Raw genomic sequence first — 114,125 nt, 5'->3', positions numbered from 1 at the left:
CAGGCCCGACCTGAGACCGGCCGGAAGCGGCCTGAGGCGAAGTAGTCCAGCACCATCTGCTCCGCCTCCTCCGTGAGCGCCGGGGGGCGGGGCGTGCCGGGGGAGACGGGGAGGGCGGGGGAGGTGAAGCCGCCCTCCGGCTTCTCGTCCGCGAAGTGCCATTGCCGCCACAGGGGCGGGTCCAGGTCCAGGCACTCCTCCGCCGGAACCAGCGGGGACAGGCGGAGGTCGTACTGTTCATAGCGGGTGAAGGTCCCAGCGGACCAGATATAGAGGTGCTCCGCCCCGCTGACGGCGTCCGCCGCGCTGTCCTCCCGGTCGTCGGAGCGGGCGGTGAGGTAGAAGAGGGGCTGGCCGTCCCCGCCCATGCGGAAGCCCTCCAGGTCCGGGTCCTGGATGCAGAGGTCGGCCCCGGGGACCTCCTGGGCCAGCTCCGGGTCGTACTGCTCCGCCAGGGCCAGATACAGCCCCTCCTCCGTCACCCCGGCCAGTGCCAGGGCGTCCTCCAGGGACACCTGCCGCCGCTCCTCCTTGTCGTACACCAGGGAGAGGACATGGCCCGTGTTCAGATCGCTGACAAAGTAGGTCTGAAAGAAGAGCAGGTTCAGATACCGGTCGGTCTCCGCGGGGTAGAGCAGGCAACAGTTGTCATACCCATCCGTACCGGATGGAAGGGGGCCCTCCAGGAGCGGGAGGTAGCTGTCCCGCAGGCCGGACAGGGCCCGGTTGATGGAGGTCAGCCCCTCGTCGGCTTTCTGGCCGTCCGGCAGGACCAGAGTGGGGATCTCCAGGTAGTTGCTGTTGGTGTCGTAGTGCTGGACCTCCATCACCACCAGGGGGTCGGCGGGCTGGCTCCGGCAGGAGACCAGCCAGCCGCAGGAGAGGATGAACAGGGCGGCAAGAAAGAGGAGGGGAAGAGGCGGACGCTTTTTCTCACACTGAAACAGGTTACGGATGCGAGCCTCCGCCTGCCGGGCGGAGCCGGAGAGGGGAGTGGAGAAGGGGGTGGAAGGTTGGGGCTGTTTCATGGTCTCATCTCCTTTCGGTATGCGGAGGGGGCTCAGAGCAGCCGGGTCAAGACGATGCGGCTGACATGCTCCCCTTCAAAAAAGAACAGAAGAGCCAGCCCCTGATCGTTGTCCATGTCCTCACAGTACCACATGCAGTCTATCTCATTCAGGGAGGGGTTCCTGGTGCTCTCGGACTTCAGAGCTGGATAGGAGGCCAGGACCTGCTGGCGGCTGTCTCCCACCCGGATGCCTCGGAGGGTGTACACATCGGTCCGGGTGGTCTCCACTCCCCGGAGGGTCTCGGAACCGTCGGAGGCCAGGTGGTAATAGTCGGCGGAAAAGCCGTCCCAGCTGTATCGGACCCACATGTCCCCCTCGTTCTGGACCAGCCCCTCACCAGGCAGCTCCTCCCGGACGCCGGCCTGGGAGAAAAACAGAGCTGTATCCTGGAGCCCGGGCCCAGCGGGGGTGGGCCATCCGTCCCGGAACAGGGCTATCTCCGGATCGTACAGATCCCGGAAGGGCTTGCGGGCGACCTCGTCCAGAGACATGGCGGCAGGATCGGAGATGGCCTCCCCCGCCACGGACAGAAAGACTCCGTCCCCGGCGCTTCGGCTGAGGACGAGGGTGAAGGGCGCCTCCTGAGGGACCCAGCTGCCGGCACGGAACTGCATGGCCTCCATGGTATAGACCGAGCCCACAGTGTTGTCCGCCAGGGCGGCGGAGCCGAGATAGTCCACCCGAGTCAGGAGCAGATCCCCCTCCTGGGGAGGAGGAAGCTGGTCCCAGCCGGAAAAGAAGATCTGGTCCGCCCCCAGACGGGCAGACAGATACTGACGGACCAGGGCATAAAATTCTCCGCTGTTCAGGCCGGAGGGTACGGTGTCCTCCTCCGGCAGAGCCTGCATGGCGGCCTCTACCTCCGAATAAGAGCCCATGGACCAGCCCTGGACGACAGAGATGCATCCCTTTTCGGGGCTGTACCGGATGCGGGCGGCCAAGTAGAGGTCACTGTCTGCGTCCGCCCGGGCCAGCAGGTCGTAGGAGGCCTCCGCCATGTCGTTCCGCCCTGGATAGGACCCGTCCGTCGGGGCGAGGGAGAGGATCTGCCAGGAGGCGGAGGCATTGTGGGCGTTCCAGGGGTTACGCCCGCTGCGGGTGAAATCCTCCAGCCACACCCGGGTCTGGTAATAGATGCCGATGTTCAGCTGGTCCTCAGGGGCCGTATAGAACTGCTCATTGTGATCGGGGAGCCACTGGGGGCCGTCTCCGTCAATGACGGCGTAGTCCGTCCGGGCAAACACGTCCACGCCGCCTGGAGCAAGGAGCGCCAGAGCGTTCTCCCAGTAGGAGTCATAGGCCGCCCGGGCGGCGGAGCCCTCCTCCCGGACGTCTCCCTCCACCGGCCAGACCCAGGTGAACTGAGTGCCGTCGAAAGCGAGAAGACCGGATTCTCCCTGAGAGAGCCACTGGGAAAGGCTGTTGGCGGTGTACAGGAGATAGGAGGTCCCGTCCTGCTGGAAGGGAACGGCATGGGGCTGGCATCCCTGGCCCTGCACCAGAAAGACAGGGCCGACAGCCCCGTTGGACTCCTGCACCACGCCGATGGCCAGTATATAGTGGGAGGACCCGTCGGAGAGAGAGACAGCGGCCAAGGTGCACCCGTTTCCCGGGAGCGTGGCCAGGACCTGGCTGACTGGAGGAGAGGTGAGATCCAGGGCGGAGAGCCCCTGGTCCAGAACGGCCTGTATCAGCCGGGCACTAGGGGCATCATGCTCCCCTGTCTGGACGCAGTCCCCTTCCAGCGGCGGAGCCTCCTGGCTCTGGCAGGCCACCAGCCCGCCGCAGGACAGGATGAGGAGCAGGACCAGGACCATCAGCCAGACTGGCGGTCGCCGCTTGGGGCCCTGGAACAGGTTGCGGATGCGCGCCTCCGCCTGCCGGGCGGAGCCGGAGAGCGGGGTGGAGAAGGGGGTGGAGGGACACTGGGATCTGGCCATAAAAGCACGTCCTTTCAGAAGAAATGGAGCGGGGAGAACGGCGCGGGGTGGTCAGGAGAAGGAGAAAAAGCCGTATCCCCACCGCAGATCACACAGGCCGTACCCAGAGAGAACAGCGCCCGCCTCAAACAGCCCGTAATAGCCGCCGCGCCAAGAGCGGCAGCGCGGGGAAATATTCTCCGCAGGAGTGCCGGGGAGGTAGAGACAAAACTCGTTTCCACCATCCAGCCCATAGGGGGCGGCGGCCACATAGCGGATGCCGCCCTCCGTCCACTCCGTCCCCTCCGGGCGGCCGGTGGTCACCTCCAGGTCCGTGAGGGTGAGGGACCAGGTGCGGCTGTCTAGGGGGGTCAGCATGGAGAAGGCCCCCTGGAACTGGCACAGATAGGTGATATCCATATCGCGGTCGTGGAACTTCCCGGAGAAGGTGCCGTCAGGGAACAGGGTCAGGTCGGTGCTCCAAGCCCCAGCCCCGCTGGAAAAGGTGAAATGGACGCCCTCCTCTGGGATGGGGAGCGTGCTCTCCTCCGGAGGAAGAGCCCCCCGGGATACCACGCCGGTGAGCAGGGGGACGCCGTACCTGGAGAAAGTGTACCGACGGCGGATGTCCGGATAGTTGGAGACATGCTCCGTCTCCACCACGCCGCCTGTGTCCTCCAGCTCCAGGGGGGCAAAAAACAGGCCGGAGAACACCAGCTGCCCCATCGCCTCGTTCCAGAGGAAGTGGGCATAGTTCACGTTGTGGGGAAGACCGCAGTTGACCAGCAGGCCCAGGTCCACGGAGCCGTCCCCGTTCAGGTCCCGCAGGTCGGGAGCGCCAGGGACCTTGTCCGCATCCGGGAGGCGGTACAGGCCTTCATAGAGGTGGAGCCCGTCCTCCAAGACGGAGCCGGCGGTGATGGACTGGAGCAGAACAGGGCCGTCCCACACCTTCACCTGACGGATGAGCACCGTGCTCTCCATGCCGTCGATGGGAGACTCGTCAAACTCCAGGGTGAGAGTGCGGCCATCCGAGAGGGGGAGGGGGCAGCGGGGAGGTTCCCCGTCCAGCCCCAGCTCTTGTGGCGTGCCTATTGTCCACTCTACGGCCTGAGGTACTTCCCCGGTCCCGTGTCGGAGGCGCAGGCGGGCAGTGAGGCACAACTCCGGGTCCGAGTCTGCCTGGGCTGTCAACAGATAGTCAGCTTCCTCGGAGGCGGCAGGGGAGGACAGCAGGTAGCGGCCATCGGCGGGGGTGAGGGCACGGATCTGCCAGGCGGCGGGGAGGCCCTCCGTCTGCCAGGGATTGCAGCCCTCCTGAGCGAGCCCCTCCAGCCAGACCCGGGCCTGCTCATACACCCCGTCGGGCAGGTCCAGCTCCGGGGAAGACCAGAAGGAGTCAGAGTGGTGATAGGTCCAATGGGCGGGAGAGCCCCCGTAGGGGCTGGAGGCCGTTTCCCGGGAGAACAGCTCCACACCGGAGGGGGACAGCAGGGGCAGATAGGTCTGCCAGAATTCCTCATATTCCTGAGCGGCCCGGGAGCCCTCCTCCAGGATGTCCCCCTCCGCCGGCCACGCCCAGGTGAGCCGGCTGTCCTCCAGGCACACTACCCCGGCGGAGCCGGAGCGGCTGCCCTGATCCAGGGTGTTGAAGGTGTAGAGCAGGCGGAGCTGACCGCTGCCGTACTCCCGGAACGGGAAGATATAGGCGGCCCCCTCCGGTCCGGAGACCACATAGGCCGGGCCCCGTAGGGTGCTGGTCGCCTGTTCCACTGCCCCGATGACCAGCCAGGAGGCGGAGTCTTTCTGGAAGAGAGCGGCGGCCAGGGTGGTCCCGTCCTGGCTGTGGGCACAGAGAAGCTGGGGGATGGATTCTCCGTCCTCTGCCGTACCCATCTGGGGAGCGGCGGCCCCGTACAGGGCGTCTACCAGGAGGAGGTCCTCACTGGAGAGAGGCTGGGAGGTGGCGGAGGCAGAGAGGGCGCTGATCTCCGCCTTTTCCGGCGGAACCTTTTGGTCCTGGCAGGTCACCAGCCCGCCGCAGGACAGGATGAGGAGCAGGGCCAGGACCATCAGCCAGACTGGCGGTCGCCGCTTGGGGCCCTGGAACAGGTTGCGGATGCGCGCCTCCGCCTGCCGGGCGGAGCCGGAGAGCGGGGTGGAGAAAGGGGTGCGAGGGGAGGTTCGGTCCATGGCGGTATCTCCTTTTTCTAAGCGAGGGGCTGAAAGTGGGAATAGATCCACTGGCTGGGGAGGGGTACCCCGCTGTAATCCGGGTTATGAAACTGGAACTCATACTGAGGATTGAAGGAGTAGAGATCCAGTCCTCCCTCCCTCGGGACGGCCTTGTAATCCTCGTCATAGTAGTCCCAGCTGGCCAGCTCCTCCAGGGTGCTGCCGTCAAAGCGGTAGTGGGCGGCATTGCTGGGGCCCTCCCACCCGCTATGTGCGGAGGTATTGGCACACAGGATGTGGAGGGAGCCGTCCTCAGCCGTCCAGGAGGACCAGAGCCCGTTGTCGCCCCCCAAAAGGTGGACCTGGCCCCGCCACTGCTGTGGCTCCAGATCCCAGAGCCCAACCATCAGATTGCCCATTCCGGCGGAGTGAGTGCCCCCTTCCACCAGGGCCAGTCCCAGGACGCAGCCATCCCCCTCCCGGGACAGGAGTAGCTGGGAGGACATGTACGGGGCGTCATAGGGGAAGTTATGATGTTCCCTCATGAGCAGATAGGCCAGATCTGGGACAGGCTGGGGGGTGAGGGTGAAAGCGCCGTCCTCCCAGGCGAGCAGATGCCAGCGGTCTGCCTGCCCGTCGGGGTCCTTCAGAAGCACCCGCAGGACCTGCATAGAGCCGTCAGGGAGACGGGTCACCTGAGACTGGGTGGTGAACTGCCCCGGGGCCAGGGAGGCAGGGTCGTCCTCCGCCAGCCGTCCCTGTTCCGTCAGACGGCCGTTTTCCACCTCCAGAATGATGTACTGGGCCGCATCATGGTCAGAGTGGGAGAGGGCCGCCTGGAGCAGGAGGGCCTGGTGATCTTTGGTGCTCAGATAGGCAGACGTGAGGACCTGCCGGGAGAAGGCAAGATCCGGGTGGTCATAGGTCCAGGAGAGCTCTTCCCCGGTGCCCAGCCGCACCTCCACGGTGGTGGAGGCGTCCCCCCGGATGAAAACGGCGGCCCTGTCGTCGATGCTCCCCACGCCATCCAGATTCAGCCGATGGAGGGAGAAGACCAGGCGTGGGGCCTCTCCCTTGACTGGAGCAGAGGGCGTCTCCCCTCGACAGGACGCAAGCGCTCCGCAGGCGAGAAGGAGGGACAGGACCAGGGAAGCCGTCCGCCGGGCAGAGCCGGAACGGGAAGAGGGGAGCGGTTCAGGCAGAGCGCGCATGGCAGATACCTCTTTTCTAATTTTTTAATGTCGAAGGCGGGGCCTCAGAAAAGACCATCCGACTGGGAGGGGACCAGGACCAGTTCGCCCCGGCTGTTGTAGGCGAGGGCGTGGTAGACGGGTTCAGGCCCATCGGTCCACCAGCCCTCCACCAGCTGCCCGGTCTCGGGCAGGACCTCCAGCCGGCCCCCCAGGGTGGTCAGATAGCGGAAGGAGCCAGAGGCTTCGTCCCAGACGAACCAGCAGTGGGCCTCGTTGTGGGTGGTGTCACAGAGAACTCCAAAGTCCTCACTGCCGTCAAAATCGATGTCCCGTACATCCACATAGTCCAGCAGGGGGGAGAAGGCCACGAACCCCTGAAAGGCGGCCCGGCTGTCGGGGGTGAAGGAGTCTGGGGTGATGGTCTGGAGAAGAGTGCCGCCGTCCAGGACCTGGATCTGGTCATAGCGGAGCTGAGATGAGTCGTCCGGCGCGGGGATGGGGCAGCGGAGCGCCAGGGTCAGCGTGCGGCCCGGTCCAACGGTGACGGTCTCAGTGTCCGTCAGATAGCCGTCTCGGGTCAAGTCCCACCCCGCCTGTGTCCAGGACAGGGTGGCCCACTCCGGCTGGTGCCATTTGTCGTACAGGATGGGTACCCGCAGGACCTGAAGGCCGTCCGGCCTGGTATGGAGGTAGGCGGACCAGATCACCGGGCAGTCCGGGGCGAGGTCGTCTGCGTTGTCCTCCCAGGTGCCCAGCCGGACCTGCTCTGTCAGCGCCCCCTCCTCCACGGCCAGCACGAAACAGCTGGCTGCGCCGTAATTGGAGTAGCGGTCCTCAAGGACCAGGACGACGGACTGCAGCCCCGAGGGGGTAAAGGAGGCGGGCAGCAGCCTGGGATGGCCGGTGGAGGGGAGTTCCCAAGTCAGCACCTCTCCGGTGCCCAGGGCGGCCTCCACCACAGTGAGGGGACCGGAGGCGCTGTCGTCATCATAGGAGAAGACCGTGACAGAATCGTCTGTTCCCCCTGTCCCGTCCAGGTCCAGTCCCTCCCGGAACACCGCATAGGTCCCAAATGGAAGAGTATCACTGAGAGGGATAAGATCTTCTCCCTGCTGGCCGGAGGAGGCCAGCAGGATATTCCCGCCGCAGGCGGCCTCCAGCAGCTGAGACAGGGGGAGGGTGAGGAGGATCTGGGACGGGTCGGCGGCGGAGCGGATGGAGACCATCTCGTCCTGAGGGTGGAAGGTCAAGGCGACCAGCTCCCAGGGGGTGCCCTCCAGGCCCAGCAGCTCAGCCGCCGCCTGGCGCAGATCCTGGGAGCGGACGGAGCCGTCCGGCCACCTCCGCCAGACCAACAGCCAGCCGCCGTCGGGGTCATGGGCCAGCAGATCCGGGTGGCCGTCCCCGTCCAGATCCAGGTGGTACATCAGGCCGGAGGTGTCCGCCAAGGAGAAAGAGGTCCCGTCGGGCAGACGGATCTGGTATTCGTACCAGTCTGAAAGGTCCTCCCGCACCGTGTGGATGGCGGTGCCGGAGAAGCCCAGAAGATCGGAGAAGGGGACCGACTCCTTGCCCGGGGTGGTAAGGGAGAATACGGGGGCGCCCTCCTCCGGGGGCGGGGAGGCTGCGGTCCGGCAGGTGACCAGTCCGCCGCAGGAGAAAATGAGGAGCAGGGTCAGGGCCATCAGCCAGACCGGCGGCCGCCGTTTGGGGCCCTGGAACAGGTTGCGGATACGCGCCTCCGCCTGCCGGGCGGAGCCGGAGAGGGGGGTAGAGAGGGGCGTGTAAGGACATGGGCGGGTCAAGACTGGTCCTCCTCCTTTCTGTTTTGGACAGCGCTGACGGCCTGAAGGATGGAACGGCCGTAGGCAGAACGCTGGTCCCCGGGCAGCGCGTGCAGGGTGCTGTCGTCACAGGCCAGCTCTGTGTCCTGCTCCACCGCCCGGGCCATGAGCCACATCAGCGGATTGAACCAGTGCAGGGCCTTTACCCAGAGCACCAGGGCCTTCAGGGGGATGTCCCGGCGGCGGAAGTGGGTCAGCTCGTGGCGCAGGGCGCACTCCAGAGGGGCGCTCTGGGGGAGGGGCTCCGGTAGAAGGATCACAGGGCGGAGCAGACCGGCCAGCATGGGGGCGGGCAGAGAGGGGCAGAGGACCAGCCTGGGCAGACGGCGCAGGCCCATCTGGTCCCCCAGCGCCCGGTACCGCGCCAGCAGGGGAGTCTCCTCAGCCTCCCGGCCCCAGCGGCGGAGCCAGCGGCAGAACCTGAGGTGACAGCCCACATTCCACAGGAGGACCCCCGCCGCGCCCAGCAGCCACAGGATCAGGAGGAGCTGGGCGAGGGAGAGGGAAAATCCTCCTGATTCCGCCGGGGCCTCCGGCTGGACGGCATTCTGGACCGGCTCAGACCGGGAGGGCGCGGCCTGGGACTGGGCTGGGCGGCTGGAGGCCGCCGGGGGCTGGGAGACAGGCGGCGAATAGGTGAAGACCACCGGGTTGGAGGGGACGGTCAGCTGGACTGGTGCCTCGGCCGGCCCCATATGGGGGAGCAGGGGGAAGGGGACAGCCAGCCGCAGGGAGAGGAGCAGCCAGGCAGTACAGCGCCACCGGGCGGCGTAGCGGCCCCGGGTGAGACGGGCAGCCAGCAGCAGGAGCAGGACCACTGCCCCGCCGCCCAGGGAGAGGGCGGCCAGATCAAGGAGAAATCGGTTCATTTGGCGCCCCTTTCCAGCTCATCCAGCAGGGCCCTGAGCTCGTCCACCTCGCCGGGGGCCAGCCCGTCCCGGGCCAGGGCAGCCACGAAGTTTCGGGGGGAACTGCCGTACAGGCGGGAGAGGACGGAGCGGCTGTCAAAGGAGAGGTAGTCCTCTCGGCTGACCAGGGGGGTGTACCGGTTGCTCCTGCCCAGGCGGCGGGCGGATAGAAACCCTTTGTCCGCCAGCCGGGTGAGATAGGTGTTGATGGTGTTGGCGGCCCAGCCGTGGGGGGCCAGAGCGCGCTCCAGGGCGGCGCGGGGGGTGTCGGGGCCGGAGTCCCAAAGGGCCTTCATGACCTCCAGCTCAGTGTCGGGGAGTCGTTTCACAGCTATCGCTCCAATCTACTACTTTTGTAGTTTGTAATAATATACTACATTTGAAGTAAATAAAGGTCAAGTTACAGTGTGGTTACAGAGCGGCCGGGGCAGGGCTCTGGCAGAACAAAGCAGGCCGCCTGCCAAAAGGCAGACGGCCTGAAAATAGGGAAAAGCGGTGCCGCGGAGGGGAGCGGGGCACTAAAGCAGGATCTGTCCGTTGATCTCCAGCCGGAATTTGAGGTCCAGGGTCTCGGCAGCTTTCCGGCTGAGGAGCATCCGCTGGAGAAAGATCTCAAAATAGTCCATGACGGCGCACACCTCCGTGTTGATGGAGAGGGAGAGAGTCACGGTCCGTCCCGGCAGGTCCAGCAGCACCTCGGAGCGCTCCACGGAGTAGTTCACCCGGTCGTGGATGTCAAAGGTGGACATGTCCTTGTTCCGCACCCGGCTGCGGCGCACATCGGTCTTGTCGGCCAGGATCAGGGCGGCGGCGATGGCGTTCACCGGGTAGGCGGTGGAGTCGTCGTGGTGGCCGATGGCAGTGATGACGGCGGCCACGTCGGGGGGCTCCATCCCCATCTTGTCCAGGATGCGGAAGGCCATGGTGGCCCCGCTGAGGGCGTGGTCGTGGCGGTTGACCACGTTGCCGATGTCGTGCATGTAGGCGGCGATCCTGGCCAGCTCCACCTCTTTCGGGGTGTAGCCCAGCTGGGTCAGGATGCGGGCGGCCACCTCGGCGCACTTGGTCACGTGGGCGAAGGAGTGCTCCGTAAAGCCCAGCGCCGTGAGCGAGGCGTCCGCCTGGGTGATGTAGGTGCGGATCTCCGGAGAACTCCTCACCATCTCAAAGGTAACATTCATAGGGTGCTCCTTTCTTCTCCGCCGTCCCACAGGCAACGGGACAGGTCCACCCTGCCATCGGGCAGGAAGGGGACGCCCTCTCCTTCCAGCAGCAGGCGCTGGATGCCCGTTCCGCCGAACACGTCCGCGGGGCTGAGGCCCCCATCCCGGTACAGGACTCGATGACAGGGCAGGCCCTCCGGTGCCCGGGCCAGGGCGCAGCCCACGATGCGGCTGGCCCTGGGCCGGCCGGCCAGAAAGGCTACCAGACCATAGGTGGCCACCTGTCCTGCCGGGATGCGGGCCACCACGGCGTAGACCGCCATAAAAAAATCAGGACGCCCGGGAGTCACAGGGCACAGCGGCGGGGGCGCCCCGCTTGGGCGGGACGGGCCCCTCTATGGGCCGGGCAGAAAAACAGATAAAACACAGACACCAACACTCCATCGATCATAAGCGGCCTGGAAGCAGGTGCTCCCCGCCCTTGCAGGTTGGAAAAACAGCTGGGGACATCCCTATTGTATGGGATGATCCTGGTAATTTCAAGCCCCAAGAGCATCAGGACAGAAAATTTCTCCTAAGCTGGGCATCGTTCCCGCAGGCGGATGAGGGAATAGGAGATCGTTGCGGGAGAAGCGGGGAAATGGAAACGGGCTCCCGTGGAAATGCCTGATGCCCGCTGCATGTGCGGAAGAAAAAGGGGAATTTCCACCATAACAGGTGGAAGTGTATGCTGGACTATGATATAGTAGTTTCAAACAGGCTGCGGGCAGGCCGTCCGGCGGGCGCTTTGGAGAGGGGGAGACAGGATGAAGCTTTCTTCATTTCTGCATTTTGCCGCCTTTGGGGTCAGGACCATTCTTCTGCGGGAAAAAAAGCCCATCCTGGGCACAGTGATCGTCACAGACCGGTGCAATCTGAAGTGCAGGCACTGCTCTGTCCACGATCTGACATCGGTGGACCATCCCTATGAACAGATCCGCCGGGAGATGGAGCTCCTCTACCATATGGGGGTGCGCATCCTGTTCTTCTGCGGGGGAGAGACCTTCCTGTGGCATGACGGGGCGCGCACGGTGCGGGACCTGGTGGTGGAGGCCAAGAAAATGGGCTTTCTCCTGGTCAACGTCGTGACCAACGGCACCTTCCCCATTGATCTGCCGGAGGCGGATCTGATCCTGCTCAGCCTCGACGGTGACCGGGCACGCCACAATGCCATCCGGGGCGACACATACGACACCATCATGGAACATGTGGAGCACGCCACTTCCGACAATATCTGCTTCTATATGGCGATCAACCAGATCAACAAAGGCGCAGTCCGGGATGTCTGTCTGGCGGCGCAGGAGACCAAAAATGTGCGGGCGGTCTCCTTTAATTTCCACACGCCCTATCCCGATACCAGGGAGCTTGCCCTCACCCGGGAAGAAAAGGCGGAGTGCTGCGGCGTTATCAGGGAGATGATGAAAGCGGGCGCGCCTGTATTCAATCTGCCCGGCGCTTTCCCAGCCCTGATCGAGAACCGCTTCCCCACGCCGTGCCACCAGTGCGTGGTGGTGGAAAACGGAAAGCTGTCCACATGCGGGCGCTGCATTGAAGTGCCCGGCCTGTGCAGGGAGTGCGGCTACTTCTTTGTGGCGGAATACACCCTCTTGTTCCGGGGACATCCCAGGATCGTTCTGGAGATGCTGCGGACCTACCTGAAGTATATTTGAGGAGCATCATGAGTATCATCACAGACCTGACGAGGATGTGGCTGACCCGCTCGGCCAAGCCCTTTCTCTTTCAAAATGAATACGACCAGCAGCTGCCCTTTTCCCAGTGTGAGGGGCTGGGACTGTATGTGCATATCCCGTTTTGCAGGGAGCTGTGCGGCTTCTGCCCGTATTGCAAGGTCCAGTATGACAGGGCGGTCTGCGACCGCTATCTGGACCGGCTGATCCAGGAGATCCACCTGGTGGGCGGTCAGCTCCCCGGCAGGAAAAGGGTCACCAGCCTCTACTTCGGCGGCGGTACGCCGGCGCTGGCGGCCGGCCGGCTGAAAGAGGTGATGGAAGCCATCGAGGCGCATTTTATCATCACCGAGGGCGTCGGGGTGGAGCTGCACCCGGAGGATGTGGTGCCCTCCGTCCTGCGCATTCTGCGGGATGCGGGGGTGACCAGGATCAGCATCGGGGTCCAGTCCTTCCAGAGAAAGTTCCAGGGACTGCTGGGACGGAGGCCTGTGGACCTCCCAGCCCTGCGGGAGGCGCTGTCCCAGGTCCACTTTGAAACGGTGTCCATGGATTTTATTTTTGCCCTGCCCGGACAGGACCTGGAGGATCTGGAGATGGACCTGGAGACTGCATTCCAGGCCGGTGCCAATCATGTGGCGATCTATCCCTTCATTGATTTCACCTTCACGTCCAGCACGGTGCAGGCTATGGGAAAGGGGGAGAAGCGGGCGCTTTTGGACGGCATCACCCGCTGGTGCCTGGACCGGGGATACATCCGTAGCTCTGTGTGGACCTTTGCAAAGGATCAGGACGCAGTGTATTCCTCCATGACAAGGGACCATTTTCTGGGGTTTGGGTGCTCAGCCGCCACCCTGCTGAGAGATCAGTTCAAAATCAACACCTTTTCTGTGGAAGAATACTGCAGAAGGATCGACGAAGGGAAGCTCCCCACCTCCCTGACACTCCGGTTTTCTCTGCGTCAGCGGATGGTCTATTATCTGTTCTGGACCGCCTACAGCACAGAGGTGGATGCCGGTGCCTTTGAACAGTTTTTCGGCGTCCCATTGAAAAAGATGTACGGTATGGAGCTGAGGCTGGCACAATGGATGGGGCTGGTCACCCGGCGGGATGAGAGATACAGCATGACGCTGAAGGGCGCGTTTTACTACCACTACTATGAAAATTTCTATACCCTGGCCTATATCGACAAGATGTGGGGGGTGCTGAGAAACGAGGCATTCCCGGAAAAGATCGAGCTGTGATCTGAGCACGGCGGGAGCTCACAGATCTGTCCTGTACTTGATTTTTGAAAAAAATGTGTTAAAATAAGAACAAATTATAGAAAGTGTTTTTATTTGAGGGGGTGCGGGTGTGCCAAAGGTGGCCTATTCTGAGGAGGACCGGGAGCGGATCAGGGCGGCACTGGTCACTGAGGCGCTGGAGCGGATGGCCAGGCAGGGCATCCAGCATACCACGGTGGAGCAGATCTACAAAGCGGTGGGCATTTCCCGTACCTTTTTCTATTCATTTTTTCCGACGAAAGAGGACCTGATCGTAGAGACCCTCTATCTCCAGCAACCCAGGATACTGGCCTACGCGGAGCGGCTGATGGCAGATCCAGCACTGACCTGGCGGGAGGGGGTCCGGCAGTTCCTCCATGCATGCTGCTATGGTGAGAAAAACGGCATCGCTGTTTTGACCATTGAGGAGCAGCAGCTGATCTTCCGGCGCCTGTCAGCGGACAACTGCCGCGTGTTCCGGGAGAAGCAGGCCCGCCTGTTCGGGAAGATCCTGGAGTGCTTTGGGGTCCGGGCAGACCGGGACCGGGTGGAGCTGTTCACAAACCTGAGCCTGACGGCCATGATCGTGCGCCGGGCTATCCCGGAAAGTCTGCCGCTGTTCGTGCCGGAGGCCGCTGATGCGACGGTGGCCTTCCAGATCGACGCCATCGTGGACCGCCTGGAGCGCCTGAAGGAGCAGGAATCCTGACCGGAGCGGGGATGCGGCCCGCCGGGATATCTGGCACAGCAGTCCGGACCCGGCGGGCTTTCGACTCCCCTAAATAAATACAAAATATGAAGAATATCTTTATTTTGGCGGAGCCGGCAGAGCTCCGAAGCATGTCCCCAAGCACCCGACCGGGCGGAGGACAGGAAAGCACTGTGTCCGGCGGAGATCACATACTATCATTCAGGAGGAATCTATTATGGGATTTTTCAGCAAATTGTGGAAAGGTCCGGAAGTGGATCTGGAGAAGAGCGGAGAAAACGCGAAAAAGATGCGGCAGATGTTCGACCGGGTTGTGGAAAACGGAGGCGAGTACAGGCTGATCTCCGGCTATACCGAGGATGTGAGCCGATTCAACTATGGGTTCGTCCACGGGAGCAGGCGGAAGGTGGGAAGCCTGATCGTGGGGTGGAACGAGGAAAGCCAGACCATCGTGGTCGTCCCCACTGTCCCGGATCTCTCCGGCTGCGGCGAGCCAGTGTATTACCGACGCGCGGATATTCTGAAGGCCTACCGCAACCGCTACCCCACCGACGCCTTTGTCATCTACCCCGACAGCCGGGGCTATATCGCCATCAATGCCTACGACTGGCTGGAAGACGAGTCACTGTACATCTATGTATCCCAGGAGGAGGAACTGGCGGCCTTCACCAAGTTCTTCCTGGAGCGCTTCGCAAAAAAATAAGGCCCGCAGGGGCTGGGGAGCACCCGGGGAAACGGAAAAGCGCAGGCGAAGGGGACTTCGTCTGCGCTTTCATGGCCGGTATGGTCAAGGTCATTTTTCCGGGCTGAATTTCAACAGAAGATAGGGTTCGATCTCCAGGACCGTGGCGATGTTGAAAAGCAGCTCCAGAGAGAGGCCGCGGTTCATGTTCGGGGCCTCGATGGCGGCGAGATGCTGGCGGCTGATGCCCAGCTCCTCCGCCAGCTGCTCCTGAGACATGCCCCTGCGCCTGCGGTAATAGCTGATGGCGAAGAACAGATCCGCCATTTTTTCGCGGTTGTCAAATTGCCGTGCCAAGCCCCATCCCCCCCTTGTTTATAGTGTACCCAAGATGAGGGGGATACAAAATAATTTAAAACACGGCTATTGACGTGTTTTAAATATCGATTTATAATTTTGACATGGCAAATATCAAATCAGACACGATAAATGACGTGAAAAGCGGGGGCAGGGAAATTCAGAGGGGGATGTTCTTTTGCTGCGGCCTCTGTTAGAATAGAGGGATATCCCAGGCCCACGCTTCGGACACGCCTGGGCGGATCAGAGAGAACAGAGAGGAGCGAGGCGTATGGAGCAGTACGGCCCCTTTGCGGGGAGGAGCGGCACAGCGCACCTGAGTGCGCCGGCTTTTTGCGGACTTTTTTGATCCCCTGCGCGGTGCCGGCTGGATCCCGGCACCGCGCAGGGGACCTTTGTTTCACGGCCTGGGGTACGGCCCGGAATGTCACAGGGCGGAGACGATCAATGGAACGCCTGCGTAAGCTCTGTGGGGCGCTGGGGGAGGAGATATCTGCTTCCCGCACCCTGCGGAGCAGGAAGACAGATAGACAAACGAAATAGCAAAATAGGAAGAAATAAAGGAGAGCACCCATATGACTTTGCTGGACCAGTGTAAGATCTGGAACGAAAACGACGAGTATCAGAAGATCATTGAGGCCTTGGAGGCCGTCCCCGCCCAGGAGCGCACCCCGGAGATAGACAGCGAACTGGCCCGGGCCTACAACAACCAGGCCGCGCCGGGGGACCGGGAGCTGTTCCGCAAGGCCATTGCCCTGCTGAAGCCCCATGAGGCGTATTTCGCGGGGGACCATTGCTGGAACTTCCGCATGGGTTATTCCTACTACTACCTGGACCAGGAGGGCCGGGCGCTGCCCTATTTCCAGGCGGCGCTGGAAGCCCGCCCTGGTGACGGGGATACCCAGGAGTTCATTGAATGGTGTCAAAAGGGAGTCGCTCTGCCCCGGTTCTCGGAGTGCTTCCGGGAGCGGACGGAGGCGGCATGGGAGAAATTTGCTCAGCAGGAGGCACAGCTGCGTCAAAGGATGGATGAGGACAAGGACCATCAGCGGGGGGATGAACTGGTGGCCCAGATGGAGGATGTTCTGCACCTGGCCTTTGATGACATATCCTTCGAAATGGGCTTCAACGGCCAGAAGCACGAGCTGATCCTCACCCCGGAGGGGGACAAGGTCAAGCTGTTTGAACTGGTCTACTTCCAGAAGCACGCACCGAAAAAGGTGCTGGAGCACTGGAATATCCTGGCGGGCCGCCAGCCCAACCCCGGCATCGGACTGCGTACCGACGACGGCTGGGAGGTCTCCGGGGAGGATGTGCAGGTCTGGCTGGAGGAGCGGGGAAAAAACAGCTTCGCCCTGTCCGCCTATTGCGAAAAGCTGCTCCCCCTGCTCCGGGAGGAGGAGGGCCGGGCCTGGTGGATGCTTACCACCCTCACCGACCAGGTCTTGGGCGAGATTTCCCATATGCGGTACATCGACGCCTTCGACGTGCTGGAGGAGCCCAAAGGGGAGCCGTCTATTCTCCTGTCGGGCCTGCCGGACAAGCTGAAGGGCATGGGCCTGGATCTGGCTGCCGACCCGGAGGACTATCTGGAGAACTACATCGGCTATGAGATGGAGCCCAACGAGGACCCGGAGGCGGACTGGCGGCTGGATGTGATCGCCGGCTCCACCAACTGCGCGCCCCTCATCAACGGCTATCTGAGCGCTGAAAACGACTCCATGGATGACCTCCACGCCGACGGCGTAGTGGCGGGCTTCTTCTGCTATCCACTGGACACCCTGCGGGAAGAGGAGGGCAGCGACAAGATCTTTGCTTTCCGGGACGAGCTGGAGGACTATCTGAGCAGTGCCTGCGGCCCGGACGTGCTCACCCTCACTGGCGGGGCCACCGGCATCTTCTGCGGCTATGTGGACTTCATCGCCTGGGACCTGCCCGCCGTCCTGAACAAGGTCCAGGACTTTTTCGCGGACACGGATCTCCCCTGGGCCGACTTCCACACCTTCCGCCGGGAGGCCGGGACGGTGTCCCTCAAAAGACTGGAGGAGGACGAGCTGGAGGAGACGCTGACCGGGATGGACTACATTCCCTACACCCTGGAGAACGCCGACGCCTTTTACCGGCAGCTGGAACAGTGGAACGACGAGGACGAGTACACCCGCTGCATCCAGGCCCTGAACGCCATCCCGGAGGACTGGCGGGACTACCGCTTTGCCTACGCCCTGTCCAGGGCGCTGGAAAACTACGCCATCATCGGGGACCGCGAAGAGGGCACCCCCGGCCGCAAGGGGGACAAGGCCCTCCTGCGGGCCATCCAGGTGCTGGAGGCCGTCCGGGAGGAGGGCCGGGACAAGGCGGAGTGGAATATGCGCATGGCCTATGCCTATCAATACCTGGAGGGGCAGGAGGAGAAGGCCATCCCTTACGCCCAGCGGTGGATGGAGCTGGACCCCGAGGACAAAAACGCCCCGGCGGTGATCCGGGAGTGTGAGGAGGAGCTGGCCAAACGGAGCGGCGGAGAGCTGGAGAACGGAGCGGAAGAGAGAGCACCGGCTGGCCCGGTGCTAACAGCTGAGGATGTGCGGGAGCTGGAGTCCATGTGCGAAGGGGTATCCGGCTACTTCTACAAAATGCTGAACTTCCTGGAGGAGCGGCTTCAGGACGGTGTCCGCCGGGGGCGCTTCACCTGGGAGCGGGTGCGGGCGGATCTGGACACGGCCCTGTGGTACTCCTACATCTGCAACAATGTGGATGAGTACGAGTATTATTACCGGGCGGCCCAGTGGATGCCGGATTCGGAGCAGGCGGCAGAGCAGGCCCGGAGCGGGGTCTGGTACTATCGGTACGCCTGCGCCCTGACCTACTGCGGACGGCTGGAGGAGGCCCTGAAGTACGCGGAGAAGGGAGTCGGACTGGACCCGGAGTATGTGTGGGGCTGGCTCATGTACGGCAGGCTGCTCAGCCACTTTGGGGACCGGGAGGGGGCCCTGGCGGCGGCGGACCGGGGGCTTGCCCTGGAGCCGGGAGACTATGAATTCACCACCCTGCGCCGGGAGATCCAGAAGGGGCGCACGCTGGAGGAGATGGAGTTCCACTGGATCGACCCGGAATCTGACAGAAAGCTCCAGGCGGGGCTGGACGAGAGCGCCGGAGACAAGAAGCGGGCGATCTCCTGCATCCTCTGCCGCCGGGAGGCGCTGGAGGAGATCAAGGCGGCCCTTGCGCCTGTAGAGTGGGAGGCGGACGCCCCTTACTGCACGTTCACCATGCCCTATCAGGGGAGCACGGTGGAGGGGCAGTTCTTCGGGAACGAGGCCGCCCTGTCCAAGGTGCCGGCCGAGTGGGTGCGGGAGCTGGTCCGGCGCCTGCCGGAGCTGGACCGCCGGGGTCTGACCTTCCTCTCAGCCCGGGCAGGGCTGGGGACTGGGGGACTGGCCCTGGAGCGGTTCACCATCCAGATGGACCGCCGGCTCTGCCTGTTCTACCAACGGGGGGAGGAGCAGCAGATGGTCCGGTTCGCCCCCGACTTTGCCCTGTGCGAGGAGGACCAGCCCGCTCTGGCGCAGCCTGAGGGGGGGACCTTCCTGGCCTTCGTGCTGCTGGAGCAGCCGGAGTGGGACGCGGAGGAATTTAAGCGGACCCTGCGGGACGACTGGGGCATCCCCTGCATGACGGAGGAGAAGGACAGCGGGGAGGGGGGAAGCACCCTGGTCTTTGAGGCGGAGGGCTTTCTGACGGTGGTGAGCCTCTACCCCTTCCCCGTGCCCAAAGGGGAGGCGGAGCAGAATGCGGGCCGCAACTACCTGTGGAGCGAGGCGGAGGAGACCACACGCCGGCACCGGGGGCAGATCCTGGTGTCCACCATGGCACGGGACGGAGATGTGGGGCAGGCCGCCCGCCTCCAGGTGAAGCTGGTGTGCGCTGCCTGTGGACAGGACGGCGTGCTGGGCATCTATGCCAACGGCACCGTGTACCAGCCGGAGTTCTATCTGGAGGCGGCCCAGATGATGGAGGACGGGAGCCTTCCCCTGCTGAATTTGGTGTGGCCGGGGCTGTACCGCCGGGAGGGAGGCCTGTGCGCCTACACCGAGGGGCTGCGCGCCTTCGGTAAGGACGAGCTGGAGGTGCTGGACACCCGGGCGGAGCCCGGGGACCTGCGGGGGTTTGTGCTGGACATCGCCTCCTATGTGCTGGAGCAGGATGTCACCCTCCGGGACGGGGAGACCATCGGCTTCAGCGAGGGGCAGAAGCTGCCCATCACCCGCAGCGCGGGGATCTGGCACGACGGCATGACGCTGAAGATCGGATATCCGTCAAAGGAGGAGGGGGAGGACGAGAACAGCGGAGAGACCTGAAACATGACCTGCGGACCGCTGGAAGCCGCCGGGGGAGTCTGATTTCATCCACTCAATAAAAACACCGTGGCGTATCGGAAACGATACGCCACGGCGTTTTTCATGAACAGCTTATCGGGCCGCCCGGTAGATATCCTTGATCTCCTCCAGGCCCAGCACCTTAAAGGAGCCAATGGTGCGCCTGCCCTCAAAGGTACACATCCAGGCCAGCTTTTCGATGGCCTGCTCGTCCAGCGTGATGCCCAGCTGCCCCACGGTGGTGGGCATGCCGATGGAGCGGAGGAAGTGCTCAAAGGCCCGGATGCCGGCCAGCGCGGTCTCCTCGTCGGAGCCGGGAGTATCCACCCCCATCACCGCCCGGGCGAAGCGGGCGAACCGCTCCGGGGCCGCGTCCATGACATACCGGGACCAGGCCCCCCAGACGGCGGCCAGACCGGCCCCGTGGGTGACGTCGAACATGCCGCTCAGCTCGTGCTCCAGCTGGTGGCTGGCCCAGTCCCCGATGCGGCCGCAGCCGCCCCGGCCGCAGCCGGTGAGGCTGTTATGGGACAGGCTCCCCGCCCACATGATGCCGGCACGGGCATCATAGTCCCGGGGGTCCCGGACCACCCGGCGGGAGAGCTCCAGCATGGAGCGCATCAGCCCCTCCGCCATAGAGTCGGTGGGCTCCACCGTCTCAGGGCCGGAGAAGTAGCGCTCCATGGTGTGGTAGATGATGTCCACGCAGCCGGAGGCAGTCTGATAGGCGGGGAGGGTGAAGGTGAGCTCCGGGTCCATCACGGCAAAGCGGGGGCGGCACAGGTCGGTGTTCAACCCCCGCTTTTTCCAGCCGTCCTCGTTGGTGATGACGCAGGAGTTGCTCATCTCACTGCCGGCGGCGGCGATGGTGAGCACGGTCCCCACCGGGAGGCAGTTCCGGGCAGGCTGGCCGGAGAACAGGTCCCACACGTCCCCCTCGTAGGCCAGCCCCAGGGCGATGGCCTTGGCGGAGTCAATGACGCTTCCGCCCCCCACGGCCAGCAGGAAGTCCACACCCTCCCGGCGGCACAGCTCCATCCCCTCCCGTACCTTGGACAGCCGGGGGTTAGGGACCACGCCGCCCAGCTCCACGTGGGCCACGCCGGCCCGGTCCAGACTGGCCAGCACCCGGTCCAGAAGGCCGCTCTCCCTGGCGCTGCGGCCGCCGAAATGGACCAGCGCCCTGGTCCCGCCCTGCTCCTTCACCAGCTGGCCCGCCTGCTCCGCGGTGCCCCTGCCGAATACCACCTTAGTGGGGGTATAGTACTGAAAGTCGTTCATACAGCTCTCCTTTTTACAGTCGATAAGATGTGTCTGCTGGCAGCTCTCCCACAGGAGAGCCTGCCCGCTGATGCAGCCGGCCCCGGTTCAGGCCTCCCAGCCTGCCAGATAATCCTTCTGCTCCTGGGTCAGCGTATCGATGGAAAGCCCCATGGCGGCCAGCTTCACCCGGCCGATCTGGTCGTCGATCTCTTCGGGGACGTTGTAGACCTTCTTCTCCAGCTTTCCGGCGTGCCTGGCCATCCACTCCAGGGAAAGGGCCTGGACGGCGAAGGACATATCCATGATCTCCGCCGGGTGGCCGTTTCCGGCGGCCAGGTTGACCAGCCGCCCCTCCGCCAGCACGTTGAGAACGCGGCCGTCGGGCAGGCGGAAGCCCTCGATGCCTGCCCGGCGGGGGAAGCGCTCCTCCGCCAGCTGGCCCAGGCGGGCCACGTCTACCTCACAGTCAAAGTGCCCGGAGTTGCACAGCAGGACATTGTGCTTCATCACCTGGAAGTGGCGCTCCACGATCACGTCCTTGCAGCCGGTGGCGGTGACGAAGATATCGCCGTATCTGGCGGCCTCGTCCATGGGCATCACCCGGAAGTTCTCCATGGTGGCCTCCAGGGCCTTGAAGGGGTCCACCTCGGTGACGATCACGTTGGCCCCCATGCCCTTGGCCCGCATGGCGATGCCCTTGCCGCACCAGCCGTAGCCGGCCACCACCACCGTCTTGCCCGCTACCATCAGGTTGGTGGTGTGCATGATGGCGTCCCAGGTGGACTGGCCGGTGCCGTATTTGTTGTCGTAGTAGTGCTTGGCCTTGGCGTCGTTTACCGCCATCATGGGGCAGGGGAGGATGCCCGCCCGCTCCCGGGCGTACAGGCGGTGGATGCCGGTGGTGGTCTCCTCACAGCCTCCCAGCAGCCGGTCCCCGTAGGGAGCGCACCGCCCCCCCAGCAGGGAGATCAGGTCGCCGCCGTCATCCACGATCAGGTGGGGGCGGCACTTCAGGGTCTCGGTCAGCAGGTCCTCATAGCCCCGCATGTCCACCCCGTGGACACCGAAGGTCTCCACCCCCAGGCTGGCCATGGCAGCGGCCACATCGTCCTGGGTGGACAGGGGGTTGCAGCCGGTGAGATACACCTGGGCGCCCCCCTCCCGGAGCACCAGCCCCAGGTTGGCGGTCTTGGCCTCCAGGTGAACAGAGACGGCGATGGTCAGGCCCTCAAAGGGCTTCTCCCGGCGGAAGCGCTCTTCGATGCCGCCCAGGGCGGGCATGAAGTCCCGGACCCACTGGATCTTCTGCAGGCCGGAAGGGGACAGAGACAGGTCTTTCACGATGCTCATATCATTTGCTCCTTTGATTTGATGGGGATGGGGATCAGCGTTCTCCCCTGCGTTCCCGCTCCTTGGTGATGAAGCCCAGGAAGTCGGCCAGGATCCGGGCGGCCAGATAGCAGGTGGTGCCCGCCGCGTCGTCATACGGGGGCGAGACCTCCACCAGATCCACGCAGATGACCTCGCCCAGCTGGGCGATGCCCTCCAGCAGGTCTACCGCCTCGTCATAGAGCAGGCCGCCCAGCATAGGGGAGCCGGTGCCGCCGGCGATGGAGTAGTCGAAAGCGTCGATGTCGATGGTGACATAGTAGCGCCCGCCCTGGGGCAGCTGTTCCAGAACCTTCTGGGCTCCCATGGCCCGGATCTGGCGGGCGGAGAGGATCGTTGCCCCATAGGCCCGGGCGTCCTGGAAGTCGGAGCGCTTGCTGCTGCCGATGCCGTGGATGCCCAGGTGAGCCATCCGGTCCACATAGGGTAGCTGGGACATGTAGCGCATGGGATGGCCGTTGAAGAGCCGGTTCCCGCCCAGCTGATCGGTCCAGTCCAGGTGGGCGTCCAGCTGGATCACATGGAAGGGGCCGGACTGGTCCAGCCCCCGGGCGACCGGGATGGAGATGGAGTGGTCGCCCCCCAGCACCACAGGCAGGCAGCCCCGGCTGCGGAGCAGGCGCACCGCGGCCTCGATGTTGCCGAAGGTCTGCTCCAGATCGCCGGGGACATAGTCGATGTCGCCGCAGTCCATCACCGACCACTTCTCGGTGCTCAGGTAGTAGTCGTCCCGTTCTGGATCATAGGAACCCTGGGGACTGAAGCGAAAGCGGGTGGACTGGGTACGTATGCCCCGGGGGCCCAGCCGGGCGCCGGGGCGGCCCTGGATAGCCATATCGCAGGGGGCGCCGATGACAGCGATGTCAGCCTGGATCTGGCGGATGTCAGGGCAGATGGGACATTTGGCAAAGGTGGCGATGCCGGTCGGGGCCATGTTGACAGGGGCGCTCTGGCTGAAATTCTCCATAAAGACCATCCTTTCGTGGGCGAAACTAAAAAATTTCTTTCTTTACTTTACAATGTTTCGGAGACAAATTCAATGCTGAATGAGAAAACTTTCCGGCCCATGGGAGACAAAGACAAATAATTTACAGATTTGTCATGGACAATTCCCGAAAACCGGGGTACAATGAAAAACGATTTGACACAAATGTTAGGAGGCTCCTGTATGGGCGCGATTTCCCGCTGGCTGGACCGCTTCTGCTACAAGCATCCCCGGCTCGGCATCCCAGGTCTGATGAAGTACATCGTCATCGCCAATGTAGCGGTCTATCTGATGGATATGTTCAGCAACGGCTACTTCTCCGCTATGCTGCGGTTCTACCCGGCCCTGATCATGGAGGGGCAGGTGTGGCGGCTGCTCACCTTTATCTTCGTCCCCACCAGCGGCGGTTTCATCCTGTGGTTTGCCTTGACCACCCTGTTCTACTACTACATCGGAAACGCTCTGGAAAACCAGTGGGGGTCTACCCGGTTCACCGTGTTTTACGGGGTGGGCGTCCTGCTGAACATTTTCACCGGGATGGTGACTTACTGGATCTCTGGTGCCTTCCTGGAGACTGCCAGCATGTACTACGTGAACATGTCCATGTTTTTTGCCTTCGCCACCCTGTACCCGGATATGCGGGTGCTGCTCTACGGGATCCTGCCCCTGAAAGTGAAGTGGCTGGCCTGGGTGGATGCGGCCCTCTTTGCCTTTGATATTGGTCATTACTTTATGAACGGCAACTGGGTCCAGGGAATGGTCCCCATTGTGGCCATCCTGAACTACTTCATCTTCTTCTGGGACGATCTGATGGCCATCCTCCGCCGGGGGAGCAGCCGGGCTGCTCACCGGGTCGATCCTCAGACCATCAACTTCAAAAAGGCTCAGAAGGAAGTCCAGAACCGGAAGGGCTATCTCCACAAATGCGCCGTGTGCGGCATCACCGACGCGGACGACCCCAACATGGAGTTCCGCTACTGTTCCAAATGCAACGGCTACTACTGCTACTGCATGAAGCATATCAACGACCATGTGCACATCCAATGAGGGCGGGCGCCCCCGGACCGACGGCCCGGGGGCGCCTTTTTGCGCGAGAGCTGGGGCGCTCCCTCCGATGGGAAAAGGCCGTGAAAAATCCTGTTGATAAATTCTGCCGGATGCAGTATAATATATCCCAGCTTTGTTCCAGACCTCGGTGTGGGGCAAGGCCGCACTAGTCGGGGAGATAGCGGTGCCCTGTTCCTGCAACCCGCTTCAGCAGGGATGAATCCCGGCCCCCGGACGTGCATTGTGCTGTCTGACCTGGATAAGCAGCGATGATAGACCGGTCCCGCGCAACGCGGCTCCGTGAACCGTGTCAGGCGGGGAACCGAGCAGCACTAAGCGGCCCGCCGCGTGTGCCGCGGGGTTACTGTTCTTGAGCCGGCTGTCCAGGTAACGGGTATAGTGTACGCTTCAAAGGCCGGTGTGCGGCCTTGCTCTGCATCGAGTATTTTTTGCCCGGATGGGCAGAGAAAAGGATTTGAGGTGATATCGTGTATCAGGCCCTGTACCGCAAATGGAGGCCCCGCACTTTTGACGATGTGGTGGGCCAGAGCCATATCACCGACACTTTGAAGCAGCAGGTGGCGGGGGGGCGGCTGTCCCACGCCTATCTGTTCACTGGGACCCGGGGGACGGGCAAGACCACCTGCGCCAAGATCCTGTCCCGGGCGGTGAACTGCCAGAGCCCGGTGAACGGCAACCCCTGCAATCAGTGCCCGGCCTGCCTGGGCATTGAAAACGGCTCTATCCTGGATGTGCTGGAGCTGGATGCCGCCTCCAACAACGGCGTGGACCAGGTCCGGGCCCTGCGGGATGAGGCGGTCTATACCCCGGCGGCGGTCCGTAAGCGGGTCTATATCGTGGACGAGGTCCATATGCTCTCCACCCCAGCCTTCAATGCGCTGCTGAAGATCCTGGAGGAGCCGCCGTCCCACCTGATGTTTATCCTGGCCACCACGGAGCTGCACAAGGTGCCGGCTACCATCCGCTCCCGGTGTCAGCAGTTCGCGTTCAAACGCATCCTGCCCGGACAGATTGCCCAGCGCCTGGAGTATGTGGCGGGGCAGGAGGGCATCGACCTGACCCCGGAGGGGGCGGCCCTTCTGGCCCGGCTGGCTGATGGCGGCCTGAGGGACGCCCTTTCCCTGCTGGACCAGTGCTCCGGCGGCGGACAGCAGGTGGACGAGCAGGCGGTGCTGGATACCCTGGGGCTGGCGGGAAATCTGGAGACCGCCCGGCTGATGGAGCTGGCCGCCCGGCACGACACTGCCGCCGCCCTGGAGACCCTGTCCCGGCTGTACGCCGGGGGAAAGGACGTGGGGGCGGTGCTGGGGGAGCTGTCCTCCCTGGCCCGGGATCTGCTGATGAGAAAGACGGCCCCCAGAGGCGGCAGTGCCCTGCTGACCGGTGGATATGACGAGACCACCATGCGCGGCCTGGGAGAGCTGCTTACCGCGCCCCGCCTGCTCCAGATGCTCAACCGCCTTCAGGACACTGCCGCGCTGCTGCCCCGCAGCAGCAGCCGGCGGACGGACGCGGAGCTGTGCCTCATCCGCCTGTGCGACGAGACGCTGGACGACTCGGCGGCCGGACTGTCCGCCCGGATCGCCCGGCTGGAGGAGCAGCTGGCCTCCGGCGTCTCGGCTCGGCAGACGGCCGGTTCGGCGGGGGACGGCGGGGCGGCGCAGCAGCCCGCCCGGCCTCAGCCGGCGCCCGTGGAGGCTCCTCCCTGGACGGAGGAGCGTCCGCCCCTGCCGGAGGAACCGGAGGAGGAGCGGACCCTGGAAGAGCCGGAGAGACGGCCTGCGGCGGTCCCGCCTGCCCAGCCGGCCGTCGCCGGAGGCGAGAGCTCCTTCTGGCCCGCTTTCGCGGCGGAGGCCAAGCGACAGCTGCCCTCCGCGGGGCCCTATCTGGTGAACCCGGAAAAGACGGTGGGGACCTGGAAAAACGGGGTGCTGACCCTGTGGGTGGACAGTGCATTCACCAAGGCGATGCTCAACAAGCCCAACATCACGGAGGTGCTGGCACAGGCCGCCGGTCAGCGGTTCGGCGGGCAGGCCAGAGTAGCCTTCCAAATCGGGAAGCCCTCTCCGGAGGACCTGGGCACGGGGCAGGCCTCGGAAGCTGGACAGCGGGACGCCCTGGACGCCCTGCTGGAGTTTGGGGAACAGTTTGACAATATCATCATCAAGTGATATGGTTATATCGGAATAAGGAGTGGATGGATATGGCAAAGGGCTTTGGAGGCCGCGGCGGCATGGGCGGCATGGGAATGAACGCCAACATGCTCAAGCAGGCCCAGAAGATGCAGCAGGATATGATGCGCATGCAGCAGGAGCTCCAGGAGAAGGAGTACGAGGCCGCCGCCGGCGGCGGGGTGGTGACTGCCACTGTGACCGGCAAGCGGGAGCTGAAGGCGCTGGAGATCGATCCTGAGGCGGTGGACCCGGATGACGTGGAGATGCTCCAGGACATGATCGTGGCCGCCGTCAACGAGGCGCTGCGGGCTGCGGAAAACGATGCGGCTTCCACCATGCAGAAACTGACCGGCGGGCTCGGACTGCCGTTTTAAGAGGAACGACGCCCCATCCCCCCGGAAGAGACCGGAGGGATGGGGCGCTTTTTTACCGCTGGCGGGCGGCGGAGAGAGGAAGGCAGGGAGAGAAGCCGGGAAAGGCGGAAAGGAGAAAAAAGTGAAGCGGGAAAGTCCGGAAGAACAGCGGAAACAGATGCTGGAGGCCCCCATCCCGGGACTGATCGGCAGGCTGGCGGTGCCCACCATCATCAGCATGCTGGTGACCTCCATCTACAACATGGCGGACACCTATTTTGTCTCCCACATCGGCGCGGGGGATGGAGCCACCAGCGCCTCCGGAGCGGTGAGCATCGTCTTTTCCCTCATGGCGATCATCCAGGCGGTGGGCTTCACCGTGGGGATGGGGTCGGGGAGCATCACCTCCCGGCTGCTGGGGAAGGGATGGAAAGAGCGGGCGGACCAGTACGCATCCAGCGCCGTCATTCTGGGACTGGTGCTGGGGCTGCTGCTCATGTCCGTCTGCTTCGTCTGGATCGATGAGCTGGTCTGGCTGCTGGGGGCTACCCCCACCATCTATCCCTACGCCCTAGACTACGCCAGGTATATCATCTTCGGTGCCCCGGTGATGATCCTGGCCTATATCCTCAACAATTTGCTGCGGTGGCAGGGAAAGGCCAACCGGTCGGTGATCGGCCTGGGATTCGGCGGACTGCTGAACATCGTGTTGGACCCCATCCTGATCTTCACCTTTGACATGGGCATCTCCGGGGCGGCCATCGCCACCCTGTTCAGCCAGTGCGTCAGCCTGGCTATCCTGGCCTCCTTCTTTGTGCGAGGGCAGAGCGACATCCGGGTCAGCCCCCGGCTCATCGCTCGAGAGGCCAAGGTGTATGGAGACATCCTGAAAAGCGGTCTGCCGTCCTTCCTGCGGCAGGGCATGTCCAGTGTGGCCTCCGTGTCTCTGAACCTCAATGCGGGGCTCTACGGCGACCCGGCGGTGGCCGCCATGGGGATCGTGACCAAGGTGTTTACCTTCATCATGTCCGTCGTCATCGGCTTCGGCCAGGGGTTTCAGCCTGTAGTAGGCTTCAACTACGGTGCGGGGCGGCTGGACCGGGTGCGGGAGAGCGTGAAGTTCTCCATGAAGTCCTGCACCTTGGTGCTGACTGCGGCGGCCGTCATTGGGTTTCTTTTCGCACCCCAGGTGATCCACTTCTTCCGGGAGGACACGGAGGTGATCGCCATCGGGGCCCGGGCTTTCCGGTTCCAGTGTGTCAGCCTTCCCCTGGGGGCGGTGCTGGTCTTTGCCAACATGCTCTTCCAGTCGCTGGGGTGCTCCTGGAGGGCCTCCTTCCTGGCCGTATGCCGGCAGGGGCTGTTCTTTATCCCTCTGATCTTCCTGCTGCCCAGGCTGTTTGATCTCACCGGGCTGGAGATGACCCAGATGGTGGCGGACTTCATCACCTTCCTGTGCAGCGGAGGGATGCTGCTCCACTTCTTCCGTACGGAGCTCGCCCGGGAGGGGGAGAAGTCCCCGGCCCCCGCAGAACGGAAGATGTAGAAATAGGGATGCCTCCGGACCGGTGGGCCTGCTGTCTGCTGGTCCGGGGCAGCAAAAAAGAGGAAACCAAAATTTGCGCAAAAAAAGTGAAAATAGTGGTTGACAAGATGGAAAGACTTTAGTATAATAAGCAAGCCGTCGTGAGACAGCGACAGCAAACCGGGGGAGCATAGCTCAGCTGGTAGAGCACATGCCTTACAAGCATGGGGTCACAGGTTCGAGCCCTGTTGTTCCCACCACATTGGCCCCATCCCATGACTACCTGGCTCGGTAGTTCAGTTGGTTAGAACGCCGGCCTGTCACGCCGGAGGTCGAGGGTTCAAGTCCCTTCCGAGTCGCCATTTGCCTCTGTAGCTCAGTTGGTAGAGCAGAGGACTGAAAATCCTCGTGTCGTTGGTTCGATTCCGACCGGAGGCACCAAGTCCCTGACGGGATAAGAATGATCCCGTCAGGGCACAATATGCGAGTGTAGCTCATCTGGTAGAGCGCCACCTTGCCAAGGTGGAGGTAGCGGGTTCGAGCCCCGTCACTCGCTCCATATTTTTGGTGCCATAGCCAAGTGGTAAGGCAGAGCTCTGCAAAAGCTCCACCCCCAGTTCAAATCTGGGTGGCACCTCCAGCGTCGGAGCAAGCGTTATATCGCTTGCTCCGATTTTTATTGAAATTAGAGTGCGCTCATTCTGCTGTTCCTTCTTCCGCATCATAACCACTTTGCTGGGCTGTGATGTGGTCTGGGTACGAACTAGGGAGTGACGGCATCTATAGTGTTTGGACAAGACATGGTCGGAGTAAGCGTTTGTGCGCTTGCTCCGATTTTTTATCAGAGGGGAGAGTATTTCCTAGTGAAGAGGGTACCCCTCTGTCTCTATTTTGGTTCCGAGCAGCAACCTGCCACAGGGCTGACACTCCGTAAGGAAGTGTCGGCCTTCGTCTAATCTGTAAAGAAATTGATCCTTAATTTTGGACGTTGTGGCGGTCGCTACGCCGTCTTTTTCTTTTGTGCCGCAAGATATTTCTGGAACAGTTCTTCCATTTCTTCTGGGGAGGGGGCGCACCACAGGCCAATGGTCTTGTAGTAAATATCTACCTGCAGATGGCGTTTGCCATCCACCTTGTCAGCCTGGGACACCATGATCTTCTCAATGAACTCGTGGACGATCTCCGGCGTCAACTCCGTCAGCCGCGTCACCTGTCTGGCCCGCTCAATAAAATGTTGAAGGTCATTGGCCTTGTCCGTGGCGGTTTCCACACTTGCCTCCATCTCCGGGATGGCCTCTTTCAACCGCTTCTGCTCGCTTTCCAGCGATACCGTCAGCGTGGAGAATCGTTCTTCACTGAGAAGCCCCTTACTCATGTCCTTGTAACTTTTCTGAATCAGCCCGTCTATTTCTATCACGGGCTGTTTGGCCTTCTCCAATTCCCGCTGTCTGGCATCCAGTTCCCTCCGCTCTTGCAGACCAAACTGCTCCATCTGCTCCTGGGCGAACTGCTTTTCATAGACCTGAACGTACCACAACAGCTGTTGCAGGCCCTCAAGTACCAATTCTTCAACCACTTTCTCTCGAATAAAATGGGCGGAACATAGATCGGAATTGCCACGATAAGCGGAGCAAAAGAAAAATGCCTGTTCATGCTTGTAGTTATTAGTGGCGCTATACCCCAGCTTACTGCTGCAGTCGGCACAATAGAGCAGCCCGGAAAACATACTGACAATGCCGGTTTTTGTGGGCCTGCGGCGGTGCTGGCGAAGGTCCTGGACCAAGGCGAAGGTCTCCCAGTCGATGATGGCAGAGTGGGTGTCCGGGAACACCTTCCACTCCTCCTGGGGTCGGTTCAGCCGTTTCTTCTGCTTGAAGGACCGGCTGAACGAGCGGAAGTTCACCGTGTCGCCGGTGTACTCCTGCCTGTCCAGGATGTCTGTTACGGTGGCGGAACACCAGTTGTGTGGGAACGCCGGGGGCTTTACCGGGCATTTCACGCCGATGCTGTGCTGGTACTCACTAGGGGTCATCACGCCCTCGGAGCGCAGTTTTTTAGCAATCTGGGTCGGCCCCAGGCCAGACACGCTCATGCGAAAGATACTCCGCACCACCTCCGCTGCCGGTTCATCCACCAGCCACCTGTTCCTGTCCTCCGGATCTTTCCTGTACCCAAAGGGCGGGTTGGTGGTCAGGGGTATTCCGGCATTGCCCCGGCTCTGCATGACGCGCCGTACCTTGTCGCTTGTGTTTTTGGCGTGCCACTCGTTGAATAAATCCTGCATGGGCACGATGTCACTCACGCCCCTGGCGATGTCGATGTTGTCCATGATGGCAATGTACCGCACATTCAGCCGCACAAAGTCCTCCTCCAGCAGCTGCCCCACCACAAGGCGGTTGCGGCCCAGCCGGGAGTGGTCTTTCACCACCAGGTTTGCCACAAGCCCCTGTTCTGCTACCTCCCCCAGCCGATAGAGCCGCACCGCCTTTTTGCCCCCGGTCCGCCGCAGGGTGGCGTATTGGCAGGCAGGGTCGGCGTCCAGCTCATAGCCCTGCTCCCTGTAGGGCTTTCCGCAGGTCGTTCCCGTCCACGCTGACCTTGAGAGCGGCGTCCAGGGCTGAGGTTGTACCGGGTGGGTTTACCACTCTGCTCGTCCAGCCAGACGGGGCGGCTGGGGGCTTTGCGGCCATGCTCGATCACGGACAGGCCATACTCCCGGCAAAGGCTATCGGAGATGTCCCGCAAACGCTGTCGTTCAGCCTTGGAATAGTTGTACTTTTGCCCGTCCTGAAAAGAAACTGAATTGAAGCAGAAATGGTTGTGCAGGTGGCCTTTGTCCAGATGGGGGGTGACGATGAGCTGAAACTGCTCGCCCCACATCTCACGAGCCAGCTTTACACCGATCTCATGGCACCGCTCCGGGGCGACTTCTCCCGGTTTGAAGCTCTGGTACCCATGCCAGGCGATGTAGTTGTCCTCCTTGCCGTACTGCTGTTTGGTCAGGATCATCTGCTGGAGGGCCGTCTGCTTCAGGCAGTTGAGGGCGGTGACAAAGGAGCCGTCCGCGGTTTTCTGCGGGTTCTGGATATACGAAAACACATTGAAGAAGTCCTCGGAGCCCTTGGGGACGGTTTTCGCCGGGTTTTCCACATAGGCGATCAGGTCGCTGAGCCGTCCTTTGATGTGCCACAGGCTGGTGGTCGCCATCACGCCACCTCCTGCAAGAGTAGGACAAGCCGCTCAAGCCGGGAACATTCCTCGGCGACTTCCAGGCGGTAGGCTGCCAGCCGCTCCAGTTGGCCGTGGACTTCATACAGGGCGTCCAGCAGGTCCCAGAACTCCGGCGGCTGTTTGGGGCGGGGCTGCTTACCCAGGCAGAGTTGCCGGGGATACTCGGATCGGGTCAGGCTGCACAGGGCAGCGCCATGTTCCAGCTTGGCTTTTTCCGTTTCATCCAATCTGATTTTCAGCCGTACTTTTTCAGTTTTAGTACGCAAAATAATTCCTCCATTCTGTCTGATTTCCGCTGTGGAAGGGGGTATTCAGGGGGACTCCCCTGGGGATGGATTCTGCCCCGTGGGGGGGGCGAAATCCGATGCTCGCTATTCCACAAGACAGGGAGATTTTGAAAGTCCAAAGGGAGATGGGCAGTCCAGGAAAGCAAGAACACCTCCCCATCTCCTACTACAACTTTCCATGTGCAAAACAGAACTTTTTCATAAAACTTTTTGGACAAAAAGAAGCCGGTCACATACGTGCCGTACCAGCAGGACAGACTGTGTCCTACTGGACTCCGTTTGGTTTGCGTATGTAACCGGCTTTTTCCGCACCAAATCAGTACAAACCTGTTCATTTGGCTTCCACCAAGAGAGAACATTACAGGGCCCTACACCAGAAAGCGGTTTCAATTATAAGCCTGGAATCATTGAGCAGACATCATTCAAGAATAATTTCTTGTCCTCGGTATTTCATTTGCTGATAGTAGACCTGGACAAATGACCAAAAATCCAATCCGACTTCTGAGAGCTGGTAATCGGGTTTTCTTGTTAAACAGGAGGTTTTGGTCTCGTTAAAATTCTCAATGGGAAATATTTGAAGGCCCGATCTTACCTTTTTTGCCGCCCGAATACATGAGGTGGGCAGAACCGCGATGCCATGTCCGTCCCCCACCATCGTAAGCTTGGAAGAAAAGTCCTCTGTGCAAAAACGAACCTTTGGAATAAAGCCAAAATTGTTTCCCAGATGGGTCAGTATATCCACATAGCCAAAGTGATCGGGGAAAATAAGGTCTCCAATAAACCAATCTTCTTTTAGGGAGAGGGGAGAGATGGAATCCATATCCGGGGGATAGACCCGATATTTGGGAGAGATAACAATGTAATATTGCTCCTGATACAGAGAAATTGCGATCCTTGACTTACCCCAGATGCTCTGCAACTCGCCTTGGGAGCACAGTAAAAAGTCTGCCCCCTCTGCCAGATGAGTATCTCCTGATTTGGATTAAAACAAATAGACGTGAACAGAGGGGTTTAGTTTCATATACTCCGAAATACAGTCCAAAATTCCGTCGGCAAACACGTGGCAGATAATGCGAATTTTCCCCTGAAAATCATATTTGTTTTGCTCCAGGGAATGTAGTCCCACCTGTAGTGTGTTCAAACTTTACTCTGCGTAATGAGCGAACTCCTTTTCTAATTGGTTTAAATGAATGCGATTCCCTATTCGATCAAAAAGTTTGACTCCAAGTTCGTTTTCTAAATTGTGAATGCTTTTGCTAAGCGTAGGCTGTGAGATATTTACAAACACTTGTTCTATATGGTGAAAAATCATTTATATATTGGCTAATTAAATAACACAAACACATATAAGCACATCCTTTTGCCGCTTGTGAAATACAAGGCCGGTACATCAAACTTGCTTCAGCAGAACGAAAAATCCCGCTGGAGCTGGTTTTGATGTACCGGCTTCTTTTTGCCCTAACAACTGAATGACCGTCTGAATGAGGTGCTCCGCCATGACCTCCGCCATGGGGAGAGCGAGACAACGCGGCTGAACAGAGGCAGGAACACCATTTAGAGAAAACGGCAAAACAGTGTGACGGCAAATTGCTGTCACTTAATCTCCCTCAAAGCTGTCATGGCGGCATTTTGCCGTCTACCACAAGGCGACGACAGAATTGCCGTCACTCAACCAACTGAGACTAACCATGACGGCAGTTTTTCCGTCACCTTTGCGTGGCATCACAGGTGATGTCACTTTTGTGCGAGCTATCTATGAGAATGGCATTACCTATGATGCCATAGCCAAAGCGTGGAACGGGTCAAACAGAACTATGAGAAATATTCTCAGCACAGCCCCTGCGAAAGAAGCCGAACCCGTCCGCTTGACAGGGCTTCCACCCCTATGCCTCTGGAGAAAGGAGAAGCCATGCGAAGCAGAACAAACCAAATTAACGTCTGGTTGTCCGATGAGGAGCTTGCCGGCCTCAATGAAAAGGGTCCCAGGATACGGAACTCCCGTGAGCGGTTTATCCGGCAGTGTATCAACAGCGCTGCCATCCGGGAGGCACCCTTCGTCGATGTGCCGAAGCTGATCTACGAAGTCCGCAGGGTGGGGGCCAGTCTCAACCGCACCCTCATCGTCGCCAACGCCAGAGGTCTGCTGGAATTGCCAGAACTCCGCAAGGCATTGGAGCGGAACCGGGAAGTGGAAGCACGCATCGTAGACGCTTACATGAAGGACTGACAACAAAACGAACCGCACAGCCTCACGGTCATGCATTGCTTACATAGGTTATGATATTGTCCGATCAATGTAGGGGAAATAACGGCAACCTCACATATGTACAATAACAGAATATAAAACTGTTCAGGTGTTACAGATCGTATGGCCGACTCTCTGCCAAGGTTGGATGGTCTCTCTTGCTTCGGCCCTGCAAATATGTAAAGGTTGTCCACCTAAAGCACCCACCAAAATTCACCTAAATGACCAGAGTTGTGTGGGGGAACTCCACGCCGCCCGGACGCAGGGACTCAAGTGCCGCTGGGCAGAACAGTAGGCCACCACCACAAAGCGACCGTTTGGCACCAGGGTCAGCAGTTCTTCGCCGTCTCCGCCGCCACGCCGGTATCATACAAAACTACTTCCCCGGACCTGCTCCACATACTCATCAAAGGTGTCCTGAGTTGAGCACTGAGTTCGCTGCACTGCTATAAGCGGAACACATTCTCCTCCGTCTGGAGGAATGCCTTGGAATAGAAGGCCTCCAGTACCTGGTAGCTCCGGCTTTCGTCCAGGGTATCCAGGGTGATGGCGGGGTGTGCCTGCCAGAACTTCCGGTCGGCAAAGGAAGAGAAGGGCCAGGACCATCAGGAGGGGCAGACGCCAGGATATCTTCCGCTTCATACAGGGACCTCCCAAGACAGCGGGGTGGCCAACAGATAGCCCAGAGGTGCAGCCCACTCCACCAGCTGATAGTTGCCGTAGCCTCATGCTCGGTAAGCACGCCGGAGGCAACCACGATGATGGCTTCTACCAGGCGGATCTGCCAGGAGGGGAAGCCCATTATCAGGCCGATGATAACGGCAATAAACACACCATAACCCAGGAACTGCACGTCCATGTTCATCAGCTCTAGGGCGTCCAGGGCATTGGTGATATGGCGGCGGGCATAATACTCCGTAATGGAGCTAGTCTCCCCAACAGGCTAGAAACGAGGCTGTGTATATACGCAATTGTCGCATTTACGACCCAATTTCTTTCGAACGCATCTTAATACTGTATCACATCTCAGGATTTTTTGCGACAGTTAGATGCAACCGCCATACGAGAGACGACAGCCTGCGTGGTGTTTATTGATTCTCCCCAAGACCTCAGCGAGTCAGAGCGGCAGACGCTTTGGGATCGTCTACGGCAGTTTAATCAGCAGCAAGGGATGCCCTTTTTGACCTACCGACTTCAGCATCGCTTTGAGCTGACCACCAACACCTTAATGCTGAAAAAATTGACCCAGCAGTATCCCACCTGCTCTCTGACTGCGTTTCCGGCTGAGAAGCTCACCATTCCCTTCTGCATTGGTTGGGGCAGTGCTGGCAATGACCAGAGCAGGCTCAGGGCGCTGAAACAGTCCCCTTCAACGGGAACCACTTCCACCTACATTATTTTAGAAGATAATGTGATGAATCGGGCTTCTTTCCAGTGAACATCGGCTTATGTGCAGTGATGTTCCAGATAAAACCCGATGAAACTCAGTGAGCAGGTAGAAATATCACCACTACATCTTAGTAAAATTTTATATATTTTCCAGCAAAAATTCATGCCATTAAATTTACAAATTCAATTGACCGTTGCTACATAGCAAATAATTGACTTTTTCCCAAATTTTTTATAATATTAAACTATTCATACGTTTCATTATATTAATAATAAACGAGGAGCGAAGAACATGGCCAATCTAATGTCTGCGCAGGTGGCGGAAAAGTTAAAACGCATGATAACCAGTGGTGAATATCCGCCAAATACTAAGTTCCCTAACGAACCTGCTCTTATGGCACAATTAAATGTAAGCCGAAGTACCATTCGCGAGGCCATTAAACTGCTTCAGTCCAACAACATTCTTGAGATACGTCGTGGGGTCGGCACGTTTGTCCTTCGTGTCCCTGGGGAAATGGAAGATCCGATGAGCTTTGATACTATCCCTGAGGAACGCAAAGTAAAAGATCTGATGGAGCTTCGGTTACTTCTGGAGCCTGGTGTAGCGAGACTAGCCAGCGAGCGGGCTACACCGGAAGATATTGCGGAACTGCGTATCCACTCTGCCAAGCTAGTACAGTTGACTGCAAAGTACGGTAGCGACGCCGTGGCAAAGATGACAGATACGTTTGCTGACGCCGATGCGGCGTTTCACTCTGCCATTTACCGCTGTACCCGTAACGAAGCTTTGGAACGAATGATTTCCTTTGTTAGAACAACCCTGACAGAAAGTTATATGCGTAGGGATTATCGGATATATCATGCTCAGTTTCATACTAAAGATGGCCACGCAAAGATTACAGATGCTATCGAAAGGCATGACGCTGATGCGGCGGAACGTCTTACCCGAGAACATATTAGTTATTCGATGAAGTTTTTAATGTTGGAATCGTGCAAAAAAAATTAAAAAATATCCAAAAAACAACAACACGTGAGTTATTTCACGTGTTGTTGTTTTTTATTTGAAGTGATTAAGCGAAATAAACAAAAATAAAATAAACAAAGAAAAAGACTTGACAAATTTACTATGCTTAGATATTATCTACATAAGACGTCTGACGTCAGATTTTATTAAAATGATTATACGAGGTAAGGAGCTGAAAAGACCGTGTCGATGAATTTAGAGGGGCTTCGTGTTATTGAATTGACGCATTGGGTCGCCGGCCCGCTGGCAGGTCAGATCCTTGGAGAGTGGGGGGCCGATGTAATCCATGTGGAGCGTGCCGGCACTGGAGATGTTACCCGCGGAAATGGGCCGTTTTACCAAGGAGAGAGTCTGTATTACCGCTCATTCAACCGTGACAAGCGATCTATCTCCCTGGACATTACAAAGAGCGAGGGACTTGAAATTCTGCTTCAGCTGATTGAGACCGCTGATGTGTTTATTACCAATTACACTGCGTCTTACTTGGAGCGGTGCGGCTTAAATTACGATGTGATTAAGGCGCGCAACCCCAAAGTCATTGCGTGCTATATCAGTGCCTTTGGCCTCTATGGGCGCTACAAGGATAAAAAGGCGCTGGACATGGTAATGCAGGCGATGTCCGGGCAGATGGCCTGCAACGGAGATCCAGACGGTATTCCCTTTAAAACCGGCACCATTACAGGAGACTACAATGGAGCTTATCAGGCGGTTCAGGGTATTCTGATTGCTCTTTGGGGCCGTGAACATACCGGTGAAGGGCAGCTGGTGGATGTGGCCATTACCGATGCGCTGATCTGTGGCCTTGAATGGCGCATAGTGGAACAGAGATTAACGGGCAAGACTTGTCTGCGTACCGGAAACCGTCGGCCAACTGTTGCCCCATGCAACCTGTATCCAGCAAAAGACGGTTACGTTTATATTGCTGCTTCCAGCCAAAAAATGTATGAGGGGCTTGCACGTCTGATTGGCGATGAACGGTTAAATGACGAACGTTTTGCGAATAACACCTTGAGAGTTCAAAATGTAGAGGAACTGGAGGCCATAATCTGTAGTTGGTTGAAAGATAAATCGTGTGACTGGCTTGTTCCAATGTTGGAGAAGGCTGGTGTTCCTAATGGGCCTCTCAATACCCCGATGGATTTAGCCAATGGGGACTATGTGGACGAGAAAGACTTGGTCATTGAAGTGGAAGACCCTGTGTTGGGAAAAATCCCTATGATGGGAACACCTATCAAAATGTCTTCCGGCTACCGCAGTGAACACAGAGGAGCTCCAAAGCTTGGTCAGCATAACAGAGAGATCTATCAGGGACTGCTGAATTGGAGCGACGAAAAGCTTCATGAAATGGCAGAAGCGGGGCTCATATGATGGAATTTAAGAATATTTCATATAACGTAAAGGATGGTATTCTTTTCCTTACTCTCAATCGTCCTGAAGCCCGAAATGCCTTAACGCCGGAAATGTGGAAGGACATTAGCTCAGCTGTTTGTGCCGCTCGGGCTGATAATGCTGTTAAGGTTGTCATTATAAGCGGTGCCGGTGACAAGGCCTTGGCCAGTGGAGCGGATATTCGTGAGATTCATGATCGTGATTACTTAAAAATGCTCCAAGGTACGGCTTCTACTGCGTTAAAGGAGCTGGAGGATCTTTATAAACCTGTTATCTGTGCTATCAATGGCTATGCCCTTGGCGGCGGTTGCGAGCTGGCCATGGCCTGTGATATCCGCATTGCCACCAGCCGCTCCAAATTTGGCCAGCCTGAGGTAAATCTTGGTATTATTCCAGGCGCCGGTGGAACCCAGCGTCTAGCCAGGTTCATTGGTATTGGACGGGCAAAAGAGCTTATATACACAGGCCGCGTCATTTCTGCCGAGGAGGCACATTCTATTGGGCTAGTCAACGTTGTAACCGCGGACGACCGCGCCTCGCTTATGGAAGCGGCAGAAGAGATGGCACGTACCATCTGTTCAAAGGCACCGACGGCGGTGAGTCTGGCTAAAATAGTTATGAATTTTGGCGCCGAGACCGATATGAACACTAGCCTGATGATGGAACGGCTGGCTCAGACGGTTGCCTTCAGCACAGATGATCGTAAAGAAGGGACTGCCGCCTTTCTGGAAAGGAGAAAGGCTAGTTTTACAGGTCATTAATAGTAGTTGTCGTAACGTCTTAAAGAGAGAAGGTAGTTTTGTACGGAAAATGTATACATTATGGGAGCTGTCCGCACTGCAATTGGAAAATACGGTGGATCTTTAAAGACGGTCCCCGCCCATGAGCTGGGCGCACTTGTCATCCGGGAAGTGTTGGAGCGGGCGCACGTCGATGGAACCATGGTGGACGAGGTCATCCTTGGTGAGGTTCGTCAAAGCACTGAGGCCTCAAATATCGCCCGATGCGCCGCACTGGAGGCGGGGCTGCCCGAATCTGTACCCGGATTTACTGTAAACCGTCTTTGCGCATCCTCCATGCAGGCAATCCTTTCCGGCTGTCAGGAAATCTGGTGCGACCAGCTTGGCGTTATTGTTGCTGGCGGCACAGAAAATATGAGTCGTGCGCCTGTATTCCTGAGAGATGCTCGTTGGGGTGGTAACAAAATGAAGTTGGTAGATTCCAATATTGAAGCGGGTACCACCTCAGCACCAGCTTCTATCTATGGAATGGGACTTAGCATGTCGAAAACCGCTGAAAACGTAGCCGAACGGTTCCATATTACCAAAGAGCAACAGGATGCCTTCGCGGTGGAGAGCCAGCGCAGAGCTACCGCCGCGATTAAGGCGGGCTACTTCAAGAAGGAAATTGTACCGGTTCAAGTGAAGGAGAAAAAGACATCGTTTGTTTTTGACACTGATGAGTTCCCAAGACCCGGCACAACCATGGAAGTGCTTTCCCGACTGAAGCCCATTGTAAAAGCCGATGGATCCGTGACGGCTGGCAACGCCTGCGGATTAAACGACGGCGCCGCAGCTGTGGTGCTTATGTCGGAGCGTATGGTAAGAGAAACAGGACTTTCCCCACTGGCTCGTATTGTGGATATTACCACTGGAGCGCTGAATCCGGCGATTATGGGATACGGTCCTGTGATCGCCACACGAAAGATCCTGGAGCGTACAGGAATGACCATTAACCAGTTTGATTTGGTGGAATTGAATGAAGCCTTTGCCTCTCAATCTGTGGCATGTATTCGGGATCTGGGACTGGATCCAACTAAGGTCAACATCAACGGCGGTGCCATTGCTCTGGGACACCCTCTGGGTTGCACTGGCGCTCGGTTGATCGTTACACTGCTTCACAATCTGGAACGTCTCAATTGTCGCTATGGCCTAGCTACACTCTGTATCGGCGGAGGGCAGGCGATGGCCGCAATCATCGAGCGTGTATGAAATGAGAGGTAACCTTATGAAGAGCGAAGAAATTAAAACCGTGGCGGTGATCGGTGCCGGCGCTATGGGGCAACAAATCGCCATGAATGCTGCGCTAAATTGCCGGGGATGCCAGTATCGGGTATATTTGTGCGACTCTTTTCTCAACGCCGTCGAGAAGGCCAAGAAGTGGGCGGGGGAGTATCTGGCCGGCCGGGTCTTAAAAGGAAGAATTTCGCAGGAAAGGGCCAATGAGGTGGCAGAAAATCTAATCATTACCAGTGATATCGATCAAGCCGTTAAGCAGGCCGATTTGATTATGGAAGCGATCATTGAAAAGCTTGATACCAAACGTGAGGTGCTGAGGTATATCAGCCAGTTGTGCAAGGCGGATGCCATTATCGGTACAAACAGTTCCAATATTGTCAGCTCAAAGCTGGCAGATGTTGTTCAGAACCCAAAGAGACTGATGAATATTCACTTCTTTAACCCGGCGCTGGTAATGCAGCTGGTGGAGCTGGTCAAGGGGCCCCATACTGCCGAAGAGACAGTGGAATCCGCAAAGGCGTTCGTAGTTTCTATCGGAAAAACGCCTATTATAATCCGCAAAGAGATCCCAGGCTTTGTAGTGAACCGGATCAATGCAGCAGTGGCAAATGAAGCGTGTTCCATGCTGGAACACGGCGTTGCCTCGGTGGAGGATATCGACATTGCCTGTGAAAAGGGCCTCAATTATCCCATGGGGCCGTTCCGGCTGATGGATTTGACTGGTATTGATGTAAACTATTTGGTTCGTTGCGATCGTTATTCAGACAGCGGAGATGAGCGCGACAAACCAAACCCTCTTGTGGAAGAAAAATACAAGAAAGGCGAGTTTGGCCGCAAAACAGGAAAGGGGTGGTATGATTACACGAAATAATATAGACTGTAACATGGTGCGATATGTTGCTCTATGCTATTTGTGAGGTTAAATTAAATCTAAGGAGGTGAGAAAATGGGACATAACTTCAAAATGAAACAGTGGGTGCGAGATCTGATCTATGGTATTGTTCTTGTGGTATTTGCAGTTGGAAATATTATCTACGCCAACACATTGCCTCCTGGGAGCATTAAAATCAAAGCGGCTCAGGCCGGTACGTATTTGGCCATTGTGATGATCATGCTGGGCATTCTGGGAATCTGCCTGATTGTCCGCTCCCTCAGTCAAAAGTCTCAAAAGGAATGTACTCCTCTGTTCAACCGAGCCACTGTGGTTACTATTTTGGCAATGGTACTCTATCTCTTCCTTTTGGACAAGCTTGGCTTCCTGTTGTCGAGTGTACTATTTGTGTTCGCACTGATCACATATTACAGCTTTGAGCAAAGCCAAGGGAAATTCTTCAGCAAAGGCATTTTCAAAAAGCTTGCGGCCTATTTCCTGTGTGCGATTATTACCACCGGAGTTTGCTACTATCTGTTCGGTACTGTCCTGACTGTTGTTCTTCCCCAGTTCTCTCTGTTTTAATGGGCGTTGAGGCACTATTAAATTAATTTTATAAAGAAGGAGAACATACCATGAAGAAGGTTTTTGCTTTTGCTCTGGCAATGGCCATGACGCTGGGTCTGGCATCCTGCGGCTCCGAGAATTCTCCTGCCGCTTCCGGCGGATCCGCTGCATCTGGCGGGGCCGATGTATCTAGTTCCGCTGCTTCTTCTGAGCCGTTGGACTTTCCTACCAAGACCATAGAGGTTGTGGTTCCGTACAGCGCAGGCGGTGGCCTGGACGCCGTGACCCGCTTCGCGGCCGAAGCCCTTGATCTGCCTCAGTCTGTGACCATAACCAATATGGTTGGTGGCAGTAGCTTAGTGGCTGTTATGGACGTTGCCGGCGGAGATCAGAGCGGTCACCGCATTGTGGCTCACCACCCTGAGTCTATGTCCGCTTACTATCTGGGCGGCGTTTTTGACCAGGACTATGGTAGCGAATTCAACTGGGTTTGCAGCTACGCTTACGATTCTATGTGTATTGCGGTAGGTAAGGACTCTAAAATTAATAACTGGGAAGAACTGGTCGCCGATGCAAAGTCTCGTCCTGGAGAGCAGACCTGGGGCGGTTCTGGTAACCTGTCCACCAACCACATGGCGGCTGCCATTGCTATGAAGCGCGGTGACTTCCTGGCCAACTACGTCCCTTACAGCGGTGCAGCGGATGCCCGTATTGCCTGCATTGGCGGCAATTTGGACGTGTTTATCGGTCAGACCTCTGAGATGGTTGCGTATGCGGAGTCTGGCGACCTGAAGATCATTTGTACCTGGACAGAGGAGCGTACTGAGTGGATGCCTGACGTCCCCACGTTTACTGAGTGTGTGAACAGCACTGATGGTACTGTCTATGGCCTGCACCGTGGTGTCATGGCCCCCAAAGGAGTGCCTGAGAATGTACGTCAGTTCCTGGAGGACGCTTATAAGGCCGCCTGCACAGATCCCCAGTGGGAGGCTGACGTCTCCGCGAACCTGCACTATGAGCCCACTTTCTGCACCGGTACCGAGTGTCTGGAAATCTCTCAGGAGGCCTATGCGATCGCGGAAGAGGCGGTGGAGTTTATCAACAACAACCTGAGCTGAGTGTGCGCCGCTCTTGCTGGGAAAAGATTTAATAGTCTGTTCCTGGTAGTGAGCCCGCACCGAATGAGGAGAACAGAGAATGGAATATATCGTTTCTGGCATCAACGGCCTGCTGGGTGAGCCGGTTATTTTCATATATCTTATATTTGGAATTTTTATGGGTATGGTTATGGGGGCGATTCCTGGGCTGACTGCAAGCCTTGCGGTTACCCTGATGCTACCGTTTACCTACTCCATGACACATACGGCAGGCATCTCCCTTCTAATTGCCCTGTATGTGGGCGGAATCTCCGGCGGTCTGATCTCCGCCATTTTGCTCAACATCCCTGGCACTCCCTCTTCCTTGGTCACTTGCTTTGACGGCTCGCCAATGGCGAGGAAGGGCCAGGCGGGAGTCGCGCTGTCGCTGGGGGTGTTTGCCTCTTTTATTGGCGGCATTATCAGCGCAGTCGCACTGATCTTTATTTCTCCCCTTATGGCAAAAGTGGCACTGCTTTTTGGCACTTGGGAATACGCGGCAATGGGAATCTTTGGTCTCTGCATCGTAGTAAGCCTTACGGGCAACGATGTGGTCAAGGGACTGATTGCTGCCGTAATTGGTGTTGTGCTGAAAATGGTGGGCATTGACACCCTGTCCAACGTCCCCAGATTTACCTTTGGCCAATGGCAGCTAAGCGCCGGCCTGTCTATGCTGGCCTGCCTTATGGGCTTATTTGCGATGGCTGAAATTCTGGATCAGGTTCGGAATCTCCACCAGGTGTCTACGGTAGGCGAATGCGGGAAAGTCCCTGCTTTTCCAGGCAAGAAAGTGCTAAAAGGAACTCTGGGCACATTCCTTTCCTCTGCATTTATTGGCATCGGCATTGGAATCCTGCCTGGCATTGGCCAATCCACTTCTTCCCTGCTTGCCTATACGTATAATAAAAATATCTCCAAGACCCCGGAAAAGTTTGGTACCGGCCATCCTGCTGGCCTGATCGCCTCTGAGACTGCCAACAACGCTACCTGCGGGGGAGCCCTGATTCCTATGCTCTGTCTGGGTGTTCCCGGCGATACGGTTACTGCTATTCTGATGGGTGGACTGATTGTACATGGCATTACTCCGGGCCCCCTTCTATTTACTCGGAATGTTGACCTAGTTGGCGTAGTCTTCATTGGCTATCTGCTGTGCAACATCATCATGTATGTGATGGAGTGGGGCCTAATGAAGGGATTTATCCATCTGTTGCGCATCCCCATGAATTACCTCTACCCTATCATTCTCCTGATGTGCGCGATTGGTACCTATTCCACAAATAACAGAATCTTCGACTGCTGGGTATTCCTCGCAATTGGCATTCTTGGCTATGTCTTGCGTAAGAATCAGATTCCTCTGGCACCGATCGTTCTTGGCTATGTGCTGGGCAATATTGTGGAGACGAATCTACGCACCGCTATCGTCTCTACTCAGGGTGACATTATGCCTTGGTTCTCCCGCCCCATCTCTGTTGCGTTCCTTCTGGCTGGTATCATCATGATCTGCCTGCCTATCATCCGTACCAGTCTCAAGCGCAAAAAGGAAGAAAAGGCTGCTCAGTAAAGTAACATAAAGCGGCTATATTATCCATGATTCATCAATCTTTTTACAGGGGCGGGGAATATCCCTGCCCCTGTATTGCTAACATCCGCCTATGGAATTGTTTAGGAGAATGATTGACTTGATAGAGACCTTTTTCTATGCGTTCCATGCGATTGCGCCCATTGTTGTTCTTCTGTTGCTTGGATATTATATCGGGCAAAAGAATTGCTTTGATCGGCATACGCTCAAACAACTTAGTACATTCTCTTTCCGATTCACTATGTGTGCGCTGATGTTTCGGAATGTCTATGAGCTGCCGTCCATCCATTCCCTTGAACCGAATGTTACAATTTTAGTCATTACAAGCCTGATTTTTATTACGCTGGCCGGCTTTATCCTTGCCTTTAGCATCACCAAACAGCGGAACCGGTATGGGGTTATTATTCAGGCAAGTTTTCGAAGTAATTATGCCGTACTCGGTATGGTATTGGCAGAAAACCTATGTGGTGTCACGGGAGTTTCAGCGGCAGTGGGACTCCAGGCCAGCGGTATTTTTTATTACAATATCGCCGCGGTATTCTGCTTAACCATGTTTTCAGATCAAATTGAAACACAGATTAATATGCGGAAAATCGTGCGTCAACTGGTTACCAATCCTATGCTGATCGGTATTTTTGCAGGATTTTGTTGCCTGATTACCCGAGAGTTTATCCCGAGAGATACCTCTGGTGAACTTGTATTTTCTCTCTCTCGAGATTTGGATTTTATCTACTCTTGTATTGAAAATTTGGCAAATATGACAACACCCCTCGTTCTGCTTACGTTAGGCGCGCAGTGGGACTTCTCACACATGGGCGGAATGTGCAAAGAACTGGTGGCTTGTGTCCTAATGCGCCTGGCCGGAGCTCCTGCAATCGGATTTTTGACTGCGTTTGTGTTGCAATATCTCGGAGTCATCACACTGACTCCTGCCTTTGCCGGCGCACTGCTTGGTTTATGGGGAACGCCAATGGCGGTAGCTGGTGCGATCATGGCAGAAGAGATGGGCTGTGACGGAGAACTGGCACGACAATGTGCTGTATGGACGTCAGTTCTGAGTATGGTCTCACTGTTTCTCTGGATCCTGATCCTACGGGGCGCTGAACTACTGTAAGTTCTTAGCCCATAAGATTGGAAAACCATATTACTACATTATTTTTTATCATCAGAAGAAGGGAAAATACAATGGAATTTAAACATATTCTCTATGAGACGAAAGACCATGTGGCCTACATTACTCTGAACCACCCGGCAAAGAGAAACCCACTGAATGTAGAGACACAGATTGAACTGCACAATGCATTTGATCTTTGTGACTACGATAATAACGTGCGAGTCGTGATACTTCGTGGAGCTGGAGGAAACTTCTGCGGAGGCGGAGATCTAAATGTCATGAAGGCCCGCATCGATGCCAATATACGCGGTACAAGGCAGGCCTGCCGTGCGGGGGCTGAGACCAACCTGCGCCTACGTCATGTAAAAAAGCCGGTTATTGCTTGTATTGAGGGTGCCATTGCCGGCGCCGGTATCGCACTAGCTTTAGCATGTGATTTTCAGATCATCAGTGAAACATCTAAATGCCTGTTTGCCTTTGTTAATATTGGGTTTGTGCCGGACTGCGGTTCGACTTATTTTGTAACTAGAGCCATCGGCACCACCCGGGCCAGTGACCTGTTTCTCAGTGGTCGGTGCTTCTCGGGTAAAGAAGCCGCTGAATGGGGCCTCTTTACCGAAGCTGTACCAGCAGAACAGCTGGAGGCCCGTACCCGGGAGTACATTCAGAAATATGCAAATGGGCCTACTGTGGCATATGCCAATATTAAGGAGATAATTAACCGAGCTCAGTTCTCAGGCTATGCCGACACCATCCTTGCCGAAGTGGATTGCCAGGGCAGGTGCGAAACAACAGAAGATTATAAGCGGGCAGTTAATGCGTTTCTATCTAAACAGAAGCCGGACTTTGTAGGGGCATAAAAATTTTGAAAGAAGATTGGTTTGCGGCAGAGAGGAGCCTATAAAATTTGTTTTGATCTATACGTTCTGCGTTAAAGATAGCATGTGTGGCAATGCAACTGCCTTCGAGCCACAATTAAAGTGTAATTCCAAATGTCCGCTACTTATCAGCCGTACAAATTTTTTAAGGCCAGCAACTGTGTTGCTGGCCTTGTTTTTTATTATTCTGTTGGTACAGGCAAGTTTTAGACAGATATAGAGCACTGAAGCGAAAGAATTTAAGGCGGCTAATTTTTTGGGGGGGGAGATTAGGACAAATTAGCTACCTTTGGTGGGATGGAATCGATATTAAATTGCCTGAGGGATTCGCTGGGGAAAACGCTGATTTTTTCTTAAATGCGATGGAAAAATGATTTGCGTTGTGACATCCGACGATTTCTGGGATTATACTGATGGGCAACAAGTAGAGGGCAGAACGTGTTGCGATTCTCCAATCCTACGGTTAATTGAGAAATTTATGGGGGAAATACCAAGACTGTCTTTAATAATATGGCTGAGATAATCAAGATTAGTAAAAAATTTTTTAATATACATTGTATCGAGACGTTGGTTACAAGTAATTTTTCCAAAGGTGACGTAAGACTGACGTAGTACATACCAGCCAAAAGGCTACTTCTCCTTCCACTTGGCCACCCTCCATTCGCCTTTGGGGGCGGTAATCACAGCCAACTGGTCCAGTCCAGTTTGTCTGCCCCCTCTCTGCAGAAGGTGCATTGCTCCGCCTCGTTCCATTGAGCTGATCTAGTGCCCCCGGCCCAGCCATATTTTTATCCACCTTTCCGGGGACGGCTACACCAATGGAAGCGAAAAAGGGGCATCGCCTCAACTCAGGTTCCCTTTTCGCCCATTTTCTGGTAGCCAATCCGATTTTTTTTCTTTCCTGGTCCAGCCTCGGATAAAACAGGACGGTTGCTTTCTATCAATCGCTCCTTAACTTTGTGTCATTACCTTACTATCACTTTGCTCTATACGTATATGATCTCCTTATCTATAACTTCCATTATACTGGCTCGGATATTGTTCATCTTACCGATCCATGTCATTTAATCGGTGGCTTTCAGTGTTTCGGTGGCCTCCTGTGCCTCGGCCATCTGTTGGATAATAGTCTCCATCAGTTCTTGAGCTTGCTGGTCAATGCTGGCGAGATAGACATTCAGGTTCCCGCTCAGTAGCAAAGCATTATATAATGCGGGACGGTACTCTTTGGGATACCGCTTGTGCCGTTGGCCCCACACGCTGACAGACTGTTTTTCTTCAATAGGTGCAGTCACGCATGGGAGATAATAATCGCCGGTCAGTTCATACCACAAGCCGTTATCTTCTCGTTAAAAATATACTTATCCATATTGAAATCCTCCGCTGTCATATATTCACACATACATCACAGTTTTCCGATTGCCACACTTTCTATACCCCATTGTTGGATTGTCCTGCCCTTGTTTTGCCCCTATAGGCAGTCAGGGCAAGAGTAAACTTGTGTGATAATCGAATAAGGGGACAAGGAGAACACACCGCAAAAAATCCTTTATTTTCAAGACCTTCAGCGAATCGCATTAAATACCTAATAGCAAGCAATAATTGCTCATAATATTGTGGTATTCAAATTCTAGTTTTATCATTGCAGATATCTTTACAGGAGCATTACTCGTGAATTAGCAACGCTTGTAAAAGAATTTCATTCAACAGCAGTCTACCCTATCATACAAAGAAATGATACTAAATATGGAATGTTTCAAGATTCGGCGATTTATCCTTGGGTAAAAGAAATCAAAAGATATAGCTCGGAAACTATTGATGAAATAGTGAGAGTGATTGTGGAAATCTCATAGCAGTAGAGGGGACGGGGTATTGCCCCGCGTCCCTCTTCCATATAGCCTATCCTTCTTACCTAAAAATCAATTCGGCATTAACTGTTTCTGCTGCTCGATTACGGATATTGTTCATGCGCCCTACCCATTCCATCTGATATTCCGCTTTGAGTTGCTCCGTCACACCCTCAGTGTCCGCAAGCTGTTTTACTAACTGAGAAAACATTTCCTCAGCCTGTCGGTCAATGTCTGCAAGGTGGGCGTCCAGCGTCCCGTTGAGAAGCAGGGCGGTGTAGAGTGACTGCCGGTGTTCCCGCAGGTACCGCCTACGCCGCCGGCCCCAGATGCCAACAGGCACGCTCTCCAGTGTGGTAAGATTGGGAAGAAGGTAATCTCCCTCCTGGCGGTAGGTCTCGCCCATCTTCTCAAATATGGACTTTTCCATGATATTTTCCTCCGAATAGATTGAATTTCCCTGCAACTCAATTACTTCCGGCTGGCTCTACAAATGGCTTTGGGAGGAACTTCTTTACGAAGTTTCTACTAATTCCACTAAGGGTGCGGCTTTATTTTTGTGGAAGGCTCTTGGGAGTAATATATTAAAACAGAGCTGCGGTGGCCAAGAGTCTATGGAAGAAGAAAAAAGTTTTACCGAACAGTCTTCTCAAAGAAAATGGTATTTGATATAATTGCTTATAAGAATATATATAATAAATATGAGGGGGAGGGAAATATGGAAGCTCTAATTTTGGTGCTTTTCCTGTTGATTATGATCCTATTAGGGTTAGAAGCGTATCAGGTCAAACGGGACAGAGCCTTGCTGCAGCATGTAGTGTATGTAAATGGAATCCGGGGAAAATCTACGGTGACCCGAATGATCGCTGCGGGATTAAAGTCTGGGGGCTGGTCAGTCTTCTGCAAGACAACTGGGACAGTCCCTCGGCTGATTGGAACGGACGGAGTAGAACGGCCACTGCGCCGCCGCGGGAAGGCAAATATACGGGAGCAGGCCCGGGTGATGCGTATGGCGGTCAGGGAGCATGCCCAGGTCCTTGTAATAGAGTGTATGGCTGTGGATCCATTTCTCCAGGAAATCTCACAGAGGAAAATCGTACGCTCTGATATTGGGGTGATCACGAATGTACGGCTGGACCATACAGAGGAGATGGGGCTGACCTTGGAAGAGATATGTGATTCCCTATCCCGCACCATTCCGGAGAATGGGATCCTTTATACAGCGGATACTCAATTTTGGGGCCAGATGGTGCGGAATGCAGAAAAAGTAGGGGCCAGGGTGGAAGTGTCCCGCCCGGCAGATGATCTTCCAAATTTCGACTTTCCGGAGAATGTGGCGCTTGCCCTGGCTGTGTGCGGAGAGCTGGGAGTGGACCGTGAAGCTGCATTGGCGGGGATTTTAAGCTATCGGCCGGACCCATATGCCCTTTCGGCGTTCCGGCTTCCCCAAGGGGCTCTATTTATCAACGCCATGTCAGTCAACGATCCTAAATCCACATGCATGAATTATCGAAGGATGGCAGAGAGACTGAAACTGGATGGACATAAGCTGATTCTCCTCATTAATAACCGTGCAGACCGGGGGTACCGTGCTATCCATATGGCGATGGTTGCGCATGAGCTTCAGCCGGAAGAAGTGTGGATCACTGGAGGGGCCCGAGGCGCGGTATGCCGGGAGATAAAGAAAAGACTGCCCGGCAGGCCGGTGTACAGTTTACGCAGTGAAAAGGAGGTGCCCCTGGATAGAACAGGATCGGATACTGTGATCTTTGCAGCTGGAAATTTGGCAGGACCAGGAAGGTCACTCATAGAACGTGTGGTGGGGGAGGGGAAGAGAATTGTACCATGAAATTGTTTTGATCGGGGTGGCCGTCAGTCTTTTGTTTACGGAACTGACAGGTTTTTCTCCAGCTGGGCTGATCGTACCGGGATATATTGTCCTCTGCCTGCAGACGCCGGTCAGAATTGTCTATACGCTGGTGATCGCACTCTTGGCATGGGGAGGCGGCAAACTGTTGGGAAATTTCATGATTTTATATGGCCGACGGCGTTTTGCTGTGATGATTTTATTGGCGTTTACCATTGATTTGATCATTGCCTCCTCTGAGATACTGCCTTATGATCCAGGAATCATTGGCGTGCTGGTGCCGGGCATCATAGCAAACGAGTTGGAACGGCAGGGAGCGGTAAAATCTCTGATGTCTCTGGCAGTGGTAGTAGGTATTCTGGCATTGATCATGATGGGAATGGGAATGCAGGTGTTCCGGGTATGAACGGGAAACAGAGAGAAAAAAAGATTGTGCGCCTGCTGATGCTGTGTGCTCTGATCCTTTTCGGAGCAGTCTGGTGGGCGTCCCACGGAGTCCAGCGCGCTGAGACCTCATATGTGATGGAACAGCGGCAGGCAGCTGAGCTGCTGACCAGATGCTTTTCCGCAGTAAGGGGATATAAAGAGGAGCTCCATATCCCTATGAGCCAGGAAGATTATCATCAGACCGGTATGATCGGTCCCTACTATACAGGGATTACCACGACCCTTGGTGCCATAGAAGCTAAGAGAACGACTGCATGGCCGGATATGGGGGCGCTGTGCGTCAGATTGCTCTATGAGGCAGGGGTTCGGCCGGGGGACCGGGTGGCCGCAGGGTTTTCGGGTTCTTTCCCTGCAATGAATCTGGCAGTGATGGCAGCATGCCAGTCTATGAAAGTGGAAGTCATCCCCATCTCGTCAGTAGGAGCGTCTACTTATGGTGCCACTGATCCAGAGCTTACCTTTCCAGAGATGCTGCACCGGCTTGTGCAGGACGGCGTGCTTACAACAGACAGTGCCGCAGTTACGCTGGGAGGCGACAATGATACAGGAGATGGGATGTTGCCCGAGCAGAAGATGGAAATCTTGGAGCGGCTGGAGCAGGCGGGACTTGTGATCTTTCAAGAACCGAAGTTTCTGAATAATTTGGAACAGAGACAGGAGATCTATGAGCGCCAGGGCCCCATCCAATGCTTTGTATCTGTGGGAGGAAATGTGACCTCCATGGGTGTGGGAGAACGCGGGATCGCTTTGGGGCAGGGAGTTCTGGACCCAAGAAGCGCTATGCCGGTGACAGATCAAAGCGGTCTGGTGGAACGATACCTGGGAAGGGGGATCCCGGTCGTTCACCTGCTGAATATCAAGCAGTTGACCGCAGAATATGGCCTGCCATATGACCCGGTTCAATGGCCGGATCCGGGAAGCAGTGCAGTGTATTATAGGATACAATATCCGTTGCTTCCGATTGTACTGGGACTCCTAGCTGCGGCAGGGATCCTGTGCCTGTGCCGACATGTACGGATACAGCGAAGCAATATGTGGCACAGAGAGCTGCCACCTACATCTTGAGGATACAGGGGAGAACTGTAAGATAAGAAGCGGAATCTACGAGGAGGGGGCCTGTCCTCAGGACAAGCCCCCTCCTCGTAGATATTTCGCGCATCTTCTCAATATTCTACTTTCCACATATAGTGCCGGTCATCCATGGAGTGCTTGCAGAGCTTGGACATCTGCTCTACAAAGAAACGCTCCAGCGGGATCATTACCACAGAATTGAAAAATTCGGCAATTCTGGGATCAATATGTTCCTCAATCCCAGTATCCTTAGCATCTATAACGATAAAGCGCTTTGCATAGGTTTTGAGGAATTTAAGTACACGTTCATCCAAAAAGCGTGAACGCCCGGTTGCCATCAGAAGGATCATCGGCTGAGTCTCGCTGGTCATTTCAAAGGGACCGTGGAAATATTCTCCGCTGTGAATCATAATGGCATTTCGCCAATGCATTTCCATAAAATGACAGTTTGCCATAGAATAGGCGGTCCCGTACAGCGGGCCGGCCCCCAGGACTTGAAAGAGAGGATCGTTTTGATATTCAACAGCAAAAGATTGTGCGGCAGGGAGCATGGATCGTTTGCTTTCTGCAACGATTGCGTCGATCTGGTCAAAGGCTGCCATAGCCTCATGGTACAGCGGATATCCTTCAAATTGATGCAGAATTTCAAACCCAAGCCGCAGTGCCATCGACTGGTTGGATTGGGAATAAATCTGTTCATCCCCATTGGAGTACACTACCACATATTCTCCGGCTTTTGCCATTCCGGTTTCAGGGGAGCCCGTCATAGCGATGGTAACAGCTCCGAACTGCCGTGCGCGCTCCACTGCATGCACGGTTTCTGCTGTGGCCTTCAAGGAGCAGCAGATTACGATGCACCTCTCATCCAGAGATTTCGGGGTTACATAATTGAACTCATTGCTGTTATAAATTGAGACCGCTATTTCATTGGCCTCACGCTCCAGAAGATACTTGCCAGGATAGATGGCAGCCTGTGAGCCTCCGCAGGCAACAAAGATGACGGCTTTCAACCCGCCCCTTGTGTCCAAGCGTCCCTTAATTTCTGTAATCATCTCTCTGATTTCCATTGCTGTTTCTCCTTTCAAATTGATAATATAAACTTATAATATATTCTAGAACAAGCATATAGATTTTAAAAGAAAAAGTCAAGAAATATTCTGCCTAAATCTTGACTTTTTTTGAAAGGAAAACTAATATAAATATATATACTGATTTAAGGGAGATGACTCAGATGAGGATCATTGGGATCGGAGATAATGTTTGTGACAAATATCGTACGATTTCCACTATGTTCCCAGGGGGACAGGCACTGAATGTTGCAGTTTATTGCAGACTTCAGGGGTGCTTTAGTGCATATATGGGGGTATTTGGGACAGACAGAGTAGGAAACCATATAAAAGAGACCCTGACGGCAGTTGGGGTGGAATTCAGCCGCTGCCGGACTTATGAGGGGGAAAATGGCTATGCAGTTGTTGATCTGATAGACGGTGACAGAAGTTTTGTCAGCAGCAATAAAGGTGGGGTGCTTCGGGAGCACCCTCTGCGCCTGACAGCGTCCGACCTGTCTTATATTGACAGTTTTGAAGTGGTCCATACCAGCAATAACAGCTATTTTGATGACCAGCTTCCCCTGTTGAAGCCGCTTGTACCGCTGGTTTCCTATGATTTTTCCCGCTCCTGGGAGGATATTGAACGCAGACAGCATATATGCCCTTGGCTGGACATAGGTTTTCTGTCCTGTTCGGATTCTGATGAGGACAGCGTACGCACCCTGCTGGAACAGATATACGAGGAGGGGTGCGGGATCGCCGTGGCAACCATGGGGAGCCGAGGAGCCATGGCATGGGACGGAAGAGAGATGGCGTATCACACCCCAAAGCTTGTACAGGCGGTGGATACGTTAGGTGCCGGAGATTCTTTTGCAGCTGGTTTTCTCATGCGATATCTAGAGTTGAAAACCAGCGGGGCTTGTTCCAAACCATATCTGAGGCAGTGCATGGAAGCGGGAGCCGAGCTTTCCGCCCAAACATGTATGGTGCATGGAGCGTTTGGATTTGGGGTACCAATTGAATAAAAAAGCTTATGTTTATTTAAAGAAACTAACAAATACGTTTATATGCATATATAGTTTTTTATATCTTTAAATGTTAAAAAAATATAAAAAATATTAAATTTTTGAATATAGTCGGTGAAAAATCTTTTATTATTGCGGAATAAACAAAAAATATTCGTCAAAAGCTAAATTTTTTATTTTTTATGTGAGATTAAAAAGATAAAATAGACATCTAGAATTTTGCATGTTAAAGTTGATTTAAGAAAGGAAATGACCTTTCCTACCTGTGTGCACACATATAAAGATGCGAGAGGACTATCACACCAGAACGCTAATGGCCAATAGAAATGACAGAGAAATGTAAGGAGGTACAAAAATGAAACAAAGACGCCAACTCGCAGCCCTTACCCTCTCAGCCGCTATGCTGATCAGCATGACAGCTTGTGGACAAGGAACTCAGCCTTCAACCAGCAGTGTCCCGTCTTCCTCCTCTCAGCCCAGCGCCTCTCAGTCAAGCAGCGCATCAGTGCCCTCCTCCCCAGAAGGGGAATCCGATTATCCGCTGAATAATCAGGGCGGGATTGCCGCAGCAGAGGGAAGCGATATCGGAACGGCGGCAACGACCTTAAGCACACGGGATGCTTCTGGATACAACGGTGCCGTCACCTCTGGAAAGCAGGAGGCTTCTGAGGTTGGTATTGAGGTCCTGAAGGCGGGAGGAAACGCGATCGATGCCTGCGTGGCCACCGCACTGGCCATTGGATTTTTTGAGCCGAACGCCAGCGGACTTGGCGGCGGCGGATTTATGAATATCTACCTGGCCGATGAGCAGAAGAACGTGGCCATCAGCAGTCAGTTCCCTGCACCTGAGGATATCCCGCTGGACTATTTTGAGTACCTGCTCAATGAGGACGGCACCCGCAACCAGGAGCTTTGGAGTGAGTTCAATTCCTCCGGTAAGGCGGTATCCATTATGAAAGCCCTGTCCACTTATCAGGTGGCGTTGGACAATTGGGGGACCATGACACTCTCTGAGATCATTCCCTATGTTACTCAGGCGGCCGAGCAGGGGATTCGAGTGACAGAGAATCTGCACAACCTGATCGACAGTTCCTATGAAAAACTGTACATGCATGAGGCGTCCCGAGAGCTCTGGCTGAAGGACGGGCTGACTGTTCCCGAAGTGGGAGATGTCATTTACAACCCCGATCTGATCGATACTCTAAATCTGATCGCAGAAAATGGAATCGAATATTTTTATGAAGGACCCATTGCACAGGAGATCGTGGACATCATCCAGGCCGACGGCGGTGTGATGAACATGAATGATCTGAAGACTGCAATGACTGATGTTCTGGTCATTGATGATCCAGTTGAGGTGACCTATCGGGGCTATAAGCTTTACAGTATGCCGCTGCCCAGCTCTGGCGGAGTGATCGTGGGTGAAATCCTCAATATTCTTGAGAACTTTGATCTGGCTTCTATGGGGCACAATACTCCTGAAAGCATCCATGTGATCTCGGAAGCCATGATGCGCGCGTATGCCGACCGGGGTGCATATTTGGGCGACCCCAGCTTTGGCGATATCCCCATTACCGGCTTGAGCTCTAAAGATTATGCCTACTCTCTTTATGAGCAGATTACAGATGAGGCCACAACTGAGCTGGAGGCCGGAGACCCGATGCCTTATGAGAGTGCCTCCACTACGCACATGTCTGTCATTGATAAAGATGGCAACATGGCATGCATGACCCAGTCTATTAGTTCCCACTTTGGCTGTGGCATTACGGTTCCCGGACGAGGCTTCCTGCTGAGCAATGGCCTGACCAGCTTCGATTTGGAGCAGGGTAAGCCCAACTCTGTGGCGCCAGGCAAGCTCTCTCTATCCAGCATGACACCAACTATTTTGGTCAGCCCTGAAGGAGAGCCGGTTCTGATTTCTGGATCTCCTGGAGGTGAGCGCATTATCGCCTGCATGGCCCAGACAATCATCAATATTGTGGATTTTGGAATGAATGCCCAGGATTCCGCCGATGCACCCCGAGTCTTTGCTGGAGCGGATTGCGTCATCCAGGTGGAGGGACGGATGCCTCAGGATGTGATCGATGAACTGGAGGCTATGGGGCATACCGTAAAGGTTGGTTCAGACTGGGACGCCAATATGGGTAGCTCCAACACTATTACTTATAATCCTGATACTGGTGAGCTTCATGTGGCCGGGGACCCGAGACGGGATTCGCAGGGCGTCGCATATTGATCTTTACCAGATGTACGGATTCCTGTGCATGGAACCGGCCAGGGCCTTCTGGCCTTGGCCGGTTTTTGCAATTTCAATGTCAAGACATTTCTGAAAGGAGAATTTAATTATGAAAAAGGTGCTGTCTTTTGTGCTGGCGGGGGCGATGGTGCTTTCCTTAGCCGCATGCGGAGATCCTGGAAGTACCTCCGGTCAGGCCCCGGGTTCCGCAGGGAGCTCTACCCAGGTCACAGAGGTGACAGGGCTGACAGAACCTATTGCGGAGACCCCTGCCCTGATCACCTCTGCAGGGCAGAGTGCTGACGCATCTATGCTCAGTGCGATTTTAGAGAAGGCCGGGTTCTCCTGTGATATTGAGACAAGCATTGGGGCAGACAGCTTTGATACCTCTGCCTATAAGACCCTGATCATTGGTGTGGGCGGCAGTCAGAAGGGGCTTGGAGCCGCTGGAGTGGATGCCGACGTGGAGCAGGAGCGCGTGGATGCGGTGGTAGCTAAGGCTGAGGAGGCGGATATGACCATCATTGTCGCCCATATCGGCGGGAGTGCCCGCCGCGGTGAACTGAGTGACGGCTTCATCTCTGCGGTTTCCCCTAAAGCTGATTATCTGCTGGTCGTTGCTGGCGGAGATGATGATGGACTTTTTACCCAGATTGCATCAGAAAATGGAATCCCCATGGATACCGTTGAAACATTGGCGGATGTGGGTACTGTGCTCCCAAAGGCATTCAAATAATTGTGAGGTGGCTGCATCAGCCCCTTCTGTTGAACAAGAAGGAGTTGTCATATGTCTGAACTGCTGATTTTCCTGCTGATGATCGTCATCTTTGCGGGAAGTTGTTTCTTCCTGAAGCTGCCTGTGGGAATTGCATTATTGCTTTCCTCGGTGGGCGGGGCCCTGGCTGGCGGCTTTGGAGTTCCGGTGAAGTTTATGGTGGAAGGTACCATGTCCTTCCTAGATACCATTCTGGTCATTGCCTGTGCAATGATTTTTATGAAATGCATTCAGTATTCTGGTGCCCTTGATATGCTGAATCGATTCTTCCTTCGCAGATTCCACAACCATAAGGTCATCCTGCTCCTGCTCCTTATGCTGATTATCATGTTCCCAGGTATGATCACCGGATCCTCCACCGCAGCGGTAATCAGCGCAGGTGCGATTGTCTGCCCGATCCTCATCGCGATGGGGATTCCTGCAGAAAAAGCAGCGGCTATTATTGCGCTTGGTGGTATGTATGGTGCCACAGCTCCTCCGGTCAATATTGCAGTTATGACCATTGGTGGAGGTGTAGACATCCCCTATGTGGGGTTTGGAATTCCACTGCTGCTTCTCTCTGTCCCACTGGCAATTTTTTCGGTGCTGGTCCTTGGGCTAAAGGACTGTAAAAATATGGACTATGAGCAGGTCAAAATTCAACTGCAGATCAGAGACGATGAAAAGATGTCTTTTGTCATGCTATTGCCCGTCTTTGTTCTGCTGGCGCTGATCCTCCTTCCCTCTATGCTGCCGAATATCGTCCCATCTCTGAGCATGACTATTGTTTTTATGATCAGTGCACTGCTCTGTATCCTGACCGGGAAAAAATTTTCGGTTTGGGCAGCGATTAAAGAGGGGGTGAACAGCTCACTGCCTGTCATGGGAATCTTGATGGGGGTTGGGATGTTTATTGAGATTATGACTATGACCGGAGTTAAGGGCTGGCTGGTCGTTAACTGCCTCGCTCTTCCCGATGCCTTGATTTTTGTGGCCATTGCGGTTACGATTCCGCTGTTTGGAGCCATCTCTTCTCTGGGGGCAGCGTCTGTGTTTGGTGTCCCGTTCCTGCTGGCCCTCATGAGCCGGGATACGATTGTGGTTGCTGCTGCACTGGCCTCTATTGCCAGTGTGGGTGAGCTGATGCCGCCTACCGCCCTTGCTGGCATTTTTGCGTCCAAGGTCGCGGGACTGGAGCAATACACCGGTGTTCTGAAGAAGTGCCTTCCCTCTGCGCTGCTGATCATTGCCTGGAGCCTACTGTTTATCATTTTTGCCAACCCAATCGCGTCCCTTCTCCCCTGAGAACCGCAAGGAGGTGTCATTGTGACGATCGTAACTATCGTATCCTGGCTGATCATGGTGTTTGTAGGAGTTGTAACCGTATTTTGCATTTTTGAAGAGAAAGACATCAAAAAGCAGATGAATGCGGCGCTGGTCCTGCTCCCAATTGTCCTGCGTGCTCTGATGATCAAATAGGAGGAGTGCCATGAAGAAAAATTATATTTCTGCACTTGCAGTCCTGGCATGTGTAGCTGTTTTCTGTACTATTTCTGGTAACAGCTTTCACCAGATGCGGATCGCTACAGAAGAGATTATTCCCGGAGAGGGCGTGACAGAGGTCCGAATGCTCAGCGATTACTTCCCTGATTTAGCTGGTACTGCCGGGGATACTCAGATTTATGTGCTTCAGGGGGAGCAAGAGGGAGGCAGCTGCCTGATCCTCGGCGGTACACACGCAAATGAGCTGGGTGGTCATATGGGAGCGGTCCTGTTTGTAGAAAATGCAAAAGTAGAGGCAGGAACGCTGTATGTCATTCCCCGAACCAACAACAGTGCCTTTACGCACAACGACCCCCAGGAAGGGCATCCCAGCACTGTACATATCACCACCGATGAAGGAAACGTCCGTGAGTTCATCCATGGATCCCGGGCAACGAATCCGGTGGATCAGTGGCCGGACCCGGATGTCTATGTCAACTATATGGGTCAGTCCTTGTCAGGAAGTGAGAACCGCAACATTAACCGTACTTACCCGGGGAAGGCGGATGGGACGCTAACTGAGATGATGAGCTATGGTATTGTCCAGCTGATCAATACGGAGAACATTGATGTTACTGTGGACCTCCATGAGGCCAGCCCTGAATATCCTGTCATTAATGCTTTGATTGCCCATGAACGGGCCATGAATCTGGCATCGAATGTGGTCGTGGACATGCAGATGGAGGGAGTGCAGATATCCCTGGAGCCTTCCCCGACAGATCTGCGCGGCTTGACCCACCGTGAGCTTGGCGATCACACGGATACGCTGGCGCTTTTAATGGAAGCCCCCAATCCCGCCCAGGGCCGCCTGCGTGACCGCACCGATGAGGCGCTCGTCCTGACAGGCAAGTCGGAGACTTATGTGAAGGCCGGTGAGATTGGGCAGCTCTATGTGCCCTATGACGAAAATGGATGGCCCATTGAGGTGCGCTGTGCCCGCCATGTGTTTGGAATAGAGCGTATCCTGGCCAATTACAGCGAAATGTATGAGGAGCCGATCATTGTCACCGGGATGCCCAGCTATGATGAGCTTGTGAAAAATGGAATGGGTCCCTACCTCAATGAGCCTACCACGTGATCAAGGCAGGATCGACAGAAATGAAAAAAGAAATAAAGTGGTCGATTGCGGCAGTACTCCTTCTGTGCATGGGAGTAGTTGTGTACTTTTTGTTTTTGAGGCCTGCTCCGGTGTCACATACGACCTTTTTCCTGGCTGAGGGGCTTGCAAGTCAAACAGAGTGTCACATCATGGACTCTGGGAAGGAGGGGCCGACAATTTTCCTGCTGGCCGGCACGCACGGGAATGAACCCGCCGGATTCAAGGGTGCGGAGCAGCTGCTGGAACGGCTTGAACCAAAGACGGGACGCATCATTCTTGTACCGCATGCCAATCAGCAGGCCATTGAGTTGAACCAAAGGACCGCATCGGATGGCGTGGATATGAATCGTTCCTATCCTGGCGCAGAGGATGGAAATCCCATTCAGGTCTTGTCTGCACAGATTATGGAGCTGATCCAAAAATATCAGCCAGTCTGCGTGGTTGATATGCATGAGGGAGTCAATTTCTACGGCGTAAACGGCAGCATCGGAAATTCTATCGTGGTGGGACAGACACAGAGCGGATTTATCAATGCTCTGGATATACTGGAGATGGTAAACAGCCAGAATGGCGATTATCCTGATTTTGCTCTGGAAGGAAACGCACCTGTTGGAAGTCTGAACTGTACGGCATCCAGGGAGCTGGGGATTGATGCGTTTACAATAGAAACCAGCCAAAAGCTGCCCATGGAAGTGCGGGTCAGCCAACAGGTTTTGATTGTTACAAATATCCTGCAGCAATATGGGATGGAGTTCAAACTGCGCCCGGAGTCCGGGGGATAACAAAGAGCACAGGCGTACAGAGCCAATTCTGTACGCCTGTGCCTTGTTGCTGTGCATGCTTGTTTAAAGAGGATTTTCCGCCGCAAGAGTGAAAAACTTTGCATTTTGCATTGGTTTTTGCTATTCTAAAAAAGAGCCCCTGTTGGGAAGTGTTGTGATTGTGAGGCCAGTATGGGGATAAAACGATTGTCTATTACTTGGAATGCGGTGAGAGTCTTCCAGGCGTTGGGACTGATGGCAGTTGGATTACTGACCCCTCTGATTTTTACAGAGCGGAATTTCCGGATCTATGATTTGCTCTATCAGGCGATGAATGAGCTGGATTCCGGTTTTCTGGCATTAGGGGCCATTCACCTGATTGCCCTGAATACCCTTCGTTCTGGTCCTGACTACTTGGCCATAACGCTTTTGATGGATGGGATTAGCATTCAGTGGAATGGACGGGAGATCCCCTTTGTTAAGATTCCATTCTGCTGCCTGTTCCAAATTTCACTTTACCAGGTCGTATATATGGTCTATTCCTTAAGACTGGACATCGGCATGCCAGCTATCTTAGTGTTTATCTGCATTGAATTGCTGACTCGGTTTTCTTTCCGCCTGCATTACAAGCTGATCATCATCACCCTGTTTCTCATTACCGTGCAGGGGCTGGATGTTTTGCCGGTCATGACAAAATTGGGATTTGGAAATGGTGAGATCTCCACTGATATCAAGGCCATAGCGCCCATTTTGGACGCTGAATTGCTTCTGACTTATTTTGTGCTGTTGCTTCTGTGCTTTTTTGCCACCGCTACTGTTTTAATGGGGCTTCTGGATCTGGAACAGCAGCATTTGATTCAGGCCCACCGAAAGGCAGAACAGGATGAGCTGCAGCTCTACCAGGCTAGAATGAAAAATATTGAAATGAGGTCGTTTCGGGAGATACAGAATTTGGTCCATGACCTCAAGACCCCGCTTACCACCATTCAGGGGCTGGCTGGACTTTCGGAGGAGCTGGTAGAGGATCCAAAACTGGCCAAATATCAGAGGAGGATTGTGAATGCGTGTGACCGGATGGGGCAGATGGTTTCTGAAATTCTCTATGAGGACCGAATGTCCCTGGTCCCGACAGAGCGGCTTCTGCGCCTGACGCTCTCCTGCATGGCGTCAAACCCCTTGGTTTCTCGAATTTCTGTCCACAATGAGTGTCCTGAGGTTCGGGTATATGTGAATTCCATCCGTATGGCTCGAGCATTGGTAAATCTGCTGGAAAACGCATGTAAAGCGATTGACCCGGAGAAAGGGGAGATCCAGCTGATTGTATCCTGCTGCAGTGGGACAACCCATTGGGAAGTAGTGGACAACGGTATTGGCATAAACCCAGAGATCCTTCAGCGTATGTGGACGCATGGCTATTCTGAAAGCGGCTCCACAGGACTGGGGCTCAGCTTTGTGCAGCAGGTGGTTGACCTTCATCACGGAACAATAGAGGTAAAGAGCAGTCCCGGAGAATATACAAGGATCACGATCACCCTGCCTCAAAATAAAGGAGAGCACAATGGGAAAGAACATTTTATCAATTGATGATGACGAAGACATCCTCTATACAATTCAGGAGATCATTCTTCATCAAGGATGGACGCCCCTGCTGGCAAGAAACTTCAGAGAGGCCGAGCACATTCTGACGCAGTATGGAAATGGAAGGCTGGATCTGATCCTTGTGGACTATCACCTGCCTCAGCCGGACGGAATCCAGATTGTCCGCCGTATGAGAGAAATGGGGATCAATGTGCCGATTGTTGTGCTTACCATTGAAGAGCAGACAGCAGTCATGGAGCGTTTTCTAGAAGCTGGCGCAGATGACTATGCAGTCAAACCCATTAAACCTGTGGATTTTGTCTCCCGCATCAATACCCATCTGCGCTACCACGAGAAAGAGCAGTTTTACTCTGAGGCGGATAAGGGCATCAACCAATCTACATTGGAGATCATTGTATCCTGCCTTTCCTGTTCGGAAGATTATTTGGACGTAGGAGTCATTCAACGGCAGACAAATCTCAATCCCAAAACGATACATCGATATTTGCGATATTTGATTCGTGAGCAGATGGTTGAGGTCAAAAATACCTATGGAAAACGGGGGAGACCCAGAGCATTTTACCGATGGGCAGGCCGGAAAAGATAGATATCACAAAATCAATTGGAAACGTTCACCATTGATAACCTGCATGCATACATATACAGGCTGGCCGGCGTTGCCGAATGCCACACTGCGGACCAGGAGCAAAGGTGCATTTTTCCGCAATTTCAGCCAACGAGCCTCCTCGGTGGTAGCCCGGCAGATCTCAACGATTTTTTTTGAACCGTCTATGACCAAGTCTTTTTTCTCGCGCAGGACCTGGAAAAGCGACCCGTCCAGATTCTCTTGCAGCAGGAAAGCATAGTCCAGTGGAAAATAGCTGGTCTCAATTACCATAGGCTCGTCATTTACATATCTAAGCCGGACAATTTTTACAGTCTGGGAATTCTCATCCAGGCCAAGACTCTCCAGAATACTGGACTTTGGAGCAACGATTTCCTTCTGCAACAGCCTGGCGCCTGGTTTAAGCCCGCGTGCAAGACAGGATTCAGAGAAGCCTTGAATATGTGTATAATCCCGGCCATATTTAGGAGAAGTCACAAAGGTGCCCTTCCCCTGTTTCTTTTCAATAAGTCCCTGAGCTGCCAATTCATCCATCGCTTTTCGTGCGGTGATGACGCTGACCTGGTAATATTTCGCCATTTCGACTTCGGGGAGCAGTCTATCTCCGGGCTTCAATATTCCGGAGGTAATTTCTTTTTGCAGCTTTTCCATCAACTGCCTGTATAGTGGAACGACAGCATTGGCCTCCAAAATCGGTTTGCTCATGGATAATTACCTCCTATATACTCGGTAATCATATTATAACGACTGTTTTGGATTCTGACAACTGATTTCCAGTGTGATAGGATTAAATATTTTCTTGAAAGTATAGCTTTTTACAAATAGAAGAGTTTCTTCATTTTTGCAAGGCATCAGAAATAGCGAGCGGAGTGGTGGGTGAGGGGGTGTAAAGAGATTTTTTTAGTACGTATTGTTATATCTCGTTGGTCCCTTCACAGCACTCTTAAACTAGCATAGGAAAATATGATTAGGCAAAATCCGAGAAAGACGGCAAGGAAAGGCATCTAGAGCAGTTATAATATACGGAAAAGTATGCTGAAAATTTAATTGCTTTTCCCAAAATGTAATTTTAGGATTTAATGTATATGGGCTCTCGTTGATGGTAAGGGAGGGACGGACGCTTGACACCGGGGGCGTGACATGCCATAATGAAAAGACCTTGAGGAAGAAGGAGAGCGTAAGGAGGAAAGCACCATGGCAAATATGGTAAAGCGGATCGGCATCCTGACCAGCGGAGGAGACGCCCCCGGCATGAATGCGGCGGTGCGGGCGGTGGTCCGCACCGCGCTTGGCAAGGGCATTGAGTGCGTGGGCATCCGCCGGGGCTGGAACGGGCTCATCAACAGCGACTTTTTTCCAATGGACAGTGACAGCGTCAGCCACATCCTGGACCGGGGCGGAACGATTCTGTTCACCGCCCGCAGTGAGGAGTTTATAAACGAAGGAGGCCGGAAGAAGGCGGTGGCCACCTGTAAGCTGCTGGGTCTGGATGGCATCGTGGCCATCGGCGGCGACGGCACCTTCCGGGGCGCGCTGGAGCTGTCCCGGATGGGCATCCCGGTGGTAGGGATCCCGGCCACCATCGACAACGACATCGGCTGCTCCAACTACACCATCGGCTTTGACACTGCCTGCAACACTGCCATCGAGTGCATCGACAAGCTGCGGGACACCATGCAGTCTCACGAGCGCTGCTCGGTGGTGGAGGTGATGGGCCGCCATGCGGGCTATCTGGCCCTCTATGTGGGCATTGCGGTGGGTGCTACCGCCGTACTGATCCCCGAGCGGGATGTGGACTTTGAGAAGGACGTGGTGGAGCGTATCCGGGAGTCCCGTCTGGCAGGCAACACCCACTTTATGATCGTGGTGGCCGAGGGTGCGGGCAGTGCCGTAGAGATCGGCAAGCGCATCCAGGAGACGGTGGGCATCGATCCCCGGGTCACCGTGCTGGGACACATCCAGCGGGGCGGTTCTCCTACGGCGCGGGACCGGGAGACGGCCAGCCGGATGGGCTATGCTGCGGTCAAGGCCTTGGCAGAAGGCCGGATGAACTGCATCGTGGGCACCAACGAGGGACATCTGGTGGAGATCCCCATTGAGAAGGCGCTGAACATGACCAAGCACCTCCAGATGGAGCGCTACGAAGTGCTGGAAGCCATGCACAATCAGGTCCCGCTGAAGTGCGGGCCGATCCAGTGACAAGAGGAGAAAGCAGGCGGCAGATCTTTGATCTGCCGCCTGCTTTTGCATGAGATCAGGGAAAACGGAAAAAATAATTCACAGTCTCATGGTGTGTCCCTGGGGGAAGTCTCTCTTTACGGTTTCTGTCCCTGCGGGATGGGAACACACCGTAGGGGTGAGGTAAAAATAATGCCATGGACGGGTTGACAATCCAAACTGTAAATATTATAATTACAGTACAAGACAAAAACTGACACGACTACAAAGGAGGAAACGATCATGTTGGAGCTGAACTTAAACAATTTTCAGGCTGAGGCGCTGGAGGCTGACCAGCCGGTGCTGGTGGATTTTTGGGCCCCCTGGTGCGGCTACTGCCGCCGGCTGGGCCCCGCAGTGGAGCAGCTGGAGCAGGAACTGGCGGGGCGGGTGACAGTGGCCAAGCTGAACGTGGACGACGCTCAGGTGCTGGCGCAGAAATATGAAGTGGAGACCATCCCCACCCTGATCCTGTTCCGGGGAGGGCAGGCCAGCGAGCAGCTCATCAACCCGGCCTCCAAAGCGGCGATCCTGGAGTGGCTGAAGGGGCAGGGCGCGATAGAGGGCTGAGGAGCCCTGCCTGCACAGAAATGAGAGGAGGGTCACAAGGTGGAACAGAGGCTCTATGATGTAGCGATTATCGGCGGAGGGCCGGGGGGATATACCGCTGGGCTGTACTGCGCCCGCAGTGGATTTTCAGTGGTGGTGCTGGAGAAGCTGTCCCCCGGGGGACAGATGGCAACCACCGGACAGGTGGACAACTACCCAGGGTTCGAAGGGGGAGTGGATGGCTTCGAGCTGGGGGAGAAGATGCAGCGGGGTGCGGAGCGCTTCGGGGTGGAGACCCGCTTCGCCGAGGTGACCGGTGTGGAGCTGGCTGCGGTTCCCAAGGTCATCCAGACCAGTGAGGGGGAGGTGCGGGCCAGGGCTGTGGTGCTGGCCACCGGGGCCTCTCCACGGGAGATGGGACTGCCCGGGGAGCGGGAGCTGCGGGGCCGGGGGGTGGCGTACTGCGCCACCTGCGACGGCATGATGTACCGAAATAAAACAGTGGCGGTACTGGGTGGAGGGAACAGCGCTGTGGCGGACGCACTCTACCTGTCCAAGCTGTGCAGAGAGGTCTATCTGATTCATCGCCGGGATACCCTGCGGGCCTCGAAGGTGTACATGGACGCGTTGAAGGACAGCGGTATCCAGATCCTGTGGAACAGCCGGGCAGTGGGGCTCCTGCGGGATAAGCGGGTGAGCGGCCTGGTACTGGAGGATGTGAGGACCGGGGCACGGCGGGAGCTGGCCTGTGAGGGCATCTTTGTGGCCATTGGCCGGGTCCCGGATACAGAGCTCTTCCGGGGGCAGGTGGAACTGGACGAGCAGGGGTATATCAAGGCTGACGAGACGACCCGCACCGGGCTGCCGGGGGTCTTCGCCGTGGGGGATGTGCGGACCAAGCCCCTGCGGCAGATCGTGACCGCCACGGCGGACGGGGCGACGGCCTCCCATTTTATCGAACAATACCTCATGGAAGAAAACAGATAAAAAGCAGGCAGGAGCCCCCACGGTTTTCCGTGGGGGCTCCTGCCCTTATCCTTTCCCAATAGGAGGGGGTGTCACATAGAGGACAGCAGCCCCTCCAGCTCCTCCTTTGAGAAGTGGTAGACCTTGTCGCAGAACTGACAGGACAGGTCGGCCTGTCCCTGCTCCGCGATGAGGGAGGAGAGCTCCTCACGTCCCATGCTGATCAGCGCTCGGGACACCCGCTCCCGGCTGCAGCTGCACCGGTACTCCACCGGGTGGGTCTCCAGGACCTCCAGCTGAAAGTCGGAGAGCACCTCTTCCAGCAGGCCCTGGGCGTCCAGCCCGCGGGAGAGGGCGTGGCTCACAGAGCCCACCCGGCGAACGCCGGCCTCGATCTTGTCGATCAGGCCCTCCTCTGCGCCGGGCAGCAGCTGGATCAGATAGCCGCCGGCGGCCAGGACGCTCTGGTCCCGGTCCACCAGAACTCCCAGGGCGCAGGCGGTGGGGATCTGCTCGCTTTCCACAAAGTACATGGCGATGTCGTCGGCGATCTCCCCGGAGAACAGGCCGATAGAGCCGATATAGGGTTCCTTCAGTCCCAGGTCCTTGATGACGGTGAGACTGCCGTCGGTGCCCACGGCGGCCCCCACATCCAGCTTACCGGGGACCTTCTCCATCAGCTCTACATGGGGATCCTGCACATAGCCCCGCACGTTCCCGCCGCAGTCGGAGACAGCCAGAATGGTGCCCAGGGGCCCGCCGCCCTTGATCTGGAGGGTGAGAGCGCCGTTGTCCTCTTTCAGCATATCCCCCATCATGGAGGCGGCCAGCAGGGTGCGGCCCAGGGCGGCGGTGGCCACGGGGAGCAGGGTGTGGATGGTGCGGGCACGCTCCACCAGGTCCCGGCCGGTGATGGCGACAGCTTTGACCGAGCCGTCGGCGGTGATGGCGCGGATGATATGGTCGGACATGATCAGACTTCCTTTCGTGCGGTGAAGAAGATGCGGTCCTCCCCAGGCTTGGGGGGACGGTGCTTCAGATTTCCATATTGCTTGATCTGGGTGAACCCGGCGTCGCGGAGATAGCTGGTCAGCTCCTCCGGCGTGTAGGCCCGCTCCTCGTGGAGCTCCTCTCCCCGCTCCCACAGGCCGCTCTCCTCCTCCAGGCGGAAGATATCCATGAAGTAGGAGCAGACCCGGCGGCGGCGGGAGTACTCTGCCCGCCAGACGCAGTAGGCGTCCTCTGTCTCGTCCAGAAAGACCTGGCCATCCAGGCCCTCCAGCTTGGCGGGGGTGTTGACGTCAAAGAGGAACAGCCCGCCGGGCATGAGGAACAGGTGGACCCGCTGAAAGGCCCTCCGCAGCTTTTTCGGGTCGGTGACATAGTTGATGCTGTCCAGACAGCACACGCAGGCGTCGATGGTGCCATACAGGTCCAGCTGATCCATGCTCTGGCACAGAAAAATGGGGGCGATCCCCTCCGCATCCCGGTTCTTTTCTGCGGCCTGGGCCAGCATGTCGGGGGAGAGGTCCACCCCGATCATCTCATATCCCCGCAGGGACAGCTCGCGGGTGAGGGAGCCGGTGCCGCAGGCCAGATCCAGCACAGTGGAGCCGGGCAGGTCCGCCCGTTCAAAGTGGCGCTGGATGTATTCGGCCCAGGCGGCGTAGTCCACATCGGTGGTGAACTCATCGTAGCAGCCGGCCAGAAATCCATAGCTGTTCATTCCTGACGCTCCTTCAGACGGGGGATGACGGCCTGATAGCCATCGGCGCCGTAGTGAAGACAGCGGTTAACGCGGCTGATGGTGGCGCTGGAGGCGCCGGTGCGCTCCAGGATGTCACTGTATATCAGCCCCTGGTCCAGCAGCATGGCTACCTCCATCCGCTGCTCCATGGCTTTCAGCTCGGACACGGTGCACAGATCCTGAAAAAAGCGGCGGCACTCATCCACGTCCTGTAAAGACACGATGGCTCGGTACAGAGTGTCGCTGGATTCCTTCTCTAAAAATTTAGACATATTGGGTGCTCCTTCTCCAGAGAAAATCTTGCCTCCCGGCGGCCCAACAAGGTCCCGCCGCGCTCTTTTATATTTTAACAGGCTAATCTATGAAAGTAAACGGGGAGTGAAGAAAAAAATCAAAAACCGGCCGCTCAAATGCGGCCTGCGGAGGTTTTGACATGAGCGAACGGGAATATAAAGCGCTGCGCAGTGTACCGGCTTCCACCTGGATGGAGGGCTTTTGTGTGACCAAGCAGATGGAAAAAGCCTGCATGTGCCTCATGAGCGGCGAAGTGTCGGTGACCGCCCAAAGTCAAGCCGTCAGCCGAGCGCATAGGTTCCCTCTGTCAGTGGCAAGCTGTCAGCACGGCAAGCGGGACAGTATCGGAACGCCCACAGAGGTATTTGCCGCTGTGGGCGTTGCTTTACCCGTAAAATAGCCATATAGAACCATCAAGGAGGAGTACCATGAGCGAACACAGACCAGCATTGGAACACATCCAGGCGTATGCGGACCATCTTCGGCTGGAAGAAAAAAGCGCCGCCACTGTAGAGAAATATCTGCGGGACGTCCGGGCCTTCGCCCGCTGGCTGGAGGGGCGGGAGATCACCAAGGAGCGGACGGCGGCGTGGAAGACCCATTTGGTGGAGCGGGGCTACGCCCCCGCCAGCGTCAATGCCATGCTCTCCGCCCTGAACAGTCTGCTGGACTTTCTGGGCTTCGGGGACTGCCGGGTGAAGTTTCTCAAGGTCCAGCGGCGGATGTTCCGGGATGACAGCCGGGACCTGACCCGGTCCGACTACAACGCCCTCACCGCTGCGGCAAAGGCGCAGAACAAAACGCGGCTGGCTCTGTTGATGGAGGCCATCTGCGCCACCGGCATCCGGGTCAGCGAGGTGCAGTATATTACCGTGGAGGCGGCCAGAGCGGGCCGGGCGGAGGTCGCCCTGAAAGGCAAGATCCGCACCATCCTCATCCCCAGCAAGCTGTGCCGCAAGCTGCTGAAATACGCCAAACAGCAAAAAACCGCTTCCGGCGAGATCTTTCTCACCAGAAACGGGACGCCCCTCAGCCGCCGTCAGATCTGGGCGGAGATGAAGGGGCTGTGCAAGACGGCGGGGGTCGCGGCCAGCAAGGTCTTTCCCCACAACCTTCGCCATCTGTTCGCCGCGGCCTTTTACCGGGCCAGCCGTGACATCGTGAAGCTGGCGGATGTGCTGGGCCATTCCAGCCTCGAGACCACACGCATCTACCTCCTGACCTCCGGGGCGGAACACCAGCGGCAGCTGGACCGACTGGGACTTGTATCGTAAAGTCGAAATTCTCATTCCGTCTCATTTGCTGTAAATATAAAACTGCCAGAATTACATATTCCATGTAAATATTACCACTTTCTTTTCAAAAGAGCAAGAGCAGGACCTGCTTTTGGGCACAAAAATATGAGCCGCAAAATGGAATGTTTTTGCGGCTTTCCTTGCTACGGCTTTTTACCTGTTTTTAGAACAGCAAAAGACGCTTTTCATTCGCTCTATCTCTCTTTGTATGGCCTATACAGCAAATGATGGGACAGAATGAGAATTCTGAAAAGATTGGAGGCGATAAATATTGCGAATGACTCTCTACGACTACTGCGCGGAGCGGGATGAGCTGGTCCTGCTGACCCAGTGGGCACCGGTCAAAAACAGGACGCTGACGCCAAGAGAGGGGTCCTATGGCAGGAGACAGAAGAACTGGCGTACTTACTGGCCCGAGAGGTGGCCGCCCAGTGGTGCGTCCCCCGACCTAACCCCGGAGCACGTGACAGCGGGAAGCCGCCGGATGGCTTGGCGGGAGTGTCCCAACGGTCATATCTGGAAGGCCGCCATGTATTCCAGGGCGGGGCCGCAGAAGTGCGGCTGTTCCCGTCTGCGCCGGGAAAGTCAGCCCCAAACGGCTGGAACGCTGTCGGTGGGCGCTGGAAGAATGGGAATAAAATGGGGCCGGTCAGCTCTAATTCCCGATCTGGAAAATCGTAACAGGAGGAACGAGAAATGAAAAAACGGATATTGTCAAGTTTCTTATCGCTGGTACTGGTATTATCGCTGATGCCTGTGAGCGCGCTGGCGGCGGAGGGACCGCAGAATGTGGCTCCTGCCGTGGTCACAGAGGAGCCTGGAGAGGTCCACGGTGAGCCTCCGGTGGAGGAGGCGGCCGGGCCGGAAGAGCCGGCCTGCATCTGCGAGTCCCTTTGTACCGGGGAGACCGTGAACACGGACTGCCCCATCTGCACGGCGGACTATACCGCCTGTACCTATGAGGCTCCTGCTGATGAGCAGCAGGAGCCGGCGGGTGAACAGGGAGAACCTGTCGGCCCCACGGCGGAGGAACAGCTTACGGCGCTGATCGCGGCTCTGCCTGACCCGGCTGATATTGATCCGGAGGACGAGGAGCAGGTGGAGAGGATCAGCGACCAAATCTCCGAGATCTACGCCTATGCCGAGGAACACGGCCTTGATGTGGAGAACGATGAAACCATCAATGCCGTGATCGGGCTTCTCTATCCTGCGGATAATATAGCGAATAACGGAATATGGGACGATGAGACAACACTGTCTGAAAATCTCGTTGTTAACCAAGGTGAGACCTTGACTATCGGTGCAAAAGTGACCATCTCTGGTAATGTAACCATCTCTGGCGGCGGCACCATCAAGCGCGATCAAAGCTATCAGGGAGAACTGATTTCTGTGCCGGCTGGAGCAGAACTGACCTTAAAGGATATTACTATTGACGGTGGCGCAACGTGGACTGGTGAAGCTGCTGGTGGGCTGGCCGCGGCTGAGGCTGCAATTCGGATTGAGGGCGGTCAGGTAACGCTGGATAATGGTGCAGTAGTCCAAAACAACAACCATACCAGCACTCAGGACAATGCTTACGATCATACGACCTATGAAGAGAGTGGACAAACCTATGACCTTCCTCGATACTATAACATGGGTGGAGGTATCGCCGTCTATGGCGGCACACTGACAATGAACGAGGGTTCCTCTGTAAAAAATAATGCTGTAACAAATACAAATTACTCCAAAGTCACAAGCGGAACAAATCGCACGGGCAACAGCGATTCCTTGGGGGGCGGTGTTGCTGTTTATGAAAATGGCACATTCATTATGAACGGAGGAGAGATTTCTCAAAATGTTGCCGCTGTGAGTGGCGGTGAAGGCCGCGCCTTTGGCGGCGGTGTAGGTCTGATGACTCGCGGTGCAAATGCCCAGGTATCTGATACTCCGGATGATTATTATATTGGATTTTACATGTATGGCGGCACCATCTGCGATAACGGAGCAGCAAATGGCGGAGGTGGCATTTATGGCGGGGTTGATCAGGGAGACGATGAATCCCAAAGACATACTCATCTCGATATGACCGTTGCATCTGCTGTCTGTGAAAATACCTCATCTGCAGGTGGCGGTGGTATTCAAGTGGGCTCTGGTGACTTGAAGATCGAAGATGGGGCTGATATTTCGTCCAACACCGCAGTCAGCGGCGGTGGAATTCAGGTTGGCTCAGCCAGCCACTTTACAATGAGTGGTGGTTCTGTGTCCTATAATGAAGCTGTCATTGGTGAAAAAAACCTCCTTGGCGGTGGCATTTACTTTAGTAACGGTTCGAACAATCAGCTTAGCATCACCGGCGGAGAGATCAAGAACAACTGCTCAAAGGACTCTGGCGGCGGCATCCAGATCACAACAGGTCTTACCGTGTCTATTGCCAACTGTACCATTCAAGGAAATTCCTGTGGGGCCCAAGGAAGCGGTACCGTTGCAAACGGCGGCGGTATTCAAGCAAATCCGGGTGTTGTTCTGAACCTGTTGGACTGCGTTATTACTGACAATAAATCGATAACCGGTCATGGTGGAGGAGTACATATAAGCGGTCCCAATAAAAATGCGGGTGGAACTGCAACGATTTCAGGGACAACTACCATTCAGGATAATCAATCTTCTTTGGCTGGGGCCAATATGTATGTTGCGACTGTCACATCAACGATGGATTTGAGTAATTTGTCCCAATCATCGCAAATCGGTTTGACCTGGAATGTAAATGACGTGGATGTGAACAATGGTACTGTGGTTGCTTCTGGTGTAACCGAAGATAATTACTCATGCATTAAATACGAACCTGCTGAAAATGCGGATTATGTGTTGCGAAGGGCAGGAAACACTGCGGTTTTACATAAAGCTCTGAGCCTAACCCTGAGGTCTATTTCTCCAGATACAAACCAGCCTATCAACGACATACGCTATACGGTTCTTGGACTTGTCGGAGAAACTGTTGATTTTACAGAAGTCTGCGGTTTTGAACTGACAGGCTATCACATTGACCGCTGGGCAACGAACTATGTTGGGCAAGAAGGCTATCTATGGGAAAACCCCTATACATTCTCCGACTCCTTTAGCAGCGATGCGGCTAGGGGCGGTCCCAATGCTATCTGGGCACCAAACGAGTACAAAATTATCTATGAACTGAACGGTGGCGTTGCTGGTGTGAATGCACCTGATAAACACACCTATGGTACCGTGACGGATCTTGTTGCTCCTACCCGCGAAGGCTGTGTGTTCGGCGGCTGGTTTGCGGACAGCAGCTTCACCGGGCCAAAAATTACATCTTTGGGCGCAGAAGACTATACCAGCGACATTATGCTGTATGCCCTCTGGACAAAGGAGATCGGTGAGGACAGCAGTTATTCTGTTGATGTGATCCAAGATCAAACCTACACTGGTACGGCCATCGAGCCCGCTGTTGTTGTCAGAAACAGCACTACCGGAGATGTGATCGCGGACAGCCAGTATAGAGTTTCCTATTCCAGTAACATCAATGTCGGTGAGGCAAAGGTCAGCGTTACGATCGGAAACGATTCCGCCGAGGTCACATTCCAGATCACCAGGGACAACGCCCCCACTGTTGCAATGTCCGACGTATCTGTGACCTATGGCACTGCATATGCGATAACTGCTGCGGCCAAGACCAGCGCGGGCAATGCGATTACAGATGGTACCATCACCATCCGGTATTATACCGATGAAGATTGTTCCAAGGATGAGTCTGAAACCGCTCCCACTGCCGCGGGCATCTACTATGCCAAGGCGACTCTGGCCGAAACGGACAACTATGGCAGTGCAAGCGCGTCTGCAAAGATCACCATCCGCAACGCCGACTTCTCTGTCACCGCTCAGGGCTACGACGGCACTTATGACGGCCAGCCGCACTCCATCACTGTAACGGCAGAGGGCGCGGCTGTGACTTACTCCACCACGGAGAACGGCACGTACAGCGAGACGAATCCCACCTTTACCGACGCAGGAGAATATACCGTCTATTACAGGGCTGCCAAGGCCAACCACAACGATGTGACCGGCAATGTGACTGTGAAGATCGCCAAGGCTGTCCCCGCCATCACCATTTCTTCCGACAAAGCCGAGCTTCGCGGCGGCGGTACTGTGGAACTGACAGTCAAGGCCGCCCCCGCGGACAGCACTGTGGCCGTCACCCAGACTGATGACCAAGGCAGCGAGGCCAAGATTTTGACTCTGACGGATGGGACCGTATCTGTCAAGCTGGACAACAGGGATGCCAGGTACACCTTTACCGCATCCTGTGCTGAAACGAACAATTACACCGCAGGGAGCAGCGAATGCACCGTGACCGTCTCCCGCCGCTCCTCCGGCGGTGGCGGCGGCTCCAGCAGCAGCACTACCGCGGAGACCACCAACAGGGACGGCTCCAAAACCACCACTGTCACAGACAAGAAAACCGGCACCGTCACTGAGACCACCAAGTTCCAGGACGGCTCCATCCTGGTGGTGGAGACCCAGAAGGACGGCACTGTGACCACCACCGAGACAACCAAAAACGGTGTCAAGATCAAGACCGTGGATGAGCCGGGCGAGGATGTGACTGCTGAGATCACCGTCCCAAAGTCCGTGGGCGAGGCCGTTGTGATCATCCCCGCCGACGTGGACTGCGGCACTGTGGCCGTGGACACGGACACCGGCGAGGTGGTGAAGCTGTCCGTCCCCACTAAGGCGGGGATGACCGTCAAGCTGGCCGGCTCCGCTGAACTGGTGCTGGTGGACCGCAGCAGGAATTTTGATGACACTCGGAACCACTGGGCGAAGGACGCCATCAACTTCGCCACTGCCCATGAGCTGTTCTCTGGTACCAGTGACACCGCCTTCACCCCCGACAACCCCATGACTCGTGCCATGCTGATGACTGTTCTGGCCCGCTTTGACGGACAGGACACCACCGGCGGGGCTGTGTGGTATGAAAAGGCCATGGAATGGGCCAGGGAGAACGGCATCTCTGACGGCTCTGATCCAGACGGTTCCATCACCCGGGAGCAGCTTGCCACCATGCTGTGGCGCTATGCGGGCAGTCCCGCTGGGGGCAGCTCCCTGTCCTCCTTCGGGGACAGCGCCAGCGTCAGCGCCTACGCCCTGGAGGCTGTGCGCTGGGCCGTGGGCGAGGGCCTAATCTCCGGTACAGATGCCGGCCTGCTGGCCCCTCAGGGCAGCGCAACCCGGGCGCAGGTGGCCATCATCCTCATGCGCTTTGTGGAGAGCCTGACCAAGTAAAGTAAATCGCCCCTGCATGAATAGGAGGGCGGGACGGCACAGCCGCCCCGCCCTCCTTCTGTTTCGATGCTGGATCAAGGACAGCCGCAGGGCAAGTCGTCACGACGTTTCCCTGCGGCTTTTATTCTCTCCTGTATTTCTCCCACAGGCGTGGTGCCCTTTTCTGGTCACGAAGTTTTTTGAATGTCAGAGAAGGCCGGCAGAGAGTCCGTTCCACCCGGCAGCATGAGCACAGTGCCATGGCGGAAGCGACTCAGAAGATGCTGGCAGTTGGAGAGCGGAATCCCGCGTTAAGTGATGTCATCACGGAAATGCAGCCGGGATCTGGCTATGATAGAGCCATAAAGAAACAAGAAGGAGGATCTGAATATGTCCGCTATCAATATCGATCAGAACAACATCCAGAGTGAAGTGATGAATTCCGACAAGCCCGTTCTGCTGGACTTCTGGGCTCCCTGGTGCGGTCCCTGCCGCATAGTCGTCCCCATCGTGGAGGAGATCGCCCGGGAGCGCAACGATATCAAGGTCGGCAAGGTGAACGTGGACGAGCAGCCGGAGCTGGCGAGCCGGTTTGGCGTGGTGAGCATTCCTACCTTGGTCGTCATGAAGAACGGAAAGATCGTCGATCAGGCTATAGGTGCAAGACCCAAGAATGCAATTCTTGGGATGCTGTAGGGAGGGATGACGATGGGATTCTTCGATCTCTTCCAGCAAGCCGATATCGATCAGGGCGTAAAGGAATATTTGGCCACGCCCGGTGCTGTCCTGCTGGATGTCCGTACCTCTGAAGAATACAGAGACGGCCATATCCCCGGCAGCAAAAATGTTCCGCTTCAGGCTCTTGACAACGTGGCCTCTGTCGCAGAAAATAAAAATATGGCACTGTATGTCTACTGCCACTCTGGCGCCCGGAGCCGTCAGGCTGCCGGTTTGCTGCGGCGTATGGGATATCGCAATGTAAACAACATCGGCGGCATTGCAGCTTATGCGGGAAAGGTGGAACGATAATATGAAAGTCGTGATCGTAGGCGGTGTGGCAGGCGGAGCCACAGCCGCGGCAAGGCTCCGCAGACTGGATGAGCAGGCTGAGATCGTGGTGTTCGAGCGTTCAGGCTTTGTTTCCTACGCTAACTGCGGTCTGCCTTACTACATCGGAGATGTGATCACTGCCCCTGAAGAACTGACCCTTCAGACACCGGAGAGCTTTTTCGCCCGGTTCCGTGTGAACATGAAGGTCCGCCACGAGGTGAAGGCTATCCACCCGGACAGGAAAACGGTATCGGTAAAAAATCTGGAGACCGGAGAAGAATTCGAAGAGAGCTATGACAAGCTGATCCTGTCCCCTGGTGCGAAGCCCGCTCAACCCCGCCTCCCCGGCGTTGGATTGGAGAATCTGTTCACTCTGCGCACCGTGGAGGATACCTTCCGGATCAAAGATCACATCAATAAGCATAACCCCAAGTCTGTCGTTCTGGCGGGCGGCGGTTTTATTGGTCTGGAACTGGCGGAAAATCTGCGGGAGCTCAGCATGGATGTCACTATCGTCCAGCGCCCCAAGCAGCTGATGAATCCCTTCGATGCGGATATGGCATCCTTTATCCACGCAGAGGCACGCAAGCACGGTGTGAAGCTGGCCCTGGGATATACCGTGGAAGGCTTTGAGGAAAAGGACGGCGGTGTGGATGTGCTGCTGAAGGACAGCGCTCCCCTTCATGCGGATATGGTGGTGCTGGCCATCGGCATCACGCCGGACACCGCTCTCGCGAAAGAAGCTGGTCTGGAACTGGGGATCAAGGGCAGTATTGTGGTCAACGACCGGATGGAGACATCTGTGCCGGACATCTATGCCGCGGGCGATGCGGTACAGGTGAAGCACTATGTCACCGGCGAGGATACCCTGATCTCCCTGGCCGGTCCCGCTAACAAGCAGGGGCGCATCATTGCGGACAATATCTGCGGCGGCGACAGCCGCTATTTGGGTTCTCAGGGAAGCAGCGTCATCAAGGTATTTGATATAACTGCCGCCACTACCGGCATCAACGAGACCAATGCAAAAAAGGCGGGGCTGGATGTGGACAAAGTGATCCTGTCCCCCATGAGCCACGCGGGTTATTACCCCGGCGGAAAGCTGATGACCATGAAGGTGGTCTTTGAGAAGGGGACCTGCCGCCTGCTGGGCGCTCAGATCGTAGGTTACGAGGGTGTGGACAAGCGGATTGATGTGCTGGCTGCCGCCATCCATGCAGGCATGAGAGCAACTCAGCTCAAAAACCTGGATCTGGCCTATGCACCTCCTTACTCCTCCGCCAAGGACCCTGTGAACATAGCGGGATTCATGATCGACAATATTGCAAACGGTACCATGAAGCAGTGGTATCTGGAGGACGTTGACCATCTTCCAAGGGATGGAAGTGCGATCCTGCTGGATGTCAGGACCCCGGACGAATACGCTGGGGGCCATATGGAAGGATTCGGTAATATTCCGCTGGATGACTTGCGGGACCGGCTGGATGAGATAGAGCCGGGTAAGCCTGTATATGTGACCTGCCAGAGCGGCTTGCGCAGCTATATTGCCTGCCGCATTCTGGAAGCCAACGGCCACGAAGCCTATAACTTCGCCGGAGGGTTCCGCTTCTATGATGCGGTAACAAACGACCGGGCATTGGTTGAAAGAGCCATGAGCTGTGGAATGGACAAATAACTGCAAACTGCCAAAGCCGCGCTTTCCATCAGGAGAGCGTGGCTTTTTCTATATTCAAAAGGTGATATCATCACGGAAGAAAGTGGATCTCTCCGGTATAATGATGCCGATCAATGACGGGAGGGTGCTTATGTCTGCTATCAGAAAGAAACGAAAAGCCTTTGTTGTGCAGGAGGACTGTGTTGCCTGTGGCTGTTGCGTGAAAGTCTGTCCTTTGGGAGCGATTCAGATTATGAAGGGCATAATGGCGCAGGTGAATATGGACAACTGCGTGGGATGCGGGAAATGCGCGAAAGAGTGTCCCGCCAGCGTCGTCGAGATCCGGGAGGTGGAAAGATGAAAAGACATTGGTATGATCATCTCTGGGTCGTTTCTCTGACCTATCTGATCTTGGGCTTTTTCAATATCCTGTTTGCATGGTTGGGGCTCTTCTGCTTCTTTATCCCGCTGATCATCTCCGCTGTGAAAGGAACAAAAGGCTACTGCAACCGCTACTGCGGCAGAGGGCAGCTGTTTGGCCTGCTGGGGGGCCGCTTCGGTCTCTCCCGCAGAAAGGACATTCCAAAGTGGATGAAAAGCAAAGGATTCCGATATGGATTTCTGGTATTCTTTTTTGCCATGTTCTTTGTGATGCTCTGGAACACCTATCTGGTGTTTGCGGAAGCACAGGACTTAAAGCAGGTGGTGACGCTGCTGTGGACGTTCAAGCTGCCCTGGCAGTGGGGCTATCACGGAACATTCCTCCATCCCGGCGTGGCGCAGTTCGCCTTTGGATTTTACAGCGTGATGCTGACCTCCACTGTTCTTGGCCTGATCACCATGGTGCTGTTCAAACCCCGCAGCTGGTGTGTGTACTGCCCTATGGGGACCATGACCCAGCTGGTCTGCAAGGCGCGGAACAGCAAAGTGTGATGTCATCACGGAACGGCCGGTATTCTTTAGGTAAAATATGAGCATACCCTCTGTACACTGAGGGAAAAACCAAAACAGAAAGGGGCACTTCCCATGAGGCTGAAAGATAAAGTGGCGATCATCACCGGAGGCAGCCGCGGCATTGGTTATGCTACGGCGGATAAGTTCCTGGGAGAAGGTGCTAGGGTCATCCTGACCGCAAGTTCACAAGCCTCTGCCGAAAAGGCGGTTGAACGGCTGAAAGAAAAATATCCTGATGCGATCATCGCCGGCATCAGCCCTGATCTGGCCAGTCTGGAGTCTGTGCGGGAAGCGTTCAGGTCTGCCACTGAGAAGTATGGATGTGTGGATATCCTGGTCAATAACGCAGGCGTTTCCGAAAGCACCCCATTTATGGAATACACAGAGGAGACCTTTGATAAGGTCATGGATCTGAACGTAAAGGGCGTATTCAATACCACCCGCGCCGCAGCAGAGTGTATGGTGGCACGGGGGACGGGCGTGATCCTTTCCACGTCCTCAATGGTCAGCATCTCCGGTCAGCCCAGCGGTTTTGCCTATCCCGCATCCAAATTTGCGGTGAATGGACTGACCGTATCGCTGGCCCGCGAATTGGGACCCAAGGGCATCCGTGTGAACGCGGTTGCTCCTGGGATTACGGAGACTGATATGATGAAAGCGGTGCCCAAGGAGGTCATCGAGCCTATGATCGCCAGAATCCCGCTGCGCCGCCTGGGCCAGCCGGAGGATATTGCCAACGCATTTGCGTTCCTGGCCTCCGATGAGGCGTCCTACATCACCGGCGTTGTGCTGAGCGTGGACGGCATGGCAAGGACCTGACGAGTCGTAAGGCTGTGGTAAGTGGCAGCCTCAGAAGCAGATTGCAATATGGATCAGTAAATCAAACTCATATATGATCCTGCAAAGGGATACAGACAGAAAAAGGGGCTGCTATGCAAAGAGAACAGTTTGATATTACCGGTATGCACTGGTCCACCAGAGTGGAGCGGTGTGCGGCAGAACTGCCCGGTATTGCGGAAGAGTCCGTCAGTCTGGAGGACAAAACAGCATCTGTCAGGCTGGATCGACCTGCAACAGACGACGCCTTCAAAGCCGCTGTGGAAAAAGCTGGGTGTTAGCTGCTGAAAATCAGATAGAAAGCTGAAAATGTCCGCCTTGTGTTCAACTCGGCGGACATTTTATTATTGACCGTTCAATTCTTCCAGCTTTTTGGCATTGGTGATCTCGATGCTGCTGCGGGACAGCTTGACCATCCCCTCATTCTGAAAATATCGAAGCATTCTGGTGATCACTTCCCGATGGGAACCCAGGTGATTGGCAATGGTCTCATGGGTGATTTTCAGATGACTGGTCCCTTCGATAGACACTTCCTCCAACAAGAATGCGGCTACACGCTTGTCGAGACTCTTCCACATGACCTGCTCCATGAGCCACATGACATCGGAGAAGCGAGAGGCCATCAGTTCGTTGGTATAGTTGGAAACAGGCGCAGATCCTTCCATGATGCTCTGATAAATTTCGGAAGGTATTACCCAAAGGTCAGTGTCCTTTTCCGCCTCAACGGTCACTTCGAACTGAATGGAACGCATGATACAGGAGGCGGAAAACAGGCACATATCCCGGTCAAACAGACGGTAGATGGTGATCTCGCGCCCCTCGTCGGAGAGAATATAGGCCCGCAGCTGGCCGGACTTCACCAACAGAAGGCCGGTGCAGTCCATGCTTCCATTGTGGATCACGGTCCCTTTGCTTACCCTGCGCTCCATCAGGCTGCCAAGGATGCGTTCCTGCTGAGCCGGTGTCAGCTTGTTCCAAACCGGAAAATAGCTTTGAAAGTCCATACCGAACCCTCCTTCTGCCTATCAGTATATTGAAATCATCAAGACCTGTCAACTGACTCGTTGACAGGCCGCGTTAGCTGATCTGCTCGGTCAGTTTCCATACTTTCCGGAAGGAGCCCGCGGCGGTGGTGAACGCCGGTTCAGGGCTTTGCTGACCAGACTGGCGAGGGGGCTGTCCCCTGCCAGCATGAGAGTATCGATCAGCCCGCCGCCTCCAACTTCCTGATATCCCTTTGTCCGCTGCCCGCTCCGCCCATGTGGTGAAATGGGCAGTGGAGGGGATCACCGCCGGAACTACGGCCGCCATTTTTCTGCTGACAACACCTGCACCCATGGATCTTGACATTCCTATACTGCGACTTGGCGTGACTTCGTCCGAACACTTTGTAAAACAGCGCAATGTGATATGATTCCTCTAAGGTAGATGGTTGCAACTGAGAATCATTTTTCGGTGGCTTTTTTGCTGCTGGGCAGGCAGTTGAAGATTATAACTGGCGACTATCCTCCAGAATCGCTTCCTCTAAAGCATTGACCAAACGGGGCAGGTCGAAATTTTCCATGGAGAGATTTAAAATACTCTCTTTACTTCAGGACAAACGCGGCTGTCCAAGAGCTGGTGTCGCCTGTAGGCCGCCTGTTCTCTCTTCCATTGTTAACAATTGATAAATACGTGACTTGCCCCAATGCTCATGTACGGTAAGGAAGCAAGCAACCGAAAACAAGAGATAGACCGCCAGCACTACACTATTCCGAACCAAAGACCAAAAGATAAGCATTGTGGGAAAATCTAAACTTTTGGATTTTCCTACAATGCCAACTACGGCGGAATCCCTCCCACTCCTTATATCTTTCTGTATACATTGAATTTGTATTTAGTAAAATGCAGACAACACCACGGATCGGCTTTTGGTTGGACAATTCCAACCAAACACCACAGCAGACAGCAGAAAACATTCTGAACGCTAGGAAGCCGGTATGATTGTTACATATAAGGGGAAGAAAAATTTCTTTTAGGTACTTGCTTTCCTAAAACTGATGTGATACAATGATTTAATCCAGAAAAGGAGTAAAAAATATGCGGCAAGGTATTCTTAAATAAAACTATAATCAAATAGTGGGAACAAAGGATTATGATAGCTCCTTTTGTAGGGGCTTAGTTTTTTGTACCCAATTTAAGAATACTTTTGCCTTATCAATTTTGACATATCCCCAAAAACAGCAATCACAAACAGGTGTATGCTGTATATGTGTATGTCCGCAACTTATAATCCCCAGTGGTAAAAGTATTTTACTGCTGGGGATTTTTATGCCCTTTGGGGCTGTAAAGGGAGGACAATCACATGAAAATAATCAATATTGGAATTCTTGCCCATGTAGACGCTGGAAAGACGACCTTGACGGAGAGCCTGCTATATGCCAGCGGAGCCATTTCAGAACCGGGGAGCGTCGAAAAAGGGACAACGAGGACGGACACCATGTTTTTGGAGCGGCAGCGTGGGATTACCATTCAAGCGGCAGTCACTTCCTTCCAGTGGCACAGATGTAAAGTTAACATTGTGGATACGCCCGGCCACATGGATTTTTTGGCGGAGGTGTACCGCTCTTTGGCTGTTTTAGATGGGGCCATCTTGGTGATCTCCGCTAAAGATGGCGTGCAGGCCCAGACCCGTATTCTGTTCCATGCCCTGCGGAAAATGAACATTCCCACCGTTATCTTTATCAACAAGATCGACCAGGCTGGCGTTGATTTGCAGAGCGTGGTTCAGTCTGTTCGGGATAAGCTCTCCGCCGATATTATCATCAAGCAGACGGTGTCGCTGTCCCCGGAAATAGTCCTGGAGGAAAATACCGACATAGAAGCATGGGATGCGGTCATCGAAAATAACGATGAATTATTGGAAAAGTATATCGCAGGAGAACCAATCAGCCGGGAAAAACTTGCGCGGGAGGAACAGCAGCGGGTTCAAGACGCCTCCCTGTTCCCAGTCTATCATGGCAGCGCCAAAAATGGCCTTGGCATTCAACCGTTGATGGATGCGGTGACAGGGCTGTTCCAACCGATTGGGGAACAGGGGGGCGCCGCCCTATGCGGCAGCGTTTTCAAGGTTGAGTACACCGATTGCGGCCAGCGGCGTGTCTATCTACGGTTATACAGCGGAACGCTGCGCCTGCGGGATACGGTGGCCCTGGCCGGGAGAGAAAAGCTGAAAATCACAGAGATGCGTATTCCATCCAAAGGGGAAATTGTTCGGACAGACACCGCTTATCAGGGTGAAATTGTTATCCTTCCCAGCGACAGCGTGAGGTTAAACGATGTATTAGGGGACCAAACCCGGCTCCCTCGTAAAAGGTGGCGCGAGGACCCCCTCCCCATGCTGCGGACGACGATTGCGCCGAAAACGGCAGCGCAAAGAGAACGGCTGCTGGACGCTCTTACGCAACTTGCGGATACTGACCCGCTTTTGCGTTGCGAAGTGGATTCCATCACCCATGAGATCATTCTTTCTTTTTTGGGCCGGGTGCAGTTGGAGGTTGTTTCCGCTTTGCTGTCGGAAAAATACAAGCTTGAAACAGTGGTAAAGGAACCCTCCGTCATTTATATGGAGCGGCCGCTCAAAGCAGCCAGCCACACCATCCATATCGAGGTGCCGCCCAACCCGTTTTGGGCATCCATAGGACTGTCTGTTACACCACTCTCGCTTGGCTCCGGTGTACAATACGAGAGCCGGGTTTCGCTGGGATACTTGAACCAGAGTTTTCAAAACGCTGTCAGGGATGGTATCCGTTACGGGCTGGAGCAGGGCTTGTTCGGCTGGAACGTAACGGACTGTAAGATTTGCTTTGAATACGGGCTTTATTACAGTCCGGTCAGCACGCCGGCGGACTTCCGCTCATTGGCCCCGATTGTATTGGAACAGGCATTGAAGGAATCGGGGACGCAGCTGCTGGAACCTTATCTCTCCTTCATCCTCTATGCGCCCCAGGAATACCTTTCCAGGGCTTATCATGATGCACCGAAATACTGTGCCACCATCGAAACGGCCCAGGTAAAAAAGGATGAAGTTGTCTTTACTGGCGAGATTCCCGCCCGCTGTATACAGGCATACCGTACTGATCTGGCCTTTTACACCAACGGGCGGAGCGTATGCCTTACAGAGCTGAAAGGATATCAGGCCGCTGTCGGTCAGCCGGTCATCCAGCCCCGCCGTCCAAACAGCCGCCTGGACAAGGTGCGCCATATGTTTCAGAAGGTAATGTAAAGATACATAATCGTCAAGACGGCAACAATCAGAAGTTATGGAGGGTAACAATGGAATATAGTAAGGAAGATTTAATGGAAGCAAAAAAGCAAATTTGGGGAGTGGGAGAGAACATGGGAACAGAGGAAAGTAAAAAAATCTGGGAGGAGAACGCACAATTTTGGGATAATGCAATGGGTGACGAATCTAATGAATTTCACAGAGAGGTAGTGCGTCCCAAAGTAACGGAACTTCTATCTCCTAATCCTGCGGATTACATTTTGGATATTGCGTGTGGCAATGGAAATTATTCTTCGTATCTTGCACAAAGAGGCGCTTCGGTTGTCGCTTTTGATTACAGCAAAAAAATGATAGAATTGGCTAAAAGACGGCAATCACAATATGCAAAACAAATTGAATTTTGTGTGGCGGATGCGACCGATAGAAAAAGTATACTAGAATTAAAAAGAAATCGAGCCTTTACGAAAGCAGTTTCTAATATGGCAATTATGGATATTACGGATATTGAACCACTTCTTATGGCTGTTTATGAACTGTTGCAGGAAAGCGGAATTTTTGTCTTTGCAACGCAACACCCTTGTTTTGTCACGTTGACTGAAAAATATATGACACCGCACAGTTACTATGATATAGCGATTGAAGGGCAACCGAAAGAGCAGATTTATTATCATCGTTCCATACAAGATATTTTTAACCTTTGTTTTAGAGCTGGATTTGTCATTGATGGATTTTATGAAGAATGTTTTAAAACCAACAAAGAAATTCCTATGGTAATGATAGTAAGGCTTAAGAAGGTAAAACGTGATAGCTTAAAATAAATTCAAGTTTGTCGGGTAAATAGCAAACCCAGCCGAGCCAGTCAACGGTCAAGATGAACGGCGCATATGCGCAGCCGTTGACAGCCCCGCCCGCCTTTGCTGGTAGGCAATCAAGGGGCGACAGCAAGAAGTGCCACCGCCCCGCACTATTATTCAGAAAGGGGAATTTCCATGACCGACCAGATAGCCTATCAAGAATATATCCAGCGCAGGTACAACGCCTTTTGCAAGACTGTTATCCGCTGTGCCGCCTTGGACAAGATTTTGAAGCTTAAACGGCAATGGGAACGGCAAGTTTCCCTTGACTATCTGATGAACGAGAAGTTTGTCCAGTTTGCCGCGTCGGAGCCGGACGAGGAATACCCATTTACCGTCTGCGGTCAGACCGTCCTGCTCTGCAACGCCGCCCTTGCCGACGCGATCTCTGTTTTGCCGGAGCAGACGCGGGAAGAAATCCTGCGCTATTACTTTCTGCGCCAGCCGCAGCGCGTGATCGGCGCGTGTATTGGCCGGTCACGCAGCACAGCGGGGCGGCATATCCAGCTTGCCTTGCAGCGGCTACGCGAAGAAATGGGGGTGAGCCGGTATGAGTAGACTTCTCCCCTATGAAACAATCCTCAAAGCCCGTGAGGGCGACCCAGAAGCCGTGAACGCTGTCCTGCTCCACTACGCCGGATATATCCGCTATTTCTCAAAAGTGAACGGGCAGGTCAACGCCGAGGTGGAGGACTATGTAAAGCAGCGGTTAATTGACTGTCAATTCAAGTTCCGGCTTGACGAACCACCGGACAAGTCATAAAAACTGAATACCAGCCGCCACCGACGCGGCCAGCGAAAGCAGTAAGTCTTGAAAAAGATTTACTGCTTTTTTTGTTGTCCGGCTCCGCTCCCGGCCATTTTGCCCCCTGCCGGTTGTAGTAGTAAGCGAGGAGGGAATTTTTCTGCCCTGGTGTTTGGCATTTGGAGCATTTACCCGTAGTAGAGGGCAAAGAGAAAGGATTTCTCCAACACCGGGTAGAAACCACTGCGTCCGGTGTCATTTTAGCGAAAGCGGGCAGGAATGCCCTTTACAGGATTAGTAGTAGCAGAAAAAGAGAAACAAACTTTTGTGGTTGCAGTTTTCCAAAAAAGTGGCGGACGGAAGTGAGAGAAAGTTTGCAGTCACGGAGAGCAAGTTTCTACCACGGTGCCAAAATCCGCAATTCTGCAGTTTTGCCCCTCGCGGGAAACTTGTTGGGGAGTGCCTTCCCCAAACCCTGCTCATGCGCCCTTACGGGCGAGAAAGGAGGTCACACCATGCGAAAGAAATACAACACGCCCCACCGCAGCCGCGTTGTGAAAACCCGGCTGTCCGAAGATGAGTATGCCGACTTCACAGCGCGGCTTGCGCCCTATGGTATCAGCCAGTCCGAATTTCTCCGGCAGGCGATACGGCGGGCGACCATACGCCCGGTTGTCCATGTGTCGTCGGTCAATGACGAGTTGCTTTCCGCTGTCGGGAAGCTGACAGCCGAGTACGGCAGGATCGGCGGCAACCTCAATCAGATTGCCCGGTATCTGAACGAATACGGCGTACCCTACAACACCCTTTCCGGCGAGGTACGCGCCGCCATATCCGACCTTGCCGTCCTCAAGTATGAAGTCCTCAAGAAAGTAGGTGACGCGGTTGGCAACACTCAAGCATATCAACTCTAAAAACGCCGACTACGGAGCCGCCGAGCAATATCTTCTCTTTGAGCATGACGAGTTTACCATGAAGCCCGTCCTTGATGAAACCGGCAGGCTTATCCCCCGCGAGGACTACCGGCTGTCCACGCTGAACTGCGACGGGGAGGATTTTGCCGTTGCGTGTATGCGGGCCAATCTCCGCTATCAGAAAAACCAGCGGCGGGAAGATGTGAAAAGCCACCACTACATCATCAGCTTTGACCCGCGGGACGGGCCGGACAACGGCCTGACCGTAGACCGGGCGCAGGCGTTGGGGGAACAATTCTGTAAAGAGCATTTTCCCGGCCACCAGGCCCTTGTCTGCACCCACCCGGACGGGCATAACCACAGCGGCAACATTCATGTGCATATCGTCATAAACAGCCTGCGGATTGAGGAAGTGCCGTTCCTGCCCTACATGGACAGGCCGGCCGATACGAAAGTCGGCTGCAAGCACCGATGTACCGACGCTGCCCTGCGCTACTTCAAATCCGAAGTCATGGAGATGTGCCACCGGGAGGGGCTTTATCAAATCGACCTCTTGAACGGCAGCAAGAACCGCGTCACCGACCGGGAGTATTGGGCGCAGAAAAAGGGACAGGCCGCGCTGGACAAGCAGAACGCCCCCATGATTGCCGATAGTATCACGCCCCGGCAGACCAAGTTTGAAACGAACAAGGAGAAGCTGCGGCAGACCCTACGGAAAGCCCTTGCCACCGCCGCCAGCTTTGACGAGTTTTCCTCTCTGTTGCTGCAGGAGGGTGTGACCGTCAAGGAGAGCCGGGGGCGGCTTTCCTACCTCACGCCGGACAGGACAAAGCCAATTACCGCCCGGAAGCTGGGCGACGATTTTGACCGCGCCGCTGTCTTTGCCGTTTTAGAGCAAAACGCCGCCAGAGCAGCCGAAGCGCCAGCCAGATCCCCCGATCCCCCACGCACCATAAAAGACCGCTTGCAGGTTGCCAGAGCCGAGATAGCCGCCCCGAAACAGGACGGAGTGCAGCGGCTTGTGGACATTGAGCAGAAAATGGCCGAGGGCAAAGGCCGGGGCTATGAACGCTGGGCGAAGATACACAATCTGAAGCAGGCCGCCAAAACGCTGTCCGTCTACCAGCAATACGGCTTTACTTCCCCGGAGCAGTTAGAAGCCGCCGTTGACACCGCCTATCAGAAAATGCGCCAGACCAGCGGCGAACTGAAAGCACTGGAAACGAAGCTGCAAGGGAAAAAGAAGTTGCAGCGGCAGGTGTTGGCCTACGCCCAGACCAAGGCCGCCCGCGACGGGCTGCGGGCACAGAAATCCGAGAAAGCCCGCGCCGCATACCGGCAGGCCCATGAGAGCGATTTTATCATAGCCGACGCAGCAGCCCGGTATTTCAAGGCGCATGGCATTACCAAGCTGCCCGCCCGGAAAGCGTTGCAGGCCGAGATCGAGCAGCTTATCTCCGAGAAAGACGGCCTGTATAACACCTATCACGAACAGAAACAGCGGTTCAAGGAGTTGCAGACCGTCAAGCGGAACATCGACCAGATTTTGCGCCGGGACGAGCCGCACCGCAGAAAGGAGCAGAGCCATGAGCGATAACCTGCCCCACATGGACTACCGCCAGCACCGGCGGGCGCGGCGGCTGGTACATGAGTGCTGTAACTACGATGAGGGGAACTGCCTGCTATTGGACGACGGGGAGCCTTGCGTGTGCGTCCAGAGCATTTCCTTTTCCCTCATGTGCCACTGGTTCCGTGTGGCTGTCCTGCCCCTTGACGGGGAGCTGGCCGCAGCCCTCTTGTGCCGGGGAAGCCGGAAACGGTGTGCCGTCTGCGGGGCGGCCTTTGTCCCCAAATCCAACCGGGGAAAATACTGCCCCGACTGCGCCGGGCGCATGAAGAAAATCAAAGCCGCCGAGAGAAAGCGGAAACAAAGGCAGAGATGTCACGCTTTAGAGCCTTTCAAACCCGCATAAATCAAGGCTTTTTTCGTGGGTGTCAAAGGGTACGCGATACATTTATCCTTTTCCCCCGGAAACGGCGTTTTAATGCGTGACAATACGCCAAAATCAACCCGAACACAGGGAGGTGATCCTATCGCTGATTATATCAGGGCAGACACGCGGCTGCCCGCCTATCTGCCGTATCCCCGTTTCCTGCTGAAAATGGAGATTTCACAGACCGCCAAGCTGCTGTATTCGCTGCTGTTAGACCGTTCCACCCTCTCCCAGAAAAACAAGTGGCTGGACGACGAGGGCAGGATTTATATTATCTATCCCATCGCGGAGATAGCAGAAATACTGGATAAAGGCAGCACCACCATCAAGGGGGCGCTTAATGAACTGGACACGGCGGGGCTGTTGGAACGGGAACGGGGCGGCTTCTCCGCACCGAACCGGCTTTATGTCAAAGTACCGCCAGTGCCACAGGTACAGTTTTCAGACCAACTGATGGCCGGAAGTCCGCCCCTCATAGAGCCGGAAAACCGTCCTACTGATGGTCAGAAAACCGACCTTATGATGGTCGGAAAACCGTCCCCTAACCAAACTACTATAAACAACCTTACAGAGAGCCAAACAAAGGGAGTGAGTGGGGGGCCGTCCGCGCCCTATGGCCGATATGGAAATATTTTTCTGTCACAGACCGAATACGACGAGTTGCAGGCAGAGTACCCTGACAGGCTGGAACGGTTCATCGAGGAAATGAGCCGCTACCTTGCCGCCAACGGGAAAAGCTACCAGAACTATGCCGCCGCCCTGCGGATATGGGCGGGGAACGACAAAAAGGAAGCCCCTAAAAAGGGCATACCAGACTACTCATGCAAGGAGGGCGAGAGTTTATGAAGAATGAAATCAACGCGGTTTTGGAGAATATGACGACCACCATCCCGGAGCCGGAGGACTACACCGGCGAGGACGGTTTACTGTACTGCGGCAAGTGCCGCAAGCCGAAAGAAGCCTATTTTGCGCCGGATAAGGCCGCTATCTTCGGGCGCGACCGCCACCCGGCAGAGTGCGACTGCCAGAGAACCGCCCGCGAGGAACGGGAAGCCGCCGAAAAGCGGCGCAGACACCTTGACACCGTGGAAGAACTGAAACGCCGGGGCTTTACCGACCCCACCATGCGGGACTGGACTTTCGAGAACGACAACGGCAGGAACCCGCAGACCGGGCTTGCCCGCCGGTATGTGGAGCATTGGGAAGATATGCGGACAGACAATATCGGCTGCCTGTTCTGGGGCGGCGTAGGCACCGGCAAAAGCTACCTTGCAGGCTGTATCGCAAACGCCCTCATGGAGAAAGAAATCCCCGTCCGCATGACGAACTTTGCTCTTATCCTCAATGACCTTGCCGCCAGCTTTGAGGGGCGCAACGAGTACATTTCCCGCCTTTGTCGTTATCCGCTGCTGATCCTTGACGACTTCGGCATGGAACGCGGGACGGAATACGGGCTGGAACAGGTGTTCAATGTGATTGACAGCCGTTACCGCAGCGGCAAGCCGCTGATCGTCACGACCAACCTTACGCTGGACGACCTGCACAACCCGGAGGACACCGCCCATTCCCGGATTTATGACCGCCTGCTTTCCATGTGCGTCCCGGTACGCTTTACCGGCGACAACTTCCGGCAGGAAACCGCCAAGCGGAAAATGGAGAGCATGAAGAAACTGATTACCGACTGAAAGGAGTATTGCCTATGGCAGATAACAAGCAGCACGACACCCGCACCACCCGCCGCCCTGACTGTGTGACGGAAATCCGCATGGGCAATTCCGTCCTTGTCGTGTCCGGCTATTTCAAGAAAGACACCACAACCACAGCCGCCGACAAAATGGCGCGGGTACTGGAAGCGGAAGCCGCTGCTACACAGGAGCCGACTTATCCGGCGTGAACCGGGGCATGGAAAAGCGGCCATGCCAGGGAGCATGACCGCTGGAACGAAAATCGGAAGTGCTTTAGCAATTCTTAATCTCATTCTCTATAAAATAATTTGCAATTTCAAAGGCTTTTATTCTTCTCTTTGCCAATGTGATTTGTGATTTATAACGCTCGGAATTATCCTTTGATTCAAATGTTTTTACTGTTTCTCTTAGCTTGTGCAGAGTTGAATCAATTTGCCTTTTGGCCGCGGTTAATTCATCTATTGTATACTTCATGTTTTCTCCTTTAACTTCTGATTTTTTTGTTAAATCAGAGTATACCACGGAGTTATGAACTTTTCTACTGCAAATATGGGACGACAACCCATACCATAAAAATCGGAAAATTGAAAAGCTGTAAAGAAGCAAATTTAACGCTTTTGCCGCTGTACAGCCCCCGCCGTTCCGTGGTACAATGAAACCACGGAATAGTGGGGCTGGCTGTCGGAAACGGAGGATTTTATGTTAAGACAAGCCACCCAAAACCTCATTACCGCCCTTTATCCGAGATTGTCCCACGAGGATGAATTGCAAGGCGAGAGTAATTCCATATCGAACCAAAAAAGGATACTCGAAACCTACGCAAAACAGAACGGCTTTACCAATCTGCGCTGGTACACCGACGACGGTTTTTCCGGCGCGAACTTCCAGCGGCCCGGATTTCAAGCCATGCTTGCGGACATTGAAGCCGGGAAAGTGGGTACGGTCATCGTCAAGGACATGAGCCGGTTAGGGCGAAACTACTTGCAGGTAGGGTTTTACACGGAAATGCTGTTCCCTCAAAAGGGTGTGCGTTTTATCGCTGTCAACGATAATGTGGACAGTGCCAGCGAGGGCATGGACAACGATTTTACCCCGCTGCGAAATCTGTTCAATGAATGGCTGGTGAGAGATACGAGCAAGAAAATCAAGGCAGTGAAAAAGTCAAAAGGCATGAGCGGCAAGCCTGTTACCAGCAAGCCGGTTTACGGCTATGTGATGGACGAGGACGAGAATTTTATTATAGACGAGGAAGCCGCCCCGGTGGTGCAGCAGATTTACCAGCTTTGCCTTGCCGGGAACGGCCCGACCAAGATTGCCCGTATGCTGACGGAGCAGCAAATCCCCACGCCGGGGACGCTGGAATATCAGCGGACAGGCAGCACCCGCCGTTATCACCCAGGCTATGAGTGCAAATGGGCGACCAACACCGTCGTTCATATCCTCGAAAACCGAGAGTACACCGGATGTCTGGTGAACTTCAAAACGGAAAAGCCTTCTTATAAGGTCAAGCACAGCATAGAGAACCCCGTCGAGAAGCAGGCCATTTTCGAGAACCACCATGAGCCGATCATCGACAAGGAAACATGGGAACGGGTGCAGGAGTTACGCAAACAGCGCAAACGCCCGAACCGCTACGATGAAGTGGGGCTGTTCTCCGGGATTTTGTTCTGCGCCGACTGCGGCCATGTGCTGTATCAGCAGCGGTATCAGAACAAAGACCGCAAACAGGACTGCTACATCTGCGGCAGCTACAAGAAGCGCACCCGCAACTGTACGGCGCACTTTATCCGCACCGATCTGTTGACCGCTGGTGTCCTGGCAAATCTCCGGCAAGTGACCGAATACGCAGCCAAGCATGAGAGCCGGTTTGTGAAACTACTTGTCCAGCAGAACGAGATCGGCGGCAAGCGAAAGACCGCCGCAGCCATCAAGCAGCTTGAACAGGCGCAGGAACGCATTTCTGAAATCAGCCGCATTATCAAGCGGCTGTATGAGGACAATGTAAACGGCAAAATCAGCGATGAGCGTTTCATGGAACTGTCGGCTGACTACGAAGCCGAGCAAGCGGAGCTGAAAAAGAGAGCCGCCGCCCTGCAAGCCGAACTGGACAAGTCACAGGCAGCTACCGTCAACGCCGAGAAATTTATGGGCATTGTCCGCAAGCACCTTGCCTTTGAAGAACTGACCCCCACTCTCTTGCGGGAAATGATCGAGAAAATTGTGGTGCATGAGTGCAGCTATGATGAGAACGGCACCCGCAGGCAGGACATTGAGATTTATTACAGCTTTGTCGGCAAGATTGACTTGCCCGAATAACCGCCCGACCTATCCGACACAATGGCCAAGTGTCGGATAGGAACGGCAAAATTTTTTGCACTTCTATTGCTTCTTTATCACACATAAGCAAAACGGTACGGCATGAATCACTGTAGCCTATAAGTGGAGAACTGTTTGATAAAGGCGTTATCTCCTCATGTTCTTAAAGCCGCAAGCATGAACCAGATCTGGTAACTGGGACAGATCCCGGACAACAAAATGGGCACCTGCCCTCCGGAATCGCTCCTCCACCTTCTGGCAGGCCGTCTCCCGCTCCTGGGGAGACATGGCCTCGTACTCCTGCTGGCTCAGCCCTAGCTCGGAGCTGCCCTCGATAACGCCTGCCGTCCACACACCGGCATTGACGCCCTCCTTGATGTCCGAGATGGTATCCCCCACCTTGACCACATTTCCTACCGCAGTAAGTCCCAGGGCCTGCATGTTGGCAAAGATCATGTAGGGGTAGGGGCGGCCCCTGCCCCCCACTCCGTCAGGGCTGATCCAGAAGTCGGGGGCATAGCCCTGCTGGGCCGCCTTGGGCGCCACAATATTCATCATGGCATCGGTGTAGCCGGTGGTGGAGCCGATCTTCACCCCCATCTCCCGCAGCTTGGCTGCCGTCTCCACAGCAAAGGGCTTGGGGGCGGCGTACTGGTCCAGAATGGAGAACAGCTTGGGCTCAAACTGGGCGTACACAGCGTCCACATCCTCCTCGGTGGCTTCGTGGCCATGAACCCGTTTCCATTCCGCAGCGATGCGCTCCATATTCAGCATGGTTCGGATATGGTCCCTCTTGAGCATACCCATAGGCTTACGAGTTTCCTCCATGGTAACGGGCACTCCGTGGTGGGCAAAAGCCTCCATGAAGGCCTTCACCGGAGCAAAGCAGCCGTAATCCACCGTAGTACCTGCCCAGTCAAAAATCACCGCTTCAATCATGCGATCTGCTCCTTTCTCTCCTTCAGGAAGGCTGCAATGACGCTGGTCAGCTTGTCAATATCCTCGGGGTAAATTTCCCCGATGTTGCCGATGCGGAAGGTATCCATCTCGGTGAGCTTACCCGGGTAGATGGCGTATCCCCGCTCCTTGATGTAACGGTAAAACTCTTCAAACCGGAAGGATACCCCGGCAGGATAGAAGAAAGTGGTGATAATGGGGCCCTGGTGGCTTCCGTCAATGTAGGTAGCAAAGCCCATGGCCCGCATCTTCTCAATGAGCAGGCGGTTGTTTTCCGTGTAGCGGCGGCTCCGGGCGGGGATGCCGCCCTCCTGGGCCAGCTCATCCAGAGCCTTGGAAAAGGCCAGCACCACATGGGTGGGAGAGGTAAAGCGCCACTTGCCATCCTTTTCCATCCCCTTCCACTGGTCCAGCAGGTCCAGAGACAGGGAGCGGGCCTTGCCCTCGCTTGCCAGCAGTTTGTCCCGGCGGCACAGAATGAAAGAGAAGCCGGGCACGCCCTGGATGCACTTGTTGGCGCTGGACACCAGGAAGTCAATGCCCCAGTCGGCCACAGGGATATCCACCCCGCCGAAGGAGGACATGGCGTCCACAATGAATGTCCTGCCCGCGTCCCGGACCACTTTGCCCACAGACTGGATATCGTTAAGGATCCCGCTGGTGGTCTCACTGTGGACCATGGCCACATGGGTGATAGAGGAGTCCTGGGCCAGCAATTGGGCCATATGGGCGGCGTCAGGCACCTTGTCGTAGTCCTGAGCATAGTGGACAAAGGGGATGCGGCTGTGGGTGCAGATGTCGGTCATACGCTTTCCGTAAGCGCCGTTGGAACAGATGAGCACCTTGTCTTGGTCGCCCACCACGCTGGTGAGCACGCTCTCCACGCCGAAGGTGCCGCTGCCCTGCATCAGCACGGCAGTGTAGTCATCCTCGGAGACATGGGCCAGCTCCAGCAGCTGGCGGCGGATCTTCTGGGTGACGGCCTTGTAGTCGTCATCCCAGGTGCAGCGGTCCACCAACATCTCCTGCTTTACGGTATCCGTGGTGGTCAGAGGGCCGGGGGTCAGCAGTTTATAGGTATTCATGGTATGAAAGCTCCTTTCGATCAGCCCTTAGCAGACTCGGACAGCTGCTGGTGGGCCTGGAACAGTTCAAAGGTCAGAGGCTCGTCAAAGACGGAAGGGTTGGCGGACTGGTTGGCAGGATCGGCGGTCTCACCCTCATAGAGGGGGTTAGGGTAGGTCTGGAGGAGCTCCTCCCGGCCATTCTCAATGATACACTGGGCCATCTCCATGGCCAGGGGATTGGTGCTCTCCCCCTTGTCCAACACGGCCACGGACTCGGTGAGGGAGAAGTTGCCCTCGGCGGGGTCCACATAGTCGATGGGCAGGCCCTCCGCCTTGTCGGCCACCGCCTGGTGGCGCAGGCCGAAGCCAATGGCTACCTCACCAGCCCGGCACAGCTTCAGGGGACCGGAACCGGAGGTTTCGATGTGAGCTCCGCAGTTGTCATAAATTCCGGACAGAACCGCCTGAGCTCCGTCGTCCCCGTAGGCATCCACCAGGGCCTGGATGAGCAGCCATGCGGTGGAAGAGGACTGGATGTCCGTGACCGACACCTGACCCGCGTAGATCGGGTCAGCCAGGTCCTTCAGGCTGGTGGGAGTGGGCAGGCCCTCGGAGGCCATCAGCTCAGTGTTGAGGATGATGGCGCCCTCCTGAGAGGTGATGGGGGCGGTGTAGTCGGGAACCTCAGTGAGGGTATTCACTTCAAAGTCCAGAGGCAGGAACATGCTGTTCTGCTCCTGGGCGCTCTGGAGGTAGAAGGTGCTCATGGTCACCAGGTCGGCCTCCAGATTTGTCCCTTCCGCCAGCAGCTTACCCCCCAGCTCGGAGGTGCCGTAGGTCTGGAAAATGTACTTGCCCTCATAACCGTTGCCGTCCAAGGCGTTCTTCATGGCGGTGACCGCCTCCTCATCGGCATTGGAGTAGATCACCACCTGCTTTTCTCCGCTGTTTCCGGCGCTGTTGTTTCCTCCGCAGGCGGTCAGCAGGGAGAGGCTCAGGGCCGCAGACAGACCAATGGACATCATTTTTTTGTAATTCATCACAGAATCCCTTCCTTTTTTGTCGTTTTAGAACTGTGTTTGGATCGATACCCGGCCAGCCAGGAGAACAGCGCCTTGGCCGCCAGATTGGTGGCTAAAATCAACAGGGACAGTACAAACACCTCATTGAAGCGGTTGACATACTGCAGCTGTTTGATCATAGTGGTAAGGACCATGGTCCTGGCCCCGGCTATGAAGATAAGGGCGCTGATGGTGACCATGGAGTTGATGAAGTAGTAGCTGAACACCTCGATGAGACTGGACAGAGCGTTTGGCGTGACCACCCGCAAAATGGTCTTCAGCCAGCTGTCCCCCATGAGCATGGCGGTGGTCTCCCACCCGGCGTTCATTTTGGACAGGGCGTTCTTCATCATCAGGTAGGGGGTGGAGAAGTAGTGCACAATGTTGCACAAAACCATCAACAGCAGGGTGTTCTGCAAACTGGTTCCGGAGAAGAGGAACAGGTAGGCCACACCCAGCACCATACCAGGGATGGCGTTGGTCACCAGAGCAATGCTCTCAATGGTCCGCTTATATCTCCGGCCCAGGCTGCTTCGGGCGGTGATGAGGGCCGCTCCGTAGGCAATCAGCGTACCGGCGGCAGCGGTCAGCAGTGCCATGAGCAGGGAATGCCCATAGGCGGCCAGCAGGCTGCTGTCTGAGAGGACCGTCTGGAAGTGCTCCAAGGAGAATCCGGTCTGGTAGGGCCACTCCTCCACCGTGGGAACCACAAAGATCACGGCAAAAATGGCCAGAATTCCCGCGGAAATTACGGTACCGGACAGGCCCCATCCCACATCCCGCAGAGAATTTTTCCGCAGATCCGCGTTGGAAATCCGGCTATACCGGATGTTGAACCGCTCCAGGATCTGCAGAATGCAGATGCTGCCGATGGAGGGGATCAGCATTACCATGGCGATGACCGCGCCCCGGTTGAAGTCGGGGATACCCCCCAGCATCTGGTTATAGAGCAGGGTGGCGATGACCTCATAGCCTCCGCCCACCGAGGCAGGAATACCAAAGTCGGTAAAGCACAGGAAGAAGGCCTGGATAAAGGCTCCGGCAAAGGTCCCCAGCAGGGGGCGCAGCACCGCGATCCAGAAAGTGGACAGAGCCTTGTCACCCATTACCTTGGAGACGGTGAGGGTCTTTTTGTCCACAAATCCCATGGTATTGTGGATGAGCAAAAAGGCTACGGGAATGGTGTAGATCACATAGCCCACCATCAGGCCGAAAAAGCCGTAAATATCAAACAGCTGCCGCCCCAGAAGGCGGGTGATGAGGCCCTGCTTGCCAAAGGAATAGATGATGGCAAAGCCATAGGTAATGGTGGGCAAAAACATGGGCAGGGTGGCCACAGAGGTGATAAGCCGCTTGCTCCACTTGGGCAGGCCGGTGTAGTGCACCCCATAGGCCAGCAGAAAGGCCAGCAGCGTGGCCGCTGCCGCCGAGGCCCCGGCTACCGCGAAGCTGTTGCCCAGGGCCGGGAGAAATCCCTTCTGCGACAGTACCGAGGCATAAAATTCTCCGGTCAGTCCCCCGTCCCACAGGGACTTTCCCAACAAGATCAGAATTGGGCCGGCCAGGAACACAGCAAACAGGACAACAATGACCGCGAAAATCAGTTTCAGTTCACGATTGGTCCGTGTCATGGTTTCCCCTTATCCTGCCTGGACGGCCCATGTGGGGCAGTCGCCAAACAGGGCATAGATGTTGTTGCGCTTGATCTCCAACTGGTTGAGGATGAACTTACGCACGAAGTCGTTTTTAGGCTGGTGAACAATTTCCTCCGGCTTGGCGTATTGGGAGATGGTGCCCTGCTCGATGATCAGTACCCGATCAGAGAGGGTCAGGGCCTCCTCCGGGTCGTGGGTGACGATGATGGTGGTCAGGTGATACTCCCGGGCGATGGTCTTGATCCGGTCCTTGATGGACTCCTTGATCACTCCATCCAGAGCGGACAGCGGCTCATCAAGCAGCAGGATCCGAGGTTTCATCACCATAGTCCGGGCCAGAGCCACCCGCTGCTTCTGCCCGCCGGAGAGCTGGTCAATGCGCTTGCTCAAATGCTCCCGCAGGCCCAGCAGGTCGATGAGCTCCTCCACCTCTTCTTTGGTAGAGATCCCCGGCTTGTTGCGCAGACCGTAAGTGATGTTCTGGAGGACGTTCAGATTGGGAAACAGAGCATAGTCCTGAAAGACAATGTTGAAGCCCCGCTTCTCCATGGGGGTACGGGTCAGGTTCTGCCCGTCGTAACAAATCCGGCCGCTGTCAGCATCCACAATGCCAAGGATCAAATTCAGCAGTGTAGTCTTGCCGCAGCCGGATGGCCCCAGAATGGAGACAATCTCTCCGTCTGCCACCTGCAGGGAGATATCCTTCAGCACCGGCACACCGTCAAAGGATTTCTGGATGTGTTCCAGTTCCAGCATAAAATATTGCTCCTCTCTCGGAAAAGTATTCTGTTGTTCCGTGCCGCCGTATCCTTCCGGCGGCGGCATCATACTACCAGTTTTATTGCGGAACAAACAAGCACTTCAAATTTAAGTTTTTGTAATAAAAAAGTAAAAAACGCTCAAAAAAACCTCCCTTCTGTGTAAGGAACTTACACGGAAGGGAGAACGATTTGTTATTCGTCTCCGTATCCCCGGTCGGCAATCACCGCACCGCTTTTGTCAAGACTGCGGGAAAATCGCTCATAGTCGCTTTGGATGATCCCCATGTACAGAAGATCTACCACCGCCAGATCCGGGATACGCGAAAAGATGGCGCTGCCGTAGATGGACAGGGCACGCCCTCCGGTGCTCAGGCACACGTCAGCATATTTCCCCAGCAGGGGCTCTTTGGGACTGGTGATGGCAATGGTGCCTGCCCCGGCCTTTCGTGCCTGCTTAAGCGCCTTAACAGTATCAATGGAGCACCCGGAATGGGACACTGCAACCGCCACATCTGCTACTCCCAGATGGGCGGCAGAGATCTGCTGGAGATAGGTGTCGGTGTGCATCCGGCAGTTGAGGCCCAGGTAGGTGAGTTTTGTGAGCAGATCGCTGGCGGGTGTGACGGAGTTTTCCACCCCATAGATGTCAATGGTCCGGGCTGTAGCCAGCATCCGAACTGCTCGGCTCAGGGCATCGGCGGAGAGGAATTTCAGCGCGTCCTCCAACAGTCTCCCCGCAATACGCGTCTCCTTGAGGGGAAGGTCCTCCAGGCGGTCCCAGGGCTTGAGGTCAAAGTCACCCAGGTGGTCAAAGTAGGGGCTCTTTGGAGATTTTCCACTCCGGTCCCGCAGCAGGCAGTATTTGAAGCTCCGGTAGCCGTCAAAGCCAAGCGCCTGCACAAACCGGACCACCGTTGGCTGGCTTACCTGTACTTGATCTGCCAGTTCTGCGATGGTGCACCGGGTGCACTTCTCCGGATCAGCCAGCACCTGGTCTGCCACCCGCTGCTCCGAGGGGCGCAGGGTAGCATAAGCGCTTTTCACTCGGTCTAAAACCTGTATGTCATGTTGCATTTTCCTGCTCCTCGCTTTGTAATAAATTTACATGGTCCAAGTTTTTTAAGTGCGTGTTATTACAAAATATTAGTGGTCCATTTGTAATAAATACTGAATTTTTTTGATGCGGATCACAGCTGATTACCGTGGTCGGCTACTCTGTCAATGATGCGGGCAAGGCGTGCACCTTTTGCAACCGCACCCAATAAAAGGTACACGCTCCCCCGCAGTAATGATGGACAGCAGACCGGAGGAAAGATTGGGCGGCAGATAGATGTACTGTTTGAACCATTTCCTTCCCAGCGCCCTAATCTTTGTATTGTGTTCTGAGGCTCGGCCCAATCTGGGCCGAGCCTCAGAGGGCATTTTCGACAGAATACAGCGGGAGCACACCGCCAGACTTCCAGGAAATTCTGGTTTTGCCAGGCAAGTTTCAACAGCGTGACCATCAGTTGAAACCTGGCTGTGGTGAGGCTGCTGAAATGCAGCATCATGGCGATGGCCTTTCCATCCCCCGCAGGCTTTTCGCGCACAAGCTCAGCTTGTTTTTCTCCTTAATGCTTCTTTTATGACCGGGCCAGAAACATATCGTATATCAGCAAAGCTTTTTCAGCTACCGCACTGCGGTAAATTCTTTGTAAAATATATCGAAATATTTAAAGGAAGGCTCTCTTCCTGATATCCATTTGCAATGATGCAGTAAGAACTGTAGCAAAAGGACATTGCGCCTGCCTCAAGGAAGGCAGATACCCGCTGGATGCTCCCTGTGTTCTTTGTGGAACGAATCAGCGGCCTGCGGAAAGGCGAACTGGCCGCCCTGCTCTGGAGCAATCTGGAGGTGGAGCGCAAAGCACTGTTGGTATCCAAGTGGGTCGTCCAGGGCGGAGGGATCAAGGTGACTCGGCCCAAGACAGCGACCTATGCCCGAAAAATCTCCATCCCCCAAGAAGCGGTGAATTTGCTGGTGCAGGAGCAGGCGGCGGAGAAGATGGGCAGTTTTATGACGCATGTCATGTGAGCACAGAAAAAGCACCGGAGAAAAGGAAAATCCCTTTTCTCCAGTGCTTTCCGCTTCTTTCAGCTTGTGGGCCAAGGCCCTGATGTATCCCGCAAAAGGGCGCAAAAACACCCCGCAAACGAGTATGTTTGCGGGGTGTTTTGGAGCTGGAAACGTGACTTGAACACGCGACCTGCTGATTACGAATCAGCTGCTCTACCGACTGAGCTATTCCAGCGTATCAGAAACGTCTGGGCCCTGTCTGGGATGACTGGCTCTGGAGGGCGGGCAGACGGCGCACACGGAATAAAACATAATTTTGCTGCGCTGAGATATGTGCTTAAATATTATACGCAGAAAACCGGAGTGCGTCAAGAGGAAAACGCTGATTTGTCTAAACTGTCTGATTTCGAAAATAGCAGCCGCAGTTTTTTCTCGCCGCACCGCGCCCCGTTCCCCGGGATTTTAACAGAAAACAAATATTCAAACGGCAAAAAATGTAGTATGATAGGGGGCGGAAGAAGCGAGACAATTGCAAGGAAACAGGGAAAGAGGTAACAGTTATGCCTGAATTGAGAAAGACAAAGATCATATGCACACTGGGGCCCTCTGTGGACGATGAGGAGACCCTGCGCCAGCTGATTCTGGCTGGCATGAACGCGGCAAGATTCAACTTTTCCCATGGCACGCACGAGTCCCAGCTGGCCACGCTGCAAAAGCTGAAGCGGGTGCGGGATGAGCTGGGGCGCCCGGTGGCCACGATTCTGGACACGAAGGGCCCGGAGATCCGCATCAAGGCCTTCCGGGACGGCCCGGTGAGCCTGGAACGGGGCGCCCCCTTCATCCTGACCACGGAAGAGGTAGAGGGCGATGCCGGACGGGTGTCAGTGACCTATCAGAACCTGGCAAACGAAGTGGAGCCCGGCTGCCACATCCTGGTGGACGACGGACTGGTGGATCTGCTGGTCAAAGAGGTGAGAGGGCCGGAGATCCACTGTGAGGTGGAGAACGGGGGCGTTCTCTCCAACAACAAAAGCATCAACATCCCCAACGTACATATTCATCTGCCGGCGCTGACGGAAAAGGACCGGGAGGACCTCCGGTTCGCGGTGGAGCAGGACTTTGACTATGTGGCGGCCTCCTTTGTCCGCAAGGCGGAGGATGTGGAGGATATCCGGGAGGAACTGTGCCGGCACGGTGGACAGGGGATCAGGATTATCTCCAAGATCGAGAACCTGGAGGGTGTGGACAACCTGAACGAGATCATCGAGGCCTCAGACGGGCTGATGGTGGCCCGGGGAGACCTGGGGGTGGAGGTGCCTGCCTGCCAGGTGCCTGTGCTCCAGAAAGAGATGATCGCCAAGTGTATTCACCAGGGGAAGCCGGTTATCACGGCCACCCAGATGCTGGACTCCATGATGAGAAACCCCAGACCCACTCGGGCGGAGGTCTCCGACGTGGCAAATGCTGTATTCGATGGGACCTCCTGCGTCATGCTCTCTGGGGAGACCGCGTCGGGCAAATATCCCCTGGAGGCTGTGCGCACCATGGCGGACACTGTGCTGGCGGCGGAGCAGGCCATCAACTACTGGGGCAGGTTCCAGAAGATGGGGTTCTCCAAGCGGGCGGAACGCCCCATCAGCGATGCCATCAGCCACAGCTGCTGCACTACGGCACTGGATCTGGAGGCGAAGGCCATCCTAGTGGCCACGCAGTCGGGAAACTCTGCCCGGGTGATCTCCCGCTTCCGCCCAGGCTGCACCATCGCCGCATTCACCACTACGGAGCGGGTGCGCCGCCAGCTGGCCATTACCTGGGGTGTCCACCCATTCCTGTTCGGGTCAGTGGACTCCACAGACCGCCTGCTTTCCCTGTGTGTGGAGTGTGCCAGAAAGGAAGAGGTGGTGTCCGCAGAGGATACAGTGGTGATCACTGCCGGTGTGCCCATCGGGCAGAGCGGGACCACCAACCTGATCAAGGCCCAAGTGGTAGGAGAGAAGATCTGAGGGATGGGCCCCCTTTTTATAGGACCACCATAACAAAGCGGCACGCCATCTGGGACGGCGTGCCGCTTTGCTGTAGAAAACAGCTTTCAAAGGAGGGAGAGCTCCGCAGCAATGGCGAGGGCGGTCTCGTCTACCAGTTCGAAGTTGACATAGGGGTGATAGAGGGCCTCCAGGTCGTCGTGCATGGCCTTGGCCTGGGAGAGGGAATCCACAGCCTCATCCATCAGGGCGCTGGTGATCTTTTGGGAGAAGCGCAGCCGGGGCCTGCTGCGGCGGAGCAGATCGGCGGAGACGGCGTTGTCCAGAAGGAGGCGACGATAGGCCTTGCCGGGGTAGGGGTGCGCCGGGGAGGAGGAAAGAAAGGCCAGGGAGAGCTGGGGGATGAGCAGGTGTTCCAGCCGGTCCGGCGCCATGGGAGAGGGGCAGGCCACCACATCATAGCCTGCCTTCAGGGCACCCGAGAGCAGATGGGCCAGCATTCGGTGGGCCAAGCCATACCGGTCGGAGAGCTCATAGATCCGCTGGCACTGGCACTCCACTGTCCCCCAGAGGCACATCTGCCCGCGGTGGGTGACGGCGCCGAGAAAACGCTGTTTCACCGTGCCGGCGGGCGCCCCCTTCCGGGGCTTCAGCTCCCGATCCAGGATGCCCCGGGCGCGTTTGGACAGCTTTTCCTCCAGCGCGTCGGAGTCCAAGGTGGAGCGGACGTCGTACATCAGCTCGGCAGCCGCATCCAGACAGCGGTATGCCCGCTGGTAGTGCCCCTTGTAGCCTCGCATACAGGAAATAATGGCGGTGCGGAGTCCCTCCATCCCGTTGTGGTCATAGCACTTCCCCAGATTGATGTACTGCTCCACCACCCCTGGATATTTCGGCTCCACCACATGGGGGGCGGTGCCGTCCACCAGAGCGGCCTTTTTGCCTGGGAGGAGGATGGCATCCAGGGAATCTGGGTCACCGGAGCAGAGGATGTACTCCACGGGCTCGCCTGCCTCCTGGGCCAGGGCAGCCACGCGGCGCATCATGGTGGATTTCCCACAGCCGGGGCCGCCCTTCAGGATGTAGATGGCGGAGGCCTGCTCCGGCGGAAGAAGCTGGTCGTAGAGAGAATAGAATCCTGTGGGGGAGTTTGCCCCCAGAAAATACTGTATCGAATTGACAGGTGACATGGCCGACCCTCCGTTTTTGGGCGCCGGAGGGAAAATTTCCCCCGTGCCTCTGATTTTCTATCTCAGACTATGCGGCGGAGGGGGGAGAGGTGCGGCGGGACTTGGGTGACCAAAGAGAAAAAGAAACATGGGTGGAAAACTGTTGGAAATTTGTATTGACAGAGGTGGAAGAGTTGCGATAAAATGACATAAAAAATGAAAGAAAACTTGCAAAAGTTGAGGGAAGAAGAGAAGATGCCAGCGGAAAAACCGGGAAAACGGGACTGGCAGAGAGAAGAGGGAGACAATGCGTACATTTGAAACGAAGATCCAGGAATTGAAGACCGCGGTGCTTACAGAGGTGGCCCGCCTGACCTGGGAGGACAGGCTCCAGACCGGGACTGCTATTCTGGACATCCCGGAGAAGATCATCCCCGGGCCCACGGCCACGTTGCGCTGCTGTATTTATAAGGAGCGGGCCATCATTAACAGCCGGGTCAAGCTGGCTATGGGAGGGGACAAGAGCAACCCCTGCCTGGTGGAGGTGCTGCCTATCGCCTGTGACGAGTGTCCGGTGACCGAGATCACCGTGGGGCCCTCCTGCCGGGGATGCCTGGCCACGCGGTGCGTCCATGCCTGCCCCAAGGATGCCATCACTATTGTGAATCACCGGGCCTGTATCGACCATGAAAAGTGCATCTCCTGCGGCCGATGTGTATCCGCCTGTCAGTACAGCGCCATTCTCAAGACCCAGAGGCCCTGTGAGAAGGGCTGCCCGGCCAAGGCCATCTCCATGGGCCCGGACCGGAAAGCATCCATTGACGTGAGCCAGTGCATCGCCTGCGGGAACTGTGTGTATCAGTGCCCATTCGGCGCGATTCAGGACAAGTCTTTCATCACCGATGCCATCCACATGATCATGGGTGCTGAGCACTGGGGCTACAAGACCTATGCCGTGCTGGCCCCCTCCATCGTGGGGCAGTTCGCCCCCGCCTCCTACGGCCAGGTGGTGGCCGGATTGAAGAAGCTGGGCTTCAACGGAGTGGCCGAGGTGGCTCTGGGGGCTGATATGGTGGCAGATCGGGAGTCGGAAGAGCTGGTGGAGAAGGGGATGCTGTGCTCCTCCTGCTGTCCCGGCTTTGTGGGGTACATCAAGAAAAAGCACCCGGAGATGGAGAATCTGATCTCCCGCACCCCGTCCCCTATGGTGATGATCGGTCTGCACATCAAGGAGAAGGACCCGGATGCCAAGGTGATCTTCATCGGCCCCTGCGTGGCGAAAAAGAAGGAGTTCCAGCTGGGCCGCACCATGAACGCCATTGACTGCGCCCTGACCTACGAGGAGCTGTTCGCCATGTTCGAGTCCCGCGGCATCGACCTGGAATCCCTGGAGGAGGCCCCGCTGGACGAGGCAAGCCCCTTCGGCCGGAACTTCGCCCGCAGCGGCGGTGTGGCCCAGGCGGTGGCGGAGGCCCTGAAGGAGAAGGGGCTGGATAAGGAGTTTCAGCTGAAGGCAGTGCCGTGCAGCGGCATCGAAGCCTGCGAGGTGGCCCTGCTGAAGGCGAAACGGGGCGTGCTGGACGGCAACTTTATCGAAGGCATGGCCTGTGACGGCGGCTGTGTCCAGGGGGCCGGCTGTCTGGTGCGTAGCCCCCGCAACCGGATGGATGTGGAGGGCCACGCTAAGCAGGCCAGCGGCCGCAGCATCACCGACGCGGTGGCCGGCCGGGAGCTGGTCCCCCAGGACAGCCTGGGGGAGAAGGTCGTCCCTGTGCCCAAGCCTCAGCCCAAGGCGGAGGCGGCGGCCAAAACAGAGGGCACGGCCCGGAAGGCCTGAGCCTCAGACAGAAAGCCGGACGCCGGACCTGGATACAGGTCCGGCGTCCGGCTCTTGTTTCAGGGCGGAGAGAGGGCAGGAGCAGACACAGAAACGCGGCGCGGCCTTTTGGCCGCGCCGCGTTCTGGCTGCGCCCGGGGTCACAGCCCCTCGGCATCCACCAGGATGTTGTCAGTGCCATGCTCCTCGAACTCGGTGATGTAGGCGTCGATCCGGCTGGTGAGCTCGGCAAAGTTGCTCTCGTCGATGGGGACATCATCCATGTCCCGGCGGGCCAGATCCTCGGCCAGAATATCGAAGAATACGTTGTTCTCATACTCCATGATGGCCTCGTGGATGCCGCCCTCTGCAAAGGCGCGGGAGGGGACGATCTCCCCCTCGTACACCTCGGCCAGGGCGGGCATACCGCTGACCAGGGCCTTGCCGAAGACAAGGCTTTCTACCTCGTCGTAATCCGCGAAGCGCTGGTCTCCCCGTGTGGAGTTGAGGATCCAGTTGCCGATATAGACCAGGTCCAGCAGGCGCCGAAACTGCTTGTTGGTAAATTCCAGAGTCATCCACAGGACCTCCTTTTGTTGGGAGCTCGGGCGGGGAGATCCCCCTCTCTATATTATAGTATATGTGCCATATTTGTCAATCGCCGAGGGAGCTTTCCGACAGTGCGCCGGGAGGGAGGACCGTGGAGGGATACCACACACCGCCCCGATTGGGAAAGAAAGCTTCTGCGCAGGCAGGCGAGGATAGGACGTGCCGCTGCTTGAAAGAATAGACAGGAAAGAGGCGAGATATCCTGAGGAGAGAAAAATTTTCTCTGCTTTTTTAAAAATATTCTGGGCTGCCCCTTGCAATCCAGAACTTTGTATGGTATAGTGAAACAGTAATTATGGTAGTATTGGTTAGAGTGGGGCTGCGGCTCCGCTCTTTTTGATTGAGAAAATGGGGGCACATTCAGCCCCGGACAGGAGGAAGTCCATGGCGAAAGTGACCGATCTGGTGGCCCAACTGGCGCAGCCGCTGGCAGAGGCAGCGGGCTGCTCCCTTTGGGATGTGGAGTATGTCAAGGAAGCGGGCACGTGGTATCTCCGGATCTACATCGACAAGGAGACAGGTGTGTCCATCGACGACTGCGAGGCGGTGTCCCGCCCCCTGTCCGACGCACTGGATGAGGCGGACCCCATCGAGGGAAGCTATACCCTGGAGGTGTCCTCCGCCGGGGCCGACCGGGTGCTGAAGAAGCCGGAGCACTTCCAGCGCTTCTGTGGAGAAGAGGTGGAGGTGCGCCTCTACCGGCCCAAAGACGGGAAAAAGGACTTTGTGGGGTGTTTGACAGGCTGGGCGGATGGGGATATCACCCTGGAGCTGAACGGGATGCCCATCACGTTTGAGAAAAAAGAGGTCGCCCAGACGCGGCTGTACCCCCGCTTTTGATACGTTTAGGAGGAATTACCGTGGCTAAGAGAGTAACGAAAAAGGTCAACAGCACCGAGCTGGACAGCAAGGAGTTTTTTGCCGCCATCGCCCAGATCGAGGAGGAGAAGGGCATCAAAAAGGGCTATATGATGGAAAAGATCACCCAGGCCCTGATCTCCGCCTACCGCCGGGACCACGAGGGGGTGGGTGACAACCTGACCGTGGAGGCCAACGAGGAGACCGGAGTGGTCCGCATGTTCCTGAAAAAAGAGGTGGTGGAGGAGGTGGACAATCCGGGCACTGAGATCAGTCTGGAGGAGGCCCGCCTGTCCCTGCCCCGAGTGGAGCTGGGGGACACCATCCGCATTGAGGTCAAGCCAAAGAACTTCGGCCGCATCGCCGCCCAGACTGCCCGCCAGGTCATCATTCAGGGAATCCGGGAGGCGGAGCAGGGGATGATCTATGACGAGTTCACCTCCAAGGAGCACGAGATCCTCACTGGCATCATCACCCGGATTGATCCCCGCAGCGGTGCAGTGGCCCTGCGCATCGGCAGCGGCTCCGAGAGCACGGAGGCCTACCTCAGCGTCAACGAGCAGGTGCGGGGCGAGACCTATCAGGAGGGCAGCCGCCTGAGGGTCTATGTGGTGGAGGTGCGCCGGGCCACCAAGGGTCCTCAGGTGCTCATCTCCCGCACCCACCCCGGGCTGGTCAAGCGCCTGTTTGAGCTGGAGGTGCCTGAGATCTATGACGGGACGGTGGAGGTCAAGTCCATCGCCCGGGAGGCGGGCTCCCGCACCAAGCTGGCCGTCTGGTCCGCTGACCCCAATGTGGACCCCATCGGTGCCTGTGTCGGCCCCAGGGGACAGCGGGTGAACACCATCGTGGAAGAGCTGAAGGGCGAAAAGATGGACATCATCAAGTACTCTGACGACCCCGCCGAGTACATCGCCGCCGCCCTCTCTCCTGCCGACGTCATCAGCGTGGAGCCCCTGCCTGACGGCAAGAGCTGCCGGGTGGTGGTTCCGGATGATCAGCTCTCCCTGGCCATCGGTAAGGAGGGCCAGAACGCCCGCCTGGCAGCCAAGCTGACGGGCTACAAGATCGATATCAAGCCGGCCTCGGCCCCCCTGGAGCCCATCGAGGCTCCCGAGGAGGAACTGTTCGTCGAGGAGGCCGAGGCGCCTGCGGAGGACTCTGCCGGGACCGGGGAGACCGCTCCCGCAGAGGAAGACTAACCGTACAGGAACCGGGACCGGGGAGCTGGGGATCATCCCCCTCCCCATCATTCCTTACGCCTAATTCCTAATTCGTCGAAGGGTGGTGCGGACCGTGCCCAAGAAGCTCCCTATGCGCCAATGTGTCGGCTGCCGGGAAATGAGACCGAAAAAAGAACTGATCCGGGTGGTCAAGTCCCCGGAAGGGGCCATCTCCCTGGATTTCCGGGGAAAGCTGCCCGGCCGCGGGGCGTATCTGTGCCCGGACAGCGTGTGTCTGGCCCGGGCAAGAAAGTCCAAGGCCCTGGAGCGGGCTTTCGCCCAGGCGATCCCTCCAGAGGTCTATGAGCGCCTGGAGGAGCAGATGAAGGAGGTGCCCGGCGATGCCCCATGACCCCATCCTCCATCTCCTGGGTTTGGCCAAAAAGGCCGGACGGCTGGAGATCGGAGAGGAACCGGTGGGCGCGGCCGCCCGGGCCCACCAGGCCCGCGTGCTCCTGCTGGCGGCGGACGCCGCCCCCAATACGGTGCGGCGGGCCGCCCACTTCGGAGAGGCCGGGGGCGCCCTGTGGCTCCAAATGCCCTTCACCAAGGCGGAGCTGGGGGAGCAGCTGGGACGCAGCTCCTGCGCCATGCTGGCGGTGACCGACTTCGGGTTCGCCGCCGCCCTGGCGGAGAAGCTGGCCGCTCGGGACGAGGAGCGGTACGGCCCCGCAGCTCAGCAGCTGAGGGCTAAGGCGGACCGCGCCCTGATGCGCCAGAGAGAAAAACGCCAGCACGAGAAAAATATGAGACAGGGAAAGCACAAGCCCTGGGCGGCCCCGCCCTCTCGCCCCAGCAAGAGGGAAGAGGCCCCGCCGACAACGTCCAGGCGGGAGCGGGGCAAAGGCGGCTCAGGCAGACGGCCGGGCAGGCCGGAGACCGGGACGGGGAGAGCGCCCCGAACATTCCCCGGGAAACCGGGGCCGGGCGGGCGGAAGCTGACTGCGAAGCCCAGATCCGGCGGCAGGAACCCTGCCGGGAAACCCTAAGAAACGAGGTGGCCCTATATGATGAACAAATACCGTGTCCACGAGGTGGCCAAGGACTTCAAGCTGAATTCCAAGGACATCGCGGAGATCATGACCAAATACAGCCAGACCCCCAAGAACCACATGCAGGTCCTGGAGGAGCGGGAGCTGGCCGTTATTTTCGACTATCTGACCCAGCACAACCAGGTGGAGAACATAGAGTCCATTTTTGCGGACGTCTACCATGAGCCCAAGCCGGCCCAGGCGAAGCCAGCCCAGCCGCAGCAGAGCGCCGCCAAGCCGGCTGCCAAGGGGGAGAGCAGGCCACAGAGCGCTGCGCCCCAGGCCGACAAGAGCGGGGAGCAGCCCCGCGCTCAGGGAGGCAAGCCGGAGCAGGCCCAGGCCCGCCCCGCCACCCGCGTGCCGGAGAAGAAGGTGGTGGACACCCGCAAGGGCGGAGCCGTCAACCTGGAGAAGTACGACGAGCGGCTGGAGTCCTTCACTGACCAGCGTCAGCAGGACCGGGGCGGCAAGCAGAAGTTCCAGGGACGCAATGCCCAGCGCCAGCGCGGCCGCCAGCAGGGGCCGGGCAACAAGCGCAAGCAGGAGGAGCAGGAGCGCCTGCGCCGTCTCCAGCTGGAGATCGCCAAGAAGGCACCGGTGAAGGTGCTGATCCCCGATGAGATCGGAGTGGGTGAGCTGGCCAGCCGGATGAAGAAGACCGGCGCGGAAGTGGTCAAGTGCCTCATCAAGAACGGGGTCATGGCCTCCCTCAGCGACATCATCGACTTCGACACCGCCGCCATCATCGCCGAGGAGATGGGCTGCAAGGTGGAGAAGGAGGTGGTGGTCACCATCGAGGAGAAGCTGATCGACACCACGGAGGACAAGGAGGAGGATCTGCAGCCCCGCGCCCCCGTGGTGGTGGTCATGGGCCACGTGGACCACGGCAAGACCTCCCTGCTGGACTATATCCGCCACGCCAACGTGGTCTCCGGAGAGGCGGGCGGCATCACCCAGCACATCGGCGCCTATCAGGTGGATGTGAAGGGCAGCCCGGTCACCTTCCTGGACACTCCCGGCCATGAGGCATTCACCGCCATGCGCGCCCGGGGCGCCATGATCACCGACGTGGCCATCCTGGTGGTGGCCGCTGATGACGGCATCATGCCCCAGACCGTGGAGTCCATCAACCACGCCAAGGCCGCTGAGATCCCCATCATCGTAGCCATCAACAAGATGGATAAGCCCACCGCCAATCCCGACCGGATCATGCAGCAGCTCACCGAGTATGAGCTGGTGCCCGAGGAGTGGGGCGGCGAGACCATTATCTGCCCCATCTCCGCCAAGACGGGCATGGGCATTGACAACCTGCTGGACATGGTGGTCCTTACCGCCGAGATGCGGGAGCTGAAGGCCAACCCCAACCGTTCCGCCCACGGTGCCGTCATCGAGGCCAGGCTGGACAAGGGCCGCGGCCCCGTGGCCACCCTGCTGGTCCAGAACGGCACCCTGCATCAGGGCGATGTCATCATCGCGGGCACCGCCGTGGGCCGTGTCCGCGCCATGACCAACGCCCAGGGCCAGAAGGTGGAGTCCGCCGGCCCCTCCGTTCCTGTGGAGATCATTGGCATGAGTGAGGTGCCCGGTGCGGGCGATGACTTCCACGCCGTGGCTGACGAGCGCATGGCCCGGGAGCTGGTGGAGCAGCGCAAGCACGAGAACAAGATGGCCTCCGGCAGCGCAGTGGGCAAGGTCACCCTGGAGGATCTGTTCAGCCAGATCCAGGCCGGTGAGATGAAGAACCTGAACATCATCGTCAAGGCAGACGTTCAGGGCTCCGCTGAGGCAGTGAAGGCATCCCTGGAGAAGCTGTCCAACGAGGAGGTCCGGGTCCGGGTCATCCACTGCGCCGTGGGCGCCATCAGCGAGAGCGACGTGATGCTGGCCTCTACCTCCGGTGCCATCATTGTGGGCTTCAACGTCCGCCCTGACGCCAACGCCAAGGAGACCGCCGCCCGGTCCAATGTGGATATGCGGATGTACCGGGTCATCTACGACGCCATCAACGAGGTGGAGGCGGCTATGAAGGGTATGCTGGCCCCCAAATTCCGAGAGGTGGACCTGGGCCGGGCCGAGGTGCGCAATGTGTTCCGCATCACCGGAGTGGGCATGGTGGCCGGCTGCTATGTGCTGGATGGCAAGATGCAGCGCAACGCCCAGATGCGCCTCCTCCGGGACAACATTGTCATTTACGACGGGGCCATCGCCTCCCTCCAGCGCTTCAAGGACAGCGTGAAAGAGGTGGCCGCGGGCTACGAGTGCGGCATCACCTTCGAGAAGTTCCAGGATATCAAGGAGGGCGATATTGTAGAGGCCTTCCTGATGGAGCAGATCGAGGTCTGACCTTCCGCTGTCTCTAGGCAGACCCGCAGTTCCGAGATGAGCCGCAGGAGATACGGACCCTGCGGGGACGAGGCGTGCTCCACCAGCGGCAGCCGGAGTAAAAGGAACAACCGAAAACAGGCCCGTTCCATCCCCAATTCATTTGAGGAGGGGACGGGTCTGTCTGCGTGAAAGGAGCTGTGCTGTGAGCTATGTGATGCTGGTGGCGGCCGATCACCCCCTGCCACTGTACGACTCCGGGATACGCCGGAGCTCTGCTTCCACAGCGGGCGGAGCGTGCGTTCAGGTGGAGACTCCCGGATTTTCCATCCAGCCGCATCAGTATTACCGGGACGCGGTGGAGGCACTGGGGCTGGAGATGAAGCTCTGGCAGTACGAGCTGAATGTCGAGGCCGCAGAAGCGGAGGCGGAGCAGCTGAGGGCCTACCTGAAGCGCAGCTGCCGCCCTGGCGAGACAATAGAGCTGTGGAATTTGTGGGTGGGAGACGACCGGGAGGAGAAGATCGCCCGGTTCCAGGGGAGGCTGGGCGATCTGGACCAGGAAGCCCTGGAGCAGCTGTGCGACCCTCCCACACAAAACGGCTGCCCCGGCCAGTGCCGGATGGCGGTCACCATTTGATTTTCATCTGCGGGCGGTTTTGCCCGGGAAGGAGGACCAACTATGGCAAGCAATCGCATCGGACGCATCAACGAGGAGATCCAGCGGGAGCTGTCCGCTCTGATCCCCGCGGTCAAGGACCCCCGGGTGTCTGGGATGATCTCGGTGACAGCGGTGGAGACCACCCCGGATCTGCGGTACGCCAAGGCATATATCAGCGTACTGGACAAGGAGAACGGGGAGCGGGTGCTCAAGGGACTGAGATCCGCCTCTGGCTGGCTGCGCCGGGAGCTGGGGAGCGCCCTGAAGCTGCGCTACACCCCAGAGCTGGTGTTCCAGCTGGATGACTCCATCGACAAGGGAGCCCACATTCTGGAGCTGCTGCGCAGCGTGGAGGGGCCCAAGGAGTAAACAGAGGCCCGGAGGGCAAAGGAGACCTGGATATGAATGAGCGACAGACAGCGGAGTGGCTGATGGAACGGGACGATTTTCTGATCCTCACCCACGTCCGGCCGGACGGAGATACCATCGGCTGCGCAGCGGGGCTGTGTCTGGCCCTGCGGGGGCGGGGAAAGACGGCCTGGGTGCTGGAAAACCCGGAGGCCACCAGCCTCTTCACCCCCTATCTGGAGGGGCTGACCGCCCCGGAGGGCTGGAGCCCGGACACCGTGGTATCGGTGGATATCGCCGCCCGGGGGCTGTTCCCGGAGAACGCCCGGTGTTACCTGGAGCGGGTGGACCTGGCCATCGACCACCACCCCTCCCAGGAGTTTTTTGCCCGGGAGACCTGCTTGGACGCCGGGCGGGCGGCCTGCGGGGAGCTGATCTATGATATTGCGGGCCTGCTGGGCCCGGTCACCCGGGAGATGGCGGTGCCCCTCTACGTGGCGGTGTCTACCGACACCGGCTGCTTCGTCTACGGAAACACCACGGCGGACACCCACCGGACGGCGGCCGCCCTGATGGAGACCGGCATCCCTGCGGCGGAGCTGAACAAGCGCCACTTCCGGACCAAGACCCTGAAGCGCCTCCGGATCGAGAGCCGGATCGTGGAGGGCATGGAGCTGTTTGACGGCGGGGAGACCGCCGTGGCGGCGGTGGACCTGGCGATGGTGGCCCAGCTGGGGGCCGACGAGCGGGACCTGGAGGATATCGCCTCCTTTGTGGGACAGGTGGAGGGCGTGAAGAATGCGATCACCATCCGGGAGCTGAGGCCCGGGACGTGCAAGCTGTCCCTGCGCACTGATCCGGAGGTCCTTAACGCCAGCAGGGTATGCGCCCTGCTGGGAGGCGGGGGCCACGCCGCCGCCTCCGGCGCCACGGTGGAGGGCAGCGTGGAGGAGGCCAAGCGGGCCATCCTGTGGGCGATAGAGCAGGTGCGTCATGGCTGACGGCATCATCATCATCGACAAGCCCCAAGATTGGACCAGTATGGATGTGTGCGCCAAGCTGAGAGGGATCTTCCACGAAAGGCGCATCGGCCACGCCGGGACACTGGACCCCATGGCGACAGGTGTGCTCCCCGTGTTCGTGGGCCGGGCCACCCGGGCGGTGGAGTTTGCCTCCGAGTCGGAGAAAGAGTATGTAGCCGGCCTGCGGCTGGGGGTGGAGACCAACACCCAGGACACCACCGGCACAGTGCTGGCGAAGCGGCCGGTCTCCGTCTCCCAGGCGGAGCTGGAGCAGGTACTGGGGCAGTTCCGGGGAGAGATCCTGCAGATCCCCCCCATGTACTCCGCCATCAAGGTGGGAGGAAAGAAGCTCTATGAGCTGGCCCGAAAGGGCCAGGAGGTGGAGCGGCAGCCCCGGGCCGTCACCATCCACAGCCTGACGCTGGAAGAGCAGACGGGGCCGGCGGATTACACCCTGCGGGTCCGGTGTTCCAAGGGGACCTATGTGCGCACCCTGTGTCATGATATTGGCCGGGCACTGAGGTGCGGGGGCTGCATGAGCGGCCTGCGCCGGACCATGGCGGCCGGGTTCAAGCTGGAGGACGCCCTGCCTCTGGAGCAGGTGCTCCAGGCGGAGGGACCCGCGTCCCTGCTTCTGGGGGTGGACGCCTACTTTGCTGACCGCCCTGTGCTGATCCTCAAGCCTCCGGCAGAGAAAAAGGTGCGCAACGGCATGAGCCTGTTCCTGCCGGAGACACCGGACGGGGAGTACCGGGTCTATGGGGCGGAGGGGACCTTCCTAGCCCTGAGCCGGATGGAGCGGGGAAGGCTGACCACCATCAAGAGCTTCTTCCCGGTGTGAGCGCCCGGAAGTCCGCAGAGAGAAAAAGAAGGAGACTTATCAGATTGTGAACAAGAACAGACGAGTGATCGCCCTCGGCTTTTTTGACGGAGTCCACAACGGGCACGGGGCCCTGCTTCGCCGGGTGGTGGACAAGGCCCGGGAGCTGGATGCGGTGGCGGCCGCATTCACCTTTGACCGCAGCCCCACCGCCGCCATCACGGGCCAGACAGTGCCCCTGCTCAGCTCGGTGGAGGACCGGGGATGGCTGATGCGGAGCCGCTACGGCATCCAGGAGGTGGTGGTGTCCAACTTTGATGGCATGATGCGCATGGACTGGGAGGACTTTGTGGACCGGTATCTGGCGGAAGAACTGGGCGCGGTCCATGTGGTGGCCGGCCACGACTTCCACTTCGGCTATATGGGTAAGGGCAACCCCCGGCGCCTCCAGGAGAAGTGCGCCCAGTTGGGCATCGGATGTGACATCATCCCCAAGGTGGAGCAGGACGGCATCACCATCTCTTCCACCTACATCCGCACCCTGATCGCCCAGGGGGAGATGGAGCGGGCGGTCCAGTTCCTGGGGCATCCCCATGTCCTGACTCAGAAGGTGGCCCACGGCAAAAAAATCGGCAGCAGCACCCTGGGTTTTCCCACGGTGAACCTGCATATCCCGGAGGGAGTCATCGTGCCTGCCTTCGGCGTCTATACGACCAAAGTCTGCTTCGGGGGGGAGAGCCGTATCGCCGTTACCAACGTGGGGGTGCGCCCTACAGTGCAGGACGGAGACCGCCGGGTGACGGTGGAGGGCTTCATCTTGGACTTTGACGGGGACCTGTACGGTCAGACGATGCGGATGGAGTTCTATCACCGCCTGCGGGGGGAGCGGAAGTTTCCCTCTATGGAGGAGCTGGCGGAGGAGATCCGCAGGAACGCCCGGCAGACCCGGGAATATTTTCAGGAAAAGGCGGAGTATCAATAAGGAGAGGGGAAAAGAGGCCCCGCCGCGCCACAGGCGGCAGAAAATCAAAAATCGGATCGGGAGGGACTACGAATGCCCCATTCACAGGATACACGCCACATGCGGTACGAGACCCTGTATATCATGCTGCTGATCTTTGCCTCCGGGCTTTTCCTGGCGGGCGCGTTGCTGGATACCCCGGACAATATTGCACGGGGCCTGATCCGCATCGTGATGACGGAGGACCCCCTCATCACTGACTATGTCCGGCTGGCCGGCGTGGGGGCAGCCCTGATCAACTCCTCTGTAGTCACCGCCCTCTCGGTGCTGATCCTGCGCAGCTCTGGGGAACCGGCCAACGGCTTCACGCTGGTGGTGGTAGGATTGATG

Annotated in this window: 108 protein-coding genes, 6 tRNA genes, 1 other RNA gene and 1 pseudogene (2 of these 116 running past the window's edge); 78 read left to right on the top strand and 38 right to left on the bottom strand. The window is 56.5% G+C overall.

Annotated elements, in window-relative coordinates; all coding sequences use genetic code 11:
- From L9O85_RS11745 to L9O85_RS11705, 9 genes are all read right to left on the bottom strand, one after another.
- A protein-coding gene (locus L9O85_RS11745; RefSeq protein ID WP_301578701.1) for a hypothetical protein crosses the window boundary here: on the bottom strand, positions 1 to 1,028 show its 5' portion. The gene continues 739 nt to the left of window position 1, outside the view; 1,028 of the gene's 1,767 nt are visible here — the first part of the coding sequence; the start codon lies at positions 1,026 to 1,028; the stop codon falls past the left edge of the window.
- Positions 1,029 to 1,060: 32 nt separating this feature from the next.
- Positions 1,061 to 3,010, bottom strand: coding sequence for a hypothetical protein (locus L9O85_RS11740; protein WP_301578699.1), 1,950 nt, complete (start codon positions 3,008 to 3,010; stop codon positions 1,061 to 1,063).
- 51 nt (positions 3,011 to 3,061) lie between these two features.
- Entirely contained in the window at positions 3,062 to 5,182 is a 2,121-nt protein-coding gene (locus L9O85_RS11735) for a hypothetical protein (protein ID WP_301578697.1), read from the bottom strand.
- Between the two features lie 17 nt (positions 5,183 to 5,199).
- On the bottom strand, positions 5,200 to 6,375 hold the full coding sequence (locus tag L9O85_RS11730; RefSeq protein WP_301578695.1) for a hypothetical protein: 1,176 nt from the start codon (positions 6,373 to 6,375) through the stop codon (positions 5,200 to 5,202).
- Positions 6,376 to 6,419: 44 nt separating this feature from the next.
- Complete coding sequence (locus L9O85_RS11725; RefSeq protein ID WP_301578693.1) at positions 6,420 to 8,162, bottom strand: hypothetical protein; 1,743 nt, start codon at positions 8,160 to 8,162, stop codon at positions 6,420 to 6,422.
- Positions 8,159 to 9,070 (bottom strand): M56 family metallopeptidase, encoded by a 912-nt coding sequence (locus L9O85_RS11720; RefSeq protein WP_108980676.1) that lies wholly within the window; start codon positions 9,068 to 9,070, stop codon positions 8,159 to 8,161. The genes L9O85_RS11725 and L9O85_RS11720 overlap by 4 nt, the downstream gene beginning before the upstream one ends.
- Positions 9,067 to 9,438 carry a BlaI/MecI/CopY family transcriptional regulator gene (locus L9O85_RS11715; RefSeq protein ID WP_050623633.1) on the bottom strand — a complete coding sequence of 124 codons (372 nt, stop codon included), beginning with the start codon at positions 9,436 to 9,438 and terminating at the stop codon, positions 9,067 to 9,069. The genes L9O85_RS11720 and L9O85_RS11715 overlap by 4 nt, the downstream gene beginning before the upstream one ends.
- A 189-nt stretch (positions 9,439 to 9,627) precedes the next feature.
- Positions 9,628 to 10,290, bottom strand: coding sequence for an HD domain-containing protein (locus tag L9O85_RS11710; protein ID WP_050623634.1), 663 nt, complete (start codon positions 10,288 to 10,290; stop codon positions 9,628 to 9,630).
- Positions 10,287 to 10,595, bottom strand: coding sequence for an MGMT family protein (locus L9O85_RS11705; protein WP_108980678.1), 309 nt, complete (start codon positions 10,593 to 10,595; stop codon positions 10,287 to 10,289). The genes L9O85_RS11710 and L9O85_RS11705 overlap by 4 nt, the downstream gene beginning before the upstream one ends.
- Before the next feature lie 483 nt (positions 10,596 to 11,078).
- On the opposite strand from L9O85_RS11705, the gene L9O85_RS11700 reads away from it, so the two are divergent.
- The 4 genes from L9O85_RS11700 (at position 11,079) to L9O85_RS11685 (ending at position 14,673) form a co-directional block, all read left to right on the top strand.
- Positions 11,079 to 11,981, top strand: a complete 903-nt coding sequence (locus tag L9O85_RS11700) for a radical SAM protein (protein ID WP_050623636.1) — start codon at positions 11,079 to 11,081, stop codon at positions 11,979 to 11,981.
- An 8-nt stretch (positions 11,982 to 11,989) separates the two neighbouring features.
- Complete coding sequence (locus L9O85_RS11695) at positions 11,990 to 13,243, top strand: coproporphyrinogen-III oxidase family protein (protein ID WP_301578689.1); 1,254 nt, start codon at positions 11,990 to 11,992, stop codon at positions 13,241 to 13,243.
- A gap of 109 nt (positions 13,244 to 13,352) precedes the next feature.
- Positions 13,353 to 13,970, top strand: coding sequence for a TetR/AcrR family transcriptional regulator (locus tag L9O85_RS11690; RefSeq protein WP_301578688.1), 618 nt, complete (start codon positions 13,353 to 13,355; stop codon positions 13,968 to 13,970).
- Between the two features lie 217 nt (positions 13,971 to 14,187).
- On the top strand, positions 14,188 to 14,673 hold the full coding sequence (locus L9O85_RS11685; protein WP_108980680.1) for a hypothetical protein: 486 nt from the start codon (positions 14,188 to 14,190) through the stop codon (positions 14,671 to 14,673).
- A gap of 90 nt (positions 14,674 to 14,763) precedes the next feature.
- On the opposite strand, the gene L9O85_RS11680 is transcribed toward L9O85_RS11685, so the two are convergent.
- Entirely contained in the window at positions 14,764 to 15,009 is a 246-nt protein-coding gene (locus L9O85_RS11680) for a helix-turn-helix transcriptional regulator (protein WP_242850288.1), read from the bottom strand.
- Between the two features lie 575 nt (positions 15,010 to 15,584).
- On the opposite strand from L9O85_RS11680, the pseudogene L9O85_RS15215 reads away from it, so the two are divergent.
- A pseudogene (locus tag L9O85_RS15215) lies at positions 15,585 to 19,364 on the top strand (DUF4261 domain-containing protein); the annotation flags it as partial.
- Positions 19,365 to 19,475: 111 nt separating this feature from the next.
- Here L9O85_RS15215 and L9O85_RS11670 read toward each other — a convergent pair.
- The 3 genes from L9O85_RS11670 to L9O85_RS11660 form a co-directional block, all read right to left on the bottom strand.
- On the bottom strand, positions 19,476 to 20,663 hold the full coding sequence (locus L9O85_RS11670) for an iron-containing alcohol dehydrogenase (RefSeq protein ID WP_301578685.1): 1,188 nt from the start codon (positions 20,661 to 20,663) through the stop codon (positions 19,476 to 19,478).
- Between the two features lie 87 nt (positions 20,664 to 20,750).
- Positions 20,751 to 21,995 carry an adenosylhomocysteinase gene (locus L9O85_RS11665; protein WP_050623641.1) on the bottom strand — a complete coding sequence of 415 codons (1,245 nt, stop codon included), beginning with the start codon at positions 21,993 to 21,995 and terminating at the stop codon, positions 20,751 to 20,753.
- Positions 21,996 to 22,029: 34 nt separating this feature from the next.
- Positions 22,030 to 23,001: an agmatinase gene (locus L9O85_RS11660; protein WP_050623642.1), complete on the bottom strand. Its 972-nt coding sequence runs from the start codon at positions 22,999 to 23,001 to the stop codon at positions 22,030 to 22,032.
- A gap of 201 nt (positions 23,002 to 23,202) precedes the next feature.
- On the opposite strand from L9O85_RS11660, the gene L9O85_RS11655 reads away from it, so the two are divergent.
- The 10 genes from L9O85_RS11655 to L9O85_RS11610 all read left to right on the top strand — a co-directional run bounded on the left by L9O85_RS11655 (position 23,203) and on the right by L9O85_RS11610 (position 28,779).
- A complete protein-coding gene (locus L9O85_RS11655) occupies positions 23,203 to 24,066 on the top strand; it encodes a rhomboid family intramembrane serine protease (protein WP_242850290.1) in 864 nt (287 codons plus the stop codon).
- 161 nt (positions 24,067 to 24,227) lie between these two features.
- Positions 24,228 to 24,492: signal recognition particle sRNA large type (gene ffs, locus L9O85_RS11650), an RNA gene on the top strand.
- A gap of 62 nt (positions 24,493 to 24,554) precedes the next feature.
- Complete coding sequence (gene dnaX, locus L9O85_RS11645; protein WP_301578683.1) at positions 24,555 to 26,258, top strand: DNA polymerase III subunit gamma/tau; 1,704 nt, start codon at positions 24,555 to 24,557, stop codon at positions 26,256 to 26,258.
- Between the two features lie 32 nt (positions 26,259 to 26,290).
- Positions 26,291 to 26,635 carry a YbaB/EbfC family nucleoid-associated protein gene (locus tag L9O85_RS11640; protein WP_050623644.1) on the top strand — a complete coding sequence of 115 codons (345 nt, stop codon included), beginning with the start codon at positions 26,291 to 26,293 and terminating at the stop codon, positions 26,633 to 26,635.
- Positions 26,636 to 26,756: 121 nt separating this feature from the next.
- Positions 26,757 to 28,160, top strand: coding sequence for an MATE family efflux transporter (locus tag L9O85_RS11635; RefSeq protein WP_301578681.1), 1,404 nt, complete (start codon positions 26,757 to 26,759; stop codon positions 28,158 to 28,160).
- Between the two features lie 163 nt (positions 28,161 to 28,323).
- Positions 28,324 to 28,399: transfer RNA gene (locus tag L9O85_RS11630), tRNA-Val, on the top strand.
- Positions 28,400 to 28,424: 25 nt separating this feature from the next.
- Positions 28,425 to 28,501: transfer RNA gene (locus tag L9O85_RS11625), tRNA-Asp, on the top strand.
- Positions 28,502 to 28,504: 3 nt separating this feature from the next.
- Positions 28,505 to 28,580: transfer RNA gene (locus tag L9O85_RS11620), tRNA-Phe, on the top strand.
- Between the two features lie 42 nt (positions 28,581 to 28,622).
- Positions 28,623 to 28,698, top strand: a tRNA-Gly gene (locus tag L9O85_RS11615).
- Positions 28,699 to 28,705: 7 nt separating this feature from the next.
- Positions 28,706 to 28,779, top strand: a tRNA-Cys gene (locus L9O85_RS11610).
- Between the two features lie 360 nt (positions 28,780 to 29,139).
- Here L9O85_RS11610 and L9O85_RS11605 read toward each other — a convergent pair.
- From L9O85_RS11605 to L9O85_RS11585, 5 genes are all read right to left on the bottom strand, one after another.
- A complete protein-coding gene (locus L9O85_RS11605) occupies positions 29,140 to 30,579 on the bottom strand; it encodes a recombinase family protein (protein ID WP_301578680.1) in 1,440 nt (479 codons plus the stop codon).
- 14 nt (positions 30,580 to 30,593) lie between these two features.
- Positions 30,594 to 31,346 (bottom strand): relaxase/mobilization nuclease domain-containing protein, encoded by a 753-nt coding sequence (locus L9O85_RS11600; protein ID WP_108980685.1) that lies wholly within the window; start codon positions 31,344 to 31,346, stop codon positions 30,594 to 30,596.
- Entirely contained in the window at positions 31,346 to 31,636 is a 291-nt protein-coding gene (locus L9O85_RS11595; RefSeq protein WP_108980686.1) for a plasmid mobilization protein, read from the bottom strand. Before L9O85_RS11595 ends, L9O85_RS11600 begins: the two co-directional genes overlap by 1 nt.
- Positions 31,637 to 32,075: 439 nt before the next feature.
- On the bottom strand, positions 32,076 to 32,576 hold the full coding sequence (locus L9O85_RS11590) for a LysR family transcriptional regulator substrate-binding protein (protein ID WP_157954723.1): 501 nt from the start codon (positions 32,574 to 32,576) through the stop codon (positions 32,076 to 32,078).
- Positions 32,577 to 32,801: 225 nt separating this feature from the next.
- On the bottom strand, positions 32,802 to 32,969 hold the full coding sequence (locus L9O85_RS11585; protein ID WP_301578679.1) for a LysR family transcriptional regulator: 168 nt from the start codon (positions 32,967 to 32,969) through the stop codon (positions 32,802 to 32,804).
- 597 nt (positions 32,970 to 33,566) lie between these two features.
- On the opposite strand from L9O85_RS11585, the gene L9O85_RS11580 reads away from it, so the two are divergent.
- The 12 genes from L9O85_RS11580 (at position 33,567) to L9O85_RS11525 (ending at position 45,849) form a co-directional block, all read left to right on the top strand.
- Entirely contained in the window at positions 33,567 to 33,884 is a 318-nt protein-coding gene (locus tag L9O85_RS11580; protein ID WP_301578677.1) for a hypothetical protein, read from the top strand.
- Between the two features lie 1,054 nt (positions 33,885 to 34,938).
- Positions 34,939 to 35,340, top strand: coding sequence for a hypothetical protein (locus tag L9O85_RS11575; RefSeq protein WP_301578676.1), 402 nt, complete (start codon positions 34,939 to 34,941; stop codon positions 35,338 to 35,340).
- Positions 35,341 to 35,583: 243 nt separating this feature from the next.
- Positions 35,584 to 36,297, top strand: a complete 714-nt coding sequence (locus tag L9O85_RS11570) for a FadR/GntR family transcriptional regulator (RefSeq protein WP_301578674.1) — start codon at positions 35,584 to 35,586, stop codon at positions 36,295 to 36,297.
- A 207-nt stretch (positions 36,298 to 36,504) separates the two neighbouring features.
- Positions 36,505 to 37,683: a CaiB/BaiF CoA transferase family protein gene (locus L9O85_RS11565; RefSeq protein ID WP_301580163.1), complete on the top strand. Its 1,179-nt coding sequence runs from the start codon at positions 36,505 to 36,507 to the stop codon at positions 37,681 to 37,683.
- Entirely contained in the window at positions 37,683 to 38,465 is a 783-nt protein-coding gene (locus L9O85_RS11560) for an enoyl-CoA hydratase/isomerase family protein (RefSeq protein WP_301580161.1), read from the top strand. The genes L9O85_RS11565 and L9O85_RS11560 overlap by 1 nt, the downstream gene beginning before the upstream one ends.
- Positions 38,466 to 38,525: 60 nt before the next feature.
- A complete protein-coding gene (locus L9O85_RS11555; RefSeq protein ID WP_301578673.1) occupies positions 38,526 to 39,695 on the top strand; it encodes a thiolase family protein in 1,170 nt (389 codons plus the stop codon).
- Between the two features lie 16 nt (positions 39,696 to 39,711).
- Positions 39,712 to 40,593: a 3-hydroxyacyl-CoA dehydrogenase family protein gene (locus tag L9O85_RS11550; protein WP_301578672.1), complete on the top strand. Its 882-nt coding sequence runs from the start codon at positions 39,712 to 39,714 to the stop codon at positions 40,591 to 40,593.
- Between the two features lie 75 nt (positions 40,594 to 40,668).
- Positions 40,669 to 41,178 carry a tripartite tricarboxylate transporter TctB family protein gene (locus tag L9O85_RS11545; protein ID WP_301578671.1) on the top strand — a complete coding sequence of 170 codons (510 nt, stop codon included), beginning with the start codon at positions 40,669 to 40,671 and terminating at the stop codon, positions 41,176 to 41,178.
- 50 nt (positions 41,179 to 41,228) lie between these two features.
- Entirely contained in the window at positions 41,229 to 42,278 is a 1,050-nt protein-coding gene (locus tag L9O85_RS11540) for a tripartite tricarboxylate transporter substrate binding protein (protein WP_301578669.1), read from the top strand.
- Positions 42,279 to 42,357: 79 nt separating this feature from the next.
- Positions 42,358 to 43,857, top strand: coding sequence for a tripartite tricarboxylate transporter permease (locus L9O85_RS11535; RefSeq protein ID WP_301578668.1), 1,500 nt, complete (start codon positions 42,358 to 42,360; stop codon positions 43,855 to 43,857).
- Between the two features lie 118 nt (positions 43,858 to 43,975).
- Entirely contained in the window at positions 43,976 to 44,989 is a 1,014-nt protein-coding gene (locus tag L9O85_RS11530; protein ID WP_301578667.1) for an AEC family transporter, read from the top strand.
- 71 nt (positions 44,990 to 45,060) lie between these two features.
- Positions 45,061 to 45,849: an enoyl-CoA hydratase/isomerase family protein gene (locus L9O85_RS11525; protein ID WP_301578665.1), complete on the top strand. Its 789-nt coding sequence runs from the start codon at positions 45,061 to 45,063 to the stop codon at positions 45,847 to 45,849.
- A 1,082-nt stretch (positions 45,850 to 46,931) separates the two neighbouring features.
- Here the strand turns inward: L9O85_RS11525 and L9O85_RS11520 are convergent.
- Positions 46,932 to 47,198: a TnpV protein gene (locus L9O85_RS11520; RefSeq protein ID WP_430688772.1), complete on the bottom strand. Its 267-nt coding sequence runs from the start codon at positions 47,196 to 47,198 to the stop codon at positions 46,932 to 46,934.
- 574 nt (positions 47,199 to 47,772) lie between these two features.
- Positions 47,773 to 48,141: a TnpV protein gene (locus L9O85_RS11515; RefSeq protein WP_301578664.1), complete on the bottom strand. Its 369-nt coding sequence runs from the start codon at positions 48,139 to 48,141 to the stop codon at positions 47,773 to 47,775.
- Positions 48,142 to 48,429: 288 nt separating this feature from the next.
- On the opposite strand from L9O85_RS11515, the gene pgsB reads away from it, so the two are divergent.
- Genes pgsB through pgsW form a run of 3 tightly spaced genes read left to right on the top strand, consistent with a single transcriptional unit; the run spans position 48,430 to position 51,090 of the window.
- Positions 48,430 to 49,560: a poly-gamma-glutamate synthase PgsB gene (pgsB, locus tag L9O85_RS11510; protein ID WP_301578663.1), complete on the top strand. Its 1,131-nt coding sequence runs from the start codon at positions 48,430 to 48,432 to the stop codon at positions 49,558 to 49,560.
- Complete coding sequence (pgsC, locus tag L9O85_RS11505; RefSeq protein ID WP_050623646.1) at positions 49,550 to 49,984, top strand: poly-gamma-glutamate biosynthesis protein PgsC; 435 nt, start codon at positions 49,550 to 49,552, stop codon at positions 49,982 to 49,984. Before pgsB ends, pgsC begins: the two co-directional genes overlap by 11 nt.
- On the top strand, positions 49,981 to 51,090 hold the full coding sequence (gene pgsW, locus L9O85_RS11500) for a poly-gamma-glutamate system protein (RefSeq protein WP_301578661.1): 1,110 nt from the start codon (positions 49,981 to 49,983) through the stop codon (positions 51,088 to 51,090). The genes pgsC and pgsW overlap by 4 nt, the downstream gene beginning before the upstream one ends.
- A gap of 98 nt (positions 51,091 to 51,188) precedes the next feature.
- Here the strand turns inward: pgsW and L9O85_RS11495 are convergent, their stop codons facing one another.
- On the bottom strand, positions 51,189 to 52,163 hold the full coding sequence (locus L9O85_RS11495; protein WP_050623648.1) for an SIS domain-containing protein: 975 nt from the start codon (positions 52,161 to 52,163) through the stop codon (positions 51,189 to 51,191).
- 164 nt (positions 52,164 to 52,327) lie between these two features.
- Here L9O85_RS11495 and L9O85_RS11490 point away from each other — a divergent pair, with 164 nt between their 5' ends.
- The 9 genes from L9O85_RS11490 to L9O85_RS11450 all read left to right on the top strand — a co-directional run bounded on the left by L9O85_RS11490 (position 52,328) and on the right by L9O85_RS11450 (position 61,747).
- A complete protein-coding gene (locus L9O85_RS11490) occupies positions 52,328 to 53,170 on the top strand; it encodes a PfkB family carbohydrate kinase (protein WP_301578658.1) in 843 nt (280 codons plus the stop codon).
- A 355-nt stretch (positions 53,171 to 53,525) separates the two neighbouring features.
- Complete coding sequence (ggt, locus tag L9O85_RS11485; RefSeq protein WP_050623650.1) at positions 53,526 to 55,406, top strand: gamma-glutamyltransferase; 1,881 nt, start codon at positions 53,526 to 53,528, stop codon at positions 55,404 to 55,406.
- Positions 55,407 to 55,515: 109 nt separating this feature from the next.
- Positions 55,516 to 56,142, top strand: a complete 627-nt coding sequence (locus L9O85_RS11480) for a DUF6305 family protein (protein WP_276853360.1) — start codon at positions 55,516 to 55,518, stop codon at positions 56,140 to 56,142.
- Positions 56,143 to 56,193: 51 nt separating this feature from the next.
- The gene (locus tag L9O85_RS11475) at positions 56,194 to 57,465 is read left to right on the top strand and encodes a TRAP transporter large permease subunit (RefSeq protein ID WP_050623652.1); all 1,272 of its coding nucleotides are present in this window, start codon (positions 56,194 to 56,196) and stop codon (positions 57,463 to 57,465) included.
- Positions 57,466 to 57,486: 21 nt separating this feature from the next.
- The gene (locus L9O85_RS11470) at positions 57,487 to 57,639 is read left to right on the top strand and encodes a hypothetical protein (RefSeq protein WP_154669727.1); all 153 of its coding nucleotides are present in this window, start codon (positions 57,487 to 57,489) and stop codon (positions 57,637 to 57,639) included.
- 10 nt (positions 57,640 to 57,649) lie between these two features.
- Complete coding sequence (locus L9O85_RS11465) at positions 57,650 to 58,780, top strand: succinylglutamate desuccinylase (protein ID WP_301578653.1); 1,131 nt, start codon at positions 57,650 to 57,652, stop codon at positions 58,778 to 58,780.
- The gene (locus tag L9O85_RS11460; RefSeq protein WP_050623654.1) at positions 58,777 to 59,583 is read left to right on the top strand and encodes a succinylglutamate desuccinylase/aspartoacylase family protein; all 807 of its coding nucleotides are present in this window, start codon (positions 58,777 to 58,779) and stop codon (positions 59,581 to 59,583) included. Before L9O85_RS11465 ends, L9O85_RS11460 begins: the two co-directional genes overlap by 4 nt.
- A gap of 171 nt (positions 59,584 to 59,754) precedes the next feature.
- Positions 59,755 to 61,146, top strand: coding sequence for a HAMP domain-containing sensor histidine kinase (locus tag L9O85_RS11455; protein ID WP_050623655.1), 1,392 nt, complete (start codon positions 59,755 to 59,757; stop codon positions 61,144 to 61,146).
- Positions 61,121 to 61,747, top strand: a complete 627-nt coding sequence (locus tag L9O85_RS11450; RefSeq protein ID WP_301578651.1) for a response regulator transcription factor — start codon at positions 61,121 to 61,123, stop codon at positions 61,745 to 61,747. Before L9O85_RS11455 ends, L9O85_RS11450 begins: the two co-directional genes overlap by 26 nt.
- A gap of 3 nt (positions 61,748 to 61,750) precedes the next feature.
- Here L9O85_RS11450 and L9O85_RS11445 read toward each other — a convergent pair whose 3' ends face one another.
- Positions 61,751 to 62,470, bottom strand: a complete 720-nt coding sequence (locus L9O85_RS11445) for a GntR family transcriptional regulator (RefSeq protein WP_242850292.1) — start codon at positions 62,468 to 62,470, stop codon at positions 61,751 to 61,753.
- A 489-nt stretch (positions 62,471 to 62,959) separates the two neighbouring features.
- Here L9O85_RS11445 and pfkA point away from each other — a divergent pair, with 489 nt between their 5' ends.
- The 3 genes from pfkA (at position 62,960) to trxB (ending at position 65,518) form a co-directional block, all read left to right on the top strand.
- Positions 62,960 to 63,964, top strand: a complete 1,005-nt coding sequence (gene pfkA / locus L9O85_RS11440; RefSeq protein WP_050623657.1) for a 6-phosphofructokinase — start codon at positions 62,960 to 62,962, stop codon at positions 63,962 to 63,964.
- Between the two features lie 261 nt (positions 63,965 to 64,225).
- The gene (trxA, locus tag L9O85_RS11435) at positions 64,226 to 64,552 is read left to right on the top strand and encodes a thioredoxin (RefSeq protein WP_193955466.1); all 327 of its coding nucleotides are present in this window, start codon (positions 64,226 to 64,228) and stop codon (positions 64,550 to 64,552) included.
- Between the two features lie 39 nt (positions 64,553 to 64,591).
- The gene (gene trxB / locus L9O85_RS11430; protein WP_301578650.1) at positions 64,592 to 65,518 is read left to right on the top strand and encodes a thioredoxin-disulfide reductase; all 927 of its coding nucleotides are present in this window, start codon (positions 64,592 to 64,594) and stop codon (positions 65,516 to 65,518) included.
- Positions 65,519 to 65,589: 71 nt separating this feature from the next.
- Here the strand turns inward: trxB and hslO are convergent, their stop codons facing one another.
- Genes hslO through L9O85_RS11415 form a run of 3 tightly spaced genes read right to left on the bottom strand, consistent with a single transcriptional unit; the run spans position 65,590 to position 67,516 of the window.
- Complete coding sequence (hslO, locus tag L9O85_RS11425) at positions 65,590 to 66,468, bottom strand: Hsp33 family molecular chaperone HslO (protein WP_050623660.1); 879 nt, start codon at positions 66,466 to 66,468, stop codon at positions 65,590 to 65,592.
- A gap of 2 nt (positions 66,469 to 66,470) precedes the next feature.
- A complete protein-coding gene (locus L9O85_RS11420) occupies positions 66,471 to 67,223 on the bottom strand; it encodes a class I SAM-dependent DNA methyltransferase (RefSeq protein ID WP_301578649.1) in 753 nt (250 codons plus the stop codon).
- Positions 67,220 to 67,516 carry a YerC/YecD family TrpR-related protein gene (locus L9O85_RS11415; RefSeq protein WP_050623662.1) on the bottom strand — a complete coding sequence of 99 codons (297 nt, stop codon included), beginning with the start codon at positions 67,514 to 67,516 and terminating at the stop codon, positions 67,220 to 67,222. Before L9O85_RS11415 ends, L9O85_RS11420 begins: the two co-directional genes overlap by 4 nt.
- A 161-nt stretch (positions 67,517 to 67,677) precedes the next feature.
- On the opposite strand from L9O85_RS11415, the gene L9O85_RS11410 reads away from it, so the two are divergent.
- From L9O85_RS11410 to L9O85_RS15210, 3 genes are all read left to right on the top strand, one after another.
- On the top strand, positions 67,678 to 67,938 hold the full coding sequence (locus tag L9O85_RS11410) for a hypothetical protein (RefSeq protein WP_301578648.1): 261 nt from the start codon (positions 67,678 to 67,680) through the stop codon (positions 67,936 to 67,938).
- A gap of 28 nt (positions 67,939 to 67,966) precedes the next feature.
- Positions 67,967 to 68,812 (top strand): tyrosine-type recombinase/integrase, encoded by an 846-nt coding sequence (locus tag L9O85_RS11405; protein ID WP_050623664.1) that lies wholly within the window; start codon positions 67,967 to 67,969, stop codon positions 68,810 to 68,812.
- A 298-nt stretch (positions 68,813 to 69,110) separates the two neighbouring features.
- Positions 69,111 to 69,533, top strand: a complete 423-nt coding sequence (locus L9O85_RS15210) for a zinc-ribbon domain-containing protein (RefSeq protein WP_430688793.1) — start codon at positions 69,111 to 69,113, stop codon at positions 69,531 to 69,533.
- A gap of 41 nt (positions 69,534 to 69,574) precedes the next feature.
- On the opposite strand, the gene L9O85_RS11400 is transcribed toward L9O85_RS15210, so the two are convergent.
- Together L9O85_RS11400 and L9O85_RS11395 are read right to left on the bottom strand one after the other, a co-directional pair.
- Positions 69,575 to 70,114 carry a hypothetical protein gene (locus L9O85_RS11400; RefSeq protein WP_301578647.1) on the bottom strand — a complete coding sequence of 180 codons (540 nt, stop codon included), beginning with the start codon at positions 70,112 to 70,114 and terminating at the stop codon, positions 69,575 to 69,577.
- Between the two features lie 132 nt (positions 70,115 to 70,246).
- Complete coding sequence (locus L9O85_RS11395) at positions 70,247 to 70,879, bottom strand: hypothetical protein (protein WP_301578646.1); 633 nt, start codon at positions 70,877 to 70,879, stop codon at positions 70,247 to 70,249.
- Positions 70,880 to 72,022: 1,143 nt separating this feature from the next.
- Here L9O85_RS11395 and L9O85_RS11390 point away from each other — a divergent pair.
- The 8 genes from L9O85_RS11390 (at position 72,023) to L9O85_RS11355 (ending at position 78,865) form a co-directional block, all read left to right on the top strand.
- On the top strand, positions 72,023 to 74,113 hold the full coding sequence (locus L9O85_RS11390; RefSeq protein WP_301578645.1) for an S-layer homology domain-containing protein: 2,091 nt from the start codon (positions 72,023 to 72,025) through the stop codon (positions 74,111 to 74,113).
- 369 nt (positions 74,114 to 74,482) lie between these two features.
- Complete coding sequence (gene trxA / locus L9O85_RS11385) at positions 74,483 to 74,788, top strand: thioredoxin (RefSeq protein ID WP_301578644.1); 306 nt, start codon at positions 74,483 to 74,485, stop codon at positions 74,786 to 74,788.
- A gap of 12 nt (positions 74,789 to 74,800) precedes the next feature.
- Positions 74,801 to 75,121 carry a rhodanese-like domain-containing protein gene (locus L9O85_RS11380; RefSeq protein ID WP_301578643.1) on the top strand — a complete coding sequence of 107 codons (321 nt, stop codon included), beginning with the start codon at positions 74,801 to 74,803 and terminating at the stop codon, positions 75,119 to 75,121.
- A gap of 1 nt (position 75,122) precedes the next feature.
- A complete protein-coding gene (locus L9O85_RS11375; protein ID WP_301578642.1) occupies positions 75,123 to 76,814 on the top strand; it encodes an FAD-dependent oxidoreductase in 1,692 nt (563 codons plus the stop codon).
- 130 nt (positions 76,815 to 76,944) lie between these two features.
- Positions 76,945 to 77,154, top strand: a complete 210-nt coding sequence (locus L9O85_RS11370) for an ATP-binding protein (protein WP_050625422.1) — start codon at positions 76,945 to 76,947, stop codon at positions 77,152 to 77,154.
- Positions 77,151 to 77,726, top strand: a complete 576-nt coding sequence (locus tag L9O85_RS11365; protein ID WP_050623672.1) for a hypothetical protein — start codon at positions 77,151 to 77,153, stop codon at positions 77,724 to 77,726. Before L9O85_RS11370 ends, L9O85_RS11365 begins: the two co-directional genes overlap by 4 nt.
- Before the next feature lie 93 nt (positions 77,727 to 77,819).
- Complete coding sequence (locus L9O85_RS11360) at positions 77,820 to 78,566, top strand: SDR family NAD(P)-dependent oxidoreductase (RefSeq protein WP_108980701.1); 747 nt, start codon at positions 77,820 to 77,822, stop codon at positions 78,564 to 78,566.
- A 113-nt stretch (positions 78,567 to 78,679) separates the two neighbouring features.
- The gene (locus L9O85_RS11355; RefSeq protein ID WP_301578641.1) at positions 78,680 to 78,865 is read left to right on the top strand and encodes a heavy-metal-associated domain-containing protein; all 186 of its coding nucleotides are present in this window, start codon (positions 78,680 to 78,682) and stop codon (positions 78,863 to 78,865) included.
- A 63-nt stretch (positions 78,866 to 78,928) separates the two neighbouring features.
- Here L9O85_RS11355 and L9O85_RS11350 read toward each other — a convergent pair whose 3' ends face one another.
- The gene (locus L9O85_RS11350; RefSeq protein WP_050623674.1) at positions 78,929 to 79,588 is read right to left on the bottom strand and encodes a Crp/Fnr family transcriptional regulator; all 660 of its coding nucleotides are present in this window, start codon (positions 79,586 to 79,588) and stop codon (positions 78,929 to 78,931) included.
- 1,340 nt (positions 79,589 to 80,928) lie between these two features.
- Between L9O85_RS11350 and tet(W) the strand changes: the two genes are divergently transcribed.
- From tet(W) to L9O85_RS11300, 10 genes are all read left to right on the top strand, one after another.
- Entirely contained in the window at positions 80,929 to 82,848 is a 1,920-nt protein-coding gene (gene tet(W) / locus L9O85_RS11345; protein WP_002586627.1) for a tetracycline resistance ribosomal protection protein Tet(W), read from the top strand.
- Between the two features lie 50 nt (positions 82,849 to 82,898).
- Positions 82,899 to 83,666: a class I SAM-dependent methyltransferase gene (locus L9O85_RS11340; protein ID WP_002586626.1), complete on the top strand. Its 768-nt coding sequence runs from the start codon at positions 82,899 to 82,901 to the stop codon at positions 83,664 to 83,666.
- Positions 83,667 to 83,837: 171 nt separating this feature from the next.
- Positions 83,838 to 84,260, top strand: coding sequence for a sigma-70 family RNA polymerase sigma factor (locus L9O85_RS11335; RefSeq protein WP_002586616.1), 423 nt, complete (start codon positions 83,838 to 83,840; stop codon positions 84,258 to 84,260).
- Positions 84,253 to 84,465 (top strand): helix-turn-helix domain-containing protein, encoded by a 213-nt coding sequence (locus L9O85_RS11330; RefSeq protein WP_002586615.1) that lies wholly within the window; start codon positions 84,253 to 84,255, stop codon positions 84,463 to 84,465. Before L9O85_RS11335 ends, L9O85_RS11330 begins: the two co-directional genes overlap by 8 nt.
- Before the next feature lie 497 nt (positions 84,466 to 84,962).
- Complete coding sequence (locus L9O85_RS11325) at positions 84,963 to 85,361, top strand: plasmid mobilization protein (protein WP_002596229.1); 399 nt, start codon at positions 84,963 to 84,965, stop codon at positions 85,359 to 85,361.
- Positions 85,333 to 86,958, top strand: a complete 1,626-nt coding sequence (locus L9O85_RS11320) for a relaxase/mobilization nuclease domain-containing protein (RefSeq protein WP_002596230.1) — start codon at positions 85,333 to 85,335, stop codon at positions 86,956 to 86,958. Before L9O85_RS11325 ends, L9O85_RS11320 begins: the two co-directional genes overlap by 29 nt.
- Entirely contained in the window at positions 86,948 to 87,334 is a 387-nt protein-coding gene (locus tag L9O85_RS11315) for a cysteine-rich VLP domain-containing protein (RefSeq protein ID WP_002596231.1), read from the top strand. The genes L9O85_RS11320 and L9O85_RS11315 overlap by 11 nt, the downstream gene beginning before the upstream one ends.
- Positions 87,335 to 87,406: 72 nt before the next feature.
- Complete coding sequence (locus L9O85_RS11310; protein ID WP_006356266.1) at positions 87,407 to 88,201, top strand: replication initiator protein A; 795 nt, start codon at positions 87,407 to 87,409, stop codon at positions 88,199 to 88,201.
- The gene (locus L9O85_RS11305; protein WP_002596233.1) at positions 88,198 to 89,040 is read left to right on the top strand and encodes an ATP-binding protein; all 843 of its coding nucleotides are present in this window, start codon (positions 88,198 to 88,200) and stop codon (positions 89,038 to 89,040) included. Before L9O85_RS11310 ends, L9O85_RS11305 begins: the two co-directional genes overlap by 4 nt.
- Positions 89,041 to 89,054: 14 nt before the next feature.
- A complete protein-coding gene (locus L9O85_RS11300; RefSeq protein WP_002596234.1) occupies positions 89,055 to 89,249 on the top strand; it encodes a transposon-encoded TnpW family protein in 195 nt (64 codons plus the stop codon).
- A gap of 64 nt (positions 89,250 to 89,313) precedes the next feature.
- Here the strand turns inward: L9O85_RS11300 and L9O85_RS11295 are convergent, their stop codons facing one another.
- Entirely contained in the window at positions 89,314 to 89,514 is a 201-nt protein-coding gene (locus L9O85_RS11295; protein ID WP_002596235.1) for a hypothetical protein, read from the bottom strand.
- Positions 89,515 to 89,739: 225 nt separating this feature from the next.
- Here L9O85_RS11295 and L9O85_RS11290 point away from each other — a divergent pair, with 225 nt between their 5' ends.
- Entirely contained in the window at positions 89,740 to 91,356 is a 1,617-nt protein-coding gene (locus L9O85_RS11290) for a recombinase family protein (protein ID WP_002596236.1), read from the top strand.
- A gap of 147 nt (positions 91,357 to 91,503) precedes the next feature.
- On the opposite strand, the gene phnX is transcribed toward L9O85_RS11290, so the two are convergent.
- The 6 genes from phnX to L9O85_RS11260 all read right to left on the bottom strand — a co-directional run bounded on the left by phnX (position 91,504) and on the right by L9O85_RS11260 (position 97,931).
- Positions 91,504 to 92,295, bottom strand: coding sequence for a phosphonoacetaldehyde hydrolase (gene phnX / locus L9O85_RS11285; RefSeq protein ID WP_108980702.1), 792 nt, complete (start codon positions 92,293 to 92,295; stop codon positions 91,504 to 91,506).
- Positions 92,292 to 93,398 (bottom strand): 2-aminoethylphosphonate--pyruvate transaminase, encoded by a 1,107-nt coding sequence (locus tag L9O85_RS11280; protein ID WP_301578630.1) that lies wholly within the window; start codon positions 93,396 to 93,398, stop codon positions 92,292 to 92,294. Before L9O85_RS11280 ends, phnX begins: the two co-directional genes overlap by 4 nt.
- A gap of 20 nt (positions 93,399 to 93,418) precedes the next feature.
- Positions 93,419 to 94,420 carry an extracellular solute-binding protein gene (locus tag L9O85_RS11275; protein WP_301578628.1) on the bottom strand — a complete coding sequence of 334 codons (1,002 nt, stop codon included), beginning with the start codon at positions 94,418 to 94,420 and terminating at the stop codon, positions 93,419 to 93,421.
- On the bottom strand, positions 94,420 to 96,072 hold the full coding sequence (locus L9O85_RS11270) for an ABC transporter permease subunit (RefSeq protein ID WP_301578627.1): 1,653 nt from the start codon (positions 96,070 to 96,072) through the stop codon (positions 94,420 to 94,422). Before L9O85_RS11270 ends, L9O85_RS11275 begins: the two co-directional genes overlap by 1 nt.
- 9 nt (positions 96,073 to 96,081) lie before the next feature.
- A complete protein-coding gene (locus L9O85_RS11265) occupies positions 96,082 to 96,852 on the bottom strand; it encodes an ABC transporter ATP-binding protein (RefSeq protein ID WP_301578625.1) in 771 nt (256 codons plus the stop codon).
- A gap of 197 nt (positions 96,853 to 97,049) precedes the next feature.
- A complete protein-coding gene (locus tag L9O85_RS11260; RefSeq protein ID WP_108980707.1) occupies positions 97,050 to 97,931 on the bottom strand; it encodes a MurR/RpiR family transcriptional regulator in 882 nt (293 codons plus the stop codon).
- 748 nt (positions 97,932 to 98,679) lie between these two features.
- Here L9O85_RS11260 and L9O85_RS11255 point away from each other — a divergent pair.
- On the top strand, positions 98,680 to 98,931 hold the full coding sequence (locus L9O85_RS11255; RefSeq protein ID WP_276756788.1) for a hypothetical protein: 252 nt from the start codon (positions 98,680 to 98,682) through the stop codon (positions 98,929 to 98,931).
- A 141-nt stretch (positions 98,932 to 99,072) separates the two neighbouring features.
- Here the strand turns inward: L9O85_RS11255 and L9O85_RS11250 are convergent.
- Positions 99,073 to 99,148, bottom strand: a tRNA-Thr gene (locus tag L9O85_RS11250).
- A gap of 325 nt (positions 99,149 to 99,473) precedes the next feature.
- On the opposite strand from L9O85_RS11250, the gene pyk reads away from it, so the two are divergent.
- Entirely contained in the window at positions 99,474 to 100,916 is a 1,443-nt protein-coding gene (gene pyk, locus L9O85_RS11245; RefSeq protein WP_050623679.1) for a pyruvate kinase, read from the top strand.
- 86 nt (positions 100,917 to 101,002) lie between these two features.
- On the opposite strand, the gene L9O85_RS11240 is transcribed toward pyk, so the two are convergent.
- Entirely contained in the window at positions 101,003 to 102,085 is a 1,083-nt protein-coding gene (locus L9O85_RS11240) for a hypothetical protein (RefSeq protein WP_301578623.1), read from the bottom strand.
- 286 nt (positions 102,086 to 102,371) lie between these two features.
- On the opposite strand from L9O85_RS11240, the gene L9O85_RS11235 reads away from it, so the two are divergent.
- Positions 102,372 to 103,901: a 4Fe-4S dicluster domain-containing protein gene (locus L9O85_RS11235; RefSeq protein WP_077138725.1), complete on the top strand. Its 1,530-nt coding sequence runs from the start codon at positions 102,372 to 102,374 to the stop codon at positions 103,899 to 103,901.
- 140 nt (positions 103,902 to 104,041) lie between these two features.
- Here L9O85_RS11235 and L9O85_RS11230 read toward each other — a convergent pair whose 3' ends face one another.
- On the bottom strand, positions 104,042 to 104,458 hold the full coding sequence (locus tag L9O85_RS11230) for a hypothetical protein (protein WP_108980717.1): 417 nt from the start codon (positions 104,456 to 104,458) through the stop codon (positions 104,042 to 104,044).
- Between the two features lie 415 nt (positions 104,459 to 104,873).
- Here L9O85_RS11230 and rimP point away from each other — a divergent pair, with 415 nt between their 5' ends.
- The 11 genes from rimP to L9O85_RS11175 form a co-directional block, all read left to right on the top strand.
- On the top strand, positions 104,874 to 105,329 hold the full coding sequence (gene rimP, locus L9O85_RS11225; protein WP_301578621.1) for a ribosome maturation factor RimP: 456 nt from the start codon (positions 104,874 to 104,876) through the stop codon (positions 105,327 to 105,329).
- Between the two features lie 20 nt (positions 105,330 to 105,349).
- The gene (gene nusA / locus L9O85_RS11220) at positions 105,350 to 106,549 is read left to right on the top strand and encodes a transcription termination factor NusA (RefSeq protein ID WP_050623697.1); all 1,200 of its coding nucleotides are present in this window, start codon (positions 105,350 to 105,352) and stop codon (positions 106,547 to 106,549) included.
- A 94-nt stretch (positions 106,550 to 106,643) separates the two neighbouring features.
- Positions 106,644 to 106,922, top strand: coding sequence for an RNase P modulator RnpM (rnpM, locus tag L9O85_RS11215; RefSeq protein WP_050623698.1), 279 nt, complete (start codon positions 106,644 to 106,646; stop codon positions 106,920 to 106,922).
- Positions 106,912 to 107,559 (top strand): L7Ae/L30e/S12e/Gadd45 family ribosomal protein, encoded by a 648-nt coding sequence (locus L9O85_RS11210; RefSeq protein WP_050623699.1) that lies wholly within the window; start codon positions 106,912 to 106,914, stop codon positions 107,557 to 107,559. Before rnpM ends, L9O85_RS11210 begins: the two co-directional genes overlap by 11 nt.
- Before the next feature lie 18 nt (positions 107,560 to 107,577).
- Positions 107,578 to 109,944, top strand: a complete 2,367-nt coding sequence (infB, locus tag L9O85_RS11205; protein ID WP_277102863.1) for a translation initiation factor IF-2 — start codon at positions 107,578 to 107,580, stop codon at positions 109,942 to 109,944.
- 184 nt (positions 109,945 to 110,128) lie between these two features.
- On the top strand, positions 110,129 to 110,563 hold the full coding sequence (locus L9O85_RS11200; protein ID WP_277102862.1) for a hypothetical protein: 435 nt from the start codon (positions 110,129 to 110,131) through the stop codon (positions 110,561 to 110,563).
- Between the two features lie 42 nt (positions 110,564 to 110,605).
- Complete coding sequence (gene rbfA, locus L9O85_RS11195; RefSeq protein WP_050623701.1) at positions 110,606 to 110,953, top strand: 30S ribosome-binding factor RbfA; 348 nt, start codon at positions 110,606 to 110,608, stop codon at positions 110,951 to 110,953.
- A 32-nt stretch (positions 110,954 to 110,985) separates the two neighbouring features.
- Positions 110,986 to 111,933: a DHH family phosphoesterase gene (locus L9O85_RS11190; protein ID WP_050623702.1), complete on the top strand. Its 948-nt coding sequence runs from the start codon at positions 110,986 to 110,988 to the stop codon at positions 111,931 to 111,933.
- Positions 111,926 to 112,795 (top strand): tRNA pseudouridine(55) synthase TruB, encoded by an 870-nt coding sequence (gene truB, locus L9O85_RS11185; protein WP_301578619.1) that lies wholly within the window; start codon positions 111,926 to 111,928, stop codon positions 112,793 to 112,795. Before L9O85_RS11190 ends, truB begins: the two co-directional genes overlap by 8 nt.
- Positions 112,796 to 112,841: 46 nt before the next feature.
- On the top strand, positions 112,842 to 113,756 hold the full coding sequence (ribF, locus tag L9O85_RS11180; protein WP_050623704.1) for a riboflavin biosynthesis protein RibF: 915 nt from the start codon (positions 112,842 to 112,844) through the stop codon (positions 113,754 to 113,756).
- Positions 113,757 to 113,828: 72 nt separating this feature from the next.
- Positions 113,829 to 114,125, top strand: the 5' end (the start) of a protein-coding gene (locus L9O85_RS11175) for a DUF1576 domain-containing protein (protein ID WP_242850294.1). It continues 1,062 nt past the right edge of the window; only the first 297 of its 1,359 coding nucleotides appear in the window; the start codon lies at positions 113,829 to 113,831; its stop codon lies off the right edge, out of view.

It is taken from the genome of Lawsonibacter asaccharolyticus, from assembly GCF_022453915.1.
GTDB lineage: Bacteria > Bacillota > Clostridia > Oscillospirales > Oscillospiraceae > Lawsonibacter > Lawsonibacter asaccharolyticus.
The sequence above is the reverse complement of the archived record's forward strand: the minus strand, read 5'-3'. Positions and strand labels throughout refer to the sequence as shown.

What these genes read in the sequence shown, in the direction of transcription:
- L9O85_RS11290 (WP_002596236.1), top strand. Translation starts at nt 89,740, where the DNA reads ATGTTAAGACAAGCCACCCAAAACCTCATTACCGCCCTTTATCCGAGA.
- L9O85_RS11295 (WP_002596235.1), bottom strand. Translation starts at nt 89,514, where the DNA reads ATGAAGTATACAATAGATGAATTAACCGCGGCCAAAAGGCAAATTGAT.
- L9O85_RS11580 (WP_301578677.1), top strand. Translation starts at nt 33,567, where the DNA reads ATGCGAAGCAGAACAAACCAAATTAACGTCTGGTTGTCCGATGAGGAG.
- trxA (WP_193955466.1), top strand. Translation starts at nt 64,226, where the DNA reads ATGTTGGAGCTGAACTTAAACAATTTTCAGGCTGAGGCGCTGGAGGCT.
- phnX (WP_108980702.1), bottom strand. Translation starts at nt 92,295, where the DNA reads ATGATTGAAGCGGTGATTTTTGACTGGGCAGGTACTACGGTGGATTAC.
- rimP (WP_301578621.1), top strand. Translation starts at nt 104,874, where the DNA reads ATGGCGAAAGTGACCGATCTGGTGGCCCAACTGGCGCAGCCGCTGGCA.
- L9O85_RS11420 (WP_301578649.1), bottom strand. Translation starts at nt 67,223, where the DNA reads ATGAACAGCTATGGATTTCTGGCCGGCTGCTACGATGAGTTCACCACC.
- L9O85_RS11570 (WP_301578674.1), top strand. Translation starts at nt 35,584, where the DNA reads ATGGCCAATCTAATGTCTGCGCAGGTGGCGGAAAAGTTAAAACGCATG.
- L9O85_RS11190 (WP_050623702.1), top strand. Translation starts at nt 110,986, where the DNA reads ATGAATGAGCGACAGACAGCGGAGTGGCTGATGGAACGGGACGATTTT.
- L9O85_RS11665 (WP_050623641.1), bottom strand. Translation starts at nt 21,995, where the DNA reads ATGAGCATCGTGAAAGACCTGTCTCTGTCCCCTTCCGGCCTGCAGAAG.
- L9O85_RS11310 (WP_006356266.1), top strand. Translation starts at nt 87,407, where the DNA reads ATGCGTGACAATACGCCAAAATCAACCCGAACACAGGGAGGTGATCCT.
- L9O85_RS11740 (WP_301578699.1), bottom strand. Translation starts at nt 3,010, where the DNA reads ATGGCCAGATCCCAGTGTCCCTCCACCCCCTTCTCCACCCCGCTCTCC.
- L9O85_RS11695 (WP_301578689.1), top strand. Translation starts at nt 11,990, where the DNA reads ATGAGTATCATCACAGACCTGACGAGGATGTGGCTGACCCGCTCGGCC.
- L9O85_RS11370 (WP_050625422.1), top strand. Translation starts at nt 76,945, where the DNA reads ATGTCTGCTATCAGAAAGAAACGAAAAGCCTTTGTTGTGCAGGAGGAC.
- L9O85_RS11600 (WP_108980685.1), bottom strand. Translation starts at nt 31,346, where the DNA reads ATGGCGACCACCAGCCTGTGGCACATCAAAGGACGGCTCAGCGACCTG.
- L9O85_RS11335 (WP_002586616.1), top strand. Translation starts at nt 83,838, where the DNA reads ATGACCGACCAGATAGCCTATCAAGAATATATCCAGCGCAGGTACAAC.
- L9O85_RS11705 (WP_108980678.1), bottom strand. Translation starts at nt 10,595, where the DNA reads ATGGCGGTCTACGCCGTGGTGGCCCGCATCCCGGCAGGACAGGTGGCC.
- trxA (WP_301578644.1), top strand. Translation starts at nt 74,483, where the DNA reads ATGTCCGCTATCAATATCGATCAGAACAACATCCAGAGTGAAGTGATG.
- L9O85_RS11700 (WP_050623636.1), top strand. Translation starts at nt 11,079, where the DNA reads ATGAAGCTTTCTTCATTTCTGCATTTTGCCGCCTTTGGGGTCAGGACC.
- L9O85_RS11380 (WP_301578643.1), top strand. Translation starts at nt 74,801, where the DNA reads ATGGGATTCTTCGATCTCTTCCAGCAAGCCGATATCGATCAGGGCGTA.
- L9O85_RS11660 (WP_050623642.1), bottom strand. Translation starts at nt 23,001, where the DNA reads ATGGAGAATTTCAGCCAGAGCGCCCCTGTCAACATGGCCCCGACCGGC.
- truB (WP_301578619.1), top strand. Translation starts at nt 111,926, where the DNA reads ATGGCTGACGGCATCATCATCATCGACAAGCCCCAAGATTGGACCAGT.
- L9O85_RS15210 (WP_430688793.1), top strand. Translation starts at nt 69,111, where the DNA reads ATGACTCTCTACGACTACTGCGCGGAGCGGGATGAGCTGGTCCTGCTG.
- L9O85_RS11210 (WP_050623699.1), top strand. Translation starts at nt 106,912, where the DNA reads ATGCCCCATGACCCCATCCTCCATCTCCTGGGTTTGGCCAAAAAGGCC.
- L9O85_RS11240 (WP_301578623.1), bottom strand. Translation starts at nt 102,085, where the DNA reads ATGTCACCTGTCAATTCGATACAGTATTTTCTGGGGGCAAACTCCCCC.
- pgsB (WP_301578663.1), top strand. Translation starts at nt 48,430, where the DNA reads ATGGAAGCTCTAATTTTGGTGCTTTTCCTGTTGATTATGATCCTATTA.
- L9O85_RS11555 (WP_301578673.1), top strand. Translation starts at nt 38,526, where the DNA reads ATGGGAGCTGTCCGCACTGCAATTGGAAAATACGGTGGATCTTTAAAG.
- L9O85_RS11360 (WP_108980701.1), top strand. Translation starts at nt 77,820, where the DNA reads ATGAGGCTGAAAGATAAAGTGGCGATCATCACCGGAGGCAGCCGCGGC.
- L9O85_RS11230 (WP_108980717.1), bottom strand. Translation starts at nt 104,458, where the DNA reads ATGACTCTGGAATTTACCAACAAGCAGTTTCGGCGCCTGCTGGACCTG.
- L9O85_RS11450 (WP_301578651.1), top strand. Translation starts at nt 61,121, where the DNA reads ATGGGAAAGAACATTTTATCAATTGATGATGACGAAGACATCCTCTAT.
- L9O85_RS11585 (WP_301578679.1), bottom strand. Translation starts at nt 32,969, where the DNA reads ATGATTTTTCACCATATAGAACAAGTGTTTGTAAATATCTCACAGCCT.
- L9O85_RS11730 (WP_301578695.1), bottom strand. Translation starts at nt 6,375, where the DNA reads ATGCGCGCTCTGCCTGAACCGCTCCCCTCTTCCCGTTCCGGCTCTGCC.
- L9O85_RS11670 (WP_301578685.1), bottom strand. Translation starts at nt 20,663, where the DNA reads ATGAACGACTTTCAGTACTATACCCCCACTAAGGTGGTATTCGGCAGG.
- L9O85_RS11475 (WP_050623652.1), top strand. Translation starts at nt 56,194, where the DNA reads ATGTCTGAACTGCTGATTTTCCTGCTGATGATCGTCATCTTTGCGGGA.
- L9O85_RS11655 (WP_242850290.1), top strand. Translation starts at nt 23,203, where the DNA reads ATGGGCGCGATTTCCCGCTGGCTGGACCGCTTCTGCTACAAGCATCCC.
- pyk (WP_050623679.1), top strand. Translation starts at nt 99,474, where the DNA reads ATGCCTGAATTGAGAAAGACAAAGATCATATGCACACTGGGGCCCTCT.
- L9O85_RS11445 (WP_242850292.1), bottom strand. Translation starts at nt 62,470, where the DNA reads ATGAGCAAACCGATTTTGGAGGCCAATGCTGTCGTTCCACTATACAGG.
- L9O85_RS11300 (WP_002596234.1), top strand. Translation starts at nt 89,055, where the DNA reads ATGGCAGATAACAAGCAGCACGACACCCGCACCACCCGCCGCCCTGAC.
- L9O85_RS11265 (WP_301578625.1), bottom strand. Translation starts at nt 96,852, where the DNA reads ATGCTGGAACTGGAACACATCCAGAAATCCTTTGACGGTGTGCCGGTG.
- L9O85_RS11405 (WP_050623664.1), top strand. Translation starts at nt 67,967, where the DNA reads ATGAGCGAACACAGACCAGCATTGGAACACATCCAGGCGTATGCGGAC.
- L9O85_RS11465 (WP_301578653.1), top strand. Translation starts at nt 57,650, where the DNA reads ATGAAGAAAAATTATATTTCTGCACTTGCAGTCCTGGCATGTGTAGCT.
- L9O85_RS11235 (WP_077138725.1), top strand. Translation starts at nt 102,372, where the DNA reads ATGCGTACATTTGAAACGAAGATCCAGGAATTGAAGACCGCGGTGCTT.
- rbfA (WP_050623701.1), top strand. Translation starts at nt 110,606, where the DNA reads ATGGCAAGCAATCGCATCGGACGCATCAACGAGGAGATCCAGCGGGAG.
- L9O85_RS11270 (WP_301578627.1), bottom strand. Translation starts at nt 96,072, where the DNA reads ATGACACGGACCAATCGTGAACTGAAACTGATTTTCGCGGTCATTGTT.
- pfkA (WP_050623657.1), top strand. Translation starts at nt 62,960, where the DNA reads ATGGCAAATATGGTAAAGCGGATCGGCATCCTGACCAGCGGAGGAGAC.
- L9O85_RS11410 (WP_301578648.1), top strand. Translation starts at nt 67,678, where the DNA reads ATGAGCGAACGGGAATATAAAGCGCTGCGCAGTGTACCGGCTTCCACC.
- L9O85_RS11315 (WP_002596231.1), top strand. Translation starts at nt 86,948, where the DNA reads ATGAGCGATAACCTGCCCCACATGGACTACCGCCAGCACCGGCGGGCG.
- L9O85_RS11305 (WP_002596233.1), top strand. Translation starts at nt 88,198, where the DNA reads ATGAAGAATGAAATCAACGCGGTTTTGGAGAATATGACGACCACCATC.
- L9O85_RS11685 (WP_108980680.1), top strand. Translation starts at nt 14,188, where the DNA reads ATGGGATTTTTCAGCAAATTGTGGAAAGGTCCGGAAGTGGATCTGGAG.
- L9O85_RS11720 (WP_108980676.1), bottom strand. Translation starts at nt 9,070, where the DNA reads ATGAACCGATTTCTCCTTGATCTGGCCGCCCTCTCCCTGGGCGGCGGG.
- L9O85_RS11540 (WP_301578669.1), top strand. Translation starts at nt 41,229, where the DNA reads ATGAAGAAGGTTTTTGCTTTTGCTCTGGCAATGGCCATGACGCTGGGT.
- L9O85_RS11565 (WP_301580163.1), top strand. Translation starts at nt 36,505, where the DNA reads ATGAATTTAGAGGGGCTTCGTGTTATTGAATTGACGCATTGGGTCGCC.
- infB (WP_277102863.1), top strand. Translation starts at nt 107,578, where the DNA reads ATGATGAACAAATACCGTGTCCACGAGGTGGCCAAGGACTTCAAGCTG.
- L9O85_RS11340 (WP_002586626.1), top strand. Translation starts at nt 82,899, where the DNA reads ATGGAATATAGTAAGGAAGATTTAATGGAAGCAAAAAAGCAAATTTGG.
- L9O85_RS11545 (WP_301578671.1), top strand. Translation starts at nt 40,669, where the DNA reads ATGGGACATAACTTCAAAATGAAACAGTGGGTGCGAGATCTGATCTAT.
- L9O85_RS11535 (WP_301578668.1), top strand. Translation starts at nt 42,358, where the DNA reads ATGGAATATATCGTTTCTGGCATCAACGGCCTGCTGGGTGAGCCGGTT.
- L9O85_RS11515 (WP_301578664.1), bottom strand. Translation starts at nt 48,141, where the DNA reads ATGGAAAAGTCCATATTTGAGAAGATGGGCGAGACCTACCGCCAGGAG.
- L9O85_RS11365 (WP_050623672.1), top strand. Translation starts at nt 77,151, where the DNA reads ATGAAAAGACATTGGTATGATCATCTCTGGGTCGTTTCTCTGACCTAT.
- hslO (WP_050623660.1), bottom strand. Translation starts at nt 66,468, where the DNA reads ATGTCCGACCATATCATCCGCGCCATCACCGCCGACGGCTCGGTCAAA.
- L9O85_RS11280 (WP_301578630.1), bottom strand. Translation starts at nt 93,398, where the DNA reads ATGAATACCTATAAACTGCTGACCCCCGGCCCTCTGACCACCACGGAT.
- L9O85_RS11455 (WP_050623655.1), top strand. Translation starts at nt 59,755, where the DNA reads ATGGGGATAAAACGATTGTCTATTACTTGGAATGCGGTGAGAGTCTTC.
- L9O85_RS11350 (WP_050623674.1), bottom strand. Translation starts at nt 79,588, where the DNA reads ATGGACTTTCAAAGCTATTTTCCGGTTTGGAACAAGCTGACACCGGCT.
- L9O85_RS11330 (WP_002586615.1), top strand. Translation starts at nt 84,253, where the DNA reads ATGAGTAGACTTCTCCCCTATGAAACAATCCTCAAAGCCCGTGAGGGC.
- L9O85_RS11355 (WP_301578641.1), top strand. Translation starts at nt 78,680, where the DNA reads ATGCAAAGAGAACAGTTTGATATTACCGGTATGCACTGGTCCACCAGA.
- L9O85_RS11275 (WP_301578628.1), bottom strand. Translation starts at nt 94,420, where the DNA reads ATGAATTACAAAAAAATGATGTCCATTGGTCTGTCTGCGGCCCTGAGC.
- L9O85_RS11560 (WP_301580161.1), top strand. Translation starts at nt 37,683, where the DNA reads ATGGAATTTAAGAATATTTCATATAACGTAAAGGATGGTATTCTTTTC.
- L9O85_RS11480 (WP_276853360.1), top strand. Translation starts at nt 55,516, where the DNA reads ATGAAAAAGGTGCTGTCTTTTGTGCTGGCGGGGGCGATGGTGCTTTCC.
- pgsW (WP_301578661.1), top strand. Translation starts at nt 49,981, where the DNA reads ATGAACGGGAAACAGAGAGAAAAAAAGATTGTGCGCCTGCTGATGCTG.
- ggt (WP_050623650.1), top strand. Translation starts at nt 53,526, where the DNA reads ATGAAACAAAGACGCCAACTCGCAGCCCTTACCCTCTCAGCCGCTATG.
- L9O85_RS11550 (WP_301578672.1), top strand. Translation starts at nt 39,712, where the DNA reads ATGAAGAGCGAAGAAATTAAAACCGTGGCGGTGATCGGTGCCGGCGCT.
- L9O85_RS11490 (WP_301578658.1), top strand. Translation starts at nt 52,328, where the DNA reads ATGAGGATCATTGGGATCGGAGATAATGTTTGTGACAAATATCGTACG.
- L9O85_RS11735 (WP_301578697.1), bottom strand. Translation starts at nt 5,182, where the DNA reads ATGGACCGAACCTCCCCTCGCACCCCTTTCTCCACCCCGCTCTCCGGC.
- L9O85_RS11415 (WP_050623662.1), bottom strand. Translation starts at nt 67,516, where the DNA reads ATGTCTAAATTTTTAGAGAAGGAATCCAGCGACACTCTGTACCGAGCC.
- L9O85_RS11375 (WP_301578642.1), top strand. Translation starts at nt 75,123, where the DNA reads ATGAAAGTCGTGATCGTAGGCGGTGTGGCAGGCGGAGCCACAGCCGCG.
- L9O85_RS11325 (WP_002596229.1), top strand. Translation starts at nt 84,963, where the DNA reads ATGCGAAAGAAATACAACACGCCCCACCGCAGCCGCGTTGTGAAAACC.
- L9O85_RS11525 (WP_301578665.1), top strand. Translation starts at nt 45,061, where the DNA reads ATGGAATTTAAACATATTCTCTATGAGACGAAAGACCATGTGGCCTAC.
- L9O85_RS11710 (WP_050623634.1), bottom strand. Translation starts at nt 10,290, where the DNA reads ATGAATGTTACCTTTGAGATGGTGAGGAGTTCTCCGGAGATCCGCACC.
- L9O85_RS11495 (WP_050623648.1), bottom strand. Translation starts at nt 52,163, where the DNA reads ATGGAAATCAGAGAGATGATTACAGAAATTAAGGGACGCTTGGACACA.
- L9O85_RS11640 (WP_050623644.1), top strand. Translation starts at nt 26,291, where the DNA reads ATGGCAAAGGGCTTTGGAGGCCGCGGCGGCATGGGCGGCATGGGAATG.
- L9O85_RS11260 (WP_108980707.1), bottom strand. Translation starts at nt 97,931, where the DNA reads ATGCAACATGACATACAGGTTTTAGACCGAGTGAAAAGCGCTTATGCT.